This is a genomic window from Shewanella sp. 0m-6 (assembly GCF_052977325.1).
Genome location: NZ_JBRIMD010000004.1, coordinates 1 through 115,343, shown reverse-complemented (window position 1 = coordinate 115,343; position 115,343 = coordinate 1). Strand labels below are relative to the sequence as shown.

105 protein-coding genes (1 of these 105 running past the window's edge) are annotated in these 115,343 nt (G+C 44.9%); 41 read left to right on the top strand and 64 right to left on the bottom strand.

Going from position 1 to position 115,343, the window contains the following annotated elements; genetic code table 11:
- The 4 genes from ACVBJC_RS04465 to ACVBJC_RS04450 all read left to right on the top strand — a co-directional run.
- On the top strand, positions 1-148 hold the end of the coding sequence (locus ACVBJC_RS04465; protein WP_447159811.1) for a Qnr family pentapeptide repeat protein. 509 nt of this gene lie to the left of the window's left edge; only the last 148 of its 657 coding nucleotides appear in the window; its start codon lies beyond the left edge, outside the window; it ends in the stop codon at positions 146-148.
- Positions 149-353: 205 nt separating this feature from the next.
- Entirely contained in the window at positions 354-752 is a 399-nt protein-coding gene (locus tag ACVBJC_RS04460) for a c-type cytochrome domain-containing protein (RefSeq protein WP_447159711.1), read from the top strand.
- 126 nt (positions 753-878) lie between these two features.
- Positions 879-1,253, top strand: a complete 375-nt coding sequence (locus tag ACVBJC_RS04455; RefSeq protein ID WP_447159712.1) for a hypothetical protein — start codon at positions 879-881, stop codon at positions 1,251-1,253.
- A 61-nt stretch (positions 1,254-1,314) separates the two neighbouring features.
- Entirely contained in the window at positions 1,315-1,671 is a 357-nt protein-coding gene (locus ACVBJC_RS04450; protein WP_447159713.1) for a DUF6677 family protein, read from the top strand.
- A 129-nt stretch (positions 1,672-1,800) separates the two neighbouring features.
- On the opposite strand, the gene ACVBJC_RS04445 is transcribed toward ACVBJC_RS04450, so the two are convergent.
- From ACVBJC_RS04445 to ACVBJC_RS04430, 4 genes are all read right to left on the bottom strand, one after another.
- Complete coding sequence (locus ACVBJC_RS04445) at positions 1,801-2,112, bottom strand: hypothetical protein (protein WP_447159714.1); 312 nt, start codon at positions 2,110-2,112, stop codon at positions 1,801-1,803.
- A gap of 319 nt (positions 2,113-2,431) precedes the next feature.
- Positions 2,432-4,834, bottom strand: a complete 2,403-nt coding sequence (locus ACVBJC_RS04440; RefSeq protein WP_447159715.1) for a zinc-dependent metalloprotease — start codon at positions 4,832-4,834, stop codon at positions 2,432-2,434.
- A gap of 213 nt (positions 4,835-5,047) precedes the next feature.
- Positions 5,048-8,752, bottom strand: a complete 3,705-nt coding sequence (locus ACVBJC_RS04435) for a response regulator (protein WP_447159716.1) — start codon at positions 8,750-8,752, stop codon at positions 5,048-5,050.
- Positions 8,753-8,933: 181 nt separating this feature from the next.
- The gene (locus tag ACVBJC_RS04430; RefSeq protein ID WP_447159717.1) at positions 8,934-10,328 is read right to left on the bottom strand and encodes a PhoH family protein; all 1,395 of its coding nucleotides are present in this window, start codon (positions 10,326-10,328) and stop codon (positions 8,934-8,936) included.
- A gap of 340 nt (positions 10,329-10,668) precedes the next feature.
- Here ACVBJC_RS04430 and rapA point away from each other — a divergent pair, with 340 nt between their 5' ends.
- A complete protein-coding gene (gene rapA / locus ACVBJC_RS04425; protein WP_447159718.1) occupies positions 10,669-13,575 on the top strand; it encodes an RNA polymerase-associated protein RapA in 2,907 nt (968 codons plus the stop codon).
- A gap of 227 nt (positions 13,576-13,802) precedes the next feature.
- On the top strand, positions 13,803-14,609 hold the full coding sequence (locus ACVBJC_RS04420; RefSeq protein WP_447159719.1) for a DUF3530 family protein: 807 nt from the start codon (positions 13,803-13,805) through the stop codon (positions 14,607-14,609).
- Between the two features lie 74 nt (positions 14,610-14,683).
- Here ACVBJC_RS04420 and ACVBJC_RS04415 read toward each other — a convergent pair whose 3' ends face one another.
- Together ACVBJC_RS04415 and ACVBJC_RS04410 are read right to left on the bottom strand one after the other, a co-directional pair.
- Positions 14,684-15,175, bottom strand: a complete 492-nt coding sequence (locus ACVBJC_RS04415; protein ID WP_447159720.1) for a YqhA family protein — start codon at positions 15,173-15,175, stop codon at positions 14,684-14,686.
- A gap of 172 nt (positions 15,176-15,347) precedes the next feature.
- Positions 15,348-16,154, bottom strand: coding sequence for a crotonase/enoyl-CoA hydratase family protein (locus ACVBJC_RS04410; protein WP_447159721.1), 807 nt, complete (start codon positions 16,152-16,154; stop codon positions 15,348-15,350).
- Between the two features lie 380 nt (positions 16,155-16,534).
- On the opposite strand from ACVBJC_RS04410, the gene ACVBJC_RS04405 reads away from it, so the two are divergent.
- Together ACVBJC_RS04405 and ACVBJC_RS04400 are read left to right on the top strand one after the other, a co-directional pair.
- Positions 16,535-17,530 carry a response regulator gene (locus ACVBJC_RS04405; protein WP_447159722.1) on the top strand — a complete coding sequence of 332 codons (996 nt, stop codon included), beginning with the start codon at positions 16,535-16,537 and terminating at the stop codon, positions 17,528-17,530.
- Positions 17,531-17,543: 13 nt separating this feature from the next.
- Positions 17,544-18,515, top strand: coding sequence for a GGDEF domain-containing protein (locus tag ACVBJC_RS04400; protein ID WP_447159723.1), 972 nt, complete (start codon positions 17,544-17,546; stop codon positions 18,513-18,515).
- Between the two features lie 78 nt (positions 18,516-18,593).
- On the opposite strand, the gene rraB is transcribed toward ACVBJC_RS04400, so the two are convergent.
- The 6 genes from rraB to ACVBJC_RS04370 all read right to left on the bottom strand — a co-directional run bounded on the left by rraB (position 18,594) and on the right by ACVBJC_RS04370 (position 23,459).
- Entirely contained in the window at positions 18,594-19,010 is a 417-nt protein-coding gene (rraB, locus tag ACVBJC_RS04395) for a ribonuclease E inhibitor RraB (RefSeq protein ID WP_447159724.1), read from the bottom strand.
- Between the two features lie 29 nt (positions 19,011-19,039).
- Positions 19,040-19,768: a 1-acylglycerol-3-phosphate O-acyltransferase gene (locus tag ACVBJC_RS04390; RefSeq protein ID WP_447159725.1), complete on the bottom strand. Its 729-nt coding sequence runs from the start codon at positions 19,766-19,768 to the stop codon at positions 19,040-19,042.
- Between the two features lie 322 nt (positions 19,769-20,090).
- Complete coding sequence (locus tag ACVBJC_RS04385; protein WP_447159726.1) at positions 20,091-20,894, bottom strand: metal ABC transporter permease; 804 nt, start codon at positions 20,892-20,894, stop codon at positions 20,091-20,093.
- 99 nt (positions 20,895-20,993) lie between these two features.
- Positions 20,994-21,920: a metal ABC transporter solute-binding protein, Zn/Mn family gene (locus ACVBJC_RS04380; RefSeq protein ID WP_447159727.1), complete on the bottom strand. Its 927-nt coding sequence runs from the start codon at positions 21,918-21,920 to the stop codon at positions 20,994-20,996.
- Entirely contained in the window at positions 21,904-23,100 is a 1,197-nt protein-coding gene (locus ACVBJC_RS04375; protein WP_447159728.1) for a hypothetical protein, read from the bottom strand. Before ACVBJC_RS04375 ends, ACVBJC_RS04380 begins: the two co-directional genes overlap by 17 nt.
- 77 nt (positions 23,101-23,177) lie before the next feature.
- The gene (locus ACVBJC_RS04370; protein ID WP_447159812.1) at positions 23,178-23,459 is read right to left on the bottom strand and encodes an ABC-type zinc uptake system zinc chaperone; all 282 of its coding nucleotides are present in this window, start codon (positions 23,457-23,459) and stop codon (positions 23,178-23,180) included.
- 231 nt (positions 23,460-23,690) lie between these two features.
- Here ACVBJC_RS04370 and ACVBJC_RS04365 point away from each other — a divergent pair, with 231 nt between their 5' ends.
- Entirely contained in the window at positions 23,691-23,816 is a 126-nt protein-coding gene (locus tag ACVBJC_RS04365) for a hypothetical protein (RefSeq protein WP_447159729.1), read from the top strand.
- A gap of 215 nt (positions 23,817-24,031) precedes the next feature.
- On the opposite strand, the gene ACVBJC_RS04360 is transcribed toward ACVBJC_RS04365, so the two are convergent.
- Positions 24,032-24,301, bottom strand: coding sequence for a hypothetical protein (locus ACVBJC_RS04360; RefSeq protein WP_447159730.1), 270 nt, complete (start codon positions 24,299-24,301; stop codon positions 24,032-24,034).
- Between the two features lie 245 nt (positions 24,302-24,546).
- Between ACVBJC_RS04360 and ACVBJC_RS04355 the strand changes: the two genes are divergently transcribed.
- The gene (locus ACVBJC_RS04355) at positions 24,547-26,163 is read left to right on the top strand and encodes a mechanosensitive ion channel family protein (RefSeq protein ID WP_447159731.1); all 1,617 of its coding nucleotides are present in this window, start codon (positions 24,547-24,549) and stop codon (positions 26,161-26,163) included.
- Positions 26,164-26,234: 71 nt separating this feature from the next.
- Here the strand turns inward: ACVBJC_RS04355 and ACVBJC_RS04350 are convergent, their stop codons facing one another.
- The 3 genes from ACVBJC_RS04350 to ACVBJC_RS04340 form a co-directional block, all read right to left on the bottom strand.
- Entirely contained in the window at positions 26,235-27,947 is a 1,713-nt protein-coding gene (locus ACVBJC_RS04350) for a formate--tetrahydrofolate ligase (RefSeq protein WP_447159732.1), read from the bottom strand.
- Between the two features lie 259 nt (positions 27,948-28,206).
- Positions 28,207-29,073: a MaoC family dehydratase gene (locus ACVBJC_RS04345; protein ID WP_447159813.1), complete on the bottom strand. Its 867-nt coding sequence runs from the start codon at positions 29,071-29,073 to the stop codon at positions 28,207-28,209.
- A gap of 107 nt (positions 29,074-29,180) precedes the next feature.
- On the bottom strand, positions 29,181-30,065 hold the full coding sequence (locus ACVBJC_RS04340; protein ID WP_447159733.1) for a TraB/GumN family protein: 885 nt from the start codon (positions 30,063-30,065) through the stop codon (positions 29,181-29,183).
- Positions 30,066-30,110: 45 nt separating this feature from the next.
- Between ACVBJC_RS04340 and ACVBJC_RS04335 the strand changes: the two genes are divergently transcribed.
- Entirely contained in the window at positions 30,111-30,422 is a 312-nt protein-coding gene (locus tag ACVBJC_RS04335; RefSeq protein ID WP_447159734.1) for a prephenate dehydrogenase, read from the top strand.
- Positions 30,423-30,574: 152 nt separating this feature from the next.
- Positions 30,575-32,317: an EAL domain-containing protein gene (locus ACVBJC_RS04330; RefSeq protein ID WP_447159735.1), complete on the top strand. Its 1,743-nt coding sequence runs from the start codon at positions 30,575-30,577 to the stop codon at positions 32,315-32,317.
- A 71-nt stretch (positions 32,318-32,388) separates the two neighbouring features.
- Here the strand turns inward: ACVBJC_RS04330 and ACVBJC_RS04325 are convergent, their stop codons facing one another.
- The gene (locus tag ACVBJC_RS04325; RefSeq protein WP_447159736.1) at positions 32,389-32,913 is read right to left on the bottom strand and encodes a DUF3016 domain-containing protein; all 525 of its coding nucleotides are present in this window, start codon (positions 32,911-32,913) and stop codon (positions 32,389-32,391) included.
- 277 nt (positions 32,914-33,190) lie between these two features.
- On the opposite strand from ACVBJC_RS04325, the gene ACVBJC_RS04320 reads away from it, so the two are divergent.
- Both ACVBJC_RS04320 and ACVBJC_RS04315 read left to right on the top strand, forming a co-directional pair.
- Positions 33,191-33,493 carry a hypothetical protein gene (locus ACVBJC_RS04320; protein ID WP_447159737.1) on the top strand — a complete coding sequence of 101 codons (303 nt, stop codon included), beginning with the start codon at positions 33,191-33,193 and terminating at the stop codon, positions 33,491-33,493.
- A 402-nt stretch (positions 33,494-33,895) separates the two neighbouring features.
- On the top strand, positions 33,896-34,204 hold the full coding sequence (locus ACVBJC_RS04315; RefSeq protein WP_447159738.1) for a hypothetical protein: 309 nt from the start codon (positions 33,896-33,898) through the stop codon (positions 34,202-34,204).
- 82 nt (positions 34,205-34,286) lie between these two features.
- Here ACVBJC_RS04315 and ACVBJC_RS04310 read toward each other — a convergent pair whose 3' ends face one another.
- A complete protein-coding gene (locus ACVBJC_RS04310) occupies positions 34,287-34,796 on the bottom strand; it encodes a DUF4240 domain-containing protein (RefSeq protein WP_447159739.1) in 510 nt (169 codons plus the stop codon).
- A 178-nt stretch (positions 34,797-34,974) separates the two neighbouring features.
- On the opposite strand from ACVBJC_RS04310, the gene ACVBJC_RS04305 reads away from it, so the two are divergent.
- From ACVBJC_RS04305 to ACVBJC_RS04285, 5 genes are all read left to right on the top strand, one after another.
- Positions 34,975-35,367: a hypothetical protein gene (locus ACVBJC_RS04305; RefSeq protein ID WP_447159740.1), complete on the top strand. Its 393-nt coding sequence runs from the start codon at positions 34,975-34,977 to the stop codon at positions 35,365-35,367.
- Between the two features lie 120 nt (positions 35,368-35,487).
- Positions 35,488-36,285 (top strand): response regulator, encoded by a 798-nt coding sequence (locus tag ACVBJC_RS04300; protein WP_447159741.1) that lies wholly within the window; start codon positions 35,488-35,490, stop codon positions 36,283-36,285.
- Between the two features lie 136 nt (positions 36,286-36,421).
- Entirely contained in the window at positions 36,422-36,694 is a 273-nt protein-coding gene (locus ACVBJC_RS04295; protein ID WP_447159742.1) for an HU family DNA-binding protein, read from the top strand.
- A 241-nt stretch (positions 36,695-36,935) separates the two neighbouring features.
- Positions 36,936-37,628 carry a TorF family putative porin gene (locus ACVBJC_RS04290; RefSeq protein WP_447159743.1) on the top strand — a complete coding sequence of 231 codons (693 nt, stop codon included), beginning with the start codon at positions 36,936-36,938 and terminating at the stop codon, positions 37,626-37,628.
- 330 nt (positions 37,629-37,958) lie between these two features.
- On the top strand, positions 37,959-38,138 hold the full coding sequence (locus ACVBJC_RS04285) for a PA3496 family putative envelope integrity protein (protein ID WP_447159744.1): 180 nt from the start codon (positions 37,959-37,961) through the stop codon (positions 38,136-38,138).
- A 78-nt stretch (positions 38,139-38,216) separates the two neighbouring features.
- Here ACVBJC_RS04285 and ACVBJC_RS04280 read toward each other — a convergent pair whose 3' ends face one another.
- The 6 genes from ACVBJC_RS04280 to pmbA all read right to left on the bottom strand — a co-directional run bounded on the left by ACVBJC_RS04280 (position 38,217) and on the right by pmbA (position 45,548).
- Entirely contained in the window at positions 38,217-39,596 is a 1,380-nt protein-coding gene (locus tag ACVBJC_RS04280) for an alanine/glycine:cation symporter family protein (RefSeq protein ID WP_447159745.1), read from the bottom strand.
- A gap of 314 nt (positions 39,597-39,910) precedes the next feature.
- Entirely contained in the window at positions 39,911-41,128 is a 1,218-nt protein-coding gene (arsJ, locus tag ACVBJC_RS04275) for an organoarsenical effux MFS transporter ArsJ (RefSeq protein ID WP_447159746.1), read from the bottom strand.
- Positions 41,129-41,356: 228 nt separating this feature from the next.
- The gene (locus tag ACVBJC_RS04270; protein WP_447159747.1) at positions 41,357-42,367 is read right to left on the bottom strand and encodes an ArsJ-associated glyceraldehyde-3-phosphate dehydrogenase; all 1,011 of its coding nucleotides are present in this window, start codon (positions 42,365-42,367) and stop codon (positions 41,357-41,359) included.
- A gap of 178 nt (positions 42,368-42,545) precedes the next feature.
- Complete coding sequence (gene arsB / locus ACVBJC_RS04265; RefSeq protein WP_447159748.1) at positions 42,546-43,589, bottom strand: ACR3 family arsenite efflux transporter; 1,044 nt, start codon at positions 43,587-43,589, stop codon at positions 42,546-42,548.
- 58 nt (positions 43,590-43,647) lie between these two features.
- Positions 43,648-43,992, bottom strand: a complete 345-nt coding sequence (locus ACVBJC_RS04260) for a metalloregulator ArsR/SmtB family transcription factor (protein ID WP_447159814.1) — start codon at positions 43,990-43,992, stop codon at positions 43,648-43,650.
- Positions 43,993-44,207: 215 nt separating this feature from the next.
- On the bottom strand, positions 44,208-45,548 hold the full coding sequence (gene pmbA, locus ACVBJC_RS04255) for a metalloprotease PmbA (RefSeq protein WP_447159749.1): 1,341 nt from the start codon (positions 45,546-45,548) through the stop codon (positions 44,208-44,210).
- A 217-nt stretch (positions 45,549-45,765) separates the two neighbouring features.
- Here pmbA and yjgA point away from each other — a divergent pair, with 217 nt between their 5' ends.
- Together yjgA and ACVBJC_RS04245 are read left to right on the top strand one after the other, a co-directional pair.
- On the top strand, positions 45,766-46,308 hold the full coding sequence (yjgA, locus tag ACVBJC_RS04250) for a ribosome biogenesis factor YjgA (RefSeq protein ID WP_447159750.1): 543 nt from the start codon (positions 45,766-45,768) through the stop codon (positions 46,306-46,308).
- Positions 46,309-46,495: 187 nt separating this feature from the next.
- The gene (locus tag ACVBJC_RS04245) at positions 46,496-49,033 is read left to right on the top strand and encodes a hypothetical protein (RefSeq protein ID WP_447159751.1); all 2,538 of its coding nucleotides are present in this window, start codon (positions 46,496-46,498) and stop codon (positions 49,031-49,033) included.
- Between the two features lie 320 nt (positions 49,034-49,353).
- Here the strand turns inward: ACVBJC_RS04245 and ACVBJC_RS04240 are convergent, their stop codons facing one another.
- The 36 genes from ACVBJC_RS04240 to ACVBJC_RS04065 all read right to left on the bottom strand — a co-directional run bounded on the left by ACVBJC_RS04240 (position 49,354) and on the right by ACVBJC_RS04065 (position 90,975).
- On the bottom strand, positions 49,354-50,490 hold the full coding sequence (locus ACVBJC_RS04240; protein WP_447159752.1) for an ABC transporter permease: 1,137 nt from the start codon (positions 50,488-50,490) through the stop codon (positions 49,354-49,356).
- Position 50,491: 1 nt separating this feature from the next.
- A complete protein-coding gene (locus tag ACVBJC_RS04235) occupies positions 50,492-51,655 on the bottom strand; it encodes an ABC transporter permease (protein WP_447159753.1) in 1,164 nt (387 codons plus the stop codon).
- Positions 51,656-51,685: 30 nt separating this feature from the next.
- Positions 51,686-52,657 carry an HlyD family secretion protein gene (locus ACVBJC_RS04230; protein WP_447159754.1) on the bottom strand — a complete coding sequence of 324 codons (972 nt, stop codon included), beginning with the start codon at positions 52,655-52,657 and terminating at the stop codon, positions 51,686-51,688.
- Positions 52,647-54,038 carry a TolC family protein gene (locus tag ACVBJC_RS04225; protein WP_447159755.1) on the bottom strand — a complete coding sequence of 464 codons (1,392 nt, stop codon included), beginning with the start codon at positions 54,036-54,038 and terminating at the stop codon, positions 52,647-52,649. The genes ACVBJC_RS04230 and ACVBJC_RS04225 overlap by 11 nt, the downstream gene beginning before the upstream one ends.
- 113 nt (positions 54,039-54,151) lie before the next feature.
- Complete coding sequence (gene tldD / locus ACVBJC_RS04220) at positions 54,152-55,600, bottom strand: metalloprotease TldD (RefSeq protein WP_447159756.1); 1,449 nt, start codon at positions 55,598-55,600, stop codon at positions 54,152-54,154.
- 89 nt (positions 55,601-55,689) lie between these two features.
- Positions 55,690-56,520 (bottom strand): carbon-nitrogen hydrolase family protein, encoded by an 831-nt coding sequence (locus tag ACVBJC_RS04215; protein WP_447159757.1) that lies wholly within the window; start codon positions 56,518-56,520, stop codon positions 55,690-55,692.
- Positions 56,444-60,805, bottom strand: a complete 4,362-nt coding sequence (locus ACVBJC_RS04210; protein ID WP_447159758.1) for a YhdP family protein — start codon at positions 60,803-60,805, stop codon at positions 56,444-56,446. Before ACVBJC_RS04210 ends, ACVBJC_RS04215 begins: the two co-directional genes overlap by 77 nt.
- Positions 60,805-62,271, bottom strand: a complete 1,467-nt coding sequence (gene rng / locus ACVBJC_RS04205; protein WP_447159815.1) for a ribonuclease G — start codon at positions 62,269-62,271, stop codon at positions 60,805-60,807. Before rng ends, ACVBJC_RS04210 begins: the two co-directional genes overlap by 1 nt.
- Before the next feature lie 201 nt (positions 62,272-62,472).
- Positions 62,473-63,081: a Maf family protein gene (locus ACVBJC_RS04200; protein WP_447159759.1), complete on the bottom strand. Its 609-nt coding sequence runs from the start codon at positions 63,079-63,081 to the stop codon at positions 62,473-62,475.
- A 112-nt stretch (positions 63,082-63,193) separates the two neighbouring features.
- Positions 63,194-63,682 (bottom strand): rod shape-determining protein MreD, encoded by a 489-nt coding sequence (mreD, locus tag ACVBJC_RS04195; protein ID WP_447159760.1) that lies wholly within the window; start codon positions 63,680-63,682, stop codon positions 63,194-63,196.
- Positions 63,679-64,566, bottom strand: coding sequence for a rod shape-determining protein MreC (gene mreC / locus ACVBJC_RS04190; protein WP_447159761.1), 888 nt, complete (start codon positions 64,564-64,566; stop codon positions 63,679-63,681). Before mreC ends, mreD begins: the two co-directional genes overlap by 4 nt.
- A 41-nt stretch (positions 64,567-64,607) precedes the next feature.
- Positions 64,608-65,657 (bottom strand): rod shape-determining protein, encoded by a 1,050-nt coding sequence (locus ACVBJC_RS04185; protein WP_447159762.1) that lies wholly within the window; start codon positions 65,655-65,657, stop codon positions 64,608-64,610.
- A 172-nt stretch (positions 65,658-65,829) separates the two neighbouring features.
- Positions 65,830-70,236, bottom strand: a complete 4,407-nt coding sequence (locus ACVBJC_RS04180; RefSeq protein ID WP_447159763.1) for a DUF6701 domain-containing protein — start codon at positions 70,234-70,236, stop codon at positions 65,830-65,832.
- A gap of 7 nt (positions 70,237-70,243) precedes the next feature.
- On the bottom strand, positions 70,244-70,774 hold the full coding sequence (locus ACVBJC_RS04175) for an MSHA biogenesis protein MshP (protein WP_447159764.1): 531 nt from the start codon (positions 70,772-70,774) through the stop codon (positions 70,244-70,246).
- The gene (locus tag ACVBJC_RS04170; RefSeq protein WP_447159765.1) at positions 70,764-71,690 is read right to left on the bottom strand and encodes a PilW family protein; all 927 of its coding nucleotides are present in this window, start codon (positions 71,688-71,690) and stop codon (positions 70,764-70,766) included. Before ACVBJC_RS04170 ends, ACVBJC_RS04175 begins: the two co-directional genes overlap by 11 nt.
- Complete coding sequence (locus ACVBJC_RS04165) at positions 71,690-72,265, bottom strand: type IV pilus modification PilV family protein (RefSeq protein ID WP_447159766.1); 576 nt, start codon at positions 72,263-72,265, stop codon at positions 71,690-71,692. The genes ACVBJC_RS04170 and ACVBJC_RS04165 overlap by 1 nt, the downstream gene beginning before the upstream one ends.
- On the bottom strand, positions 72,252-72,737 hold the full coding sequence (locus ACVBJC_RS04160; protein ID WP_447159767.1) for a pilus assembly FimT family protein: 486 nt from the start codon (positions 72,735-72,737) through the stop codon (positions 72,252-72,254). The genes ACVBJC_RS04165 and ACVBJC_RS04160 overlap by 14 nt, the downstream gene beginning before the upstream one ends.
- Before the next feature lie 309 nt (positions 72,738-73,046).
- Positions 73,047-73,523 carry a type II secretion system protein gene (locus ACVBJC_RS04155; RefSeq protein ID WP_447159768.1) on the bottom strand — a complete coding sequence of 159 codons (477 nt, stop codon included), beginning with the start codon at positions 73,521-73,523 and terminating at the stop codon, positions 73,047-73,049.
- Between the two features lie 26 nt (positions 73,524-73,549).
- Positions 73,550-74,050, bottom strand: a complete 501-nt coding sequence (locus tag ACVBJC_RS04150) for a type II secretion system protein (RefSeq protein ID WP_447159769.1) — start codon at positions 74,048-74,050, stop codon at positions 73,550-73,552.
- Between the two features lie 26 nt (positions 74,051-74,076).
- The gene (locus tag ACVBJC_RS04145) at positions 74,077-74,601 is read right to left on the bottom strand and encodes a type II secretion system protein (RefSeq protein ID WP_447159770.1); all 525 of its coding nucleotides are present in this window, start codon (positions 74,599-74,601) and stop codon (positions 74,077-74,079) included.
- A 63-nt stretch (positions 74,602-74,664) separates the two neighbouring features.
- Positions 74,665-75,273: a type II secretion system protein gene (locus ACVBJC_RS04140; protein WP_447159771.1), complete on the bottom strand. Its 609-nt coding sequence runs from the start codon at positions 75,271-75,273 to the stop codon at positions 74,665-74,667.
- A 69-nt stretch (positions 75,274-75,342) separates the two neighbouring features.
- Positions 75,343-75,834 carry a hypothetical protein gene (locus tag ACVBJC_RS04135; RefSeq protein WP_447159772.1) on the bottom strand — a complete coding sequence of 164 codons (492 nt, stop codon included), beginning with the start codon at positions 75,832-75,834 and terminating at the stop codon, positions 75,343-75,345.
- 36 nt (positions 75,835-75,870) lie between these two features.
- Positions 75,871-77,091, bottom strand: a complete 1,221-nt coding sequence (locus ACVBJC_RS04130) for a type II secretion system F family protein (RefSeq protein ID WP_447159773.1) — start codon at positions 77,089-77,091, stop codon at positions 75,871-75,873.
- Between the two features lie 2 nt (positions 77,092-77,093).
- The gene (locus tag ACVBJC_RS04125; protein WP_447159774.1) at positions 77,094-78,827 is read right to left on the bottom strand and encodes a GspE/PulE family protein; all 1,734 of its coding nucleotides are present in this window, start codon (positions 78,825-78,827) and stop codon (positions 77,094-77,096) included.
- Positions 78,827-80,104: a tetratricopeptide repeat protein gene (locus tag ACVBJC_RS04120; RefSeq protein WP_447159775.1), complete on the bottom strand. Its 1,278-nt coding sequence runs from the start codon at positions 80,102-80,104 to the stop codon at positions 78,827-78,829. The genes ACVBJC_RS04125 and ACVBJC_RS04120 overlap by 1 nt, the downstream gene beginning before the upstream one ends.
- Positions 80,101-81,009 (bottom strand): ExeA family protein, encoded by a 909-nt coding sequence (locus ACVBJC_RS04115; RefSeq protein WP_447159776.1) that lies wholly within the window; start codon positions 81,007-81,009, stop codon positions 80,101-80,103. The genes ACVBJC_RS04120 and ACVBJC_RS04115 overlap by 4 nt, the downstream gene beginning before the upstream one ends.
- 2 nt (positions 81,010-81,011) lie before the next feature.
- Positions 81,012-82,685 (bottom strand): pilus (MSHA type) biogenesis protein MshL, encoded by a 1,674-nt coding sequence (mshL, locus tag ACVBJC_RS04110; protein ID WP_447159777.1) that lies wholly within the window; start codon positions 82,683-82,685, stop codon positions 81,012-81,014.
- A gap of 5 nt (positions 82,686-82,690) precedes the next feature.
- Positions 82,691-83,026 carry an MSHA biogenesis protein MshK gene (locus ACVBJC_RS04105; RefSeq protein WP_447159778.1) on the bottom strand — a complete coding sequence of 112 codons (336 nt, stop codon included), beginning with the start codon at positions 83,024-83,026 and terminating at the stop codon, positions 82,691-82,693.
- A complete protein-coding gene (locus ACVBJC_RS04100; RefSeq protein ID WP_447159779.1) occupies positions 83,007-83,663 on the bottom strand; it encodes an MSHA biogenesis protein MshJ in 657 nt (218 codons plus the stop codon). The genes ACVBJC_RS04105 and ACVBJC_RS04100 overlap by 20 nt, the downstream gene beginning before the upstream one ends.
- On the bottom strand, positions 83,660-84,268 hold the full coding sequence (locus tag ACVBJC_RS04095; protein ID WP_447159780.1) for a PilN domain-containing protein: 609 nt from the start codon (positions 84,266-84,268) through the stop codon (positions 83,660-83,662). Before ACVBJC_RS04095 ends, ACVBJC_RS04100 begins: the two co-directional genes overlap by 4 nt.
- Positions 84,265-85,146, bottom strand: coding sequence for an MSHA biogenesis protein MshI (locus ACVBJC_RS04090; protein WP_447159781.1), 882 nt, complete (start codon positions 85,144-85,146; stop codon positions 84,265-84,267). The genes ACVBJC_RS04095 and ACVBJC_RS04090 overlap by 4 nt, the downstream gene beginning before the upstream one ends.
- 217 nt (positions 85,147-85,363) lie before the next feature.
- Positions 85,364-87,283, bottom strand: coding sequence for an RNase E specificity factor CsrD (gene csrD / locus ACVBJC_RS04085; protein ID WP_447159782.1), 1,920 nt, complete (start codon positions 87,281-87,283; stop codon positions 85,364-85,366).
- A 170-nt stretch (positions 87,284-87,453) separates the two neighbouring features.
- Positions 87,454-88,704, bottom strand: a complete 1,251-nt coding sequence (locus tag ACVBJC_RS04080) for a malic enzyme-like NAD(P)-binding protein (protein ID WP_447159783.1) — start codon at positions 88,702-88,704, stop codon at positions 87,454-87,456.
- Positions 88,705-88,869: 165 nt separating this feature from the next.
- On the bottom strand, positions 88,870-89,643 hold the full coding sequence (locus ACVBJC_RS04075; protein WP_447159784.1) for a thermonuclease family protein: 774 nt from the start codon (positions 89,641-89,643) through the stop codon (positions 88,870-88,872).
- Positions 89,644-89,844: 201 nt separating this feature from the next.
- Positions 89,845-90,057 carry a 50S ribosomal protein L31 gene (gene rpmE, locus ACVBJC_RS04070; protein ID WP_220762057.1) on the bottom strand — a complete coding sequence of 71 codons (213 nt, stop codon included), beginning with the start codon at positions 90,055-90,057 and terminating at the stop codon, positions 89,845-89,847.
- A gap of 201 nt (positions 90,058-90,258) precedes the next feature.
- On the bottom strand, positions 90,259-90,975 hold the full coding sequence (locus ACVBJC_RS04065; protein ID WP_447159785.1) for a FimV/HubP family polar landmark protein: 717 nt from the start codon (positions 90,973-90,975) through the stop codon (positions 90,259-90,261).
- 245 nt (positions 90,976-91,220) lie between these two features.
- Between ACVBJC_RS04065 and priA the strand changes: the two genes are divergently transcribed.
- From priA to tsgA, 8 genes are all read left to right on the top strand, one after another.
- Complete coding sequence (gene priA, locus ACVBJC_RS04060; protein ID WP_447159786.1) at positions 91,221-93,416, top strand: primosomal protein N'; 2,196 nt, start codon at positions 91,221-91,223, stop codon at positions 93,414-93,416.
- Positions 93,417-93,540: 124 nt separating this feature from the next.
- Complete coding sequence (gene argS, locus ACVBJC_RS04055; RefSeq protein WP_447159787.1) at positions 93,541-95,286, top strand: arginine--tRNA ligase; 1,746 nt, start codon at positions 93,541-93,543, stop codon at positions 95,284-95,286.
- Between the two features lie 10 nt (positions 95,287-95,296).
- A complete protein-coding gene (locus ACVBJC_RS04050; protein ID WP_447159788.1) occupies positions 95,297-95,872 on the top strand; it encodes an SPOR domain-containing protein in 576 nt (191 codons plus the stop codon).
- Between the two features lie 150 nt (positions 95,873-96,022).
- Complete coding sequence (gene hslV, locus ACVBJC_RS04045; RefSeq protein ID WP_447159789.1) at positions 96,023-96,547, top strand: ATP-dependent protease subunit HslV; 525 nt, start codon at positions 96,023-96,025, stop codon at positions 96,545-96,547.
- A gap of 89 nt (positions 96,548-96,636) precedes the next feature.
- Positions 96,637-97,962 carry an ATP-dependent protease ATPase subunit HslU gene (gene hslU, locus ACVBJC_RS04040; protein WP_447159790.1) on the top strand — a complete coding sequence of 442 codons (1,326 nt, stop codon included), beginning with the start codon at positions 96,637-96,639 and terminating at the stop codon, positions 97,960-97,962.
- A gap of 117 nt (positions 97,963-98,079) precedes the next feature.
- Entirely contained in the window at positions 98,080-98,475 is a 396-nt protein-coding gene (locus ACVBJC_RS04035; protein WP_447159791.1) for a gamma-butyrobetaine hydroxylase-like domain-containing protein, read from the top strand.
- Positions 98,476-98,691: 216 nt separating this feature from the next.
- Entirely contained in the window at positions 98,692-99,396 is a 705-nt protein-coding gene (deoD, locus tag ACVBJC_RS04030; RefSeq protein WP_447159792.1) for a purine-nucleoside phosphorylase, read from the top strand.
- Positions 99,397-99,489: 93 nt separating this feature from the next.
- Entirely contained in the window at positions 99,490-100,659 is a 1,170-nt protein-coding gene (tsgA, locus tag ACVBJC_RS04025; protein ID WP_447159793.1) for an MFS transporter TsgA, read from the top strand.
- 53 nt (positions 100,660-100,712) lie between these two features.
- Here the strand turns inward: tsgA and ACVBJC_RS04020 are convergent, their stop codons facing one another.
- The 4 genes from ACVBJC_RS04020 to ACVBJC_RS04005 form a co-directional block, all read right to left on the bottom strand.
- A complete protein-coding gene (locus ACVBJC_RS04020; protein ID WP_447159794.1) occupies positions 100,713-101,384 on the bottom strand; it encodes a Crp/Fnr family transcriptional regulator in 672 nt (223 codons plus the stop codon).
- An 82-nt stretch (positions 101,385-101,466) separates the two neighbouring features.
- On the bottom strand, positions 101,467-102,522 hold the full coding sequence (locus tag ACVBJC_RS04015) for an MJ1255/VC2487 family glycosyltransferase (RefSeq protein ID WP_447159795.1): 1,056 nt from the start codon (positions 102,520-102,522) through the stop codon (positions 101,467-101,469).
- 9 nt (positions 102,523-102,531) lie between these two features.
- A complete protein-coding gene (locus ACVBJC_RS04010; protein WP_447159816.1) occupies positions 102,532-103,044 on the bottom strand; it encodes a phosphatase PAP2 family protein in 513 nt (170 codons plus the stop codon).
- Between the two features lie 306 nt (positions 103,045-103,350).
- A complete protein-coding gene (locus ACVBJC_RS04005; RefSeq protein ID WP_447159796.1) occupies positions 103,351-103,602 on the bottom strand; it encodes a YgjV family protein in 252 nt (83 codons plus the stop codon).
- A gap of 338 nt (positions 103,603-103,940) precedes the next feature.
- Between ACVBJC_RS04005 and rraA the strand changes: the two genes are divergently transcribed.
- The 12 genes from rraA (at position 103,941) to hemB (ending at position 114,815) form a co-directional block, all read left to right on the top strand.
- Positions 103,941-104,426, top strand: coding sequence for a ribonuclease E activity regulator RraA (gene rraA, locus ACVBJC_RS04000; protein ID WP_447159797.1), 486 nt, complete (start codon positions 103,941-103,943; stop codon positions 104,424-104,426).
- 230 nt (positions 104,427-104,656) lie between these two features.
- A complete protein-coding gene (locus tag ACVBJC_RS03995) occupies positions 104,657-105,691 on the top strand; it encodes a formimidoylglutamase (protein WP_447159798.1) in 1,035 nt (344 codons plus the stop codon).
- A gap of 203 nt (positions 105,692-105,894) precedes the next feature.
- Positions 105,895-106,650: a bifunctional demethylmenaquinone methyltransferase/2-methoxy-6-polyprenyl-1,4-benzoquinol methylase UbiE gene (gene ubiE / locus ACVBJC_RS03990; protein ID WP_447159799.1), complete on the top strand. Its 756-nt coding sequence runs from the start codon at positions 105,895-105,897 to the stop codon at positions 106,648-106,650.
- Between the two features lie 11 nt (positions 106,651-106,661).
- A complete protein-coding gene (locus ACVBJC_RS03985; RefSeq protein WP_447159800.1) occupies positions 106,662-107,285 on the top strand; it encodes a ubiquinone biosynthesis accessory factor UbiJ in 624 nt (207 codons plus the stop codon).
- A complete protein-coding gene (gene ubiB / locus ACVBJC_RS03980) occupies positions 107,282-108,931 on the top strand; it encodes a ubiquinone biosynthesis regulatory protein kinase UbiB (protein WP_447159801.1) in 1,650 nt (549 codons plus the stop codon). Before ACVBJC_RS03985 ends, ubiB begins: the two co-directional genes overlap by 4 nt.
- Positions 108,932-108,991: 60 nt before the next feature.
- On the top strand, positions 108,992-109,261 hold the full coding sequence (tatA, locus tag ACVBJC_RS03975; RefSeq protein WP_447159802.1) for a Sec-independent protein translocase subunit TatA: 270 nt from the start codon (positions 108,992-108,994) through the stop codon (positions 109,259-109,261).
- A 6-nt stretch (positions 109,262-109,267) separates the two neighbouring features.
- Positions 109,268-109,663 (top strand): Sec-independent protein translocase protein TatB, encoded by a 396-nt coding sequence (tatB, locus tag ACVBJC_RS03970; RefSeq protein WP_447159803.1) that lies wholly within the window; start codon positions 109,268-109,270, stop codon positions 109,661-109,663.
- Between the two features lie 3 nt (positions 109,664-109,666).
- On the top strand, positions 109,667-110,434 hold the full coding sequence (tatC, locus tag ACVBJC_RS03965; protein ID WP_447159804.1) for a twin-arginine translocase subunit TatC: 768 nt from the start codon (positions 109,667-109,669) through the stop codon (positions 110,432-110,434).
- A 171-nt stretch (positions 110,435-110,605) separates the two neighbouring features.
- Positions 110,606-111,112 (top strand): hypothetical protein, encoded by a 507-nt coding sequence (locus tag ACVBJC_RS03960; protein WP_447159805.1) that lies wholly within the window; start codon positions 110,606-110,608, stop codon positions 111,110-111,112.
- Positions 111,112-111,906: a TatD family hydrolase gene (locus ACVBJC_RS03955; protein ID WP_447159806.1), complete on the top strand. Its 795-nt coding sequence runs from the start codon at positions 111,112-111,114 to the stop codon at positions 111,904-111,906. Before ACVBJC_RS03960 ends, ACVBJC_RS03955 begins: the two co-directional genes overlap by 1 nt.
- Positions 111,906-113,780 carry a sensor domain-containing diguanylate cyclase gene (locus tag ACVBJC_RS03950; protein ID WP_447159807.1) on the top strand — a complete coding sequence of 625 codons (1,875 nt, stop codon included), beginning with the start codon at positions 111,906-111,908 and terminating at the stop codon, positions 113,778-113,780. The genes ACVBJC_RS03955 and ACVBJC_RS03950 overlap by 1 nt, the downstream gene beginning before the upstream one ends.
- A gap of 24 nt (positions 113,781-113,804) precedes the next feature.
- Positions 113,805-114,815, top strand: coding sequence for a porphobilinogen synthase (hemB, locus tag ACVBJC_RS03945; protein ID WP_447159808.1), 1,011 nt, complete (start codon positions 113,805-113,807; stop codon positions 114,813-114,815).
- Positions 114,816-115,343 lie beyond the last annotated feature (528 nt).

The following is a 115,343-nucleotide window of genomic DNA, read 5'->3' as shown; positions in this document are numbered from 1 at the left end:
CAGCTTTGAGTTACAAGGTGCGAATATCACCCGAGTTGAACTCGATGGACTCGATCTGCGCGTAGTGAGCCTTGAAGGTGTCATGATTAATCAGTGGCAACAGGAGCAGCTACTTGCGCCGTTAGGCCTGATTGTGACGCCCGATTAGGCAGTCGTCGCTCACAACAACTAGCCTGGCATATCGCTGCACAGCAAAAATTATTCTGCATCAACTTGAGCGCAATAAAGCCTGCTACCGCTCCAGTTCCCCTTCGCTTAACACACGTTATTTAGCAGTAACAACTATAGTTAAGGTAACTGTAAACTCGGCTGTGAGTCGGCTTTATATTACTTTTGTATTTAAGGAGGTCATTATGACCGCCCTCAAAATCCTCTTACTGTCTGCATTAATTTTTCTGGTGTTTTTTTTAGGCCTGACTCCTAATGTCAGCTTTAAACATCAAGTGCAACCTATCTTCCAAGCATCTTGTATTGAGTGTCACTCAGCCACGGGTGAAGGCACACAAAGCTCAGGATTAATACTCGATAGCTACGCGAGCCTAATGCTAGGTACAAACAAAGGGCCTGTGGTTGTGGCTAACAGCCCTACATCGAGCACGCTCTATCTCGCAATCGATCATCAGCTCGACTCGTCTATCCAGATGCCACCGCATCATGAAGATCACGCCAGCCAAGGTCAAAGGAAACCCCTGACCAGCGAGCAGATTAAAGTGATTAAAGATTGGATTGAACAAGGCGCCATGGATAATTAAACACCCTGTGCCAGCCGTTATTGATGCAACACCCATAAACAAAAATTTATGGGTGTTCCCTGCTATTGCCTGTTACTGTTACTGTTACTGTTTATGCCCATCACGATAAGAAAGAGCGCTCATAAAATGAATGTTACAGCCTTATTTTCACTCGTAATTAAAGTAATGCGGGTCCCTGTCATAGTTACAGTCTTAGTTGCAGTCATAGCCACCCCAACGATGGCCAGTGAGCCGTTGCAGTCTGAAGAGTATGCCATTGGCGTGATGGTAAAATCCCTCGATAACGCCATACAACATCCCTCAGCCGACGCTCTAGAATTGATTAGCCAATACGGCACAGATTCGCGTTACTATGTCATGATCCGTGGTTGGTTAGTTCAAGAGCTGCAAGGGGCCAACAGTCAGTTAGCTGCCAATCGCAAAGAGGATATGCATAAAGCTAAGCTGCAACAGAGAGTCGACTTTTTGCAGCAAGCGATCCGCCGTATCGATCTAGAATGATCGCTATTGGGCTCATCCATTAAGTCCTGTTCAAAACACGACGAAACAGACAAGATACATCATGAAAACATCCATAAAAGCTGCACTTCTATCTGCCTTTATTTGCCCTGGCAGTGGCCATTTTTATCTTAAGAAATACGCCATGGGTAAAGTGTTACTGGTCACCACTGTAACCAGTCTATGTTTTTTACTCTGGCACGCTTATCAACGCGCGCAGATCATCTCTCAGCAAATATTAAATGGCGAGATCCCACTTGAGCTTAATGCGATCTACAGTGCGGTAACCCAGGCGCCCCTTGGTAATGAAGCGCTTTATATCAATATTGCTACCATGGGATTTATTCTGGCATGGGTCATTGGGATTATTGACTCCTACCGTCTTGGCAAACAGCTCGATGATGCAGAACATAAGCACTAATCAGTAAGAAATAAGTAAGAAATAAGTAGCAAATACTAAGCAGTATCAAGAGCTGAGCCTCGGCTAAAACTCAGCCACAAAAAAGGGCTACTGTTCAGTAGCCCTTTTCATTGCTGTTAAGCCTAACGCTTACAGCGTCCGGTCTAGCAATGCCTCTGTTTTAGAGAAGTCATGCTGACTCGATGAGTGCTTATGCTGAGTCACTTTAGCATATGGATTCTTATCGAAATCATATTCATTCATTGCCGCTAGTGGCTTTGAAAAGTCATGACGCGTTGAGCCACGCTGAATATTATTTTTTTGGTTAGCTGGAATATTCTTTGAAAAATCATAATCGGCACTTGCCGCTATTGTTTTTGAGAAATCTGGTCGCTCAGCCATTGCTGAGGTGGAAATACAGCTAATCGCTACTGTTAAGGCTACGCTGGTTAACTTATTCATTTACAACTCCAATCTTATTTGCCTACATTCGATTAACAATCAGTCTACGTGATCCGACTGTTTTAGAGAACAAAAAAGAGGCAAATATTGCATTTTGATACAAATGAAACATAAAAGGCTAAATCTGAGTTCAGCTTTTATCAGATAGGATGACTTTATAACCTTCTGAGGTAATTAACTTTTTATGACTGGATTGGTATAACTCGCTTGCTCATTGACAGTTTTGGCTTAGCAATAAAAAAGACGCGATAATTCGCGTCTTTTAATTTTAAGCCTTAACCTGAGAGCAGAATCTTAGGCTTTAACCTTATAGTCAGCCTTAAATCGGTGAGCCAGGCGGCAATGCCAACGGCTTAGTGATTAACTTAGCCTTAGCATCGGTTAGTCCCTTCTCGACACCATGCTGCAACCATGCAAAGTGCGCCGATTCATAAGCACTCACACGCTTAGCTTTGCGTTTAAGCTGCTTAACCGTATAAGTTAGGCGCTCTGCTAACTGCGCTTTGACTTCAGGGCGGGTTTTGTCGTTATGATAAGCACTAAGTAAGCTATCAAGCGTGACAGCATTAACGCGCATCCACACCCCTAGCTCTGGTCCTGTAGGGATATCGCTAAACAAGGTTGCAGCAAGCACCTTGTCGGTCAGCTTGGTCACTGATAACTGCTCTTTATCGCTCAAATACGCCTGATTGACGCGGTTGAGTCGCTCTGGAGTGTAAATCTGTGACACGGTCAAGCGGCTCAGTACTTCAGCCATTCCCACAGGATCGGTAATCACCCCTAGACCAGAGTCGAAGCTCTCACGAGTTTTGTAATAGTTACCCGCCTTAGGCACCAATACTTCTTGCAGCTTTTCAGACACAACTAACGCTTCTGGTGACAAGGTTGCTAGCAAGACTTCTAGCGCTTGTTGCTGAATCGCTGGCGCAACATAGTGCCACGTTTGTCCATCGATACCATCGCCATAACTGTATGTGGTGCCACCGATCATTTTGGCTGCTGCAGCAATCTGGAAACGGGTCAGCAAGTAGATAGGCACAAATGCGTCTTGAAGCTCGCCTTGAGGCTGCTCAGCAAGTAGCGCCTCGGCAGAGAAATCATTAATTGCCTTGGTGCGCACTGCTGCAAGTCGCGTTAATTCGGCAACGGGATCATTACCATTGTCCCAAAGGCTAGCATAGGCATTACTCGCTCCCGCTGTACGGGAGTCAGCCTCGCCGATATACCTTAGGCCTTGTTTAGCCACATCATCACGTAGCTTGCTAAGCCCTTGAGCCTCGCTGCCATCGGCAAATTCACCGTAACCATAAGCCACGGTGTATTTATCCCACGCTCCAATACCTTCGTCGTAGGGTTTACTGATATCGATTTTATCACCATTGATTGCCACCATAGGGTGCGGGTAATCCATCACCGAGGCATTACTGTTACTTGAGGCGGCAAAGTTATGATCGAGCCCTAAGGTGTGACCCACCTCATGAGCTGACAGCTGACGAATACGTGCCAGCGCTAACGCCATTGCCGCATCGCCGGCGGCGGCTCTGTCTTCCCAACCCGCGGTTAAACCACGGGCAATAAGGTGATCTTGTCGTACGCGCTGACTGCCTAAGGTGACATGACCTTTAATGATCTCACCGGTGCGAGGATCGGTAACAGCTGAACCATAAGACCAGCCGCGGGTTGCGCGGTGAACCCACTGGATCATGTTATAACGCACATCCTGTGGATCGGCATCTTCTGGTAGCAACTCAACTTTGAAGCCATTAATAAAGCCTGCATGAGTAAATGCATCTTCCCACCAGCTCGCCCCTTCTAACAGTGCCGTTCTAATTGGCTCTGGAACGCCAGGGTCGAGATAATAAGTAATAGGTTTAACCACCTGACTCGGTGCACTGCCAGGGGTGACTTTTTCTAAACGGTGGCGCAATAAAAAGCGCTGACGAATATCTTCATCAACACGAGTACCATAATCTAAATACTCATCAGACAGGTAACCACTTAAAGGGTGATAAGCGCGTGCTTGATAACCCTCTTCTGGTAGCGCGATAAATGAATAACGCAGGCGTACCGAAAGGTGCTTAGCATCAGGGGTGACCTGGGCAACATAATCACCGCCTTTGGCAGCGTCGAAGGTGAGTAACACATCGATATCGCTGTTACGTTCAAAGGATTTAACCCCTTCAGGCAAAATAAGTGACTTGCTCTTGTCGAGCTGATAACTGCCTTGCTTGGTTTGCTCTAATACGTCACTGATCCCGTGTAGATCGTTAAGCACTAAATCGTTGATCGCAACAAGATTACGCTTCCCCGTAACCAACTTGCCACGCCACAACACTGACTCGGCAAAAGCTTCTTTAACGGCGCGCTGCTCGGCGACGTTGTCAGTGTTAGCGCGATAGGCTGTATTGAGCTGCTTTAAAATAAGGTAAGGGCCATGGCGCTCAAATTGCACCATGCGAGTTCGACCAAGCTGGCCTCTGTCTAGACCAATATCATTAGAGCCTACGCCATGGGGGAGGCTGGTTAGCATTAAAAATGGCTGGTTGAGCTTATTGGCTTCGAGGTAAAGATCCCCTGATGATGCGTCATAAAACAGATTAATGAAACCTGTTGCTGCCTGGCTTTTTTTAATCAGTGTTGCAGTGTTTGTAGTGGCAGCCACTGCACTGGTCATAGGCACTACGGCGAGTGCAATTGCCAGCGCGAGTTTGTAGGGTCTCATTCGATCTCCTTGATCTTGTTGATCGCTATCGCATTCGGTTAAATACAATAATCTTTATTTTTATTATTAAGATTGATTAGCTTAATAAATAGGCTTGCACTTTAGCAAGCCTATCTTGTTCTATTTGAGTAACTATCACTTAGGCGACTATGTTTGTCACATCAGTGTTTATCACATTAGGGTTTATAGCATCAGTGCTTATGGCATTCGCCTTTAGGACTTCCTGCCACACACAGCTATCCAATGGCTCAAGGTATCGAACAGCTCATTGAGCACTATCGGCTTGGTAATATGGGCATTCATCCCCGCCGCTAAGCTCTTTTCCCTATCACCAGACATGGCATGTGCCGTCATAGCGATCACCGGTAGCTGTTCGGTTGAGTATCGTTTACGTAACTCTTTAGTCGCCGTAAGACCATCCATCACCGGCATCTGAATATCCATTAATACCGCATCGTAATTGGCTTTATCTATCATATCTAAGGCGATCTGCCCGTTTTCGGCAACATCGACCGTGTAGCCCGCGCTTTTAAGTAACTCGGTAGCCACTTGCTGATTAATAAAGTTATCTTCAACCAGCAGAATATAACCAGAGTCTTGTTCGCCCACCTCTTCAATCACATCTGGCAGAGGGTTCAGACTTGGCTCATCGGCAAAGGCTGAGATAATCTCATCGAATAAAGATGATGCTTTAAATGGCTTTTGCAGCAAGGCATACACGTTCGCGTCGGCGACATCTTTTTGCATCGGCTCTGCAGTGTATGCGGTCATCATGATAATGATCGGCCGCTTGTCCAATCGACCATCCGCCACCATGGCATCGATCTCTTTAATCACCTCAAGACCATCCATCTCAGGCATCATCCAGTCGAGCAACAGTAGATCGATAGGTTTTTTACTTAGCTTATATAGGCCTTCTGGCCCACTTGCTGCCGTGTCGACATTGAAATGGAAATCCCTTAGTACGCTCGAATAAATCTGCAGCGCCGTTGGGTTATCATCAATAACTAAGGTTTGAAGGTTACCTAAGGTTTCAGGCACGACAAGCGGCAATACCTCAGCCTCCTCGGCAATCTCAAAGCTAATGGTGAAGCTAAAGGTACTGCCAACCCCCATTTCACTTTCAACCTGCATGGTACCGCCCATCATCGACACTAAGTGTTTACTGATTGAGAGCCCAAGACCTGTACCACCATACTTGCGGGTAGTGGACCCGTCAGCCTGAGCAAAGGCATCAAACAGGGTCGCCTGCTGCTCTTTACTAATACCAATACCGGTATCACGTACCCAGAATTTAAGGGTAATGCGGTGATCGCGCTCGCCCACATCTTCACAGCCAAGCTCAATCTCACCCGACTGAGTAAACTTAACCGCATTAGACAGCATATTAATCAGGATCTGCCCTAAACGCAGTGGATCACCTTCTAAAATAAGTCCAGCGGTAACAGGTGCGTACAAGAGCAGCTCGACTCCCTTTTCTTGTGCCTTAAGTCCATTTAGATCAAGCGCATGATCTAATACCTTATCTAGCGGGAAGGCGACGCGTTCGAGCTCTAGCTTACCTGCTTCAATCTTAGAGAAATCGAGGATGTCATTGATGATCCGCAGCAGCGAGTGCGCCGAGAAGCCGGCTTTCTCAAGGTAATCTTTTTGCTTTGGCGTGAGCGAAGTGCGCTGCGCCAACTGCAACATACCGATAATGGCGTTCATTGGCGTACGAATTTCATGACTCATGTTGGCCAAAAATTCACTCTTGTACAGGTTAGCCATTTCCGCGTCTTGTTTAGCTTCTAGCATCGAAACTTCGTTACGCTTATGGCGAGTAATATCTTTGTGAGTCCCCACCATACGCTTTGGCTGATTATTCGGGGTGAACTCTACCACTCGGCCACGAGACAATAACCAGTGATATTCACCGCTCTTGCCAAGCATTCTAAATTCGATATCGAAGGCACCAACAGGATTGGCAAGGTATTGCTCGCGATACTCTTGCACACGAATGCGATCGTCCGGATGGATCAGCTCATCAATGGTTGATGCTAAGGCTGGGAACTCATTGACCTTATAACCAAGCATTGAATAGTAGGCTGGGTTACAAATAATCTGCTCAGAGTCTAAATACCAATCCCATAGACCATCTTCCACCGCGTCCATGGCTAAGTGATAACGCTCTTCCGATAAACGCAGCTGCTCCGCCGACTCATATTCTCGCGTCACATCACGCCATACGGCAATAAGGCCTAACAGCTCACCACGGCGGTTATAGAAAGGGATTTTTAAGGTATCGAGTAGCACAGGTTTACCCGCAAGCTCTACCTTTTCCTGATAACGTAGCGGCGTTCTATCTGTGAGTACCCGCTCATCTTCGGCGCGAATACGCAACGACTGCTCGTCAGGTGTCAGCGCATCTGAGAACTGGCCAATAATTTCACTCTCGCTAAAGCCCAGCATACGCTCAGCTGACTTGTTACAACCTAGGTAACGACCCTCTTTGTCCTTAAACACAATCGCTTCGGGGATCGAGTCGAGCAGTGAACGTAGCAACGCATATTCTTGTTCGCGGCGCTCAGTGGTCTCTTTTAGTCGCTCGGTGCGCTGCGCCACTAGCTTATCGAGTCGCCGATTTTGCTCTGCCAAATGCCGGGTATATTGTTTGTTCTCTTCAAAAATCCGGCTCACCAACTGGAACCAGGGCGCCCATCCCACGGTAATTTTCTCGGGAGGTTTGATAGGTTCCGCCGAACACTCCTCTAGGTGAGTCAGCAATCGAGATGCCGGGTTAACGAATGAGCGGCGAGTCTGCCAGTGTACTATGGTCACCAAAATCGATAATGCTAAGACAACTAACACGAATGTCATCTCCAGCTTTTCCCATGAGTCTTTAAACAGGTCGTCGACATCTTGCAGATACAGTAGGCGCCACGGTGCGTTATGTAACGCAACAGAGTGAATATAATAACCGTTTCGGATAATGCCTTCGTGGGCATCAAACAGCTCCGACTCTGGGATCGAGTGCAGCTCAGACGGGATCTTCTGGCTGATATGATAAACACGATTGATATCAGAGTTGTCGATATCGCTATGGGTCAAAATATTATTATTTTGATCCAGCAAAATAACCGTGCCGGGCATTTTAAAGTACAAGCGGATCTGCTTTCTCAGCGAGGCCAGCGTCATGTCTAAGTTGATCGATCCGATAAACTCATCTTCGAGATATATGGGTACCCCAAGCGTAGTTAATAGGCCTTTACCGGTCGCTTCAACATAAGCGGGGCTCCAGGCAAAGCTGCGCTGCGGGTTATTCGAGGGAGTGACTAACTGAAACTGTTTCTTGTTAAGCAGTTCATCACGAAAGCGTTGCTCATCTGACGGCCACGGAAAATAAGACATGATGCGGCGTTTAGAGATGTAATAGATAGAAGAGGCTTTAGGCGCGGCTTCGTTTGCAACCGGAAAAGACAGCGAAAGCTCAAACAGCATCTCCAGTTCTTGATAAAACTGTTCGCTGCGACCATTAAGCGAACCCGCACCAGTGATGCGTCCCATGTTGGTGAAAGGATCACCACTTTTGGCGTAGCTGGGCTCTAAGGTAAAGAACTGGCCACTCTCGTTAAATTTTTCATACTGAGGTAAGCGGTCCTTACGCACCAGCTCCCCTAATCGTAAATGATCGACGGCAACGTTGCGTAGACTCTTAACCGCACGAATACTCGACTCCAGCAGCAAGTCCACCTGTAGCACGTGACGTTCAACTAACTCTTCGGTTTGGGCGATTAACTGGGCCTTCTGATTGTCGAATGAAATCCAAGCGGTTCCCAAAGCCATGATGATTACGCCGATATAGGTGTAAAAAACGGCTCTATTATAGTTTTTCTGAATCGTTGACTTTAGCTGAAGAGTCGGCTCAATCCGTTTCATTTACAACCCTTGGTATACTCTTTACGAGATTATTCAAATGCGCCCATTTTAAAGACAGGACTTTGGCGTTAATAATATCAGTAAGATAGCTTTCAATAATAGCTTAAAAGTGTAACTTAGAAGTTAAAAAGGCCTCAACAAGTGTGAGGCCTAATCCATTTATCAACCAAAACAGAGCGGGTTACAGGTTTTCTTCGGCAAACTCAGCAAGACGTGAGCGTACAACGCCATTGAGGTAGATGTTTGCACTGCCATCGAAGTCTTTAAAACGTTCGACAATATAAGTTAAACCTGAGGTCACAGCAGTTAAATAATTAGAATCTATTTGCGCAAGGTTACCACTACAAATCAGCTTAGTGCCTTCACCCATTCGAGTGATCATGGTTTTGATCTGTGAAGCCGTTAAATTTTGGCACTCATCGAGGATAACGACCGAATTTTGAATCGAACGGCCGCGCATAAAGTTAATCGACTTAAACTGGATATTGGCTTTATCCATGATGTAGTTCATGCTGCCACTCGGGTTGACATCATTCTTATGCAGCACCTCTAAAGTATCGGTGATTGCTGCCAACCAAGGGGTCATTTTTTCCTCTTCGGTGCCGGGTAAGAAACCAATAGACTCGGCAATTTCAGGCGTATTACGGGTCACGATGATTTTTTCATATTTACCACGTTCAACCACCAACTCTAACGCTGCAGCCATCGCGAGCAAGGTTTTACCACAACCTGCTGGGCCCGTTAAGATCACCAGATCGATATCTGGATCCAGCAATGCTTGCATCGCCATACCTTGGTAAATATTTTTAGGCTTAATTCCCCAAGCTTCGAGGTTCATCAGCCTTTCTTGACCTAAGTCTAAAAATTTAAGATCAGTAGGAGTCTTCTCGACAATGCGTCCACAAAACTCACTACTTTCATCGAGTAAATATTGATTGGTGTAAAACAGATCATCGCCGAGCTTATCGATCGGTACACTATGCACAGTATGGCGACCATCACTCTGGGTTTTCACCTCATCGGTCTGCTGCCAAAAATCCCCTTCGAAGCGATGAAAGCCTTTAGTTAAAAAGCGAATATCATCGATAAGCTGATCGGTACGGTAATCTTCTACCTGCTCAATGCCCGCACCTTTGGCTTTAAGGCGCATATTGATATCTTTGGTAACCAGTACCACCTTACGAGGTTTATGTAACGCCTGCAGATGCAGCGCAGTATTAATGATACGGTTATCGTTATTGTCACCTGGCATACTGCCAGTGGTAAACTCGATTTGATGGTCGGGGAAAATTGATAAGGTGCCACTGACATCGGCATGGTCTTCACGTCCTGGCAGGGGAACCCCTTGGACGATTTGCTCGGGCGTGGTTTTGCCACCCAAAATATCTTCTAATGCTCTAATCGCAACTCGAGCATCACGGCTGACGTCTCGTTTTCTATCCTTAATCAGGTCCAGCTCTTCCAGAACTGTCATTGGTACGACTACGTCATGTTCCTTAAATGAATAGATAGCTAAAGGTTCATGCAGTAATACGTTGGTATCCAGTACAAACAACTTTCTGTCGTCTTGTTCCATGGCGCCTCCAATTGTGTATTAGTGTCAATTACAAGATCGGTGCAGCTCCTTTTGTTGGTTACTAATTTGTTAACAACAATTCCATACTGCCACCAATAAGTTCCGGCTTCAATGCTCTGTGTGAGTTTTTAGCCGCCAACTAAGCTTTTTAAGCCCTCACCATTGATATCGAGCTGATGTGACAGAGCGATGACACAAAAAAATACTTCGGTGCAACTGATTATTTAGTACACTATTACTTCCGATTAGGGCGATTATTCGCGGGTTCAATTTTCAATATGCTCGCGATTGGTATAACATACGCGCCCCTTGTGATTCACCCAGTATATGAGAGTTTTAAATGCCGTTTTCCTTAGGTCAACGTTGGATCAGTGACACTGAATCAGAATTAGGTTTAGGTACTGTTGTTGGAGTTGAAGGCCGTATGGTCACCGTTCTTTTCCCTGCAACTGGCGAGAATAGATTATTTTCTCGAACCGAAGCCCCGCTAACACGTGTTATTTACAACCCAGGCGACACTGTAGAGAGCCATGAAGAGTGGAGCATTACGGTCACTGAGGTTGAAGAAAAAGATTCACTGATTATTTACCACGGCACTCATAGCGAAACTGGCGAGCAAGTTAGCCTGCGCGAAACCTTGCTAAATCACAATATCCGTTTCAATAAGCCACAAGATCGTCTATTCGCCGGTCAAATCGATCGTCTCGATCGGTTTAATGTGCGCTATCAGTGTCAGCTATTGAGAAATAAGCTCGCCACATCTGATCTGCTTGGACTACAAGGGCCACGCGTTGGATTGATCCCACATCAACAATGGATTGCACACGAAGTGGGTCAGCGTTTTGCACCCCGCGTTTTGCTAGCCGATGAAGTGGGTCTAGGTAAAACCATTGAAGCGGGTTTAATTATTCATCAGCAACTACTGACTGGTCGTGCTGAGCGTATCTTAGTTATTGTGCCTGATACACTGCGTCACCAGTGGTTGGTTGAAATGCTACGTCGCTTTAACCTGCGTTTCTCTGTATTTGATGAAGACCGCTGCGTTGAAGCCTATGCCGATAACGACAACCCTTTCTACACTGAACAGTTAGTGATTTGCTCACTGGAGCTGCTGCGTAAAAAGCGTCGTTTAGAGCAAGCGCTAGATGCCGATTGGGATCTAATGGTTGTCGATGAAGCGCATCACTTAGAATGGTCTGAAGACGCCCCAAGCCGCGCTTACCAAATTGTTGAAGCCTTAAGTGAAGTCGTACCTGGCGTACTACTGCTAACCGCGACACCTGATCAACTAGGTCACCAGAGTCACTTTGCGCGTTTGCGTCTATTAGATCCAGATCGTTTCTATGACTATCAAGCCTTCTTAAAAGAAGAAGATAGCTACAAAGATGTCGCAACCGCAGCCGATGCACTCGCCAGCGGAGAAGCGCTGTCGGATGAGTCGATTAACGGCTTAACCCAGCTGCTTGGTGAAAAAGATATCAGCGCTACCATTAGCCTTATTCAAGATGAAGCAGCCAATGCCGACGCTCGCTTCCAGGCGCGTGATGAGCTATTACAAGATCTGCTCGACCGTCACGGTACAGGCCGCGTGCTTTACCGTAATAGCCGCGCGTCAGTTAAAGGCTTCCCACAACGTAATCTGCATGTGCATCCACAAAAGATGCCTGAGCAATATGTTACCGCTTACCGCGTTAGCGCGATGATGAACAAGCATTTAGACACCAATGCTAAAGTGCGCCAAGTATTAAGCCCAGAGAAGATCTACCAAGACTTTGATAGCGGCAGTGCTAGCTGGTGGAAGTTCGACCCGCGTGTGGATTGGCTCATTGATTTCTTAAAGACCAACCGCAGCAAGAAAGTACTGATTATTGCTAGCCAAGCGGAAACCGCTTTGAGCTTAGAAGAAGCATTACGTACTCGCGAAGGTATTCAGGCAACGGTCTTCCATGAAGGCATGTCGATTATCGAGCGCGATAAAGCGGGTGCTTACTTCGCACAGGAAACCGGTGGCGCACAGGCGCTTATCTGTAGTGAGATTGGTTCAGAAGGCCGTAACTTCCAGTTCGCCAGTAACTTGGTATTGTTCGATCTACCGTTAAACCCAGATCTACTTGAGCAGCGTATTGGTCGTCTCGATCGTATCGGTCAGAAGAACGATGTTGAGATCCACTTGCCATACTTAGCTAACACGGCGCAAGAAAGATTGACCGAGTGGTATCACCAGGGCTTAAACGCTTTTGAGTGTACTTGCCCAAGTGGTCACATTCTATTTAACGAGTTCTCTGGTGAGCTGCTAGAAACCTTGCTAAATAATGACGATACAAGCCTAGAAACGTTACTGGATAACACTAAAGCGCGCTATCAAGAGCTAAAGCTTGCGATGGAACAAGGGCGCGACAAACTGCTTGAGATCAACTCTCACGGCGGCGAACGTGCTAACAAGTTAGTACAGAGTTTGGCAGACAAAGATGGTGACACTCAGCTTATCGGCTCGGTGATCCGCCTTTGGGATATTATTGGTGTCGAGCAAGAAGACAGCGGCGAGAACGCCATTGTATTGCACCCAAGCGAACACATGATGTTCCCGACTTATCCTGGTCTGCCAGAAGATGGTATTACCGTGACCTTCGATCGTGAGATGGCCCTGTCTCGTGACGATATTGCGCTGATCACTCAAGAGCATCCACTGGTACAAACGGGTCTAGACTTAATCACGTCTTCAGAAACCGGAACCACTAGCGTAGCAGTACTAAAGAACAAGGCGTTGCCAGCAGGTACCGTCTTCCTTGAGCTTATCTACTTAGCCGATGCGTCTGCACCTAAGTCAAGCCAGCTATACCGCTACCTACCGCCAACACCTGTACGTGTGTTACTGGATAAGAATGGCAATAACTTGTCTGACAATGTGACTTACGAAAGCTTTAACAAACAGTTAAGCGCGGTGAACCGCCATATTGCCAGCAAGCTAGTCAATGCATCACAGGCGATTTTACACCCGCTATTTGCTAAGGCTGAAACGTTTGCCAATGCCGAGCTACAAACGCTAACAGATTGTGCTCGCGAGAAGATGACCAGTCAGTTGTCTGGTGAGCTTGAACGCTTAAAAGCGCTAAAATCAGTTAACCCAAACATTCGTGATGAAGAGCTAACTCACCTTAGCGATCAGATGAGCGAATTAAACCGTTACCTAGACAGCAGCAAGCTACAACTTGATGCGGTTAGACTGGTATTAGTTAGCCACGCATAACAAGTCACAGTAATGGGTATCATAAAGCCTCGATAATTCGAGGCTTTTTTTTGCCGAATGTTGACCAATTATGTATATACTGCGCAAGATTTTATTCGCTTCGATGTTTTAGCGTAAAAAGGCTGCAGTCCAAGATGAAGTTTTCTCGATGTTTTTCTAAGTCCACTCCCCTATTGCTCCTAGTCTGCAGCACTTGCCTGCTAGCCAACTCATGTATAGCCGATACAGTGCCCACACATGAGCGGGTGGATTACAGCTATCTTCCTCCAAGCGAGCTCAAACAACTGCAGGTGGAAGGTAAAGATGTCCCTGCTCTTTTGCGTCCTTGGTTAGGCAAGCTGCAACTCGGGTTAACCATTATCGTGCCTGCTTTTTCAGAGCGAGCCGATGCACCTGGTTTCGTTAGCAATCTTAGACACGAGTTAAACCACTCAGGGTGGGCAACACTCGCACTGACTCCCCCGAGCCTGAGTAAGACGCCATATTTCGTCACTCACGCCGAAGAAGTGATTAAAGCGGGCGAGCAGCAAAGCTCAGTACCAGCTAACCAAGAAACACCTGACTTTAGCGCCGAACAACTGGCTCAAACTCAACAGCAGCAGCGAGACTTTATGCTAAGCGCTATGGCGCAGCTCGATAGTTTGGGCAAGGACTTTGCTGGTAAACGTATGCTTATTGCTATCGGTGACAGTGCTAATTTGGTCATTGAGTTGTTAGCGGCTAAACACCTGCCGATGCCTGACATACTGGTAGTGATAAACCCATACAGCGATATAGCCACAGTTAATAATGCACTACCACAAAAGCTGGCTGCGCTATCGATACCGGTACTCGATATACAATCAAACGATGGCGGCTCGGCTTCGCTCGCGACCCAAACGCAGCGACGCGTATTATCACCAGCCAACGCACCAACACGATATAGCCAGCAGTTATTATCACTGGATCTATCACTGCAAGTCTCTTGGAATAATAGCCTTAAGTTTATTGAAGGTTTTGCCAGTAGGATCAATAAAGCCTATCCAAATGGATAGGCTTTATCTAATCAAACAGCTAGTCATACCGCAGGCTCAGCCATCGTTTTAATGATGGACTTACGCGCTCGATATTAGTCTTTACTGAGCTTGAGCGCTCCGGCAATGAGTAACACCGTTATCCCCATATACAGCAGATCTAACATAGACGTAGGCTTCATATCGGTAAAGAAAGAGAACACCTTGATGATCAGCATCATTAAGATCACTTTGCCGAGCTTACTCTTGAGCGAATCGATACTACTAATGATGAGGAGCTTACCGCCCGCCTCACTTTGGCTGGCATGCTTAAGGTTGCTAATAAACAGTTCATACAGACCAAATGCAAAAATAAGCAGTACAGCACCTAATAGGAAGGTGTCTAAGATCTCAACCACAACCATCACCAGATCATTACGTACCGCATGGCTGCCGCTGAATATATAACCGAGAATAAGCTCAATCATATGCACCACATCTCTGAGCCCCATAGCAAAAACAACGAAAGCAGCAATGATGCAGGAAAGCACACCAAACATCACAGAAAGACGACTGCTCCATAAAAAACGTTCAAAAAGTTCGCGCATGAGTAAAGAGTTCCAATTGGTTGAATGGAATATGGTTTCGCTAAATCGCTGCCAAACCTAAGCGAGCAAACAAAGCGGTGAATTAGCGAGGAGTGTAAAAGAAGCCACTGCCTACTACATAAAATTCATAGCAATTCGTGAATCTGATCACACTTCATCGTTTTACCCAAAATTACCAACCTGAATCTCGGTTTCGATAGGCTTTTTCAGGGCTTTTAGTTTGTCTTAATGCGGCAATGATTCGATTTTTCCCCAGCAGTAATCGTAGCTGATACCAAGACTCACGCCTGAGTAATTGACGAACAGAAGCCGACCAATTCTTGTTAATACTTCGCTTGATAGCGGCATTAGCATCGGGCGAGGTTTGCGATAATTTAGTCGCTAGCGCAGTCGCTGTGGCCATCGGGTCATCAGCGACTGCGGTGACCAAATTGCTTGCTAACGCCTGCTCTGCAGTTAACACATCCGCCGTCATCGTCAACATAAGTGCTTGATCTTTTGGCATCAACTCTCGTAAACCTGCAAGTCCAGCCATATCGGGTACTAAACCCCACTTGGCTTCCATAATTGACATTTTGCAATCGGGAGCCGCAATTCTAAAATCCGCCCCGAGAACGATTTGCATGCCGCCACCGTAACACACGCCCTCAAGGACCGCGATAACGGGTACCGGTAATCTGCGCCAACCAATAGAAACCCTCTGCGCCAAATTTGCATTACCTGGCAACCACTTAAATAATAACTTAACGGCGTCTAACGGCGAGTTCATCACACTTTTTACATCTAAACCTGAGCTAAAATTACCGCCTTCACCGAACAGCACCACAGCGGTAAGCGAACGGTCTTTCGACAAGGTTTTTATACAGTGTTCTATCTCAGTAAAAAGCTTATAACTCAGTGCATTATATTTTTCTGGTCGATTAAGGCTCACATAAGCTATGCCATTTTTTTGGGTCAAACGTAATAAATCATAAGTCATCTTGGGGCCTTTCTTGGCAAGTGGTCTGTCCAGATTGGCAAGTTAACACATTTGGATTATTTCGTTAATAGCTATAACATGTGTTTGAATTATGACAAACGTCATTTTATTGTCATAAAATAAGCCTTTCTATTAATTAGTTGATAATTAATAATCTGGCCGTAGCGCATGCCCTTCTCATAAGGGACAATGTTATGGAAGCTACCGAGAACCATTTCTCTTCGAAGGCATAAGCCAAGGATGCACCGCTGAAATGCAATTTATTGTATTACAGTGGCGAGTTATTGATCCCAAAAAATGACAGAGGCTTCATGAACGGGGCAATAGACTAATTAAAATCACAAAAAAGCTGTTGATGGATAATAGGAAAAATAATAATAATGCCGCTCCCCATACTCATTTGTGATGACTCTGCGCTAGCCAGAAAACAGATGGCTCGCACACTCCCAAAAGACTGGGATATTGAAATAACCTATGCCACCAATGGCTTAGAAGGAATAGAGGCCATTCGCGAAGGCAAAGGCGAAGTCGTGTTTCTGGATCTCAACATGCCCGTAATGGATGGTTATCAAGTCTTAGAAGCCATTCAAAAAGAAGATCTTCCAGCATTAGTTATTGTGGTTTCTGGTGATATTCAAATTAAGGCTCACGAACGCGTTAAAAGCTTAGGCGCACTCGATTTTATTCAAAAGCCTGTGAGTGCCGGCTCAATTAGCCATATTTTGCAAGAGTACGGTATTTTAGAGTTGGCCCAAAGCGGTGGTGAAAATCAAGCGCCGATGATCCAGGTCGATCTGCGCGATGCCTGCCAAGAAGTCGCCAACGTTGCCATGGGGCGCGCGGCCGATCTCTTATCTAAGTTACTCAACGTATTTGTAAAGTTGCCTATTCCTAATGTGAACGTACTTGAGGTCAGTGAACTGACCATGACACTTAAGGCCACTGAAGAATACAGCACGGTATCGGCGTTATGCCAAGGCTTTATTGGTGCAGGTGTCGCAGGAGAAGCCCTATTACTTTTCCATGACTCTTCATTTAAAGATATGGCTAAGCTGATGAAGCTTGAACACCCAGAAGATGAACACACCGAACTCGAAGTCATGATAGACACGGGTAATGTGTTGATTGGTGCCTTCCTCAACGGCATATCAGAGCAGTTACACATGAAGTTTAGCCAAAGTCACCCCGTCGTTCTTGGCAGACACTGCAGCGTTAACAGCCTGATTAGTGAAAACGCGGATAAATGGAGCCGTACATTGGCGATGGAAATTAACTACCGTATTGAAGATCATGATATTCAATGTGATCTGCTGTTACTGTTTACCGAAGACTCACTGCCAACGCTCAACTATAAGCTCGGCTACTTGCTCGATTGAAATGGATATTAGGATGGCAACAGATCAGAAAGCTGTAGACAACAGTGCAATGAACGAACTCCACTGGCTAATCGATATGGTACAGACCATAGAGGTAGGCTTAGTGGTACTCGATCGTGATTACAACATTCAACTGTGGAATGGTTTCATGGAAAACCACAGCGGTGTAACCCCCAATTCAATCAAAGATAAGAATCTATTTGAGCAGTTTGAATACCTACCCGCACAATGGTTAAAGCAAAAAATGGAGTCGGTCTATCTATTAAAGAACCGCGCTTTTATCAGCTGGGAACAACGCCCTTTTATATTCGAATTTAAAAATTATCGGCCTATTACAGGCAGAGCTGACTTCATGTACCAGAATGTCACCTTGCTGCCGTTATCATCACTCTCAGGTGAAGTGACTCATATTAGTATGATTGTTTACGATGTCACTGACGTCGCCATCAATAAATTACAACTAAAGTCGGCTAATGAACGCTTAGAATACTTAAGCCAAATTGATGGTCTTAGCCAGCTATTTAACCGTCGTCATTGGGAGTTATGCTTACAGAAAGAGTTCGATCGCCATACTCGATATGGCAGTGAAACCAGCCTAGTGATGATAGATATCGACCACTTTAAAGTAATTAACGATACCTATGGCCACCAAGCCGGCGATCGAGTCATCCAAAATGTCTCTCATACCATTCGAAAATCACTGCGAGAAACCGACTGCGCAGGACGCTATGGTGGTGAAGAGTTTGCAGTGGTGCTGGCCAATACTCCTGCGGTCAATGCCCGCTTTTTTGCCGAGCGTCTGCGCAAGAAAGTTGAGCAGTTGCAAATTGCCTACGAAGAACAGCTTATCAAGGTCACTATCAGCATCGGTATCTGTGAAATTAAGCCAGAGGTAAACGACTGTGAGACTTGGTTATCTCAAGCCGACCAAGCACTTTATCAAGCGAAAGAAGCAGGACGTAACTGCTGTATCACTCATGAGTAGCCTATACCCATCACTATAAAACAGACACAAAAATGCCCATCACTAGATGGGCATTATTTTTAACGCTAAGCGCACCAATTAGTGCACAGGCTCTTCGTCTTCGTCGTCATATTCATCGTCATCTCGGACTTCTTCGCCATTTTCGTCGATGAAATACGTGCCCCAACCGTCGTAATCAATCTTCTGTTTAGCCGCGATGTTAATCATTTTTTCGCAGGCTTCATCTAACAGGTCGGTCTTTAGCTCATGGCTAGCGACAGCATCGAAACAATAGATCACTGAGCCATCTTCTAACTCCATCTCTTCAGCATCGTTAACTTCATAACCTAGCTTAAATGCGTCAACAGCCGCTTTTTCTAAACGATCAAAGTTAGTTGATGAGAAGTGATGCTCAATGGTGTAGTCGGCATCGGCCAATGAACCATCTGCAAGGATCGCTTCAACGATCTCACTATTTTCTTGTTTCTGTTCTTTTAACTGGCGTTCAATAGACATCGATAACTCCTCAAAAATTTCGCGACCGATTATACCGCTTTCGTCATTAATGCAGAAGCTTCTTGGTTCAACTGAGATAGCTTTTCAGACATCATAGTGTGAATGCGCTTAGAAAGTTCTTTCACCTGTGTTTTATCAAAACCTGCGGTTTCAATTGGATCCATCATTTCGATGATCACCACACCATTGTTCCAACGGTTCAACTTAATATGACACTGGTTTGAGGCTAATACAGGTACCATAGGTACACCCGCAGCTATTGCCGTATAAAAAGCACCAGCTTTAAATGGCAGTAAACCTTTACCACGAGAACGTGTGCCTTCAGGGAAGATCCACACAGACAAGCATTTGTCTTTTATCTTGCGGGCCGTTGCTGCCATGGTATCAAATGCTTTGTTACGGTTTTTCCGATCAATAAGAATATTGCCAGACAACCAGTAAATTTGTCCAAATAACGGCATCCAGGCAAGACTCTTTTTACCTAAACTCACCGTGCCTTTGGGTACGACGGCCGTATGAGTGAACATATCGAAGTTATTCTGGTGGTTTGCCAGGAAAATGCACGGCTTATCGCCTTGCTGTTGTGAGTTACGCACAATGACTTTGATACCAAGTACTGGTGCCGCCCAAGAAAAGACTTTGGCGAACATATGTACGTTATCTCGATGCCGAGGACGTAAAATACAAGCTAAGCCACCGATAACAAAGGCTAATAACAGCATGACAGACAAGATCAAACATCTAAGGATTAACAGCACTATAATCTCCCGCGATTTAATTGGCGCCAGTATAGCCACCAACTAAGTGCGACTCAATATAAATACAACTTATGTTAATGAACATTAGTTTACACGTGTAGCCTGAATATGCATGATAGCAAATTCAAGGGATGCTACTTTAGCGTAAACGGCTTAAGCGAACTTTAACCATGCTCAAATATTTTGGAAAATTTTAGCTTAGTTCCCCACCCCTTAAGGTCTGACCTGCCACGCTTATGCTTAACAAGCTCTGATCAAGTCACTGTTATTGGCCATATTGCGACAGCGCTTCTGCTATCTGTTATCGGCTACCCGTCATCGACTAAGAGTGCTCGTATCGAGTCTCGCCGCTCACAGACTGCTTTGATTTTCCTTTAAGCTTAAGTACCAACCTAAAGACGATAGCACTCAAGGCTAAGGTCGATACGATCGCAGCACCACTAGGTAAGTCTAAGCTAGCCGACAAGACGAGCCCCGATATGTATCCTAGAAGCCCTACCATATAAGCCCAAAATAGTTTAAATCGGCCATAGAAGTGGTTAACGGCCAGCGCTGGCAATATCAAACTACTAAATACCAAATACACCCCAACAAGCTCTACAGAAAGGGTAATCACGATGGCAAAAATAAGATAAAAAGCGCGGCCACTCAGCAAGTCTGGCTTATAAAACAATACCAGTAAGATTGCCAAATACACACTGGCAGGCAAAATTAACTGACTCCAACTCACCCACAGGATCTGCCCAGACATCAGCTCTTTTAGCATCTCGGCGCCGTGGGGATCATTTGATAACAGTAACATGGCAGCCACTGCCGCCAGCACATAGAAACAACCGATAATAGCTTCTAGCTCATCGGCCATTCGCTTAGAAAGCCACGCGATAAATCCTGCACCTGCTATAGCAAACAGCGCTGGCATCCACACATGTGAAAAAGGCAGCGCCTCGATATCATGATTAAGGTGGCCAACAATGGCGCCTAACGCTGCGACTTGCGCGATAGCCAGATCGATAAAGATAATGCCGCGCTTTAATACTTGTTGCCCCAAGACAACGTGAGTCGACAGTACCAAGACGCCCGCCACAAAAGCGGGGAATAAAATTGAAAGTAGATCGAGATCAAACATAGTTAGACTCTTATCATAATAGATAAACCTAAGGCGGATCGCTCAAGCACGATCCGCCTTATTCACTCAGTAACAATAATCAATATCAAGCTATAGGCGTTAACGCTTAGCACTCAACAAGAGATCGATGGCACTATCGTAAAGGCTAAACAGATCGACACTCTGATCATTGCCCCCAACTGACATAGGTAATATCAGCACAGGTAGATCCGATCGCTCCGATAACCACTCTGCCCCACGCTCGCTCTGATATGACGCGATAATGATCGCTAAAATATCACCTTGCTTAGCACGATTAAGTAAGCTGGCTAAATGCGAGCTACTAGGCGGGATCCCAGGCTTTGGCTCAAGATCCGCCACCTGTTCTAGCCCTAACCAGTTAAACAGGTATTTGAAACTAGAGTGGTAAGCGATCACTTTACTGTCCTGAAGCGATTTGGCTTTCGCCTCCCACTTAGGGATAGCCGCTTGCCAACGCTTAGTAAAACTGGCCAAGGCCGCTTCATAATCAGCTTTGCCATCGGGATCGAGCTGGATAAGCTTATGGGTTAGGCCACTGGCAACGCCCAGTAAACGATTAGGATCGAAATGTAGATGCGGGTTGCCCTTTGCGTGCACATCACCCATAGAGCGATCCACCGATTCGAGCTGATCTAGCGTATCGATCTGCTCAGATGCGAAGAACAACCCCTGATCGGTCGATCGCACTTTCGCGTTGGCAGACTTCATCTGCAACATTGGCAACCAGCCAACCTCAAGATCCGCACCGGCACAGACTGCCAGATCGGCTTGACGCATTTTAGCGATCAAACTTGGACGCGCCTGCACTTGATGCGGATCTTGCATCGCCGTCGTGGCAGAGTAGATCTTTGCACCGGGCGCCAGCTCTTTCGCTAATGCGGCATATTCAGGCTCACAAGCAAAAATGTTTAACGCAGCAACGGCATTGTTACTCACACCTAATGCCAGTGCTAATGTTAGGGCTTGAACCCCTTTTGATAAAAACGGCTTAGAATTGATGCGCACCGTGAGCCCCCAGAGTCATGACATATTGTAAAGTGATGACGTTGTCATCTTCGATCCCATCAAAGTTTGTCCCCTGCTGGTTGGTGTACTGCAAGCGCACAGTAGAGAAGTGACTATGATGCCAAGCTAGACTCACTTCAGTTTCTTTCAATTTTTGTGGGTCAAAATGATCGCTATGCATCATTTGAGTGTCGATCTGGCCATAACGTAGCCCGGCAGACCAACGAGGTGAGAATTGAAAAACACTGCTCAAGTACCATCCATCTTGATAATCTTTGCCTGAATCATCGTGACCCGGTTCTTCATGCTCGCCATGATGCTCTTCAAGTGGGGCAAAATCGGTGACACGGAAATACTCACCACTTAACGTTAGGTGTTGGTACTTATAGTTACCATTAGGAGCCCACTTATAGACAAAGTCTGCAATGTAAGTGTTCTCTCCGGTGTATTGGGCGTTATGGCTGTGATCATGGCCATGGTCATCTTGCACTTCAACGTGCTCATGTTCATCCGCTGTCATACGGCCATTTTCATTACGTAGGTAACTTAATCCTGCTTGCCAAGAACCGTTATCACCCACATCGCCACCTAATTTGGTGAAGGCGGTGTAAACCCCAAGGTTTTTATAATCGCGCTCGCCATGCTCATCAGCAGCGCGCATTTTGTCACCCTTAAAGCTCTCGACTCCCATGGTCCAGTAGAGATCTGTTGGTGCAACATAGTTCAAGCGCACACCATCATCAAAATAGTGGCTGCCCAAGAAAGCACGATAAACCGCGGGTCTATCTGAGAACGCATCCGTATGTACATGTTGATTGTTCAAGTAACCAATGTCAGACAGAAAACGACCCGCTCGCACCGAAAAACCAGCGGGCATCGCCAGAGTTTGAATAAAGGCTTCCTCTAAACCCAGCTCAGTTTCACCGTCATGCATCTCGACGACAGCCGTTAATTTACCGTAAAACATATCGTCAATGTTGGCGCTCATTGCGACCTCAGTATGGCCTAAGCCAAACCCTTCAACACGCTCTGACATCGGTCGCTCGGCGCTTTGATAATAGCCATCAAGTACTGCACTGATCGCCGGGTTAGTTAAACTGGGATCGCTTGCTAAAGCTTGAGTTGAAAATAGTGCGCACGCTGCTGCTACGCCAGTTAGGCGCATAGTTGAAATAGTCATCTTTTCTCCGAAATACAGCTAAGCCTTCCCTGTGGGAATACTTTAAAAAATTCTTAGTTATTGTTTGGTATGAAGAATTACGCTGAAGCTGGAGGGGCGCGGCTATTAAAGAAACTCACATGACGTGAGTATGAAGGTGGCAGGATGTACTCTTGGCTTTCAATTCCCTGACGCTCAATAGCAAGCTTAAGTTCACAACTGGGCAGCAGGTTATTGACCTGGTGTTGGTGATAACACAGAGTACAATGGTTTTTAGCGCCATCGTCCAAATGACTCAGACTATGAGCGGACGCCGCAAACGACAGACACAGGAATACGGCAACAAGCCCTATTACCAGTTTCTGCTTTACGCTACTCATTCGAATCACAGTGTTAACCTTATGTGTTAAAACGTGACCAAGTTTATTGCGCTGACAGTTGAAGTCAAGTATTGATGCAGGCAAAGCGTTAAAAAGTGTTTGTGAGGCAGATCACATTGGCTTGAATGCTAATTAATACTGACTTAAGCTCTAACAACTAATATTGCTAGCGTGAAATGGTATCCATAGTGATATTTAACAAGATTTGACCCATTAAAAGGCGCAACTATCATGCTTGAAGTTCTTCGCTCAAACCTAAAATTGATCATCATGACTACGCTATTTTTTGTCGCAATACTTGGCGGGATTTACTACGTAGAAGCTGCGTTAGAAGCGCAAGTTCAGGTTGTTGACTAACTAAGTTATCGACTAAGCAATTTATTTAGTCACGGCTCAGTAACACTCTGGTGGCCAAATACCATCGGAGTGTATCGGTTCTGTCGAGAATCTAGGATATCGTTGAAACGTTTATCGTAAACAGTCTTAACAAGCGCTCGCCCAGGTTTATCTCTGCGATAAACCTTTTGCAGTCACTCATCAAAAACGTCTTTTGCACAACTCGTGCGGCGGGATTAGCGATACTTTTTAAGATGCTCGCTATTATCCACCAGCTCAACTTCGGGCGCTTCAATGACTTTCAGATTATCCATTAGATGAGTCACTAACATCACCATGATGGAAAAAATAGCGAGCGGAATACCAAACGAGCGAATATCGCTATCAAAATAGCTCCACACAAATAGCCCAACCCCAGCATAAAAGCTAACGATTTTGACCCAAGATAAAACAACACTTTTACCTAACCAAGCCTGACAAAACGGACATTGGATCTCGGTGCTCAACCCTTTGCCTCTTTGGTTTTCAATTTTATCTATCGCAAATGATTTTGAACAATGGGCGCATATCACTAAGCTTATCTCTCTTTAGCTGCATATTGGCGCAGTTTTCGCCTAATATTAAGGTGCAGAAGTTTAGCAGATTTAGCCGTGTATTCGCTATCATGCTTATCACTATCACAATAACAAATCGACAGTTTTCCAAAGGCGTAATATTATTACCAGATCCTGGGAACTAACGGACATACCAAATGCATAAAATGCTCCCCAAAATTTTGATGCTTGTTTTGTGTTTTTGCTCATTTGTAGTAAATGCGCAAAATACTGAATTAACTAACAATCTAAATAAACTCCAAAGCTTAATCGACAGCGATGTAAATGCACTGCCTCATGCTAAGGGCGAAATTAAGACATTTCTTGAATATCGTATTGGACGCAATGCCAGCTTGTTGCAAGAAACGTTACAAGAACAGATGGATAAGACGGAGCCTGATCTTCCGTATCTAAAGCCTTATATTGTTAAGCAACTTGCTTTTACTGATGCAGTTGAAGCTTATTTTGCCAAACAAAAAGCGACGCTCATGAGTGAAGTGGGTAGCAAGGGTGATCGAGAGGTCATGCTCGATCTAATGCAGATCCAGCGCGAGCAAGACAAGTTATTTAGTTCAGAAAGTGAACTGCTGACTTGGGCAAAAGCCGTAGGCATTAATGTTGATGAAAAAACGAAAGTGTTTATCTCGACGTTAATCACTCGTGCCGATGACTTAAACAGTTTTGTTTACTACAACCAAGAACGCCTAAACCAAGCCGTTGCAGATGTGCAAATTGCTGGAGCTGATGTTAGCGCAGAGCAAAAGTCTTTGGTCGTTGAGTTAAAAGAACGCCTAGATCAAAGCTCTACTAGCCTTTCAACCACGATTGGCCTATTGGATCATCTAGGCCAAGATACTGCACTTTACAAGCAAACTCTGTTTAGCGTATCGGGTGACATCACTCAAGACGTGTTGAACTTTGATGTTGCGAGTAACTTGTTAACTGAATGGATGACGATTGCAAAAACTCAAGCCATGGAAAATGGTGCGGGGATCATGTTTAAACTGATCATTTTCTGCTTAATCCTTATCCTGTCGAGCCTAGTCGGCAAAATAGTTAAGCGTGTAGTAGAAAAAGCCGTCAGCAACTCAAAGCTTAAATTCAGCATGCTACTGCAAGACTTCTTTATCTCTCTTTCCGGTAAAGTGGTATTTGCGCTTGGTTTACTGATTGCCTTATCGCAACTTGGGTTCGAGCTTGCGCCACTGCTTGCTGGTTTCGGTATCGCTGGTGTGATTATCGGTTTTGCTCTGCAAGATACCCTATCAAACTTCGCTTCTGGGATGATGATTTTGATTTACCGCCCATTCGATGTGGGTGATCTGATCAATGCCGGTGGTGTTACTGGCCGTGTAAGCCACATGAGCTTGGTATCGACTACGATTAAGACCTTAGATAACCAAAGACTTATCGTTCCAAACAATAAGATCTGGGGTGACACCATCAACAACATCACCGTTGAGCATCAACGCCGTGTTGATCTGACTTTTGGTATTGGTTATGGCGATGATATTGAGCATGCTGAAAAAGTGTTACGCGATATCGTAATGGCGCATCCTTTAGTATTAAAAGATCCAGAGCCTACGATTAAACTGCACACGCTTGGCGAGTCTTCAGTCGACTTTATTGTTCGTCCTTGGACTAAGCCAGAAGATTACTGGGATGTTTACTGGGATATTACTCGTACCGTTAAAATGCGCTTTGACGCTGAAGGTATTAGCATTCCGTTCCCGCAGCGCGATGTACATATTTATCAAACAGCTGTAGAAAAATAAGCTACAAAGATAAAATGAAAAAAGCCCCGACAACCTAAGTTGTCGGGGCTTTTTTCATTTTATAATCGCCCTTAAGCCAGACCAATGATCTCACCAGCATCATTAATATCGACATTAAGGTAACCCGGCTTAACCCCAAGACCCGGCATGGTCATCACTTGTCCGACTAATGCCGTAACAAAACCCGCTCCGGCATTCAGCCTTAGCTCGGTGATTGGCAATTCAAACCCTGTTGGGATCCCTTTAATATTAGGGTCATGACTTATCGACATCGGTGTTTTAGCCACGCAGATAGGTAAACCAGCATAGTCATGCTTAGTTAGCCAGTTTAGCTGCGATCTCGCTTTATCCGATAACGTCACACTCGATGCGCCGTATCCGACCTCAGCTAAGGTCATCAACTTAGCCTCTAAACTTGTATCACTTTGATAAAGTAGCTTAAAGTCTGACGGTGTTTGTGTGGCGCGGTACACCATATCAGCGAGTTTGCTTGCGCCTTCTGCGCCTTTGCCAAAGGCTTCACTGATCTCGCTACCAAAAGCCTTAGTTTGCTTAATACGCTGGCTCAGCCATTCAAGTTCCTCGTCGGTATCCGTTGGAAAGCGATTAATCGCCACCACAACTGGCACGCCATACTGGCTAACGTTATTGATATGCCATTCTAGATTAGCAAAACCGGCTTGTAGTCGCTCCATATCTGGCTGGTTGATATCGATATCTGACTCGATACCGCTGTTAGCCTTAAGTGCTTTAAGCGTCACGACAACAACCGACGCACTTGGTGCATAACCAGACTCTCTGACTTTAATATTACTGAACTTTTCAAAGCCCATATCGGAGCCAAAGCCCGCTTCGGTGACGACAACATCAGCCAACTTGGCCGCAATCGTATCGGCAATAATCGAAGAGTTACCATGGGCGATATTGGCAAAAGGACCCGCATGAATAAAGCAAGGATCGCCAGATAAGGTTTGCATCAAAGTCGGCTCAATCGCATCAATCATAATCACCGTCATTGCACCAGCAACACCTAAGTTCTCTGCGGTAATCGGCTCACCTTGAGTGTTAAGTGCTAATACTAAACGGCCAATACGCTGTCGAAGATCTTTTAGATCTTGGCTTAACGCCAAGATAGCCATCAGCTCTGATGCCGCTGTAATATCAAATCCAGACTCATGCACTGGGCCATTCATCGCGCCATAGCCTACTTTTATCTGTCGTAGGCTACGCTCATTGTGATCCACCACTCGGCGCCAGAGGATATTATCCGCATCGATATTGAGCGCCGGTAAGCCTGACTCTTTAGTAAAGTCAGCGGCGCCTAAACGAGTTTCATGGAATAAACGCGCATCGATTGCTGCCGCAGCTAAGTTATGGGCGCTACTCACGGCATGGATATCACCGGTCAAGTGCAGGTTCAATTCTTCCATAGGTACGACTTGTGCAAAACCGCCACCTGCAGCGCCACCTTTAGTACCAAAAACCGGTCCCATGCTCGGCTGACGAATACAGGCACAAGCTTTAACACCATTGAGATTCATCGCTTGAGTGAGGCCAATTGTGGTCACGGTTTTACCTTCCCCAAAAGGTGTAGGCGTAACGGCTGTTACAATCACTAACTTGGCATTGGGTTTATCAGCTAACCTTTTAGCTACGGACAAGGAAACTTTAGCTTTGTTAACGCCACAAGGGGAAAACTCATCTGGGTTCAGTCCGAGATCGTTTGCGATCTTGGTGATGGGTAAACAGGTATGTTGGCTTGAAATTTCAATATCTGACTGCATGCTTATGGCTCCACAATCTATTATTATGTAGGGTAATTACCGCTGCAATATAGGTGATCTCTGATAGCTAGAAAATAACAATCCGATGTTATTTTAGCTTTTTGTAATCTACGTCAACAAACTGGTCATTTTTTTGTCGATTTAACGTTCAACTTTACAATATAAGGCTTTTTTATAATGCCAAAAATACCGTGTTTACATTAGATTTTAGCAACAAAAAAGGCGCTTTCAGCGCCTTTAATTATTCAACAATAAACGATTATAAAAAGGTAATTTCACCGCTTAAATGGGGACGACGGCCTTTTTGATCTCTCAATTCAAATACCGTTTTATCGTCCTGCTCCTCAGCTGAAAAGCTCACATTGCTTGGCATAAATAACGGTAGCTTAAATGCCACATCAATCTGGCAGGCGCGATCGCCAATATTAGGCATTAACTGTGCAATACAGCGCCCTTTTGACCACATGCCATGAGCCAATACACGATCAAAACCAAAGCGTTTAGACATCACGGGATGTAAGTGGATCAAATTATAGTCACCAGAGGCTTTAGCATAGCGACGACCTAAGTCTTCGGCTAAGCTCCAGCTTATTGGCTCTTGCCAAGTCATATCATTGGCTTTAGGTGGACGAATTCGCTTCGCCTTACCTTCGATGCGGTATAGATAAGTCGACAATGATTCCCAAACTAGCTCACTACCTACATACGCTTTAGAAACTAACTCGAACTCAAGGCCTGAGTCAGTCATACAACTCGTGGTTAACGCGCATTGAATTTCGAACTTTTCATCTACGCGAGCACTACGGTGCACAGTGATGCTGTTTTTTAAATGGATCATGCCAAGCAGTGGGAAGGTGATCGCTTCATGGGTAAAAATCACCGCATGTAATCGAAATGCCATCACATACAGATAGGTCGGCGGTAGCGTTTTACCGTCAAAATCAAAGCCACATACTTTCGCATATTGGACTACTTTATCTGGCGAAATCGATACATTCGGGCTCGTCACCTTGACCATCGGCAATGGCTGCTGGTCCCAACCGGGCTTGCGTCCAAAAAATATTTTGCGATAAAGGGTGAATAGCGAAGGCAACGCCTTTAAATCGATACAGTATTCTTTATTCAAACCGATAGAACCTTTTGCAGTAACACAGTGAGCCAAAACAAGCGGCTTATTATACATCAAAACTCCCAAACCCGATAATCGCCCTAACCGACCGGATTCGATACACCTTAGCTACAGGTTTGTTGCCAACAGTTTTTAGCCTTAACACCCAAAGGGAGCAAGTAAGATTGAACACTTTTTTGTCCTACTAAATGTCCGGCACCGACGATGACAAATAGTGGCTGTAATGTATTGGGCGATTGCATCAAGTCAACAATTCCCTGAGCCATCGTTTTATTGCGATCCCAGAGCATCTTCTCAACCATTTGCGTTTCACCGTCACGCAGCATCTCACCTTCCATGAGATCGGCAAGCTCTGTTTCATCGCCGCTACGCCACGCTGAAATTAATTTGAGCATATCAGAATCGGGAGCTTCAATAGCCTCTCTGACCATATTCCACTGCGTATCAGCGTCAAAAGAGGATAGCAGTTCAAATTGAAACTCCGTACTTTCTAACTCATAGACGGGTCGATTTCCAGCCTGACTCACTAACACCGAATCCACGCCATAAAGACCGCTATAGCCAAGTGCGGTATAACGCCCAATACTAAGCTGCATAGACTGTAACCAGGGGGCATAGTTTTCAATCGCGGTACAAAATTGCTGCTTATCTTGGCAATACTGAGTCAATACCTTCTCGGTCTGTGCATCTATCGGTATTTTCTCAGAGCCATATTTAGCCAACAATGCTGGCACATTCGCATCTCTCACATCGGCCTCGACAACTAGCGCCGCCGACTTTTGAAACGCCTGCTCAACTTGCTTTGCTAGTGGGAAAAAGCTCTGCTGGCCAATATGGATAGAGCCTAGAAGATAAGCGGTTTTACCTTGATAAGATATTTGATAAAACGGCGGTTTATCATCCGGTGCAGCTTGAATTGTTACTGACACAAATAACAGACTAAGCCCCAGTAGTGAGAATAAACGTCTAGCGACACTTGTTGCTATCATGCTTGCCCCTTATAATTCAGCAAAATTTAAAATTGAGAGGCTGTTATGCCACACACACAGGTTATCGAGCAACTAAAAGCCAGTTTGCAAACCGCCTACCGCCAAGCCATTGATGCAGATGCTAGACTGGACGAACTGAAAAAATCCGGTCACGTAAAGTTTGATGCCATCTTTAGTGAATCAGAAGGATTTACAACCACAAGCAACCGTTTCACGCCATATGTGCAAGAACTTGCTGCCGATATGGAAGGGTTTATTCAAGAGCCAGAGACGCTTGCAAAGGCGTTAGAAAGCTATATCCCAAAACTTGGCTTACTACTGCAAACCATGCTGGCGTTTAAATCAAACGCAAAATAGTTTATCTGCCCGCTTGTTATTAGGAGAGGGTGTTTTTTAGTGCTTGATTTAGCTTAAAAACAGCCTCTACTACTCCGCCCCAACGACCTGTCATATCAATGTAATACCTATGTCATAGACTCTTTCTTATAATCCATATTTGGCTGGGAAAGATGTCTGCAATTGATCTACAACATGAACTATCAAAGATCATCGATAATGAAAAAATTAAAGCGGTCTTTCAGCCCATATGCAATATAACGACTCACCAAATTCACGGCTTTGAAGCCTTAAGCCGAGGACCTGAGCATAGTCCACTATTTTCACCGGTTCCATTATTTAAGACCGCTGCCTACGAAGGACGTCTCTCAGAACTCGAAAGTTTATGCCGACGAATTTCCATTCAACAATTTAAACATACTCAACTTCCCGGCAAACTATTTTTAAATATTTCTCCTAAAGCACTTTTAGAGCCTAACCACGCCAAAGGCCTCACTCTGAGCCTAGTACAGGAATTAGGCTTACACCCATCCCAGGTGGTGATAGAGCTTTCAGAGCAGTATCCTGCCGATGATATCGATCTGTTAAAGTCCTGCTTAAACCACTATCGAAGCCAGGGGTTTCTGACTGCGATTGATGATCTAGGAGCAGGCTATTCAGGTTTAAGGCTATGGTCCGAACTGGCTCCAGATTATGTAAAAATTGATCGGCATTTTATTGAGTCGATAGACACCTCATCAGTAAAACAGGAGTTTGTTCGCTCCATCATCTCCCTTTGTCAAAATCTTAGTTGTAAGGTGATAGCCGAGGGGATAGAAACCCAATCAGAGTTAGCAGTGCTAAAGCAGCTAGGGATTGTTTATTGTCAGGGATTTTTACTCGGCAGACCAGAACCAACCCCCAACTGCCATATTCCATTTAGCCCCTCTATCGAACCCGTAATCCCCAGAGTGCGTTTTGCTGAATCGGCAGAAAGCCTGTCTAGCAAGGCTATAACCTGCCAGTTCGATAACAAACTCAAGCTAATTGGTGAGACATTTAACCAGTACTCAAACCTACAAGCCATCGTTGTGATGCGCGGCGAACAAGTGATTGGCATGGTACAAAGAAGTCAGGTAATCGAGCTGTTCAGCACTCCTTACGGACGGGCATTGCACGAACATAGAGCTGTAGATGAAGTGCTCACAACCGAGCTCATTAGTATTCAAGCCGAAATGCCCATTTCTCAAGTCAGCCAACGGCTGACTATGGAGTCGACCGATTTAGTGGTCCAGCAATTTATTATTCTCAAGCAAGGTAAGCTCTTAGGTATCGGCCATACCAAAGAGCTGTTAGCTAAAATCACTGAGCAAAAAATTGCAATCGCAAGGCATGCGAACCCACTAACCGGGTTACCTGGCAATATTCCGATCCAAGAAGAACTGCGAAGACTACGACTACAAAAAAAACGTTTTTATCTCGCCTACTTTGACCTGTCTCACTTTAAACCTTACAACGATATCTATGGCTTTTGTCGTGGTGATGAAGTGATTATGGAGGTTTCTCGGTTACTTTTATGCCAGCAAACAAGCAGTAACTTTATCGGCCACATAGGGGGCGATGACTTTGTGATAATCAGCACTTGTGTTGATATAGAGCGTCAGGCTAAAGAAATTATTGACGAGTTCGATACCGTAAAATCTTCTTTTTATTCAAAGCGACATTGGCAAGATAAGCAGATGCTGGCTGAAGATAGAAATGGTGTTCAGTGCTATCATGGGCTGATCTCACTCACGGCGGGTATACTTCCCCCCTCAATCACCTTTGGCTGCAATGAGCATCAACTGTCTCTTTACAGCGCTCAAGCAAAAAAACAGGCGAAGCAAGCTGAAAGCTCACTTAGCCTATTTACACAAGAAGCGGCAATGAGTTCGTAATACTGGCAGTTCACACTTAGCCGCAAAACTGCTTAACCAATTGAAATTTAATATTTTAATAATAAAACGCGTTAAAGGTTAGGCTTTACCGTTTTTTTAAGCCAGGAGGCTAACATTGTGTTTTCGTAGCGATAGGGCTTGTCATTCCTAGCATTAACCGAATACATAAAGTTCATATCTGTTAGCTTCTCGTCACCCGCCATAATCACTTTATCATCTTGTAGAATTTTGTAGCTGAAGGTAATACGTGGTGGATAGATATTTTTTACCACCCGAAGGTCGTGAGTAGTCGCGCCAAATGTGGGCCTAACGTCACCAGCTAAATCGAGATCGGTAACAACCATCTCTAGTTTCTGTTCAGGCTTGAGAACCTTCACCGCTTCCTTGTTTAAGCTTTTAGTCAGTTGTTCGAAGGTGCGTTTTTCAAAACGAGATTGAATTTCTCCGCTCGATCTTATGTCTCTAAAGCTGTTGGGATCTTGCCACTCAATTTTGACAACACCATCTTCAGTTATAGGGTTTTCAATCGCTTCATCTGCGGCCCAAGCAGAGCTAGATGCAAGTATCCCCGCGATCAGTATATGTTTAACCTTCATATGTGCCTCCACAGTCGAGCGTGACTGGATGATTAATAAGTAAACTATACAATGTAGCACCTGTACCTAAGCTTAATTCTGCACTTTACCGTTACCACGATAATATTAGTAGACAATGCGATAAGCCACTTTGTTGCGTTAATTGCAGTGTTCCCCTATTAAAGCATCATTTATCAGCTTATGATTTGCTTTGTTTGGCACAGCTCATAAGCTACAAAGACTAAGTATTAAGCTATTACAGTGCAATTACTACCAACCAGTTATTGGAAACGAGTCCATGCAGAAGTTCACTCCAATTTTGTTTGTCATAATATTATTTGCCGGCCTAGCTGCAGCCATTTTTAGTATCAACCAATCCGAGACATCAGAGTCTGAAACATGGTCAGCTTTTATCTATAAAAATGGATACAACTCTGGTAAATATGACAAGAAAGATGACTTTGACAGCTATCCAAGCTGTAAAGCATACGCTCAGCAAGCATCTGATAAACTGGGCGGTGTAGCCTGGGAGTGCGGCTTAAACTGTCGTTTTGATTCAATGCGTCAAGGCTTTCATTGTGAAACGATGACAAATGAATAGTATGTAATCCTGACGAATGAATAAAAGGTAATCCTTATTATCGAAGACTTTTAAACCTTGTTCTTCAATAAGTTCACTAAGACTTGCTTCTCAATAAGATCACTAGGATCACTAAGACCACTATCATTAGCCGTCTGACACACCTCCCCTTCTGCAAAACAACCTCCAGGCCTTAACTCGCACCTGAATTAGCACCTAGATTAGCAACTTAACATGTAAAAGCCGGTAGTTCGTTTTTTGTTCAGCCTGTGTACATGTTGCATTCGCTAACATACGTATCAAGTTAACACGCACCACAGAGGAATACTCGCAAGCTTGCCACTAATGCTAATAAGAGCAAATGTGCAGCTAAGAGCAAACGGTTCCTAAATTGGGTCATCTATTTAATTGTTTGGAGTCACTATGAACTATTCGAATATTACCAACATTCCGTTTTCTGGCCGCATGGCATTTATCGCTGCAATATTGATCTCTTTCAGCTTCATCGGCCAAGCCAGCGCAGAGGAGTTTACTGCCAAAGAGAAAGCAGCGATCGCAGGCCACTATGAAATCTTAGACCAACATCAAGCTAAGTCAGATCAAGCATTAGAGTCTAAGTTACAATCTGAGTTTGATGAGCAGGTGCAGGAGTCTGAACAGGAGTTTATGGAGTTAACTTGCACAGCTTACGGACTAGACTTCGACAGTGAAACTGAAGTTTGCTACGAGTAATAGCAATCGGTATTAGATTGAATCCCCAATAAAAACGAGGCCATGCCTCGTTTTTATTGCTGTTAGCGCCGACGAGATTGCTTTAGAAAGGAAATGCGGCACTCAATAGTGGATAAGCAGCCTTAAGCTGTTTTTTCTTATGAGAAAATTTCTTACCTGCTGGGTTAGCCTGGCCCGATGGCACATAAGGTAGCTCGTCATCGCTACGATCTTCATAAAGCTGGCCAGCAATAAGATCGTATTCATCGAGGAAAGGATAGGCAGAGCCATCTTTTTCAGGCCAAAGCGTTAGAGAGCCTAACGCATCAGGCGACTCAATCACTTTGTCGTACCAGTCTTTACCTAATGAAATTAAGAAGCAACGAAACTCAGCAAAGGCATACTCAGAATCACAGCCGGTAATAATATAAGCCGCGCCCCACACTGACCAAGAGTATGAACGACGCATCTGTTGACCAAATATCTTGTCAAAGTCACGCAACTCTTCATTCGTTAACGGGCTCAGCTTTTGCTTAAGCGCTTCTGCAAGTTCAGTTTGCTCTTGTTGTGGTGATGTTCGGGTGACTAATTCCCAAAACTCAGACTCTGTCATCGGATTCTCTAAAATTGTACGCTGTGATAGTCGCTATTCTATCGCATTACTCGCCATCTTAGCTAAACAATATCATTCATCGACTTGGCCAATTAACAACGCGCTGTAGACGCGGACAGCGGTTTTTCTTAAACTTCGAGCAACAAACCTATAAAAATATAACGGCTTGAAATATCCCATGACCAAACCTCACCCATTATTAGCCATTTTAATGTTTTTCTACGCTCTACTCGCAGTTGCCGCGCTCTGGCGAACCTTTACCACCCAAGCCTTCGATCTATTAACTTTAGGTGTTTTTCCTGTGCTTTATGGCTTAATCATGCGCCAATTTTGGGCCGGTGTGGTACTTAAAATCTACCTAGCCATTCAAACCGTTGCCTTACTTGCATTAGCAACCGCTGCCGTTATCGCCTACCAAATTACCCCTGAGGATGTAAAAGTCGTATATAACGGCCAGAATATTCCTATTATTGGCATCGTCATTGCTGCAATCATCGCTATGACATTCCAATACTGGGTCGCTTTTAGTGCAAAGACACGACAATACTTAAAGCCCAACCTTGTGAGTTAACAGCGCAATGACGAACAAGATCTCAGACTAAGCCAAGCACACAGCCTGTTACTTACTTGATAAGCAACAATGCTTAACGTACGTTAACGCCATAATAGCAATAAGATCGGTAATAAATTTATGAGTCATTTACAGCCCAGCGAACTATCAATCTTGCTGGTTGAGCCTTCAGATACCCAAAGAAAAATTATCAGCCAGCGCTTAATGCAAGAAGGTGTTAGCAACATACAAACAGCCACCACGCTTGCTGAAGCTCTGCATATTATCAACCGTCACCAGCCAGATCTTGTCGCCAGTGCCATGCACTTTGAAGACGGAACCGCTTTAGAATTACTGCAGCAACTTAAAGCATCGGTTCACTTTAACGAAATCCAATTTATGTTGGTTTCAAGTGAGTGTCGACGCGAGCAGTTAGAACACTATCGTCAATCGGGGGTCGTTGCGATATTGCCTAAACCTTTTTCTAGCGAACATTTAGGTAAGGCGCTCAATGCCACCATCGATCTACTAACTCATGATGAATTAGATTTAACTCATTTTGATGTACAAGATCTGCGAGTGTTAGTGGTCGATGACAGTAAAATGGCCCGTAATATTATTAAGCGTACTATTACCAATCTCGGCTTAAGGATGATCACTGAGGCCCAAGATGGCCAAGAAGCTATTGAGCTGATGCAACAGCAGATGTTTGATTTAGTGATTACCGATTACAACATGCCCAGCGTAGATGGTTTAGCCCTGACTCAGTTTATTCGTAACGACAGCCAACAATCCCATATTCCGATTTTAATGGTGTCATCTGAAGCGAATGAAACTCATTTAAGTAACGTGTCTCAAGCCGGAGTGAATGCGCTTTGCGACAAACCTTTTGAGCCCAATGTCGTCAAACAGATCCTTTATCAGCTGCTTGAAGAGTAAAAAACTGAGAAATTGCCCCTATTTTTGACTTTAATGCTTATTTCATGGGGTTAAAGCGCTTTTCAAATGCAAATGCTTGTGGCATGTTACATAACGCTACTAACAAATAAATCTACGGAAAGAAGAGACTATTCAAATGAATAAGACTGAACTTGTTGCAAAAATGGCTGAATCTGCAGAACTAACTAAAGCTGAAGCCGCTCGCGCCTTAAAATCTTTTGAAGAAACTGTTGCAGAAGCAATGAAGAATGGAGAGAAAATCTCTATCGTTGGTTTTGGCTCTTTTGAAACGACAGAACGCGCAGCGCGTACTGGCCGTAACCCACAGACAGGTAAAGAGATCCAAATCCCAGCAGCTACAGTTCCGAAGTTCAAAGCTGGTAAGACGCTTAAAGATAGCGTTAACTAAATCACTGTTTCCGCAGTTGATAACTAAACCTCCTTACGGGGGTTTTTTTATGCCTGTATCATTGCTCCCTCCTCTGCCCTATCACGGTGCTACCTGCCCCAGTTTGATTCAATCTAACTATCAGCATCGGAACCCACATATTTAACCAACTGTTTTAAATGACTAAAAACTTTGGCTTAGACTTTGCTAAATAAATTGTGAGCATAAAAAACACAATAATGTTTCTGCAAAGGGGAATAGAATGAACAAGTTACTAATTAACAGCACCGCAATCCTTCTTACATCACTACTGAGCACCACTGCACATGCCGCGGTGGAGGCCAATATAGGCGCCACTTCCAACTACCTATGGCGCGGTGTAACACAAACAGATGATGCTGTAGCCGTGCAAGGTGGAATCGATTACAGCCACGATTCAGGCTTCTATGCAGGTACTTGGGCATCGAATGTCGATTTTGGCGATGAGACGAGCTATGAAGTTGATTTTTATGCAGGCTTTGCGGGGACCATCGGCGATGAATTTGAGTATGACTTAAGCTACCTCTATTACGCTTACCCTGATGCCGATGCCAGTATAGACTTAGGCGAAATAACCGCAGCGGTGAGCTGGAGATGGATAGCCGTGAGTTACTCTCACTTAGTCAATGCTGGCAACGATGTAACCGCCGCAGATCTTGATAATACCGACATGGGTTACATTCAAACGACCCTGACTTATCCACTATCAGATACGCTATCGATCTCCGCTCATTATGGCTACTCTACAGGCGATGTCGTCACCGCTTGGTTTGACACTAACAACTATGCCGACTATTCCATTGCGCTGAGTAAAGATACCGATTTGGGCAGTGTCTCTTTTACTGTCAGTGACACAGATCTTAAAAATGACGACGCCAAGGTTTTACTCGGTTACAGCTACAGTTTTGCTCTATAACTCACTGCAATAAAGGCCATTTACTCATTAATTAAGAGTAAATGGCCAATAATGCGTAACCCCACAAGTGTTGCTTAATTTCATTAAGTAGCTAAAAACCATTCAAAATAATAAAAAAACAACTATAAATGTAATTTTGTTACATAGATCGCATATTTTTAAATCACACCCTGCTAAATTCCAAATTAAGCACTTACTAATAGGTTTAATCAAGTAAGCCAATGAGTGCAGACATTGTTTAGTTATTAACCCGATGGTATCGAGAGTATTCCCTTTTAACGCTATGCAAGCGATTCGGAACAATGGATACCTAGCTAAGAGGAATTCGTGATGGCTCAGACTATTGATTTTGTGCCCAACGATGTAGAGATGGAGGCGTATACAACGCCTAAAAATCAGCAAGCCGCTGACGAGTTAGCGCACAAAAAAGAGGTAAAAAAACGCCTCGAAGCCTACCTTGAAAGAGCGCAATTAAAACGTGATTTAAGTGAAGATGACTTTTGGGCATAGGCTTAAAATCATGTGATAAAAAAAGCTCCTGAGATATTCTCCAGGAGCTTTTTTAGTTTTTAAGCGCTCAATGAGCGACTATTTCGCTTTTTGTGATTCCAAATCAGTCTCACGCTTCTTCAGAAAATACTCTCTAGTTAACGCAAATACCACAGGGCTTAGCAGTGCTAAGGCAATCAAGTTAGGGATCGCCATCATAGCGTTGAGCGTATCAGCAAGTAGCCAGATAAACTCCAGTGAACTCACCGCACCTAATGGCACTACTAAGGTCCAAACAATTCTAAATGGCTTAATCGCTTTCACACCAAATAGGAACTGCACACACTTCTCACAGTAAAAGCTCCAACCTAAGATGGTCGTAAATGCAAATACCGTTAGTGCAATCGCCACCACATAGTTTCCAAGCGGGAATGCATGAGAAAAGGCAAACGAGGTCAACGCCGCGCCGTTTTCACCTGAGGTCCAAGCGCCCGATACGATAATGGCCAAACCCGTAATGCTACAGACAATCAAGGTATCAATAAATGTACCTAGCATCGCCACTAAACCTTGAGCAACTGGATTATTAGTTTGCGCCGCCGCATGCGCGATAGGCGCACTACCTAGACCAGCCTCATTGGAGAACACACCACGAGCAACACCAAAGCGAATCGCGGCCCAAACTGCTGCGCCGGCAAAGCCGCCTTGAGCCGCCACGGGGTTAAATGCGCTGTATAAAATCAACTCAATGGCTGCTGGGATCTCTGCGGCATAGACCACCAATACAGCAATACCTGCGGCAATATAAAATACTGTCATCATTGGTACTAATTTGCCTGCAACATCAGCAATGCGCTTAATGCCACCCATTAACACCGCACCAACCAATACCATAAGCACAACGCCGGTAACCCAATTAGGCACACCAAAGTTACTGCTAAGCGCATCGGCAACTGAATTAGCCTGCACAGTATTACCAATACCAAAACCTGCTAGCGAGCCAAACAGTGCAAAAGCAGTACCTAACCAGGCCCACTTCGAACCTAGACCATTTTTAATGTAATACATTGGGCCACCAACGTGGTTACCATTGTCATCCACTTCACGGTATTTAACCGCTAATACAGCTTCGGCAAACTTTGTTGCCATACCGACCAACGCCGTACACCACATCCAAAATAGTGCACCGGGTCCACCAATAAAAATCGCGGTGGCAACACCTGCAATATTACCTGTACCTATGGTGGCCGACAGAGAGGTCATTAAGGCATTAAAAGGGCTAATTTCCCCCTTCATGTTTTTATCTTTGTCAGGGATACGACCCGACCACAATAATTTAAAACCTGTGCCTAATTTTAGGATAGGCATCAAGCGCAAACCCACCGTTAAGAACAAGCCCACTCCCAGAATCATAACCAACATTGGTGTCCCCCAGACCACGCCGTTGACCATGCCTACAAAATCAGTAATAGCTTCCATTCAAACCTCGTCGATACAGAGAATTTATCGTTATTATTTATATTTATACTTATATTTATACTTATATTTAAAATCATGTATTTAGGGCTTTTTGATCTGTCATTTTTTATCTTGAATTAGATTAGCAAGATCAAAAGGTCCTAATAAAGCGAACGCTCACACCCAAAAGATAAAAACACTCAAACTTTCAAACAGAGTACAACGAATTGTTAACCTTTGGAAAGGCTGAAAAATAAACTAACGAGGTTTGCCGTAGCGCACAACGGCGCTACGACAATAATCGATTGTGGTCATTACTAGCTGTAGGAAGGCCTTTATCTAAGCTGTATTCGAGGTAATTTAAAGGAAATAACAAAGGTCACAAACAGCATGGCCGCCGAAATAAACAAGCAAGCAGACAACCCAGCCTCTTGATACACCCAACCCGATAGAATCGTGCCCAGTAACCTTCCAAGCGCATTAGCCATATAATAAAAGCCAATATCAAGCGATACACCATCATCGCTTGCATAGCTCACAATCAAGTAACTGTGCAGTGAAGAGTTGATGGCAAAGACGCCACCAAACACCATTAAGCCAGCAATAAGCGCGATTTGAGGGGCTACCCAGTCAGTAAAGAGCAGCACCGCGAGCACCAAGGTGACTAAGGTTAGTAACCCCGCCCAACGCGTGGCAACCTGTCCATCTGGCGTCGCCTTTCTTGCCGTTAAAGATGGCGCAATAGATTGAACCATGCCATAGCCAATAACCCACAGCGCAAGAAAAGCACCAACGCTACTGTGCTCCCAACCCAGTTGGCTGGCAAGAAACACAGGTAATGCAATCACAAACCACACGTCTCTAGCGGCGAACAGAAACAGCCGCGCGGCGGAAAGAATATTAACGCTCTCGCTCTTAGAAAATATCTGGGTAAATTTAGGCTTAGATTTCGCTTTGCCTAAATCAGCTTTCAATCTAACTATACTGCCAAGCCAAACGACACAAAGAGCCGCTGCCATAATGGCTATCGCCCCCGTAAAACCGGTAAGCGATAACAATAGCCCGCCAAGAAAAAAGCCAGCCCCTTTCAGGGCATTCTTAGAGCCTGTCAGCATCGCCACCCAACGATAAAGCTTATCTTCAGCATCTTTAGGCACTAAGGTTTTTATCGCACTCTTAGCACTCATCTTATTCAGATCTTTAGCGATCCCTGACAGCGCCTGCGCCGCCATCACCCAAGGCACTGTGAGCATCGCTGCTGGCAGCAATAACATACCTAGCGCGACAATTTGCAAACCTAAACCGATATTCATGGTGCGATTCAGCCCAAGCCTCGCCCCTAGCCAGCCGCCGACAAGGTTAGTGATCACACCAAAGATTTCATAAAACAGGAACAGCATAGCAATCGCCAACGGCGTGTAACCTAGGTCATAAAAGTGCAGCACCACCAACATACGCAAGGCACCATCGGTAAGGGTAAATGCCCAGTAGTTACCGGTGACCAATAGATATTGCTTAATGCTATCTGGCAAAGAACGATATTTAGCTAACACGCTTACCACCTTTAAAAAAGGAACTAGGATACGAGGACGTGGCTGCGCCACTACTAGAACGCTGCGCTGCTAGGAAAGCAAAGGCAAAAACTAAAACAGCAGGCTGACTCAGACTATCACCGTCTTAGCTTAAACCATCGCAGCTCTGCCCGGCTTTTCCTGCTTTTCCTAGAACCTAGAAGCGAAGCGCCCTACTTTTCCTAGCACCTAGCACCTAGCACCTTCTATTTAAGCCTGATCCGCTCGTCCGACCATAATCGCAAGCTCGGCGGTGCGATTGGCATAGCCCCACTCATTGTCATACCAGACATACAGTTTTACCTGAGTACCGTTAACGACCATAGTCGATGGTGCATCAATAATGCTTGAACGAGGGTCAGTTTTATAATCCACAGACACAAGTGGACGCTCTTCGTATCCTAATATACCTTTAAGCTCACCCTCTGCTGCCTCGCGTAATAACTGATTCACCTCAGCTTCTGTCGTATCGCGGTTTAACTCAAAGACACAGTCAGTTAGCGATGCATTAGCTAACGGTACGCGCACTGCATGGCCGTTAAGCTTTCCTTTAAGCTCAGGGAAGATATGGGTAATTGCCGTGGCGCTGCCAGTGGTGGTTGGAATAAGGCTTAAACCACAGGCTCGGGCACGACGCAGATCTTTATGGGGTGCATCCAAGATCGTTTGAGTATTAGTAATGTCATGAATCGTTGTCATTGAGCCATGCTTGATGCCTATTTTTTCATGGAGCACTTTGACTACTGGCGCTAAGCAGTTAGTGGTACACGACGCTGCAGTCACGATAGGGTGAATATCTTTATCATAAAGATCATGGTTCACACCCATTACCACATTCAATACACCTTCTTCTTTCACTGGCGCCGTCACAACCACTCTTTTAACACCTTGATCTAGATAAGCTTGCAATAACGCCTTGGTTTTCATCACCCCAGAGGCTTCAATAACCACATCACAGCCTGACCAGTCAGTATCAGCAATGGCTTTGTTACGTGTCGTTGCAATGCGACGTTCACCAATGTTAATAATGTCGCCATCAGCGGTGGCCTCTTCAGACCAACGACCATGTACAGAATCGAACGTTAACAAGTGCGCTAAGGTCGTGGCATCACCTGCAGGGTCGTTAATGTGTACAAACTCAACATTGCTATTATTCCAAGCCGATCTCAGTGCTAAACGCCCCATTCTACCGAAGCCGTTGATACCTATTTTGATTGTCATAGTCGTTTCTTAACCTGTTATTGAATGGTGTAAGGTATAGATCTTGTTCAAATTCTTGCGCGACTTTGCTCTTGCCTAACTTAATTGAGCTAGCCCAGAACTAGAATATTTTATTAAATTCTATCTATCTATCTTGGCAATATCACTCGAGCCTATCAATAGGCCCCATAACCCAAATTTACCTTGATGGCTCTGCAGCCTCATCATCAGCAAATAGGTGACGACTGCGATTAGCAATTGCCACGAGCGATAACATCACGGGTACTTCAACCAACACCCCGACAACTGTCGCAAGCGCGGCGCCCGAGTGCAGGCCAAACAGCGAGATGGCCACTGCAACTGCTAGCTCAAAAAAGTTAGAGGTGGCAATCATGCATGCTGGCGCAGCTATCTTATGGGTAAGCTTCATTTTTTTTGCCGCATAAAACGCAATAAAAAAGATGCCATAAGTCTGAATTAATAATGGTATCGCAATAAGTACAATGTTTTGAGGCTGGGCAATTATGGTTTCAGCTTGAAAACCAAACAGTAAAACAACGGTTGCCAGCAAGCCCACCATAGACCACGGCTTTAATGTCGCCACAAAGGTATTGAGCTTAGTGTCATCACCCTTTTGCTGCAGAAAATGCCTTGTTATAGCACCAGCCACTAAAGGCAAGACGACGTATAAACCCACAGAAGATAACAGTGTCGCCCAGGGGACTTGGATATCGCTCACCCCAAGTAGCAGCGCCGTAATCGGTGCAAATGCGACCACCATAATGAGATCGTTTACCGACACTTGCACTAAGGTGTAGTTAGGATCGCCTTTAGTCAGTTGACTCCACACGAATACCATAGCTGTACATGGTGCTACGCCTAGCAAGATCATACCTGCGATATATTCATTCGCAGTCTGAGGGTCAACCCAATCAACAAAAAACACCTTAAAGAATAACCAGCCCAATGCCGCCATAGTGAACGGCTTAATCAGCCAGTTGATCACCAGTGTCAGTACCAGACCTTTAGGGCTTTTACCTACATCTTTCACGGCAGAGAAATCGATTTGCACCATCATCGGGTAGATCATTACCCAAATAAGGACTGCTATCACTAAGTTGACATGGGCATACTCAAGCCCTGCAACCACAGCAAAGGTATCAGGGGTTAAATTACCAAGAAAAACACCCGCTAAAATAGCCAGCCCCACCCAAACACTTAAATAACGTTCAAAAATACCCATAATATTTGACCTAATAATAAAATTCTTACCCATACCAAGCTAAGTCAGTATTTGATGGTTAACAGCAGTTTTTAACTCTTTCTGGACGGTCACCCATCTGCATAAGATTGGCTAGATTACTGCCTATTAGCTCGGCCTGATCCTTAGCCAAAGTGTGTAATATGTCGTTAGCCCATGTTGGTAGTTCAGGGTTAATACAATAGAAAATCCACTGCCCCTGGCGCCTATCAACTAACAAACCCAGTTTACGTAACTGTGCTAAGTGTCGTGAGATCTTAGGCTGGATCTCATCAAGTGCGGTCATTAACTCACAAACACACAGCTCGGTTTCCGCTTGGATCAGCAGCAAGCTACGCAGTCTTGTGTCATCGGCCAACGCCTTAAAAAACTGTAAAGGTGTCATCATCATGTCTCTAATCAGCGGTTATGCACGAAACACCGTACATATGGAAAATAATATATATGTTTTTTCATATATTCAAGTTTTCATTTTTTATTTGAAATAAAAACAGCCATAAAAAAAGGCTTCCTATTGGAAACCTTTTTTGTGAGTCGATTGCAGCTAAGCCTAATACCGCAAGTAACGATAAGTATATTAGGCGTTAGGTATATGGGGTATTAGTTACCCGCGATCTTCATCTTATCCATTAAGATCCCGCCAGTGCGGATCGATGAGCGCAGATCTCTGTCTTTAGCCACTGCGACGATATTCTGGTACATATCTTTAAGGTTACCCGCAATGGTGATCTCTTCTACTGGGTACAGAATAACGCCGTTCTCAACATAGAAACCTGCCGCACCACGAGAGTAATCACCCGTAACGGTATTCACCCCTTGGCCCATCACTTCAGTCACGATAAGACCAGTGCCCATCTCTTTAACCAACTGGTCAAAAGTTTGCCCTGTGGTTGATAAGGTCCAGTTATAGATACCGCCCGCATGGCCAGTATTGGTCAACCCAAGCTTTCGCGCCGAGTAACTGGTTAATAGGTAGGTTGCTAAGCGCCCATTGTCGATAATATCGCGCGCCTGAGTGGCAACGCCTTCACTATCGTATGCCGAGCTTGCTAAAGCACCGACCATTAATGGGTCTTCATGAATGCTAAACCAATCTGGGAACACTTGTGTATCGATAGCGTCTAGCAGGAAGCTCGACTTACGGTATAAGCTGCCACCACTGATAGCGCCAACTAAGTGCCCCATCAAGCCTGTAGCTATTTCAGGTGAAAACAGCACCGGAAGCTGAGTGGTTGCGATTTTACGTCCACCTAATCGGCCAGCCGTTTTTTCAGCCGCTTTCTTACCGATAATTTCTGGTGCCGTCATCTCGCTAAATTTGCGAGCGACGGTATAGTCATAGTCGCGCTGCATACTGCCTTCAAGCTCACCAATAGCTACACAACTTAGGCTGTAACGTGAGCTGCAATAACCATGCAAAAATCCATGGCTATTGCCATACACTTTAACGCTAGAGTGGGCATTTGCACTCGCACCATCAGACGTTTTCACTCGCTTATCGGTGTCTAATGCCGCTTCTTCGGCTAATACCGCAAGGCGAGTTAACTCCTCTGGAGAGATATCTTCTGGGTGGTACAGATCAAGATCGGGGAACCGAGTCGCCATTAATGACTTTTCAGCCAAACCATTAAATGGATCAGCAGAGGTAAAGCGAGCAATATCATCAGCCGCTTTCACCGCTCGCTGAATCGCAGCTTGACTTAAATCTGAAGTCGATGAGCTACCCTTGCATCCATCTCTAAAAACGGTAATGCCCAGAGCGCCATCTTTATTAAACTCAACGGTTTCAACTTCTTTCATTCGCGTTGAAACAGACAAACCTTGTTGCTTACTGATCGCAACTTCTGCACCAGAAGTGCCTAATGTTTTTGCATATTCCAGCGCCATCGAAACGGCATCTTTCAAGGAATCCAATTCAATATCAATGCTAGGTGAAGACACAGATCTACTCTTTATTTGTCGGCAATAGCGATAGCATAACAAACCCAAAACCCAATCACATTAAATAATCCTGCCATGTGAGGCTCAATCGCTCGCTTCTCAAGAATAAAAATATCGACTAAATGAACTAAGAAAGGTCTACAGCCTCAAAAATAGGAAAGGAAATAAGCAAGTTTAGATGTTATTATTAGCACAGAATTTGTAAGAGATTGTAGATATGAAGATTGTCGGTGACTCAGAACACTTCCACCAGCCCTATGACAAAGATGAGAACTACGAAAGTAGAGCGGACGCTAAACGCGAAATCGCTATCTATCAAGAATATGGCAATAGATTAGTTGCACTTAGTAAGACCCAAGTACAGAAGCTAAATCTTGATGAAACGCTTTATGATAATATTTTGAAAGCCAAAACAATCAAAATTAATACCGAAGCGCACCGTCGTCACATTCAGTACATTGGTAAACTAATGCGTTATGTTGATCTCGAAGAGTTAGATGTCGCGATTAAGAACGTGCTGAACCAAAACAGCAACGAAAGTGCTAAAACCAATATGGCTGATAAGACGCGTGATCAGCTACTCGCTGAAGGCGACTCAGCGGTACAAGCCTTAATTGAGCAGCACCCTGAATTTGATAGACAAAAACTTCGTCAGTACATTCGTCAGACTAAAAAAGAGCTAACGAAAAACCCTGATATTGAAGCGTCAAAGACAGCGAAAGAATTAAGTAAATATTTACGTAACGAGATCAAAGATTAATCGTTACATATATAGACATCATCGCTATATAGCTACACAATAGCTCCCTTAGTATTAACCATACTTAGGGAGCTTTTTTATGGGGCTATTTTTAGGCTTATACTGCAGAGCGCGCCTTTGATTGGTTAATATAAGTTACCCATCGGTACTATATTCAGCAAAAATTTGTAGCAAAAGGAATATGCAAATGCGCCTGACCGCAAAACTGGCTACCCTCCCTCTGTCTTTAATGTGTCTTTCTTTACTCGGTGGCTGTAATGGTGCATCGGATGACAATAGTGATACCGACAATGGTGGTACCTACAGCCTCTCTCTAAGTTATAAGACCGTTGTTGATGGCGCCTGTGCCGAGCCAACCAATTCATTGAGTTTTGCCGCTAATAGCGCTTTTTGCGCCGTTGCGCATCTTAAGCAAGATAATCGCGACCGTAGTGGCCAGCTCATCTCTTTCTCAGCAACCTTTGGCGAGCTTTCTGTTACCAACAAGCTAACTAACTCCAATGGACAAGCCGAAATCATCGTCAGTAACTCCGCAGGTGCAGAAGGCGCGGGAACATTAACCGCAAGCTTCACTGAAGGTGAAAGCAGCGCCAACGCCAACCGCAACTTTGAGTTCACTTCGACAACTGCGCCATCAGAGCCTAAATTCAGCCTAAATAGCGCCATTATCAACGGCACTGCCGTTGTGACCCAGTTTAAGGCGGGTGAAACCGTACAACTGCAAGCTACATTCATCAATGAGCAGGGCCAAGGAGTCGCTGGTAAGTTAGCTAGCTTTACCGCAGGCAGCGCCAGTCTTAATCCAAGCTCTGCCCTCACGAAAGAAAATGGTATTGCCCAAGTCAGCTACACCCCCAGTGACACAGAACTTGGCGCCGCCAACTTATCTGTAACCTTAGATGATGACGGTAAAACTTATCAAAGCTCAGGTCTGTATGAAGTACTAGCAAAAGATGCGGTCAGTGAAGACGGTATTATCGTTATCGGTCACTTCTCAGCAGGCGGGAGCACATTTACAGAAAATGAACTCGCCACGACCCTGCCACTTGAAGCAGGTAAGTATATTGTTAGTGCCGGCGGTACATTTGGGGTGACTGCTGATGTAGCGACCAAAAACGATGATGGCACCTACACCCGGTTGCAAACACCCACCAGCGTCAGCTTTAGCTCTAGCTGCGTACTCAGTAACGATGCCAGTATCGACTCACCCGTCACCACTTTATCGGGCGCTGCCAGCTCAACGTTCCAAAACACGAGCTGTAGCGGCAATAGCCAGCGTAACGACCAAATTATCGCATCAGTTGTTGCGGGTAACCAAACCCTAACAGCAGAGCTCGATTTTTCACTGGAAAGCCAAACCTTAGCTAATTTGAGCTTTATCTCTGCTGAGCCGACATCAATTCGCATTAAAGGTGCTGGCGGCACTGGTTCGAGTGAATCATCACTTATCACCTTTAAAGTGGCTGATGCTAATGGCCAACCTATTGCCCAGCAAAACGTGGATTTCTCGCTAGATACCACAGTTGGCAATATTACGTTCGCTAATGATAGTAATACCACCAGCAATACCAGTAACTCAGCCGGTCTGGTTAGCGCTACTGTACTGTCTGGCACCATGCCGACACCTGTGCGTGTGCTAGCTACAGCTAAAAACAGCGATGACGGTTCTGTAACGACACAATCTGAGCAGCTCACCATCAATACCGGTTTACCACAGCAGTTAGGCTTTAGTTTATCAAGCAGCATACTTAATCCAGAAGCGGGTGATCACAATGGTGAGACAGCCTCTATTACGGCTTACGCATCAGACAGCTTTGGTAACCCAGCGCCGAATGACACCACCATTAACTTTACAGCCGAAGGTGGTCAAATTGAGCCAAGCTGCGTAACAGTAAATGGCAGTTGTAGCGTTGAATGGACGTCAACTAGCCCACGCGTACCCGATCATCGCATCACAGTGCTGGCTTATGCCTTAGGTCATGAAACCTTTTTCGATACTAACGGTAATAATATCTTTGATAATGATGATGGTAACGCCGTAGCACTAGCGTGCTTAAATGCGAATGGCGATGCAGTTGCTTGTTCAGGAAACGGTATGGATATTGAAACCTACCACCCTCAAGGGTTTAGCGATTTAGGTGATGCATTCCGTGATGATAATGAAGATGGTGAATGGGATGCTAAAGGTATCAATCCAGCTGAACCCTACTTTAATACGGCATCAAAAGACGAATACCAACCTGCCGACAAAGTATTCAACGGTCCACAATGTACTGGTAGTAAATGCGGTGAAAATCAAGCCAATAAAACCTATATCCGCAAAGCATTAGTGATGACCATGTCTGGCTCTACTGCGCATTTTGAAATAACCCAAGATGGAGTTGTTATCTACACCAGTGGTCAACAAGCCCTGACTCCAACAGCAATTCCAGCTGGCGCAACATCAACATTTGCAGTGCGCTTCTTCGATAGCGCGAATCAAATTATGCCATTTGGCACCACTCTGACGACTACGGCCAGTGAAGGTGAATTAGATGCTTCAAACTATGAAGTCCCCAACACCAATAGCATTGGTGGCACTACAACCAGCTTCACTCTGACCAATGATATCGATCCTGCAAGCACAGGCGAAGCCGCCAAGAGCAGCTCTATTTCTATCGATGTAGAAACTCCTAAAGCAGTAAAGTCAGGCATATCATTAACTGTTGAGTTAAGCGGCACCTAAAAACCAGCCACTTTCAACACACAAATAAAAAGCCCGCTGTAACTTAAGTTACAGCGGGCTTTTTATTTACCAGTAGTTCGTCGATTCTATCAACTAATTGCAATTTAATTAAATACACGATGAATCTTACAGTCCAATGAAGATCAGCTTGGTATTGAGGGAGTAAGTCTCTGCAGCATAAATGCTACGGTTAAGCCCTCATTGATGAGTTCACGGCGTCTTGCGGAGTCAATATCAAGATGAGCCGTTAATTAATGCGATGCTAATAATCAGAATTAACATCGCATCCAAATTAACAGCGTACTCAAATTAACCTAGAGCTAAGCTGCCCGCTTTAACCGCTTAGATGCGCCCCAATAAGCCAAGCCAAAGTAAACCGCTACCATAGCCCATAACTGTAACCACTGCGGCATAATGCTCTGCCACGATGCGCCCATTTGATTTAGCTCTAACATGGCCATAATCGCGGGAACCGCTGGCACAACTTGTGATACTGCTACAACTGCCTCAGGAATAAGTGCTGTTGGCCACACAAAGCCAGAAACAAACAGGATAGGCATAGAAACCAATAGTAATACTTGAGTCGGTAAATCCCGCCGAGTAAACAAACTACTAAAGGCGATGCCTGCCGCACACGTTGCCAATAAAAAAGGTAACATCAGCAGAGCGACTTTCCCCAAACTTGCCTGTAAGCTAACGTCATACCAATAGTAACAGTAACCAACGTAGTAACTGCTTAATAAGGTATAAATCAACATAAAGGCGACCATACGGCCACAGATAAGTTTAAGCGGACTAACCTCGCGCCAATAGCCTTGTTGCTTCCATTGGCTTGCGCCCAAAATACCTATGCCAATCAGCAACGTCTGGTGCAATATTAATAAGAACAATCCCGGTACCACATAAGGCGTATAACCTAAACTGGGGTTAAAAGCTGGAATACTATTGAGTTTGACCACATTAAGGCTCTGTTTTACCGCTGTAGCATTCCCCCCTTTCGCTAATAACCCCATACGCTGAATATCTTTGCTGATATCTAAACCTGCCGAGACCAAACCTTCAACGACGGCGGAGTAGATCAAGAAGTAACTGGCATCACCGCCGTAGCTTAAGGTAACCCCCTTGCCTAATAACAGATCTTGCCTAAAGTCAGCGGGGATCACGAGCAAACCATGGGCCCGGCCAGTTTCAATCCAGCGCTTAGCCTCATCGATTGAGCCCACCTCTGCTATCACCTCAATTTTAGGGCTAGCATTAGCATCACGGATAAGTTTCCGGCTGAGTGATGAGTGGTCATGATCGATCACCACCACTTGCTGCTCTGTCGGAACTTCATTGAGATAAGGCAAAGGGTAAAGAATCGAGTAAAACAGCACACCACCAAAAACAGTAATAACAATGGTTTTATCGGCAAGAACCGCTTTTAACTCTGACCAAATAAGCGCTAAGAAGCTCATGTTATTGATCCTTAACCGTAGCGATTAGCACTGGATCTTCAGTCACAGAAAAATCTCTTTTCGCCAAGATGCTGATTGGAATAAGTAACAACAGGAATCCCCAATAACTGGTCATTTGCGATAAACTCGCCATCAAGCCTTGGCCATAACTTACCACCGCAATATGAGTTTCAATATAATGGCTGGTGGGCATAATCACTCGCCACCACTGAGCAAGGGCGGGCATCTCATGCACGGGGAATGTCACCCCCATAAAGGCAAAAGCGGGGGCAAACATTGCGGTACAAAAGCTAATAACTCGGGCGCTGTCTTGTAGGGCAAAAAAGATGGTTAACACCATTAACCACACCGCTAATAACATCACCGTTTGAGCGAGCAATATCACTGCAATACTGCCGGCGATGGGTAACTCTAGAAAAAGATAGACAAGGGCTAAGATAAAGCTACCGTGGAGCAATACTAGCGGGGTGTAAAATAACACCTTTGCCCCTATCACTTTCCATAGTCCAAGCTCTGACCATTGCTCAGTCGTATTCCAACGAAGCTCACGGTTAAGACTGTTAGCAAAGACCATCATCGCCAACAACTGCAGTAGCGCAATAAGCACTGGAGGCACAAGGAAACCTACATAGTTGGTATTGCGGTTAAACAATGCCGTAGTCTGAGCGCTGATTGGGCTTAAGTTAACCGCAACCTGCTCCATAGGCACACCTGCCGCGAGCATTTTGAGCTCACCTAACGGCTTAAGCCCCTCTGCCATCGTCGCCATTAATTGGCTCGATAATAATTTTCCGACCAGCAAAAACTGGCTGTTATAACGGATATCGATAATGGGTGTTTTTGCTGTCAGCAGATCACGATTGAGCCCGTAAGGCAGCACAAGTAAGGCATAAACCTCCCCCTGCTTCATCGCCTCAACCGCGCTCGGTAAGCCTGCATAACTAATTGGCTTAGTGACGGGGTTAGCTTGTAGTTGACGCGCTAAGGCCCGGCTAACTTGGCTATTGTCTAAATCAACCACTGCAACCGGTAACTGCCTTGGCAAGCCTGCACTAAACAGCAACCACAGCCCAATAATACTCAGCAGCGGAATATAGCTTATCAACGCCAACTGCCATGGATCATCTTGCAGAGCTGAGAACTCTCTTTTGAGTGCCTTAATCAAAGACTTAACCTCTTATCCGTTCCAGCTAACCTATAAGGTGAAAAGCACCGACATCCCAACCCTTAGATCTTTTATCGTCTCATTCGGGCGCAGCTCCACTTCGAATGTACGCATATCAAAGTCATGACCACTTTCTGTGGCTCGCCAAGTTGCGAAATCGCCCATTACCGCAATATTGGTTACGGTAAACTCAACATCTCGCTCAAGCGCCGGAATCGTCAGTTTTAGCACATCACCTTGTTTAAACTGTTTAAGTAGATCTTCTCGTACCTGGAATACCGCCCAAGCATCTTTCATATCGATCAAACTGACGACAGGAAAGCCACTGGGTGCTAACTCGCCCGCTTGGAGCAAGACTTCGCTAATTTCACCATTTTTTGGAGAGCGCATTTGACTATCAAGCAAGATTGCAGAGACTTCATTCACTGCACCTTCAGCCATTCGCGTATTACCTGCTGCAGCCGCTTTAGTTTCAACTCGCGCACCTTCATCAGTCATCTGGTACATAGCCAGTGCCGCTTGCTCGGTATATTTGGCCGCTTGCCACTGAGTAAAGGCTTCATCTCGCTTCTGTCTTGCCAGTACCCCTTCGTTGAACAGCACTTCTAAGCGCTCATAGGTCGTGCGATATAACTTGGCTGCCGCTTGCGCTTTTAACCACTCTTCTCTTGCGGCTGAAATTTGCTGCTTACGCGCACCATTGTCAGCCTCTTTTTGCATAGCAACTGCGGCATCACGTCCGCCCTCTGCTTGCATCAATTTAGCTTTTAACTCTGGGCTATTGATAGCGAAAAGCAGGTCTCCCTCGGTCACAAGATCACCTCGTCTTACTAACACCTCTTCAACTCGACCAGGGACTTTTGAGGAAACGTTATATTCGCGCGCCTCTATCTGCCCTTGTAGTAGCTGTGGTTTCGGTGTGTAAGCAAGGATTAAGCCGTATACCAAGGCACCTATTAATACGATAAATGCCGCGGCGGCTAAGATACGGTTAGTGCGCATTGGTGTCCCCTTGCTTAATACTTCTTCCAATAAATTCATCTAGCTGACCGCTTATCGCCATCAGTCTTGCATAGGATTGAACGTAGCGATATTGCGCGCCCAACTGTTGGGTCGCAACCGCATTGAGCTTAAGCTCTGCGTCCACTTTTTCGATTGAGGTTGATAACCCCTGCTTAAACGCAATGTCTCTAAGACGTTTATTCTCTTCAGCCAAGCTCATTGAAGTGTTTAACGACACCACCTCTTCTTGTGCCTGTAGCAACTGGCGATAGCTCTGGTCGAGTAATAAGTTCAAATCCTGTTGAGTCTGCGCTTTGGTATATCTAGCCTGTAGTAGTGCGCTCTTAGCAGCCTCGACTTTTCCGCTGCGTCCGTCTCGGCTCAATAAAGGCACGCTGACCCCGATGCCTAGCATCCAGTCTGGTTCTATCTGTGAAAACAAACTGTCGTCTTCATAAAGAGTGTAATTACCGTATAAAAATACCGTTGGTAAGTAGCTGCCCTTCTCTACATCAACCAACCCCTGTGCTTGCGCTTCTTTCGCTTCAAGCAGCTTTAAAGCTGGATGTTGATTAAGGGTCAACTGGGTTAACTGCGGCAAAGAGGGTGATTGGTGCAACATAAATAGTGGCGAGGTGGTATCCACTTTTCGCTCATGCAGCATCATAGATAAGGCGATCATTGCCATCTCTGACTGACGCTTAGCACGGCCATAATTCACCCGAGCATTTTCAAGTGCAACTTGCGCATTAAGGCGCTCGACCTTGGCAATCTGGCCTTGCTGCTCAAGTTTCTCAGCATGTGATGCATGCAAGGTCAGCGAATCAACTAACTCAGATTGCGTACTGGTTAGGGCTTCGGTAACCGCAACGGCATAATAGCGATCGACTAATTGTAGAAATAGATCGCGAGTAGTCAGTTTGAGCTCTTGCTCTTTCTCGGCAACTTCAGCTTCATGAATGGCCTGTGCTGCCGTGATCTTACCGCCAGTGTAGATAGGCCACATGGCCTGTAGGCTTGAGCGGAAAATATCTTGTTCGGTGAAAGGAGTGACAAATAACGAGCCTGGAATACCCGCAAGCGCACCGCCAAGAGCCGGAGGCAATGTGGCAGGGTCAAGAGATGCAAGAGGATTAAGATCGCGCAGATCTAGCTCTATCGGTTTTTCCAAGCGAGTATAGCTGCCCCTTAAGTCGATAGAAGGCAGGTTCATATCTTCACCCGCTCTTCGTTCAGCTTCAGCGCGGTTAACTTCTTGAGCCCCCGCCTGGAGCTTATCGCTGACCTTAATTAGCTGTTGCCACGCCTCGTCAAAGGCCATGGTTTTAGCTTGGGCCGTTAGCGGCAACACTAGCAAAAGAGCACACAGCGAACGTTTCATTAGCACCTCTAGAGTATTTACTCTATTTTTAATGGGTCGATACTATCATTGCATCATCTTGCCTGCTAGGACTTAGTCGATTATTTACTCGCTAAATCCTAGCTTATGAACTTTTATGCGGTGCCACCAACGGTCAACTTGTCTAACTTCAGTGTCGGCTGGCCAACACCAACAGGAACACTTTGACCATCTTTACCACATACGCCCACGCCTTTATCCAGCGCTAAATCGTTACCAACCATTGAGATCTGGCTCATCGACTCAGGACCATTACCAATTAAGGTTGCGCCCTTAATGGCTTGGGTGATTTCACCATTTTCAATGAGATAGGCTTCTGATGCCGAGAACACAAACTTACCCGAGGTAATATCCACCTGGCCGCCACCAAAGTTAGGCGCGTAGACCCCTTTCTTAACCGATTTAATGATTTCGGCAGGATCTGACTCACCCGCTTCCATATATGTATTTGTCATACGTGGCATAGGCAGATGTGCATATGACTCGCGGCGACCATTACCGGTTGACTGCTCGCCCATTAGGCGCGCATTAAGTTTGTCCTGCATGTAGCCTTTTAAGATCCCGTCCTCAATCAACACAGTCTTTTGAGTCGGCACCCCTTCGTCATCAATACTCAGTGAACCACGGCGATTAGTCATAGTGCCATCATCGACTACCGTTACTAATTCTGACGCCACTTGCTGGCCCACTTTGCCACTGAAGGCACTGCTACCCTTGCGGTTAAAGTCACCTTCAAGGCCATGGCCCACAGCCTCGTGCAATAACACGCCAGGCCAACCTGCGCCAAGTACCACAGGCATCTCGCCTGCTGGCGCATCAACTGCGTGCAGGTTTACCTGAGCTTGACGTACCGCTTCTCGAGCAAAGCCAAAGCAATAAGGTAAGCCGTCGCTATCATCTTCTAAAAGCACGCTGTAATCATGACGTCCACCGCCACCAGAGCCTCCGCGCTCGCGCTTGCCGTTCTCTTCTAAAATAACGCTGCAGTTAAAGCGCACTAACGGGCGAATATCAGCAGCAAGAGTACCGTCACTCGCTGCCACTAAAATTTCTTCGTGAACACCAGACAGGCTCACTACAACTTGAATAATACGGCTATCTAAGCTGCGGATATAGGCATCAGCTTGCTTAAGCAGCTCAATCTTTTTCACTTCTTCCATCGCAGCAATCGGATCGGAACTGATATACAGCGCCTTACTCTGTTGCTGCTGCCAAGCGTTAACTTGAGCATTACCGCCCGATGTCGCGATTCCACGCGCCGCGGTTGCCGCCGCTTCTAATGCTGCAGGTGTAATTTCATCGGCATAGGCGAAACCGGTTTTTTCACCACTAATAGCACGAACACCTACACCTCGTTCAATATGAAAACTGCCGTCTTTAACAATGCCGTCTTCTAATACCCAAGACTCGTGACGACTACCTTGAAAATAAAGATCTGAGAAATCAATTTGATGTTCATGAATACGCTTTAAATAGCTTTGTAGATCATCGATTGCTAGCCCATCTTGTAATAAGCTTTGTCCAACTTGGGTTAAAAATGACATCTATTCTCTCTTTATATTAATTCGATAAAATACGTCGGCAAACCGAATCTCGCTCACAGCAAGTTTCTGTTCGCCCTAAATTTATTGAGCTATTTAAGCTGTGGTGACACAAATCGATTATGGGCCATCACCGGCATTTTTGCCCGAAGCGCTTGCAAGCCTTGCAGATCAACCTCAGCTTGAACCCAGCCAGTCCCTTGTGCTTTTTGGGCAAGGATCTCTCCCCAGGGACTGACTATCATACTTTGCCCCCAGGTCTCTCGGCTACCCTGATTATGTTGTCCCCACTGCGCAGCACCTAAGACAAAACATTGGGTTTCGATAGCTCGAGCCTGTAACAGCACCTGCCAATGAGCTTCACCAGTGACTTTGGTGAATGCCGCTGGCACAGCAATAAGCTCGGCTCCCGCCTCTCGCATCGCTCTAAACAGATCGGGAAAACGAAGATCATAACAGATCACTAATCCTAACTTACCCACTGGCGTATCAACCACGCTAATGTGCTTGCCTGGACAAAACGCATCACTTTCTCGATATTGCTTAGTGCCATCAGTCACCTCAACATCGAACAGATGCAACTTATCGTATTGGCCTAAGACACTGCCATCGACATCAAACACATAGCAGCGATTATAAACGCGATCATCTTCGGCTAAAATCGGGATACTGCCCGCAACCATAACGACCCTATATTGCGCCGCTAGCTTAGCTAAATCTTGCTTGAGTTTGCTATCTTCAGCAGGCATCGCATACTGCAGTTGCTGACTTTCTTCGCCGCCAAACAACAGGCAACACTCAGGCAATACCACCAACTGTGATTCATTGGCCTTTTGAGGTAATGATTTAAGCTGCGACTCGATAAACTGTAGATTCTCGGATACGCTGCGACTGCTTTGACATTGCAGTAGGCTGACTTGCATCTAACTCTCCCTGTTGGCGGCTATCTGACTCAAACAAACTGCCGTTCGATAAATCTTGCTGCGGTAAATCTGATGATTCGCCCTGCTCATCATGAGCGGTTTCAGGCTTGGATTCAATAACCTTAAGTGCTGGAAGCTTGATATCAGCCTTGCTGTTACTGTTGCTGGTATGCTTGTTAGTATTGGCAACCTCAGCGCTATTAAATTGAATATTTGGCGCTGTCACCGACGATAACTGGCTACCTGACGCCGTAACAGTACTTGCTGCAGCACTTTTCTGGTGGCTCCCCTCAACAGGAGCTGGGGTTTCAGTGACCCCAACTATTACTGCATTGGCTTCAGGCAATGTTTGCTGACCTTGAACATCCGACTGCGGTGATTGCTTGCGTAAAATAGACTCCGGAATTTCTATCTCTTTGCTCTTGCGCTCAAGCTCTTCAAGCTTAGGCTCTGACATAGTGCCCGTCAGTCTAAAGCGGATCTCTGAAATCACCTCAATCACAGGCTCAAGCACTTTAGTCAGTGCAAACGCCCCTAATCCAAATGTCCAGCCCGTGCTCAACAGCACGACAGTCGGAACACTCGATGCCAATTGCGGCACAAAGCGAATATCATAATTGAGGCTTTCGGTCATTAAATCGGTATAGCCACGCACTCGCATGTTTCCAGCAACGGCGTTCATCTCAGTGTCGGTCGTTTTAACCACGCCGTCATCAAGCTTTAGCGTACCGTTAAAGGAGTCAAAATAGAGCCCCTTACCAAAAACATCTGAAAAATCTAACGATAATTTGCGCAGCAAGGAGTCTAAGCTAAACAACGAGAAGATGCGTGCGCCTTTGTCGCTGACCTCAGATAAATGCCCTTTGCCTAACTCAAAACTGACGTCACCATTAAGCGTCTCTAACGAAAACGCATAAGGCGCCCCTGTCCATGAAATATCTGCGGTAACGGCTGTCGGTGCATTCTTAAGCCCGGGGTCGATCCCCAGTTTCTCTGACAGATAATCAAATTTTGTGGCATCCAAAGTTAACTTGAATGAGGTGAGGTTTTTGCCTTGATTCATATCCCAGTCACCACGGCCTTTTAGCTGCACGTTGGGCGTGGTAATTGAGACGGTTTGGATCTCATATGACGCTCCCTTAGGTGTTCCTTGCAGCACTAAGTGGCCTAACGACTTGCCATATAATGAAAAATTATCGACATCGATCGCCAATGGCGGCAAGTTAGCCATAATCGTATCAGACTTATAATGCGCATTTTCTTCTGTACGAGATTCTGGTGCCATATGGAACTTACTTGCGACGATCTTTAGTCCTTGATTAACCCAGTCCGGATAAAAGTCGAGACGACCATCAAACTGCTGCGAGTTAACATCGAATCGCCAGGCATGTTCAGTCGGCTCTGCGCTAAAGTGGAGGTCCGTCAGCGGTTGCCCCATAAGATTGAGATCATTTAAATCAGCATCAATTGATACCAAAGCAGGAAAGAAAGCTGCTTTGGTTGTCACGGACTCATCAGTCAACACGCTTGGCGCATCATCTTGACTGATATCGCTTTGACTAACCTCGCCTTGACTCACAAAGGCCTGCACAATCGGCAACCAAGGTGACAGCTCAGTCTTATCTAAATCGATCTGCAAGTGACCCTGGTGCTTACGTAACTTGTCTCCAGGCTTAAATAACCGCCCCAGTAACAAGTCATAATGCGCTAGCGCATTGCCTGAGTCAGCCCCAAAGCCACCCCAAAACTCCATCTGCTTATCTAGCTTAATGCCTAAAGAAGCTTGTTTATTATCACCAATTAACTCGGCAACTAAGTGCTTAGCTTCGCCTTTTGCCTTAGAAAAAGGCGCTGGTAAATTAAGCGCTGCGTCAATAAGATCGGTTTCGACTCGCGCTTGAATTCGGTAACCTATGGGATCGAAGATCAACCTCAAATCACCATTCCAATCAACTTGACCGTCATAATAATCGCTAAGGGGATTATGCAGCTCTGGTGGCAAATCGGCTAATTGCCACTGCCCAGCGAGATCGACGTTCACCCCATAGTTCTTATTCATGCTTTTGGTATTAAAGCTAAATTGTAGCGGCTGCTGATACATAACAGCGTTAAGGTTTGAGCCTGTGACCACATCATTGACAAACTGAAGCTGTCCGGTGACCTTATCGAGTTGGATCCCAGGTTCAGCCACGTAAACAGGCGTATCTTTAAAATTAACCGTCCCTTTAATCACCTCACTTTCACCATCGTAAAGTGGAATGCTGAGATCGATCTGCCCGGTAATATCACCACTTATCTGCACTACATCAAGCGTTGCTCCAACAGAATCAACTAACGGTGATTGTTGAATAACGGCATTAGCAGCTTCAGCCTTTGTCGCTAAGTCTACTTTCACTTGCAATAAGCTTCTGTCGCCCAGCGAAGGAATGCCGATATAAGCACCGTCCGCTTTAACATCTAATAACTGGCCTTGATTGACCCGAAGATCCATCGCATCATTTTCAAACAAGGCTGACAAGTTAAGCTGACTCACTGCAGGCCAGGTTGGCTGAAATTCAAAGTTAGCGTTTGTTAACGTAAAATCTGCCTGGAAAATACCATCGTGCTGAGCATAGGGGTAACGACTAAATGCACCATGCCACACTACAACCGCATCATCAGTGTTACCCGCTTTAAGCGCTTGAGTTAGGTAAGTAACCAGCTCGCTACTCATGCCATTTAACGGAAAATATTGATGCACGTTAGCCACATCATTAATATCTATGTTGGCGAGTAAGGCCATATGCACCGCATCGGCAAACTCAAAGCGTACGCCAGCATCAATGTCTAAGTCGGCATTACTAAAGTGTATCTTTGGTAAAGATAGCGATAAATCTGAGAAGTTAACATCACCACTAAATGCATCGCCTTTAAGCTGGATTGGCGCGGCAAAATCACCATTAAAGTCGAGGAGGTAGCTTTGTTCAGGCAGTGAAAATCTCAGCGTGTCATCAAGTATATTCGCTTTGACATCAATCGCAGCAACACCAGGAATGCCATCATAAGCAAGCCAAGCGACGCTATCGAGTTCAAGCGACACTTCAGGCTGTTTCAGCAGCTCACCCCAATGGGCGTTAATGTTTTTAATCTTGCCGGTTAGCTTTAATGCCTGCCAGGTATTTAGGCTATCGAGCTCTACACCGGGAATGAGCGGCAGCAAAGGCAATAACATATCCAGCGCCAGCTGATTTGCAGTCGCATCAATACCTTGCTCTGTTTTTTCGGCGACCAGCGATAATGAAGGCCAAGAGGATTCATTGGTTGAAAAATCAAGTCCATGACTTGTTAATGACCAACCTTGTGCTTTTGGCTGCCACAGGACTGCGCCAGAGTTAATGGTAAATTTCTGCGGTTTTTCATTAAGAAACCACTCTAACCAGCTAGGTTGAAACTCGACCGTTACTCCCTCAATGCTTCTATTTGCAAATCCAGCCCATGCCTGAAGATTAACAACGCCTTCCAGTGGCAGACTTGTTGTCATGTCATATGGATTAGGTTGTCTGGAGGCCCACTCGCCAATATCCAGTGAGCGCGCCGCTAAGTAGAACTGGCCCACTAAAGATTCTGGGCGATTACCATTACCCTTAATATCGACGCTTAATGCCAACTGCTCTACCTCTGAGGCATTTTCATCGAGTACAACCTTGCCTTCAGCTCGATGCCGGCCACTGGTATTGCGCCACTTCATATCTTTAATAAAGATGGGGCGATAATCATGCTCTTTGCTAAGCAACTGAAATCTAGCATCGGTAATTGAAAAGCGATCCAGTTGTTCTAATAACAACTTATAGATCCAATCCGTCTGCATTTGGGTGGTCGACTCGCGAGGCTCAAGCGCCTTTAAACGATCCAGATCTAAGGCGACATTTGCCCCATCGAAGATCACATCCTCGATTTGTGGTGACGCTGTGACTAACGACTGCCAAAAATCAAATTTCACATGCACTTGATTAAATAGCAGGGTGACAGGAAGGTTGTCCTGCGCGGGTAGAACGAAGTTTTTAACCGTTAATGCAGGGCCATATGCCTGCCATTCCGCAGCGAGGTTACCGATGTCCACTTTGACTTGATACTCAGACTCAACAAAACTGATCAGCTCCATACGGACCTGATCAAGTTGTGGTAACAAGCCCCTAAATAGACTGACCATAAGTGCAAACAGCACTAAAATGATGGCGAGAAATTGCCAGCAAAAACGAGTCAAATTAAAAGAGCGCTTTTTAGGTGCGCAAGTCTCTGATGACACTACATTATCACCACATCAAATTTGTTCTGTGCATACATAGGTTCGTTTTGCAGCCTCACTCGTTTACCGATGTAGACCTCCAATTCTCCCAGTAGATGACTCTCGTCACCTTTCAGACTCTGATAAACAGCAGGCGAGCAGTAAACCAAGAACTCATCAGCATCGTAGCCACGATTCAAACGAATGATCTCTCTGAAAATTTCGTAAGAGACAGTTTCAACCGTCTTTAAATTACCCGTGCCGAAACAAGCTGGACATTCACCGCACAATACATGCTCTAAGCTTTCACGAGTACGTTTACGGGTCATCTCCACTAGGCCTAAGCCAGAGAAACCACTGATATTGGTTTTCACTCTGTCTTTAGACAAAGCACTTTCTAAACTGGCTAGCACACGCTTTTTATGGTCGTTATTCATCATATCGATAAAGTCGATAATGATAATGCCGCCTAAATTACGCAGACGTAATTGACGTGCTATGGCATGGGTCGCTTCGAGGTTGGTATTAAAAATGGTTTCTGCAAGATTACGATGGCCAACAAACGCCCCCGTATTGATATCTACCGTGGTCATGGCTTCGGTTTGATCTATGATCAAGTAGCCGCCAGATTTAAGCTCGACTTTACGCCCCAAGGCGCGCTGCACTTCATTTTCGACATCATAAAGGTCAAAAATGGGGATAGGCCCATTGTAGTGCTCAAGCTTATCGGCGATCTCAGGCATGAACTCTTGCGCAAACTGCTGCAGCTCTTCATAAGTTTGCGCTGAGTCGACCTGAATTTGGTCCAGCTCAGTACCCACAAAATCGCGCACAATACGCACAGGTAGGGCGAGGTCTTGATACAATAAAGACACGCCACGGCGCTTGCGTCTCTCGCTAACTTTGGCCCACACACGTCTTAAAAAGCCCGCATCTTGCACGAGTTCATCTTCACCCGCGCTCTCAGCTGCGGTGCGAATAATAAAGCCGCCATCATCATCAACAAAGGGTTGTGTTATTTTTTTCAGGCGAGCCCGAATTTCTTCGGACTCAATGCGTTGCGACACACCCACATGGCTAGAGCCTGGCATAAACACCAGATAGCGAGAGGGTAAGGTGATATCTGTCGTTAATCGTGCGCCTTTGGTGCCTAGCGGATCTTTAACCACTTGCACCATGATGTCTTGCCCTTGCCTAACAAGCTCGGCAATGTCGCGCACCACAAAATTGCCTTTTTCAACATCGGCAACACATTCGGTATGCGGCACAATATCTGAGGCATGCAAAAATGCAGCCTTATCGAGGCCGATATCAACAAAAGCCGCCTGCATACCCGGTAGTACGCGGCTCACTTTACCTTTATAAATATTGCCAACTAAACCACGCTTCATGCGTCGTTCAATATGGACTTCTTGCAGCACACCATGCTCGACTAATGCAACTCGAGCTTCTGTTGGTGTTACATTGATTAAGAGCTCAGAGCCTATTTTTTTCTGCACTCGGCTTTGCGCGAATCGACTTCTACTCACAACTCACCCCACTTAGGGAAATAGCTAATTTAAAAAGGATTTGGCGTAGATCGTGATCTAGCTAAACGGAGGTAAAATACCGATTAGCCAGTTAAAGTCTGCAAAGAATGATGTTTTATAGCTTGGCAATTAAGGCCTATTTATTACGCTATTTTATGGCTATAAAATTTGCATCTCACACAATAACGCGCGGGTTTCTACCAAAGGTAACCCGACTACCGCGGAATAACTTCCCTCGATAGCTTCAACAAAACTTCCACCCAAACCTTGGATCCCGTATGCACCGGCTTTATCCATCGGCTCACCCGTTGCGATATAAGCTAAGATATCCGCCTGGGTTAGCTGGCAAAACTGCACCTTAGTTTTAACCAGGCGACTCACCGTCTTGGTGCCATCAGTTAACGCCACAGCGGTCATCACTTGATGCTGCAATCCTGACAGACTTGCCAATATTTGCGCCGCATCGGCTTCATCTTTTGGCTTGCCTAAAATGATGTCGCCTTGCACTACGATAGTGTCAGAACCTAACACTACAGCCTGGTTATCGGCGCCACTTTCCGCCCTATATAGCGCTAATCCTGCGAGTGCTTTCTCTTCAGCAAGTCTTAACACAAACGCTTCAGCAGACTCTCCTGCTTGATGACTTTCGTCAATATCCGCCGCTAAAATCTCGAACTCGAATGGACTCGCACTGTTAGTGTTCAAAAAACCTAACTGGCCTAACAATTCTTTACGACGAGGCGAGCCCGAGGCAAGTACTAACTTCATAATGAGTACCTTTTTTAAGATTCTAGCTGAGCTAACTTATTCTAGTGATTAACTTAAAGTCATAAGCTAACGTCACAAGCTAACGAAGAAAATAACCTAAAACCAATTGTTGCTATCTGACCTTATAAAGACGTCTTACACGGCGTAAAATCCAAAAGATCCACGGCCACATCACAAGGCTAGAAAGTGCTGGATAGAACAAACTAATATCGAAAACGGCGGAGTCGCTAACAAATTGCACCCAAAATACCACTAGGTTATAAAGTGCCACCTGCATAGCCACCAGCAGCGACTGTTGCCACATAGGGAAGTTACGTAAGCGCTGAAAATGCAGTACCACCACATATACGACGACTGACATAGCAAACGCACGGATCCCTAATGTGGCCCCGAGCAAGATGTCTAGCATCACACCCAGCACCCATGCCGTGAGAATATTGTATCGGTGAGGCAGCGCCATCGCCCAATAGATAATGACCAGCAATAACCAGTCGGGACGCCATGCTTCTACCAAATCTGGCAGTGGCATGATTTGAAACAGCATCGCCACTAATAGGCTTAACCAAACGACCCAGCGGCCATTTGCCACATGTAAACTCATTGTGTGACCTCTTGACTCGCCTTAACCGCTTCTTCGACACCCTCAGGCGGCGTGAGTTCAGCACTGTCAGATTCAATATCTGGCCAAAGTAATAATAAATAACGAATTCTATCTAATGCGGCTAACGGCTGAGCAACGACGGTAGCATAGTTCTTACCATCGTCTTTTTCGACGCTGATCACTCGAGCCACCGGGTAGCCCTCAGGAAAACGCTTGCCTAAGCCTGATGACACCAGAAGATCGCCAACCCGCACATCGGTACTCTTAGCCACATGCCTGAGCTCTAATTCATCGAGCACACCTGTGCCGACAGCCATAAGGCGCACATCATTACGGGTAATTCGTACCGGAATACCATGGGTGGTATCTGAAAGCAGCAGTACTCGGCTAGTGAGCTCGCTCACCTGCACCACCTGGCCGACAACACCTTGAGCATCAACCACAGGTTGACCGACAAATGTGCCACTGCGTGATCCATGGTTTAGTACTACATATTGGTGAAAAGGATCGCTGGCGACTTCCATCACCTCAGCAACGACCTTCTTCGCATCCATATGTACCGGAGATCCCAGTAAACCACGTAGACGATCGTTTTCTTGACGCAAATGTTCAAATCGCTGTAAACGCTCACTCATCAGCAGTTGATGACGTAATAATTCTTTATTTTGTTTCGCGAGCATGTTTCGCGTTGCCAAACTTTCAGCAGAAAGATCGAGTAATGCACCAGGAATATTAGCGACATACTGCAACGGACTTAATAACGAAGAGAGGGAGTTACGCACAGGTTCAAGCCTGTCATTAGCGACAAGCAGGATCACCGACATGATAACAGCCAGTGTTAATCTAAATTGATTGGAAATACCGCGAGCAAAAATAGGCTTCATAACAAACTAGGGCGGTTCAATACCGCCCTTTTTAACCGTGGTTAGTTTTCTTCAGAGAACAGGTCGCCGCCATGCATATCGATCATCTCTAAAGCTCTACCGCCGCCACGAGCAACACACGTTAATGGATCTTCTGCGATCATTACCGGAATACCCGTTTCTTGCATCAGTAATCTGTCTAGGTCACGTATAAGTGCGCCACCGCCAGTTAACACCATACCGCGCTCTGAAATATCCGATGCCAATTCTGGTGGAGACTGCTCTAGCGCAACCATTACGGCACTGACAATACCCGATAGTGGCTCTTGTAGCGCCTCTAGGATTTCGTTGCTGTTTAGCGTAAAGCTACGTGGTACACCTTCAGCAAGGTTACGACCGCGTACTTCAATCTCTAGTACTTCATCGCCTGGATACGCGGTACCGATTGTGTGCTTGATACGTTCTGCTGTTGCTTCACCAATCAAGCTACCGTAGTTACGACGTACATAGTTGATAATCGCATCATCAAACTTGTCACCACCGATACGCACTGAAGATGAGTAAACCACACCGTTTAGCGAGATAATCGCAACTTCTGTAGTACCACCACCGATATCAACAACCATAGAACCTGTTGCTTCAGAAACCGGAAGACCGGCACCGATTGCAGCAGCCATTGGCTCTTCAATCAAATACACTTCACGCGCACCAGCGCCCATTGCCGATTCACGGATTGCACGACGTTCAACTTGCGTTGCACCCACTGGCACACACACTAGAACACGAGGGCTTGGACGAAATACGCTATTGTTATGAACTTGCTTGATAAAATGCTGTAGCATTTTTTCTGTGACATAAAAGTCGGCGATAACACCGTCTTTCATTGGACGAATTGCTTGAATGTTTCCAGGCGTACGACCTAGCATCTGCTTAGCTTCAGTACCGACGGCCGCAACCGACTTCTGACCAGAACCGTTTCGCTCTCCACGAATGGCAACGACTGATGGTTCGTTTAGCACTATGCCTTCTTCACGGACATAAATTAGTGTATTTGCTGTACCTAAATCGATCGAAAGATCATTAGAAAAAATGCCGCGTAGCTTCTTGAACATGTAACCAGCCTGTCTCAGTGGAGTCGTAGAAAAAAGAAATCAGGTAACTTTATCATGCTTCTTAAAATCCACAAGACCACAGAGGTTAACAATTGCTAATGAAACGCTGTTTTTTGCGATCTTCTACCAAAAGAGCGAGTCAATAACTTGTCTCGCCCCCTGTTACTGACATTTAGTTAACTTCTCGCCAATAAATAATCCGGTCATGACCTCGATAAGTACCAAAGTAAGCCGTTGCTCGAGGGTCCTGCAGGCCGGTATTTCCATCATAATTCCAATACCACTGTAGCCATTTATCAACATGCTGCTGTAAGAGCACCTCGCCATCGCTATTAGGTGCTGGCAAATAAATAAAGCTTTTACCTAACTCTATAGTACCGGCTTTTCCGGTTCCCCCTGATTGAGTAAAACCTTGCACTAACTCAAGCCCTGCATCTGGTTTTAAATTCAAGCCTGTATCTGCTGACTCTGTGGCTGTGGTCGTATCGAAAACCGAGCAGCTGTCACTAGTATTAGTCACCCACTGCGCTTTACCATCAACATTAGCAGCCACATATTGAGTACTTACCTCAACACGCAACTCTTCCGATGAGGGGCCGTAAGCATTTTGCTTCACAAATCGACCATAGCGCATAGCAAAACTCTCGTCTTTGCCAATATCATCAAAGCTAAAGCCGATACAGGCACCAGATGCGGAGTCTTGATAACAAATTGCGTCGATATCGGTGACATCGGTCTTAGAAAGGTCTAAATCAAACTGCGCATTAAATGGCACAGCTAATGAGGCCGTACGGACATAATGCAGCTCTGATCCCTTTAGATAAGCCCTTTGAACACTGTTAGTATCATTAATAGGGTAGTAATCAACAACGCCAGAAATCGGTGTTTCATCTGCTATTTGCAGCGCTACACCATTAAACGAAGTGGCGCCTGAGGTATCGCTATAACTGCGATCCAGCCATTGTTTGCCCTTATAGCGCCACCAATCACCAATTTGGTAATTATTAGTTATCGCCCCGCTCTTACTTTTACCGATAATAGACAAGGTTGGCTCTTTACCCGTTAAGAAGCCAAACGGCTGCCCCATATAGGTGAAACTGCCACACTGAGCTTCAAGACTAGGAGCATTGCCCGTTAAGGTTAAATAGTAAGGAGAGAAGCGACCAAACGTGTCGCTGCTAGAGTTCGCCTCAGCAATCGTCGCGCCGAGGTAATTAACTTCGCCATCAAGCATAATGCTTATCGCGCCCACCTCAGAATAAGTCTGATTGGTCACTTTCAATGGTGCGCTGTTAGTCTTGGTAAAGTTTAAGCCTGTGAGCCCCAGACCTCCAAGTCCTCCATCTTTATCATCCCCATTAGTGACTAATGGCGCTTGTAGCACAGGCTTAATGTTTAAGTCTGAAAATTGGAAATTTTTAAGTGCAGGGCGATCCTTATAGGTCGCCCCGTTATCAACGCCACACACCGCTTTTACATTCATCTTAAAATCAGCGCCAGCTTTAGCAAACAAGTCACAACTTGCACCGCTGCAACCATTAGTGCCGGAATCATTAAAAAAATGGAATCCATCAGGCTTAGAGACAAACTGCTCACTATGTTCAAGCACTAAGGTCTCGCTCGTGCTGCCATCGGGAGAACTAATCGTTTCAGTAAGCGTTGCTGCAAGCTCAACTTTACCCGCTTCAGGGTAGTTCACATTAAGTAGCGCCTTACCGTTGGCATCAAAATGTACTTGTAGCTGTTGACTTGCCCCGCCTGTAATCTCTTTACTCGCCGTTGGCGAATTGAGACTGTTAATGGTCAGCTTGGCCGCTTCATTTATCCCTGATGAATCGGGGGTAATGTAATTAAATGCCATTGAAATCGGTTTTGTTTTGTTGGCAAATAGCGGTACACATTGCTGAGTGGTTTGATCTTTTTTAACCGCGAACAGCTCGAAGTTATTTGAATTTTTACAGGCTGTAGAATCATCGATATTAAAGTAGATGCCGCTATCTTCAAAGTTCAATTGGCATTGACTGTTGGCAACAAAACTTCCATCGATATAACAGCTGTAGTTAGCCGTCGGCAAGGTCGAGCTTAACCCAAGCGTGACCAAGCCCCCCTGAGGGTGCCACAACTCTGTTGTTGTGTTGCCGGTAAAGGTTTCACGAGTATAATTGGTATTGTTTTTCGTCAGCGTCACAGAAGCGGGATCACTAAGTAAAGATGTACAGTCTGGATTAGCACATGCCTGAAGGGTGATTGATTTAGCCGCGCAGCTAAGCGCGCCAGAATCAAAGTTAATTCGATAATGATTAACGGCTGGCACGGCTGGCGCATACTCAAAGGCAAAGTAACCAATACTCTCAGCTAGATGGCTGCGCTCATCATCTCGCTGCTGATCTTCATCTATCGCAAAGCTCACCTGATTGTTAAAACTCTCTTTGGTGCAGCGCCTTACCCAGCCGCCATCTGCCCCACGGCGCTGGTTTTTATTAGCGATCGTTAAAGGTTGGTCTGAATAGGTTTGCTGATAGTTGTTATTAAAAACGCACTGCTGGCTCAATGTTTGAGTTGAACTACCATTGCCATGATTTAAGCCGTTTGCAAACTCGTACTTTAGGTTCTCACCATTGACTGTCATCACGCCCTGACCAACACCAGCAACATAGCCCAAGGTCTCTTCAGTCCAAATTGGACTACTAATTTCAGAACCTTCAATAGCAATTTCAAAGTCGTAGCCATCGCTGTTGACGTTGTTGATTACTGTAGTACTAAAACGTTGATTATTATTGGTCAGTGTTTGCCCAAGTATAGCTGGCTTTAGGCCGAAATGATGATTGAAGGTGATATGCTCATAACCCCGACCTGAGCTTGGCAGATATTTACCTTGATACAATTTGGTTGATATCGCTCCCGCCTGCAATGCCTTGCCTCTTTCTAGAAAACGGTAACCTTGCTCCATGACAAAATAATCGATTTTATCCATCTTTTTATCTAGCACTTGCGAGGAGTCTGAGTTCACCTGCTTAATAGAGGCATTACTCGAACTAAGACTATCGACTCTTACCGTAGAGGAGCGATCAGTATTGGCATCGCCGCCATCAATAGTGGGCATAACCATGATGACAGGAGCTGTAGAATAAGTATGATCAAAATTAATAACCGCATTGCCGTTGGCATCAAGCTCGGCGCGGCCAAACTCAAACTGCGGCGCCGGACAAGTCAGCAACTGGCTCGACGGAACTATCTCAAAACGATTTGAGGAAGGGGGTTGCCAATACAGTCTAAAGGCTTCTGCACCAAAGGCTTCATGAAAGCGAAATTCAATCCTATGAGCCCCTTGTTCTAGCAAAACCTTACCTTGATATCGAGTGCAATTACACACGGCATGGGTACTATAAAACCCAGTAACGACCTCACCATCGATCAAGACTTCAATAGCATCATCGCCATCAATAGCAAACGTATACTCGCCTGTTTCAGGAACTTGAATATAGCCTTCAAAAACGCCTAAATATAGATCTTGATCGGCTGCAGCCTTTGAATGAGGATTGATGCTATAACCATGCTGATTTAGATTCGTTTCAATTGACTCACCAATTTGATTGCTGGTTTTACTGACCTCACTAACAAGCTCTCGAAATTCATTTTTATTTGCCGGACTATAGTTATCAGCGTACCAGCTACGAGCATCATAAGTTCTGTAGGTTAGACCTTCAATATTGCTTTGTTCTGCGGGGCATTGAGGGATGATGGGAGGTTTTGGAACCGGCACCGGGTCACAGTTCGGATTGATACGAAGGTTTCCCATGGTATTTTTTTGAATGACACGGCTATTGTTATCAAGCCTAACCTTGTCTTTACCTGCTACAGCGCCTTCAATCGATGAACTATTTTTCAAATTGACGTCTTTTTCTGAAAAAACAAAACCACGCAAATAGGTGCTATTTTCAAGCTCAATCTTACCGTAACCATAGAACAGCATTTGCTCAGCGCTATAGGGTAAAAACTGCAGTTTCTCATGCTTATAGTCTTTTTTTACAAAAAAACCTATATCGCCAGAAGTTGGAAATACGATTTGTACTGCATCATCAATTTCTAAATCCTCAATCCAGTATTTACCTGGGGCAAAAGTTAGCGTTCCTAGCTTTGCCTTTAAATGCTTAATCTTGTAAATACCATTTGTCGTTGTGAATGATATTTTATCACTGGCACTATTTTCCATATGGATATGACCATATTCACCATCTGGCAGCTCAAATTCACGGTCGCTATTTGAGGTAGTAATATCGTCATTACTATGTGATTTGCACTGCTCAAAACTAATTCTATCCGGTGGGAACTCTGAGGGGGTATCGGACTCCTCACACTCGATTCTACGCCCATCACTTACCCAGCAAGAGTTGTCGTCTTTATCTTTTACGTCTCTAGCAGGTAGCTCTCCATTTGACGGCGCATTTTCAAGACGAGCATCTTTTTTAAATTCAATTTCACCTCTTGCGCCATGAGTATTAATCCCCTCCTGGAAAACAGAGCTCCAATCTGACGCCACTGCAGATTGACCCAGTAAGCTTAAACTGCAAATAAACATTAAGGTTCTAATCACGAGCTTCTACCTCCACTTGACGACTCACGCGAATGCAACTGGCATCGCTATCAGTGCCTGAGTCACATTGCCCGGTACTGCAAGTGCCAGTGCTGGTCACGAGGTATTGGGTCATATTATTTTGCGGTAATGTTGTTGTTATCGCAGAGCAGGTCATCACTACAGTGCAGCCGTTAAAGCCCACGAGTCCAGTTGCAGTACCAATATTCCACGTAGTTTGAGCATCACAACTACCGCTACTGCCATCAACTGGAAACAAAGTGGCTAAAGCGCGATCGGCGCCGGTGTTTGCTGCAGCAAAGGCGCGTGTTCCCCAGACTTCAAGGCTGATATCTTGGTCAGCATCATCTAAGACATTAATCAATGTCGCAGCCAGTAAAAACATCACTGTGATAATGAAAACACCTATCACCAAGGCGCTACCGCGCTGCCTAGAGCAATTAATAGAGCGCCTAGAGCGATTAATAGAACTCATAGAGATAGGCTTACGACGAGTGGGCAAAAGCATTTGGTTACGGGACATTAATCACCTGCACTTGATGATGATATTGAAACGTTTGCCCTTGCACATTAAACAGTGGGCTTAAGTGAACCATAGCGTTGTTTCTAAGCGTGCCAGGGGTATAAGCAATAGGGCTATTGGTACCTATGGTATTGACTATATTTTCCGCCATCAACACACCCGTCCCCATATCAGTTGGTGATGGCTGCAAATTAGGATGATTAAAACCATAACCTGCGTAGCGCTTTAATAAGCTCAACTCTGTCGTCACTTGCTCGAAGCAATAGCTAACCGCGCCTTTTACGCCAAAATAACGCTGTCTTGGAGATGCCTCATCAAAACGCACCGCTCGCCCAAAATTAATACTGAGATCATTGCTGCTATTCGCTGTAATTGAGTCAATAGTAAATAGCTTGCCTTGGGTGCCAGCAGCAAAGGTGTATACATCGGCAGGGGTGAGCGGGTAAATCAGTAGTAATTGATCCGCGGTTAATGGCGCATTAGCAGTCGATTGCATCGCAGTGCCACTACTTGCTGTTGAGGCTGGCACGATAGGCATATCGATATAAGACGCACTGGAGATAATCGGCATCATCTCGATACATTGCCAAGCACCATCACCACTATCGCGAACACGAATACTGTTTGGCGCTGCGTTACGGATCTCTCGGGTCATGCGCTCAATAGCAAATCGACTTTGGCTCATTACCTGATCAACCGAGGTAGCGTCGATAAATATCCGAGTACCAAAAATCAGAAAGCTACTCACCCCAAGTACCAATACACCGAGGATAATCACCACAGTGACCATCTCGACCAAAGTGAAGCCGCTATTTTTGAGTTGCTTAAGTTGCTTAAGTTGAGTTAGTTGAGGCTGATTTAATTGAGTTAGTTGACTCAATTTCGACCTCGAAGCTGGGCGTATTAACGATTGCATTAATAGTTGCTCCGGATCGCGTTGAAGGTCATCACCTCGCCATTAGGCGTGGTCACATTAATCGTAATAAGCTTGGTATTAAGGCTCGGTAAATTGTTATATGTCACTTCAACGTTAAGGCCATAATTAACATAGCGCTGAGCATAAGTTTCGCTGCTATCAAGCATCAGACTGTTGATATTAAGTCCGTTGTAATCGTCAACATCGTTATAATTATTACGGCTTTCTTCGGCGCCATTAACCTTATCAGGTCCCAAATTGCCTTTGGCTGTACAAGGCTTCCCCGCTGGCAAACCTAACGTAGGCTTTGCTGGTGCGCCGCATGCTGGCACCCCACCATTAGCATTGGTATTTTGATCAAAACGCTTACCCCAGATCTCATTTAAAATAGAATGGGCAAGTTCTGCTGTACGTACTCGATGCAGGGTATCAGCGGCTCTTTCCGCTTGAGGGAATAGCATAGTGCTAAGTAACACAAAGGCGATGCTTATCACCACCATGCCGACAACAAGCTCAACCAAGGTAAAGGCTTTTTGACTGTGCAATTTAAACCTTAAGAATCTATTGCCCATCATGAATATACCCCTCTGATTCTATAGCAAGCAATAGAGTTTCATCGGCAATCACGCTAATGCAATTACCATTGCAGCGAGCACCATTCACTATGGGTACGCCTTGGGCATTAAATTCAATATTGAAACTGCTCGCGCCATTGAGCAAAGCTAAGCTAGCACCACCTTGAAACGCCTGTGGCATATCGGTACGAATGAGAGCGCCTAAACAAGCATTGTTGTAAGCGCCTTGGTAGCGAGAGACTTGATAATTGGTATCGGTGACAGATAAACGGTAGCAGCGATCTTGATTATTCATCGCCATGATCTGCACCTTTCTAAGCTCACTAATAAACTCATCACGTAGGGTAAAAGCACTGTAGCTTGAAGAGGTCAGCAGCCGAGGAATCACCACCACAGCAAGGATGGCAATAAGGATTATCGTCGTCACAAGCTCGACTAGCGTAAAACCTGTGTGGCGCTGCGATCTATGCATTACTCGTCCTGATTGATATGTGCAGTTGTAAGTTGTATTGATTGCCGTTTATTTTTTGCTGCTAAAGCAAACTCACGATCTTTGACGCTAGAATCGAGAGTCTAGGACGCCGCGTTGCGACGGCTAGAGCGGGCTGCGCCCTGCTATAAAAGATGAAACCACAAGCTGGTGCCTAGTCTAGCTTTTCCGGCTTTTCACCATCTTAAACCTGATTTCCCAACAGTTTAATAATTATGGCAAATAAAGCCACAATTAATGCCCTAGATACAAAAAAGGCCTGCGAGGCAGGCCTTTTTCACTCAGATAAATCTAGCACTTATCAGCTGTTGGCATATCACCGTACACTGGTGGTGTTGATGCATCTTTAGCTTGCGTGTAAATAAATTTACAATCAGTAGGTGCATCCTTAGGCGATATTGCTATCGCAGGTGTATCACCAGTAGCACCTGTAACAGGTGTAAAAGTCCAATCAGCAGCTGTAATTTCCAATGCTTCTTCTATCTCGGCTGCAGTTGCTTGCACATAACCAAATTGCAAAGTCACGTCCCCAACCTTTGGAGGATTAGTGGTATCTGTAGCTTCATTCTTTTCAAAACCGCCGATTGCAGCTTTCGAGTAATAAAGAGAGTTAGCCCCTTGCAATGCGCCTTTCACACCTTGAAGAGTAGATAAACGAGCATCGCTCTGTAGGTTGATAAATTTAGGTGCAGCTGTTACAGCCAAAATACCTAGAATGATAATCACAACCACTAATTCGATTAGGGTAAAACCATTTTGTTTTTGCATTGTCATTTTCTCTTAAACCGATCCGATTAACAGCCAGTATCAGTAATAGTATAAGTTGGTACAACTGAAGTGCTTCCAGCTTGAGTATAAACTAACTGACAATCATCGGCAGGTGAGCCCGCTTGCTTGATAGTTAAAGTTGCTGGTGTAGCTGCTGAATCGGGAACTACAACCCACTCTGGATTTGTTGCTGCTAAGCCAAAATCGGCATCGATAGCGTTGTTGAACTCAGTTTCAGTAGCTTGAAGGTAACCAAAGTTAGTTTGCGCTGGGTCTTCAGCTCCAATTTCTACACCTTCATCAGTAGCCCAAGATGAACCCGCTTTCTTCTCATCACCAGCTAAAGCAGCTTTAGCGAACACTAGGCCGTTAGCGCCTTGAATGGCACCTTTAACACCTTGCAGTGCTGATGCACGCGCGTCACTTTGTAGGTTGATAAACTTAGGCGCAGCTGTAACAGCCAAGATACCTAGAATGATGATCACAACCACTAATTCGATGAGGGTAAAACCATTTTGTTTTTGCATTGTCATTTTCTCTTAAACCGATCCGATTAACAGCCTGATTTTGTAATAACGTAAGTAGGTATTTCAGATGTGCTTTTTGCTTGAGTGTAAACAACATTACAAGTAGCGCCATCGCTAGGAGCGCCAACCTGGTAAACAGTCGCTTGTCCCGCTGCAGGCGAGTCTTCAGTAATAATCCAGTCTGCAGCGGCTTTTTCAGCATCATCTGCAGTAGATAAAGCAAAGTTAACATCCATTGCTTTTGAAAAGTCGGCTTCTTTAGCTAACAAGTATCCGTATATAGTTAGTACTTCGACTTCGTTTGGAGCTGTACCAGATATTACAACTTCAGTTCCATCAGTATCATCACTTTTCTCCAAACCAGCTAAAGCCGCTTTAGCGAACACTAGGCCATTAGCGCCTTGAATGGCACCTTTAACACCTTGCAGTGCTGATGCGCGTGCGTCGCTTTGTAGGTTGATAAACTTAGGCGCTGCTGTAACAGCCAAAATACCAAGAATGATGATCACAACCACTAATTCGATTAGGGTAAAACCATTTTGCTTTTGCATATAAAATTCCTCGATCACGTAACAAATACAACTAACGAATCTACTCGTTAAGTTGTAAAAAATTTAGTCAATAAAACTCGCTACTTGGCCTGAACCTGGGTTGTAAGTCACCCCTTTACCTGCCAAATTGTTCAAATCAGACAAATCCCCAGACGGTATTCCCGTTTGTGGATTTAACACGAGTGATGAGGCTAGGTAATACAAACAAACATCAAGATCGCTAACAAGCACGCCATCTATGGTATTTGAGCTACCACCCGCTCCTTTTGCCACGCTCACTACATATCTTGCTTTACGCGCATCTTCTCCTGAAACTACGCTTCTTGGTGAATTTTGTAAAACAAGATCAAACACTTGTTGGCAAGAATTTTGGTCCATGCCTTTTGCATCTGTGTTGGTTGCACCCGTTGGATAACCAAAACGAGTATCGAGTGATACCGTTGTACCATCTAGCAACACGGTATTATTACGACGACCATCGACTTCCCACTGTGAGCGAACAAAGCTCACTGCGGTGCTTAAGCCACCTGCTACGCCGTCGACACTGGCATCTTCAGCATCATCAGTTACGTTTAAAAAACGGGGGATAGCCGTCGCAGCCAACAAACCTAAGATCACTATGACTATGACTAATTCGATAAGGGAGAACCCCTTTTGATACTGTTGTTTCATTTTACCCCCAGTGTTGTATGCGACTATTCTAGCAGTTTGTTAAAATTAGAAAACAGATAATTTCGCTCTTTAGTCGGCCCTAGTCAAAAAAATGACCCGTCCAGAGCTAGTTTGATAGCTAATACTATCGCCAGACTCGCCAATATATCGGCATACTCCTGTATCTAAGTTGAACTCAGTATCAATTTGTTGCACATAACCTTGACCCAACAATTCGGACAATAACTGCTGACAACCAGCAACACTTGTCTCATTCAAAATGGGCCAACCACCAGCAGCCATACGCACTTGCCCCGTGGATGAAACACGATCTTCACTATCTGAGTACCAATCCAACAATAAAACGTCTGGCTTACTACGCATCAGCCATTGTGAGCGCGCCACCGCCATAACATTAAGCAGTCGTGTATGTTCTACCCGAATACTTGGCTGACTAAGCTGCTTAATGCCGCCAAAGTAATGAAAGCCTAAGAAAAATAAAATAATGAGCAAAATAATCAAGGCAATCACTTTGCCATAAATAGTGATCAGCTCTGCTTCTGCTTTTTGTTGGCTAAGCACGTTAACCGGCCCATGCGTTCATTGACAATGACTTCACTAGCGCCCACCTTTAACGACATTGAGCATGTCCCACATAGGTAGGTAAATACCCAGTGCTAGCACCAATACAATACAGGCAACAAAGCCAATCAGAATGGGTTCTAACTTGGCGGTTAAGTTTTTAAGATCGTAGTCCACTTCACCTTCGTAAAAGTCAGCCGCATCATTTAACAACTGATCAATTTGACCGGTCTCTTCACCTACTGCCACCATCTGTAGTACAAGAGGCGTAAATAGCTGACTGTTATTCGATACTCTTAGCATCGACTCGCCTGACTCGATACCACGGCGCATACCCACAATACTGTCGTGCATATAGGCATTATCTACGGCGTCAGCAACAAGACTCAATGCTTGCGTCATTGGCACGCCTGCACTCAACATCATTGAAAAGCTGCGGCAATAGCGCGATAGCGTTGAACGTTCGATAATACTGCCAACTATGGGGATATTTAACTTCCATCTATCCCACTGCTTCTCGCCTTTTTCAGAGTTATGCCAATAACGAATGCCCACGAAACTCGCAACAATAACCAGGATCATCGCAGGCCAGTAATTAACGAAAATATTTGATGTATTAATTAACAGTTTAGTCGCCCATGGCAGATCGGCACCAAAACGCGAGAACATTTCTGCAAACTTGGGGATCACCATGATGTTTAAGATAACCATGGCTATCGCGATCGCTATTAAGACAAATATCGGGTAACGCATCGCCGCTTTAATCCGTCTGCGGGTTTCCTGCTCGCGTTCGATATAACCCGACAACTGAATAAAGGCGTCTTCAAGCTTACCGGTGTTTTCACCCACATGAACCATAGAGACAAACAATGCATCGAATACATCGGGATGCTGATTCATCGCTGATGATAGAGGGCGACCTGAGGTCAACTGTGCTGAAATATCATCGAGCGCCTCTTTCATGCGCACTGAATGCGTCGTTTCCGAAAGCCCTGCGATCGCTCTTAAGATCGGGATCCCTGAACGAGTCAAGGAGTACATCTGCCGAGTAAATATCTGCAGTTCTTCTAAGGCGACCTTACCTTTAAATAAAGACTTTAAGTCAAACTCTTTAGCTTCTTTCGCTAATACTAGCTCCAAGGGGATCACGCCACGAGACATCAGTTGATCGGCAGCCGCACTCTCTGAGCTAGCATCAACTTGCCCTTTTATCTGCTCACCTTGAGCGCTTCGACCGCGGTACTGATATGTAGGCATGTTTAAGCCTCACCCAAATCTAATGAATTATCGCTAACATCTTCAACCAACTTGGCGACCTCTTCTATGGTCGTCATGCCCTGTGCTAAATATTTTAGGGCCGACTTTGCAAGCGGAGTAAAGTTTGGACTCTGGTAAGCTGCGTGAGTAAAGTCTTGTGGGTTACCACTACGCATCGCCTCAATCATAGGCTCATCAAGCTCTAAGATCTCAAACACACCAATACGGCCGCGATAACCACTGCCATTACAGCTTTGACAACCCGTACCTATTTTAAATGTGGCTTGTGAGTAATCGAGCTGACTCACGCTAGATAGCCAGGCCTTGTCTTGGGCGCTGAGATGGTAGTCGATGGCGCAGTTTTGGCACACACGGCGCACTAATCGCTGAGCAATGATGACTCTTAGCGCGCTCGCCACTAAGTAGCTTGCAGCCCCCATATCGAGCAAACGCAGCGCACTGGTTACCGCATCGTTAGTATGCAGAGTCGACAGTACAAAGTGACCGGTTAATGCACCACGTAGACCAATTTCTACCGTTTCTTGGTCACGCATCTCACCGACCATAATGATGTCGGGATCTTGTCGTAACGTGGTTCTAAGTACATTAGAAAAATCGAGGCCAATTTTATGATTAACTTGAACCTGATTAATACGAGGTAACTGATATTCTACTGGATCTTCGACCGTAATGATCTTGCGATCTGCGGTGTTAAGCTCGCTCAACACGCCGTAAAGAGTGGTAGTTTTACCGCTACCAGTCGGCCCGGTAACCAGTAACATTCCGTGAGGACGCTTGATTTGACGACGGATCCTCGCCAGCATTTCTGGCGGCATACCCGTTTCGTTTAGTGTCAGTAGACCTGCAGATTGATCCAGCAAACGCATCACCACAGACTCACCGTGGTAGATCGGCATTGTCGACATACGTACGTCAATCTTATGCCCTTTAATTTCCATGTGAAAACGGCCATCTTGAGGCAATCGCTTCTCGGAAATATCTAAGCCTGCCATCAACTTTAAACGCAATACTAATGCCGCTGTGATGCTGACTTCAGGCAAAATATTCTCATGTAACTGACCGTCGATACGCTGACGAATGCGTAACGTTTTTTCACCTGGCTCAATATGAATATCTGATGCTCGCATCTGCACTGCATCTTCAAAGATGGACTGTAGCAGTTTAACAACCGTGGTTTCGTTGTCGCTATCACCCTCGGTCAAACTGCCCAGATCAAATAGATCATCAGCGGCGTATTCTTCTTCCAACCTACCCGCTATTTGCGCAATTTCATCGGTACGTCGATAGAGATTATCAAACGCATCCAATAGCTGCTCTTCAGTCACAACCGCAATTGAAATACTCTTAGGTGCTAGCAACAGTTCTAAGTTATCCATGGCCTGTAGATCGGCAGGATCGCTCATAGCGATTAGCACGCTGTCACCCTTATCTTCGACAACTAAGGCGCGATATCGACGAGCCTGCACCTCAGGCAGTAAGCTAACCACTTCGGTAGCGATGGCACGCTTACTAATATCGAGGAAGGGAATGTTGAGCTGATGCGACAAAAACTGCAGTAATTGCTGCTCAGTGATCGATGACAAGTCAATTAGCGTGCGCCCAAGTTTCTTTCCCGTATTTCGCTGTTCGCTTAATGCTTGCTGTAATTGCGCTTCTGAAATGATGTGCTCTTGAACAAGCAGATCACCTAATCGCATCTTTAACTTAGGTTTCACTAGTACGCTCCTAACTGCAGCAATCGATTATCTACATAAACTTTAGCCTGCGCTGATAGATTGCCTTGCGACAAGGCTTGGTTGTAAGCCAACTTTGCCTCGGTATATTGTTGCTGGGCATCTAACGCATAACCTAACCCCATCCACCAGCGCCCTTGATTAGGTTCACTCTTGGCTAGCAGCCTAAAACTTTGCTCGGCAACGGGATAATCCTTCTGCTTTTGAGCTAAATCACTTTGCTGATGCCACTTTTTTATCGCTAAATCACTGGTGTCAGGGATCAGCGCTAAGCTTTTAAGTGCTTGCTCATTTTGCCCCCCCGCCTGCAGGACCCGCGCTAATAACAATGAAAACTCGTATTCTTGTGGGAATAACAGCTGGCCTTGCTCTAATAGCTTCGCCGCTTGGGCTAATTTATTTTGGCCATAATATAAGGCTGCCGCCTGTCTTCTAGCCTGGTGCAACGCAGGGTTATACATCAGCGCTGCTTCGTAATAAGTTAAGGCATCCAGGTGCTGACCTTGCTGCTGTGCGTCGGTTGCCAACATCATCTGCTTTTTGGCAAGCTGCTCGGCAGACAGCTTCACCTCTTTGACTGCCATATTGCCGCCGCTATACAATTCGCTCGAACGTTTGCTGGCTGGTGCGATATTCATCTGTGAGGGCGACGCTGCAAGCTCATTGGCACTATCTGTTTGCTTAAACTTAACCTTAGCTTCATCCTTAGCCTTAGCTTCATCCTTAACCTTAGGTTCGTGCTTCGCAACTACCTGTGCTGGTGTTTCGATTGGCTGTGCCGCCTTGGACTCAAAATCTTCTGCTATAGGACTCGCTATGGTTGAGGTTTCTACTGTTGATGCTATCTGAGCCGGTTCTATTAATTTAGACCCAGCTTTAACTTCAGCTTTAACTTCAGCTTTAACTTCAGCTTTAACTTCAGGTTTAGTCTCAAGCTTAATTTCAAGCTGCTCTGCAGTTATCGTTTTAGCAACCTCGGCCTTACCCTCTGCTGTTTTCACAGCCTCAGTATTTGTTGCTAATGGCTGAATATCGGCTTGATTAGCATTCAGTCCTATCCCTGGATCTGACTGCAACGACCCCGTCGCTAAAAAGACCACTAAGCCACCGATAAATAGAGACAATATACTTGTTAGCACCAAAGCTCGCTTCGGTGTTGAATTCACTTTGTGTGCGATGGGCGACGTAGCCATACTTTCGAGGCCGTGAGGCTGTTGGCGCTTATCTAAATCTTTGAGCATTTTGTTGATTACGCTCATATTACGCCTCCTTTAAACCAATAAAATAAACTGACTGAAATGCCTGTTATCACAGCTAGAGCTATAGCCCATTTAACCGCTAAACCTTGATTGTTTGTAGCATCACTTGTATCTGCGATGGCGGCATCGACATGATGTCGCTCAATTTTGGATCTACCTTCCCCGAAAGCTACCAATAACGCTTTATGGGACAACACATTAATCAAGCGTGGGATCCCTCTGGCCGCCTTTGCAATACGCTTCGCATAGAGCTCACTGAATAGATATCCATTTTCACTGCCCGCGACACTCAACCGGTGTTGAATATAGGCAGCAGATTCATCAAGCGTTAATGGACGTAAGCAATAGCTAAAAGTGATCCTTTGCCTTAGCTGCCTAAATTTGTTTTGCGCCAAACGTTCATCGAGCTCTGGTTGGGCAAATAACACCACCTGCAGTAACTTACGGCTTTCGGTTTCTAAGTTAGTAAATAAGCGTAGCGCTTCAAGACTTTCATCTGGTAAAGCCTGCGCTTCATCGAGCACTAAAATAATCGAGTGGCCGTGTGCGCTTAGTGCCATAAGTTGTTGCTGAATTAGGCCTGTTAACTGTTGCTGATCTATTTGGCTTGAATGCTTTAGACCAAGCTCCATCGCCACAGCCCAGCGTAATTCATCAGGCGTTAAGTAAGGATTAGGCAGATACGCACAATGAAAACGTTCAGGTAGATCGTTCATCAGCTTACGGCATATGAGTGTCTTACCCGTTCCGACCTCACCAGTAACTTTTATAAAGCCCTCACCAGTCTGTAACGCTGTTTGCAGCACTTGTAAGGCTTCTACGTGCGGGGCAAGGCCAAAGAAGAATCCCGTATTCGGTGTAAGTGAAAACGGGACTTCTGTTAAGCCAAAATGCTGCAGATACAAGCTTATTGCTCCTCAGGATACCAACGATCAAGCAGCTCTTGAGAACGCTTCAATTCGTTTTCCCATGTGTTAGCACCGACAACAATGGGTTTAAGCAAAATAACTAACTCGGTCTTAACGGTGGAGTTTGCACGGTTAGTAAAGGCTTCACCTAGATATGGAATGTCACCAAGTAATGGAACTTTAGAGACAATCTCTTTGTTCTCACTCTTCATCAAACCACCAATCACCACCACATCACCACTAGCAGCCTTAATCACAGTGTCTGATTCGCGGATCTCACTCTGTGCAAGAGGCAGCTCTAATGTGCTACCGGAGATCTTAATAATTTTGGTTTGCTCTTTAATGTCTATCACTGAAGGATGGATATGCAGCAATACATTACCTTGCTCATCAATTTGCGGCGTAACGTCAAGCGCGATACCAGAGAAGAATGGTGTTAATTCAACATCTGGAGTAGTGATTGGGGTATTACTTGCAACGGTTGTTGAAGATACGTTAGTTACAAAGTACTCATCAGTACCGACCTTAATAACCGCTTTTTGGTTATTCGACGCGGTCACTCGTGGGCTTGATAATACATCCACGTCACCTTGGGTATCGAGCAAGCTAATCATGGTGCTAAAGTCAGAGCCATCTAGCTTAATAGATGTCACTCCGCCTAGTACGCTAGAAATTTGATCGCTAAGACCAGTAGTCGGGCTCGTGCCAAAGGTAATATCTGTACTACCAGCATGGCCTAGCACACTCTCCCAATGGATCCCCTGTTGATAGCCATCAGATAGCGTCACCTCAAGCACTTTGGCTTCCAAGATGACTTGACGTTGCAAATGGCTTTCTGCGGTTTTGATAAAGTTACGTACCTGACGGATCTCATTTGGATACGCTCTGATAGTCACTAATCCCGCCTGTGGTGTCACCACCACTTGACGTCCACCACCAGAATTACCAATAATCGATACTAAGGTCTCTTTTAACTCACCCCAAAAATCTGATTTAGTCTCAGAGCGGATAAAGGTGCCATTGGTTTGATCGCTTGAACCGCTATTTGAACCTGAGTCACTGCTTGACGAGTTATTGAAATTACTATTATTGCTGCCGTTACTATTACTGTTGCCATTAGAATTTGAATCATTATCTGAAATACGACCCGAACTCACCGACGTTAACGATAAGCCTTGGCGTTCCATATACAGATAATTTAATGAAAAGGTTTCGGTTCGCATGCCAGCAGGGAAAATACGCAATATGCGCCCTTCTCGGCTCACTTCATAGCCATAGATATCTTCAACGACTTGTAGCGCTTCTTGCAACGTCACGCTTTTTAAAGACAATGAAATTTTGCCTGTCACATCAGGGTGTACAGCAACGCTTAACGGCGTACCTTGAGCAAGACTTGGAAAAAAGACTTTAGCATCGACATTGTTAGCTGAAACATCAAAACGTCGCTCAGTCGGCCTTGCTGGTGCAAAACCTTGCAACAAGTTATCTGATGACAGCTCACGCTGAACATCATCAGGCATCACTGCAGGCGGAGGCGTAGTATTTGCCGCTTTATCATCGACTATAGCCTCAGCCAATGCCTCTTTAGACGCTACCGGATTAGGTCTGTCAACTGTTTGGCAAGCCACTAGCAATAATGACAGCAAAGGGGTGATATAGATTATTGAGCGCATTTTAATTATTGTCCCTTAAGATCTGTTACAGCTGGAAACAAAGTCAACTTACGACCGTCAGCTAATGACACCGTGTCTTTACCAATTTTCACGATTTTGACACCTTTTACACTTCCACCTAATGTGAAAATTTGATTATTTATCACAGCGTAAGCAGAGCTACCTTTCAGCACGATACTATTGAGCACTAAGTTGGTGTTTGATGAGGCTTTCACCGAGGTTGTTTTACCCGATAAATGACCTGGTTTTGTAGGATCACGCAGCGCTGCAGCATTAAGGTTAAAACCTAAAGTACTGCACAGAAACCCAATCAATAGCGCACTAATCTTTTTTGGCAACACTGATAAAGTCCTTATTAATACTCAAGGTATAAAGTTCTAATGAAACAGAGGCCTTTGGATAGGTATCGACTTGATAGTCCATACTGCGCCAGTACAGTTTGTTAGGCATATTTTCAACCGCTTCCACAAACCGCATTACCGCAAAGTAGTCACCAACAAATTCAAGATGTATACCGTGGCTGTATAAGTTAACTTTTTTATCGTCCCCCACCTCTAATAACGGAGTTGGCGCAATTGAAGTAAAAGATTTCAGCTCAATGCCTTTTATTTTAGACAGCAAGCCTGCCAATAAGGTTGGCATATGATCCGCAGGTACCATATCGACCATCTGATAAGAAAGCTGCTTATCAATTGACTTATTTTGTTGGTTAATATTGTTTAAACGCTGACGATATTCTTCATCTGGATCTTTGCGAAGACTCTCTTCATAGAGCTCTATTTGCTGCTCAGAAATTCTGTTTTCGCTTGCAATCGCTCGGATCTGCTCATTGAGTTGACTGTGCTGTTTCAACGTCGACTCGAGTGGGATATAAAACAATAAACCCGTAATAATCAGCCCCGCAGCAGCGATTAATACTCGCTCTCGCTGACTTAAGGCGTCAAATTTTTCTGTTAATTTAACCCACTGCTGCTTCATTTAATCAACTCCTTACCTGTAGGAGTGGCATCACTTGTTAGCTTAAAGGCAAGCGGCTGATTTTCACCTAGATTCATGGTCATTGTCGCAAAGGCATGACCTTTGAGTGTCGTGGTGGTTTTTAAGCGTTCAATCCATAAGGGAACGCTTTCAGGGCTAGAGGTAAAACCTTCGAAAATATAGCTTTTTTCATTAACCTGAATGCGGTTCAGCCAAATACTCGAGTCTGCAACGCGAGCAAGATCGGTCATTAATGGTGAGTAGCCATAGCTAGTTAATACTTCTTGCTGGCTGAGCTTACCAAACAGTTTCTGTTTCAATTCCAGCTGCTGCGCTTTTAAATTCACCTCTGCAACCAAGGCTTCACTTGGTCCTCGCTTTGCTAAAGCAGCCTCGAGGTCTTTTTTATCTGAATCAAGCCGTTGCTTATCTTGCATCAACTGCGCTTTGTCAGACTCAAGGCTAGAATTTAACGCAAATACAGCCGCGCTGGATAATAAGAGTACCACGACAACCGCTAGCATCGCTCGGCTTAACCGTGAAAAGGATAAACGCAATTCAGGCGGAAATAGGGTTTCAGAATAGAGGTTTACTCTTAGTTTCATAACTGCTGACCTCGCATCGTTTCAGCTAAAGCCAACTCAGCAAACGTTGCGTCAACAGAAGCGCCTTTATGAGGAGTCACACTTTGGTTAAAGTTACTACTGATCAAGCTTGCAAGGTGTTCACACTGCCCATCCATGACTAACTCTATCGAGGATACAGGCGCCTCACGTAGCTGACTCTCAAAATAATCCATCGAGCGCTGGATCTCTAAACTTAAATTGTCAGCAACGCCATAAGCTAAATCTTCAGCCGAAATCTTATCGATTTGTAAAAAGCCCCTTACCCGTCGTTGCATAAAGACTTCGCCTGCCCTGACAACCGTCAATAATAACTCTTGCCCTTCACGGTGACTTAATACTAACCGAGCTTGGTTATCATCAAATAAATTACTCATCGCCATCTCTTCAATCGAGACACCACAGATGAGCAAGCCTGCATTTTTGGCGGCTAATAACAACGAGCTGAGTAGGGATTTTTCTGTAACAACCACATTAACTTTATTGGTGGTTTGTTTTGATGATTCAAAGTAATCCAAGTGAATATCTGTGACAGGTTGGGCAGCAAGATCTTTTACAGACCAAAGCAGTGCTGCATTGAGCTCTTCTACTGGTACATTTGGCTTATCCACCAAAAATAGTTGATAAAAGTCTGCAGCCAGTACAATTTGAATTTTCGCAACACCAAACTCACTCACCAATTGAGAGAAAGCTTGCTGCCAGTCGTGATGACTAAAAGAGAAAGTCATTGCTTTTGCATCTGTCTGAGCTGTCGATGCTTGAAACACGGATATTTTATCGGCGCAAACATAAACACCTAACGCTAATGTAGGTGCAGGTTTACGCCAAAACTGGATTTTATCTAACAGGCTTTCTTCCATTAATCCATGCCTTAAAAAAATGACCCTAAATCGAATCTAAATAAGTGAGTAAAACGATGTTGAGTAAATAAATGTGTATATTAAATACTGCGAGTTCTTATCTCGATAGCGCAAGACTCTTATTATGCCATTAGTGTAGCGAGTTATCCCTGATTATTATAGATAAAACCCTAAATTAAGAATATCTAGTAACAATCACCTCAAAATACGAAACAAACTATACCTCTTCGATCGGCTCACTGAAAAAGCTCCCCTGTCCAGCACTCACGCCTAAAATTTGTAATGTTTGCCACTCTTCAAACACTTCAACCCCTTCTGCGCACACCTGTACATCGGTGCGAAATAAACCTGCAATTAAGCTTCTAACAAATAGCTGATTTTCTGCTCGTAGATGTATTTGATTAACGATAGAGCGATGAAGCTTAATTAACGATATAGGGTAATGGTGAATATACTCAGTGCTCACAACTTGTTGACCCACACGATCGACACAGATGCTCGACCCCATTTTATTGATCATATCTAAAGGTGCTACAAGCTGCTTCTGATGCTTAACTAAAATCGCTTCATTCACCTCAAAAATAAGCCTTGGAGCTAAATGTCGGTACTCAAGCAGTGTCGTCTTCAACCAGCGTACGAAGGCGCGGCTGGTTAAGGTATCCAAGCTCAAATTAATACTAAATTTTAAGCTGTTATCCTTGTGTTTAGGCAATATATCAAACATCACCATCTCGATGACCTGACGTTCAATTTGTGGTGTCAGACCGCACTTTATCGCCATAGGTAAAAATAGCGTTGCCCTGACTAAGTTACCCTGCGTATCTCGTAGGCGGCAGGTTACTTCTTGATGATGAGCCAGCGAGTCACTGTCTACGACAGGCTGCGAAAAAAGAAATACTCTTTTGCTCACCAATACATTCTCAAGAAAACTTCGCCAACGTACAGAGCCTTTTGACAAGTCACCGTCAACCGAGCCCTTGTCGTACATAAACCAACTACTCCCGCCCTGGAATTGAGCGGAGCGCAGCGCGAGTTCAGCCTCTTCCATTAACGCATCTTTATCATCACCGACTTTAAAGTAAGCGCCACCTAAATGTATAAAGTCGTCTGGAAGTGGGATAAATGTATTGAGTTGATTAAGGCTCAAACGCAGTAACTTAGCGGCGAGCTGATCGGCCTCAGCTTGAGATATTTGTGGCACGACGACAGCAAATTGATTGTATGAACGTCTTGAGAAAATGCTATTCGCTTTATCCGCTAAGATTTGGTTTACGGTATTAATTAACTGTAACAGCAGCTCGTCGACCTCGTGATCAGCTAACTCTTTACCGAGTAAGTCTAAATCCTCCATCTCAAACAGATACAAAACACCTGGCGTCATCATACCTGAGTGATTACTTAACGCATCCAAGCGGTTTTTCAAAAACAAACTATTACCTATGCCTGTTTCTGCATCTAAAAATGTATTAGAACGAATAAACTGATCAAATCGAGCACGCTCTTTATGAGCATCATCAAGCTCTAACAGCAGGTGCGTTAACGCTCGATTGATTAACCTCGGCTTACCATGCCCCTTTTCGGCCAACGCTTTATCATACTGCCCCGACAGAATAAGACTTGAGCGTTGCGCTAAATGCTCAATCCCTTCAAGGTGCAGTGAGAACCAGCGAAACCCAAAACGTACAAATAGGAATACAGCAAGGCAGCCGATGACAATAATCAGCAATTCATACCAGCCAATATCAGCGCGACTAAATGGTTGAGGTAAAGTAAGCTTCATCGACAACTTGCCACCAGCGAGTTGACTGTGATAGTTCACCCCGCCTCGTTGAGGAGTCGGTGAATGATACTCAAAAATAACGTCTTTGCCTGTCGATAACGTAAAGGCCTGCGCACGATACGCATTAAGTAAAGGCGGTAACCACGCATTAATCTGCCCACTATTTTGCTGCGCTACCTGGTGTTCAACCTGTTGTTCAAGTAAGTTTTCTAGTTCGGTAACCTTTTGCTGCTGAAAGGTATAGGTCAGTTGAATAAAGCTAACCATAGCGGTCAAAAAACAGATGAACGCGACACCTGCCAGTGACATAAGCCAAAAGCTAGTCAGTTTTTTTGTAAGAATTCGAGTCAGTTTCATCTGTCCGCTTCCTGCTGGATCTTATTGTTGCATCTAAACCTGCATCCTCAAGGCGATGGAGAATGACGTAAGCCAACCTTACCTTGCTAGCCTTCAGTTATACAGTAATCGAAAAACTCTCGGCAACAAAAAAGGAGCCATTAGGCTCCTTTTCTCGACAAATAGAGTGCTTATGACTCCATATAGCCTGCAGGTAATTCTTTAATCACTGCAACACCAGATTCAATTGCTGCAATCGCAACCGCTTTGGCCACATTAGGCAAAAGGCGCGCATCAACTGGTTTAGGGATCACGTATTCTGGACCAAACTCTAGTGAGTCAATATTTGGATAGGCTGCAAGTACTGAAGCCGGTACCGGCTCTTTTGCCAAAGCAGCGATTGCGTGTACAGCGGCAATCTTCATCTCATCATTGATTCTTGAAGCACGCACATCTAGCGCACCACGGAAAATGAATGGGAAGCAAAGTACGTTGTTAACTTGGTTAGGGTAGTCGCTACGGCCCGTCCCCATGATTAAGTCTTTACGAACATCATGAGCAATTTCGGGTTTGATTTCTGGATCTGGATTAGAACAAGCAAAAATCACTGGCTTATCTGCCATTAAGGCAACATCTTCAGCAGCTAAAACATCTGGACCAGAAAGACCTAAAAATACATCAGCACCTTTAATCACATCTTGCAGCGTGCGCTTATCAGTGTTGTTAGCAAATAGCGCCTTATACTCATTAATGTCGTCACGACGAGTATGGATAACGCCTTTTCTGTCTAGCATGTATACGTTTTCACGCTGAGCACCACAGTTAACAATCATGGTCATACAAGCGATCGCAGCTGCGCCAGCGCCCATACAGACAAACACTGCGTCTTCGATAGACTTGCCTTGAATCTCAAGTGCATTAAGCATACCTGCAGCAGTTACAATTGCAGTACCGTGCTGATCATCATGAAATACAGGTACATTACAGCGCTCAATCAGTGCCTTTTCAATTTCAAAACATTCTGGCGCCTTGATATCTTCAAGGTTAATACCGCCAAATGTGTCGGCAATCGCTTCAACTGTGTTAATGAACTCTTCAGATGTTCTGTGCTTTACTTCGATATCTGTAGCATCAATATTAGCAAAGTGTTTGAAAAGCAAAGCCTTGCCTTCCATTACAGGCTTAGATGCCAACGGGCCTAAGTTACCTAGACCTAAAATTGCCGTACCGTTAGAGATAACAGCAACTGTGTTGCCTTTACCTGTATAACGGTAAGCATTGTCTGGATTAGCCGCAATTTCACGTACAGGCTCTGCTACACCCGGGCTATAAGCCAGAGCGAGATCCATACTGGTTTCTGCGGGTTTAGTTAGGCAAACAGCTGTTTTGCCTGGAACGGGGAATTCATGATAATCGAGGGCTTGTTGACGAAGATCTGCCATTTTTCTAATCCTGAGTGCGACTAATAATATCCTGAGCGAGAGGTCGGCAACTAAAGTTTCAAATTGAGCAAAAAACAGTTAGTTGATAGCCGCTAAGATACTTGAATCTCAGGTCATTTCAAACAAGTTCTTCTCATTTTTTAACTTTATCGCTATATATTATTCCTAAGGGGCATTTTCCAAGGTTATCTGAGATGGATGTGTCGCATTTAGGCGATATTTGCCGTAAGAAAAGTACAACTTACCTCTTACTATTACGCGGCTTTCAAGCAAATTCAACGTCAAAATGTTGCTAAACTTACCAATATCTTGCTGAGTCATCATCAAAACCAAGTTATTGTCGATATTAAGCTCGAAATTTTGACCTTTTCTTTCATAACCCGTAACAACTCCTCTGACCTCTCGCCATTTATTACTGTCATTACGCGTTAGGTTGTAGGTGGTTAAAGGTTGATAGGCTTTATGACTCCATAAGCCCACTTTATTTGTACGTGCGCTTCGTTCTATTTTACTTAAACACTGCCAAAAATAGTCGTTTTGGTAGACTCGTGCCTTAGCAAAACCATTAGCTAGCATCATCTCTTGCAGATGCTCTAATTGCTCAGTGTAGACATAAGCCAGTGTTCGACCAAACGGATCTAAGCGCTTCTTATCGAAAGCAAGCAACAGCGACTGACCGGGTTTAACGACTTCAGAAAGGAATTTTTTTGCAGGTGTAGCGTAAGGCTGTGAAAGCTCTGGAAATTGAAAGTCAATTTCAGGGGAGTCGATACCGATGAGTCGCACTAAGCGGCCGTCGGTTAAAGTAATAGTATCGCCATCATTGACGTAATCTAACGTAACCGTTTCATTAAACTGCGTCGGTATGCATAGGCTCGCTTGCACAACGAAAACCGGTAAAGATAACAGCAGGACTGCCAGTATTCTAATTAGACTCATGCCACGGCCCTCCTTTTATCAATCCTTACTGTGTCTATAGTGACGACAACACATCAAGATGTAAAAGTACCACGAGCCCATAACCGATAGCTATTCAAACCATACTAATCAGTATAAAGATGTGATTTTTCAGCGAGTAAATATGCTTAGATAGCAAAAAGGCGCCAGAAGGCGCCTTTTTTAAATTCATTGCAGAAGTAATTACTTCTTGCCAAGTGCACCAAAGCGCTTGTTGAACTTGTCGATACGTCCGCCAGTATCCATAACTTTCTGGGTACCAGTGTAGAATGGGTGACATGCACCACATACGTCTAGGTGTAAATCTTTACCTACAGTAGAGTTAATCTTGATAACGTTACCACAAGTACAAGTTGCAGTGATTTCTGCATAATCAGGATGAATGCCTGGTTTCATTGGAATTACCTCAGTAAAAGGCCATGTCGCTCTTCCAACCCGAAGTCGGACACCACATGCAGTTAAAATAAAATTATTTAGGCGCCGAATACTACAGGATCTTATTTGTAGATTCAAGCGCCATTATGTGTGAATAATAAATAATCGCAAAAAGGCCTCAAAAGCCTATTCTATTGCACCCTAGCAAGCAGCCTTAAGCCATTATTCCATCGCATTAAATTGCCTCATAGCCACCTTAGCATCCGCATACTTTTCGAGCGTGACCATCGATGGACACTCTAGGGTCGCTTGCGACTTAAGGCCATTTATACTCTGGTTATTAAAAGCCTTAGGGTTACGCTCAAAAATGGCTAACATCGCCCCATAAGGGCTTATTCCCCAACGTTTAGCTTGTCGATTAGCGATACGCCATAAGGTTTCTTTACCATCAAACTCTATTTGGCAGTCATCTAAACGGCTGACTATCACATCAGCACCACTCACTTTTATGCCACTTGAGGCGACTTCGGTTTGCTTGACCTCTTTAACAGCGCTCGCCTGATAAGTGCTATCGCGCTTATCCCTGCCAGCTTCATTCACCTTGTCATTAAATAAACTCAAGACTTTGACTTGGTACCAGCGATTAACCCGGTACTCCTTTACAATCAATACCGCGTTTTTATCAACCACATCTTCCACCCCTGTCGCCTCGACCATAAAACTGGTCAGAGGCTTAGAGAGCAGTCGCTCTTCACCATTGGCTTGCCGAATTGAGAACTGTACTTTTTTCAGGTTGCTATGAGAGGTAACAATATTGAGCTTTAAGCTAGGGTGCTCACCGAGCTTAAACTGCCTCTCATTAATACTGACATGTGACACTTCTGCCTGAGCCGTTGCCAATGCTGTCATTGCCATCAGCGCGAATATAAATCTCTTCATCAAATGTACCTTAATCCAGTAAAACTTTTTCTTGGCTATTTTTATTAATCATTATTCCAACCAATTGAATAAGCCTGCTTAATCAAGCTTAAGCTAATACCAATTAGTAACAGTAAAATCATCCCAATGCACCCTCTCAAAAGGCCAGCGAGTATGTTTGATCCGCAATAAAATCAATTGCCGCTAGCTCTGATGAAACTCGCTCGGTACACTTAAGGCTAACTTCCCTTCTAAATAGTAATACTATGCCTTTGTTTGTTGAGGTCGCCCTGCCCGTTCCAATGCGACAAAACTTTAGCTACCAAGTGCCTGAACATATCACCATTACGCCTCAAAAAGGCATGCGTGTTCAAGTTCCGTTTGGTCGCCAACAACTCATCGGCCTTATTACGGCAACCAGTGATAGCTGCTCACTTCCACCTAAGCAGATAAAACCGATTGTGGCCATTCTTGATACTGAGCCATTACTGCCAGATTCACTTTATAAATTAACTGCTTGGGCCGCAAGATATTACTTCTGCAGCCTAGGGCAAATGTTATCGCAGGCGATTCCTGTTGCGCTACGTAAAGGCGCAGAGGTCAAAGAATCTAGCGTCACATACTGGACGCTAACCGATGCAGGCAAAGAGGCTGATATCAATCAGCTCAATCGAGCCCCTGCACAGCGAAAGCTACTCCACAGCTTGCGTGAACGCGACATAGAACTCAGTGACATTACCAGCTTAGAGCTAAGCAAAGCCGCAATCAAAGCACTAGATGATAAAGGCTGGATTGAAAAGAAAAGCCGCATACTTGCGACAGACTTAAGCTGGCGCACCGAACTTGAAATGACAGAAGAGCCGCACAAGCTTAACCCAGAGCAAGCCATTGCTGTCGCCACCTTGACCCAGCAGTCAGGCTATCATTGCACCTTACTTGAAGGCGTTACCGGATCAGGTAAGACGGAAGTCTACTTAGCCATGCTTGAAACCGTATTAAAACAAGGCAAACAGGCACTGGTTTTAGTGCCCGAAATTGGTCTAACCCCACAAACCATCAATCGCTTTAGACGCCGATTTAACGTTAAAGTGGCCGTCATTCACTCAGGTCTTACCGACAATCAAAGGCTGGATGCGTGGCGACAAGCAAGATCTGGTGAGGCTGCGATTATTATCGGTACCCGCTCCGCGCTCTTTACCCCGATGCTTTATCCAGGCGTGATCATCTTAGATGAAGAGCACGACTCTAGCTTTAAGCAGCAAGAAGGTGTGGGGTATCACGCCCGCGACTTAGCCGTTATGCGCGGCCATCTTGAACAAGTCCCAGTGCTTTTAGGGACGGCCACGCCATCACTTGAAACACTACAAAATGCGCTCAGCGGCCGCTATCAACATCTGCATTTAGCAAAACGCGCCGGCGCTGCCGAAAAAGTGCGCCAGGGCATTATCGATATTCGCAATCAGCCGCTACGCTCAGGGATGTCTCACGCGCTATTGAATGAGATGCGCATTCATCTCGACGCTGGCAACCAGGTTATCTTATTTTTGAACCGTCGTGGCTTTGCTCCTGCACTTATCTGCCATGAGTGTGGCCATCTACATGAGTGTGACCGCTGCGATGCCTTCTTTACCGTGCATCAAGCCTTAGGCGAAATTCGTTGTCACCACTGTAGCAACCAATACGCCATTCCTAAACAGTGTCATAGCTGTGGCAGTACCATGCTTGCAGGCCAAGGCGTGGGCACAGAACAGCTTGCGTCATTTTTAGAAAAAGAGTTCCCCAATCATCCGGTGGTACGAATAGATAGAGATACCACTCGTAATAAGGGCTCACTCGAAGGGCACCTTAATGCGATCCACAAGGGTGAGTACAAAATCTTAGTTGGCACCCAAATGCTGGCGAAAGGCCATCACTTTCCTGATGTCACCTTAGTGGGCTTATTGGATGTAGATGGTGCGCTATTTAGCGCCGACTTTAGAGCGCCTGAGCGATTTGGCCAGCTCTATACTCAGGTATCCGGCCGCGCAGGGCGAGCCACTAAGCCCGGCACGGTATTGCTACAGACCCATCAGAGCGATAACGCCATGCTGCGAGAGTTGATGCACAAAGGTTATGGTGAGTTTGCTCGCAATCAGTTATTTGAGCGTACTCAAGCACTACTGCCACCCGCTTGGCATATGATCTTAATTCGTGCTGAAGCTCATCAGGCTATTGATGCTGACAACCTGTTAAGCCAAATTGGTGCCCTACTACCGCAAGATGAAGAGTGTGAAGTGATTGGCCCCATGCCTGCGCCGCTTGACAGAAAAGCGGGTAAGTATCGCCGCCAGCTTTTATTCCAGACAAAAAACCGTAACAGACTCCAGTTAGAATTCGAGCGTGCATTGCCACAAATCGAACAGCTGCCACTGGCTAAAAAATGTCGTTGGAGCATAGATAGAGACCCACAAGATCTGCTTTAAATCGACTTTATCGGCTTCAAAGCAGAAAAAGTTCGCTAGAGGATAGTAATTCACCACCACTAGCGGCTAAAATAGTCGGTTACCCCTAATTATTTTTCTTTATGTAAGTGTCGATTAAACGCCAATGAAATCACATACTCAATCTTTACTCGCTGAATCTTTAAATGCTCTTAAACAACAAGGGATTGTTCCTGCTGACTTTGAAGCTCGTATTCAAGTTGACCGAACGAAAGATAAAAGCCACGGTGATTTTGCAACTAACTTGGCAATGATGCTAACTAAAGCTGCGGGCAAAAACCCACGTGAAATCGCTCAGCTATTAATTGATAACTTGCCGACATCAAGCCATGTCGAAAAAGTTGAAATTGCAGGTCCTGGATTTATCAACTTCTTTATCGATGATAACGCCCTTGCTAACCAGCTAATGGCAGCACTCAACAGCGATCACTTTGGTCTTGAGTTACCAACACCACAAACGGTTGTTGTCGATTACTCTTCACCTAACCTTGCTAAAGAGATGCACGTAGGTCACCTGCGCTCAACCATTATTGGTGACAGTGTAGTGCGCGCCCTAGAATTTATGGGTCACAAGGTTATACGTCAAAACCACGTTGGTGACTGGGGCACTCAGTTCGGTATGTTACTTGCCTATATGGAAGAGCTGCGTGCAGCCAACGGCGAGCAAGCCAAGATGGAGTTGTCTGATCTAGAGACATTCTACCGCGCTGCTAAAGTGCGTTTTGATGAATCAGAAGAGTTTGCCATTCGCGCTCGTAAGTTAGTGGTTGCACTTCAATCAGGCGACGAGTACTGCAACAAGCTATGGCGCGAATTTAACGATATTTCGCTAAGCCATTGTCATGAACTATACGAGCGTTTAGGTGTGAGCCTAACCCGTGCAGACGTTCGTGGCGAAAGCGCTTATAACAATGACTTAGCACAAGTCGTTGCCGACTTAGACGCTCAGGGTTTACTGTCAGAAAGTAACGGTGCAAAAGTCGTATTCCAGGACGAATTTAAAAACAAAGAAGGCGAGCCTCTACCGGTTATTATTCAAAAAGCCGATGGCGGTTACCTCTATGCCACCAGCGATTTAGCAGCTATGCGCTACCGCTCTAACGTCCTTAAGGCTGACAGAGCGCTTTACTTTGTGGATTTACGCCAAGCGCTTCACTTCCAACAAGTATTTAAGCTAGCTAAAACAGCTAAGTTTGTTCGTGAAGACATGAGCTTTGAGCACATGGGCTTTGGTACCATGAACGGCGAAGATGGTCGTCCATTCAAAACCCGTTCTGGCGGCGTTGTTAAGTTAATCGATCTGTTAAATGAAGCCGATACGCGCGCATTAGAATTGGTTCGTAGCAAGAACCCAGATATGGATGAAGCTGAACTAGTTGAAATTGCTCGCGTTGTGGGTATCGCATCAGTTAAGTATGCCGATCTTTCAAAGAACCGCGCGAGTGACTATATCTTCAGCTTCGAGCAGATGCTGAGCTTTGAAGGCAACACCGCGCCTTACCTACTCTACGCATACACACGTGTAGCGGGTATTTTCAAGCGCGCTCAAGACGTTGACTTAAGCGATGCAACAATTACTCTAGAGCACGAAAAAGAGAAAGACTTAGGGACTAAGCTGGCTCAATTTGGTGAAGTAATGGCGCGTATGGTCAACAAAGGGCAGCCCCATGCACTTTGTGGCTACCTATTTGAACTGGCTGGTGCCTTTTCAAGTTTCTACGAAGCATGTCCTGTATTGGCCGCCGAAACAGAAGAGTCGAAGAAAAGCCGCCTACTATTGTCTCAGCTAACCGCTAAGACATTGAAGCAGGGTCTGAATCTTCTTGGCCTAGAAACCTTAGAACGGATGTAACCTCCAGCTCATGACAAATCGTGATTATGCAAACCGTAAGCCTGCTCGAAAAGGTAAGAACAGCGCTCGCAAAAAGAGCTCAAAAGGAAGCGCCCCTAAGCGCTTTCCGATTCTGCTGTTGCTTATCACACTTGTAGGCGTTGGTGGCTTTGGCTATTTACTGTGGATATTAAGCAGCAATGATGAACCAGCAACCACACCTGTGGTTGTCGAACAGCCAAAGAAAAAACCAGTAAAGAAAGATCCTGATGCTCTTCCTCCTGCACCGAAAGAGGAATGGACCTATCTTAAAGAGTTAGAAAACAAGAAGGTCGAAGTGGACCTTCCTGAGGTGTCGACTAAACCTAAGCGTCCTTATCAGATGCAATGTGGCTCATTTAGAAAAGAGTCACAGGCTAATGAGCTAAAAGCGATAATCGCTTTCCAAGGACTAGAGGCTCGAGTTCGAAAAGTCCAAGGCACCAGTGGCATTTGGTACAAAGTGGTTCTAGGGCCTTATGACAAGAAACGTGATGCTGAAAGGCAGCGTCACGTGTTGCAAAACTCTGGCACTAACGGCTGCCAAATCTGGCTCTGGGAAGGCTAACGCCCACCAGCAATAATTTAAAACGCTGCCCTGTGCAGCGTTTTTTATGCCAGTACCCTATCTACCCTTGATATTTACTCACGCATCCCCATATCTCTATTATCGTCAACCAGCAGGCAGACCGCCTCTGGCTAGAGAAGAGGATTTATTGTGACCACTATCGTATCAGTACGCCGAAATAACCAAGTTGTTATCGCCGGTGATGGCCAGGTTTCTCTTGGTAACACAGTTATGAAAGGCAATGCTAAAAAAGTTCGTCGTTTGTACCACAACAAGGTACTTGCGGGCTTTGCTGGCAGTACCGCCGATGCATTCACCCTATTCGAGCGTTTCGAAGCTAAACTCGAGATGCATCAAGGTCACCTTATGCGTGCCGCTGTCGAGATGGCTAAAGACTGGCGCTCAGATAAAGTTCTACGCAAGCTTGAAGCTTTACTTGCCGTGGCCGATACAGAGTCTTCACTGATCATTACCGGTAATGGTGATGTTGTTCAGCCTGAAAATGATCTTATTGCGATAGGTTCTGGTGGCGCCTTTGCCCAATCAGCTGCGACTGCACTGCTTGAAAATACCGATTTAAGTGCACTCGAAATCGCTGAAAAATCGCTGACAATTGCAGGTAACATTTGCGTGTTCACCAACCAATTTAAGACTATCGAAGAATTAAAGTACTAAGCCTAGCGCTCAGTACCACGCACTAAATAAAAAGTACTAAACGATTCATTCGTTTATACGAAAAATGCTGCAAAGCATGAGGAAAGATTATGTCTGAGATGACACCACGTGAAATTGTTCATGAGCTAGATAGCCACATTATTGGCCAGCAAAAAGCTAAACGTTCAGTGGCCATTGCCCTACGTAACCGCTGGCGTCGTATGCAGCTTCCTGCCGATCTTCGTCAAGAAGTCACGCCAAAGAACATTCTTATGATTGGTCCAACAGGTGTAGGTAAAACTGAAATTGCTCGTCGCCTAGCTCGGCTAGCAAAAGCGCCATTTATTAAAGTCGAAGCGACTAAATTTACTGAAGTGGGTTATGTCGGTAAGGAAGTCGAGCAGATTATTCGTGATTTAACCGACTCAGCTATCAAGCTTACTCGCGAAGAGCAGATCAAAAAATGTAAATTCCGCGCAGAAGAAGCTGCTGAAGAGCGTATTTTAGATGCCTTGCTACCTAAGCCGAAAGAAGATTGGGATAGCGAAAAAACGGATAGCAGCGCAACTCGTCAAATTTTCCGTAAAAAACTACGTGAAGGTCAGCTAGACGACAAAGAAATTGAGATCGATGTTGCCGCGCCGCAAGCTGGTATCGAGATCATGTCTCCTCCAGGTATGGAAGAGATGACGAACCAACTACAAAGCATGTTCCAAAACATGGGACCTGGTGCCAGCAAGCGTCGCAAGATGCCAATCAAAGAAGCTTATAAGCTATTGATTGAAGAAGAGGCGTCTAAACTGGTTAATCAAGAAGATCTTAAAGAGCAAGCCATTGAACTGGTTGAGCAACACGGCATCGTGTTCCTTGATGAGATCGATAAGATCTGTAAGCGCGGCGAATCATCAGGCCCTGATGTGTCTCGTGAAGGCGTTCAGCGCGATCTACTTCCTCTGGTTGAAGGTTGTACCGTTAATACTAAGCACGGCATGGTAAAAACCGACCATATCTTGTTTATCGCCTCTGGTGCTTTCCAGATGTCTAAGCCTTCGGATCTTATCCCTGAGCTTCAAGGCCGCCTACCTATTCGTGTCGAGTTAGATGCGCTGTCAGCAGGTGATTTCAAACGCATTCTAACTGAGCCGCATGCGTCGCTGACGGAGCAATATATTGCTCTGATGGGGACAGAAGGTGTCACGATTGAATTTACTGAAGATGGTATCGACAGTATTGCAGAAGCGGCATGGCAAGTGAACGAGCGCACAGAAAATATCGGTGCACGTCGTCTTCACACTGTTATGGAACGCTTAATGGAAGAGTTGTCTTATGAAGCTTCTGACAAGTCTGGTTCAGTGACGGTTATTGATGCCGCATACGTGAAAGCAAGCCTAGATAACTTAGTTCAAGACGAAGATTTAAGTCGCTACATTCTCTAAGCTAAACTTAGAAAACGAGCCACTGCAATAGCAAAATAAGTGATAGCGGTTAAGGACAATCTTGTGCTTAACCGCTATTGTATTTTCAATACTCTCTAAATCATTTTGGTTACATAGATGACTCAAGATAACAACACCCCAAATGTTGAAGCGCTTAAGCTGAAACGCAAATCTCGCCAGCTTGAGATGACATTCGATAATGGTGAAACCTTTCAGTTGAGCTGTGAGATGTTGAGGGTTTACTCGCCTTCGGCTGAGGTCCATGGCCACGGTAATCCAGTACTGGTGACCCACAAGAAAAACGTCAACATCACCGCTATCGAGCCTGTTGGTAACTATGCGGTAAAAATCGTCTTTGATGATGGCCATGATACCGGTTTGTTTTCTTGGAAAGTCTTGTACGATCTTGCCACCCACCAAATAGAGCTGTGGGAAAAGTATCTTGCTCGTCTACGCGCGGCAAAAGCCAGTCGTGAACCATTAATCGATATGACTGTGAAGTATCACAAGTAGTACGTTTTACGAGATCGCCTAAAGCCTTTTAGGTGATCTACATCTTCTCTTTCGACTGTAGTTATTCGTTCAAATCACAAAACTCTGCCTATACCCGCCACTTTTCTGTGAGCAAATACAAAAAAATGCGCATATTTCAGCCTATGCGGACTTATGTCCTCTATACATACCGCATCGAGATTTACTATCTGCTGCAATCAAAAAAGAGGATAACTCATGACTGCACATATCAATGGCAAAGCAGGCGATTTTGCTGAAACAATCATCATGCCGGGCGATCCACTTCGCGCCAAATACATCGCAGAGAATTTTCTAGAAGATGCTGTTGAAGTAACCAACATCCGTAATATGCTAGGTTACACCGGCTTCTATAAAGGCCAGCGCATATCGGTAATGGGCCACGGTATGGGTATTCCATCTATGGTGCTATACGCCCATGAGCTTGTTGCTGACTTTGGGGTAAAGCGCATTATTCGAGTCGGTAGCCTTGGCGCGACTCAGCAACACGTTAAAATTAATGACGTAATTCTAGCTCAAGCAGCGGGTACTGATTCACCCACTAACGCTAAGCGTAGCAGCGGTTATCAGATGGCCACTTCGGCAACCTTCGACCTACTGCATAAAGCCTATATGATCGCACAGCAAAAGCAGATCAACGTTAAAGTCGGTAACGTATTTAGTGGTGACATGTATTACGATCCTGATGAAGATATGATCCCAGCTCTTGAACGTTTTGGCGTATTAGGCGTCGATATGGAAGTGGCGGGTCTATACGGCCTTGCCCACCACAAAGGCTTTGAGTCACTCGCGATTCTAACGGTTTCTGACCACTGCTTAACTGGCGAAGAGACCAGTGCAGAAGCGCGTCAGCTCACCTTTAACCAAATGATTGAGCTGGCCTTAGAAACAGCCTGTCAATAAGACTCAAATAAGCCGCTCGAAGCCTAGCTTCCAGCGGCTTTCTTTTTAATGATTCGTTTTTAGCTGGTGATACAGCAACAATAGGAATAGATGATGAAAAACAAAATATCTCTAACCTTGCTCAGCTTTTTAGCCAATTTCGTGATGGCAGGCTTTGCAACCCAATTCGGTATGCTAATAGAACCGATTAGCGAAAAATTCTCTGCCAACGTAAATGAAGTCGCTTCCATCTTCTCGCTGCTTAATGGCGGCGCGCTAGCCGGTACTATTGCTGCCTTTTTCTTAATTGAAAAGATTGGTATAAAGCGTATCACCCTACTCAGTTATGTCAGTATTGCCCTGAGCGCTGCAGCCCTTCACTTTACCGGCTCACTGAGCATCGTGATGGTCGCAATGACGGTGATCGGCCTTTGTGGCGGTGTAGGCCTTTGTATTGCGGGTACGATAGTGGTATCGGTATGGAAGGACAAAATCCAAAGCACCATGCTAGTGGTACAAGATGCCACCTTTAACGTGGCAGGAGTGGTCTTCCCATTAATCACGACCTATGCACTAAGTAATGCACTTTCTTGGAGCTACAGCTACCTTGCCGTCGGTATCGTTGCACTCGCTACAGCAGCAATAGCACTCGCCACAAACTTCGAGCTTTGTGAGACTAAGGGCAAGACTGAAGCAAGCAAAGATCAATCGGAGTGGAACCTAGGCATTATTAGCGGCGGTTTAGGCTTATTTCTTGGTATGTTAGCGCTTTATACCTTCCTAACTTGGGCGCCGATGTTCGTTAAGACTAAATTCGACATCCCATTTGAAGAAGCCGGTAACATCATCACTCAGTACTGGTCTGCTGCTTTAGTGGGTGCGTTAGTATCAACAGTGATTGTATCGAGAGTTAAAATCCAACACTTTATTATGGGTATGATTTCACTGGCATTAGTCATTACCAGTCTTATCGTCACCACAGATAACTTAAACTGGATTGGCTATTTAACCTATGGCTATGGTTTTGCTTGTGCCGCACTGTATAACGCCTTTATCGCTTACGGTGTATCGTTTGTGAAAAATGCCAGTAGCCGAAATGTGTCGTATATCTTAATTAGTGGTAGTGCTGGCGCAATGTTCAGCCCAGCTATAAGCTCACTATTTGAAAGCATTATCGGACTACAAACCGTCATGTACGCAATTCCGGTTATCTACGCGCTTATCATTGCAATGTTGATACTGTCTAATCGCCAAAAAGTCGCGTTAACTCAACAAACAGCATAAAGCTCAGGCTCAGTTTGCACATAATAGCTCTAAACCTACATATAGGTTTAGAGCTATTCAATAAACGCTTTCAACCCTTCTAAATCACAAATGATGAGCCCCTCTTTTTCTCGCTTTATTAGTGTAAGATCTTCGAGTTTTTTGACTGCACGGCGATAAACCCTGTCAGTTGTCGCAAAGCGCTCCGCCTCTAAATAACATTTAGTAAACCCTTCTACCGGCTGGTCTTTTAAATACTGATGATAAAGATCATAGGCGATGTTATACGCTATCGGATAGAGCATTCTGCGGGTAAAAATATCGACTGTGTCCTGATAATCGATGGCTATTGCACTGGCAAAAAACAGTGCAAACTGCGGCGTTTTGAGCAATGCCTGTTGCAGCTTGTCACCATTAATAATCGAGATCTCTAACGTTTCCTCTGCAATGATATCCAGCTGGCATAGATAATCGGTAAAGAACTCCATTTCGCCAAATAGCTGTGAATCACAGGTCATGGTCCCCAACTGAAAGCTGCGGCCATTTCTGGCGGTATAGCCCATAGAAATCCGTCCATGAGGCACCAGGATTAACGCATTAACCTGTTGACCTTGCTGCATCAACTTGTGCTGCGCTGCTACAGTTTTGGTCTCAGTAATGCACTCTCGCATAATCTGCTCAATAGCATCATGCTCTTGCTCCCATAAAGAATGGAAGCGCCCTTTTGCGAGTGGTTTTAGCTGCATAGTTTTGTTGGTCTAGTTTACATTCAGGCGATTGATGTTTTTATTATACGCCTTTGTTAGCATACAGGGCACCTTGCTCAGGCTAGGGGCTCTTTTTCTGCCAACTCACTGGTAAGCTTACGTTGTCCCATAGTGCTTTGCATAATACCTCGGGCTGGCTCCAATTCCCTTGCAGTAACCATGTGACTAGCGCATCCCCCACTTCTGGGTATTGAATCGCTTCTGGCATGGGGTCTTTTAACCAACGCCTTAATGCATGCGGATCTAAATGTGTTTTCATGCACTCTGCCGCGCCTAACAGCTCTAGCGCTGCCACGTTAGACTGCTGCTCAAATTGCCCTAATAAAGGCTTAATCAATAACTTTTTACCCAGTGTTAATGCTTCGCTGGCAAGCTCAAAGCCCGCATTGCCAATCACCCCCCCACAACTTGCCATCGCCGCTTTAAAACCAGCTCTATCAAAACCATGCCACTGAATATGCTCGGGCAAAGGATGGCGAGCTGTAGATGCGTGATATACCAAAAAGGTATAGTCGCTAAAGGGGGTAAGAAATTTTATGATCTCATTCGGTGATTCAAAGGGGAGGTAGACTAAGATCTTGTGTGCTAGTTGTTTCTGCACTTTATCCACCTCGACAAACGGCGGTAAAATTGGAAAGCCGAAGTGATGCCAGTGACACCCTAAAGCAATATCCACAGGCGCAAAATAACTTAACATGACCTCATTAAACCAACTGTCACCCACTTTAGGGACGGGGTAGTTCAATGCGGCTTGGTGACTAATCCCGATAGAAGGGATGCCTTGATTTTTTGCGGCCCAGGCTGACACTGGTTCAAAGTCATTGAGCACTAAGTCATAACCGCTTAAGTCTAGATTCTTAATGTCTTTAATAAAGCCAAACCAGGCATTCTGTTTTGCGGTTTTTGCCACACTCACTCGACCATTTGCAGTGGCAAATGTCAGCCCAGATTGAACCTGATACTCACCAAAACATTGCATATCAAAGAACTGCTCTGATGAGCGACCAGAAAAAAAGAAATCAACATCTACACCTTGTCGCTGAAGGGCTTTTGCCATCACCCTGGCGCGGCTTAAATGACCATTCCCCGTACCTTGAACACCATAAAGAATTCGCACATGACACTCCTAAATAAATTGCTGACTCAGTAATACAGAGACGATGCCCAGCAATGCGCCTGCAACAATATCGAGTGGGTAATGCACACCCAGCACCACCCGAGCGAGACCTATAGCCAAAGCCCAAGCTACGGCGATGTAAAAAAGTTGCGGGTAAATAAAGTAGATACTGGTTGCCATAACAAATGCCGCTGCGGTATGACCTGATGGCAAACTAAATTTATCTGCGGGTTCAAAGCTTGCCACACCGTCAGCTAAGGCATGACAAGGGCGAGGCCTGCGGATCATATTCTTGAGTGCAAAATACAACGGTAACTCAACAAGGTATGCAGCAATCATCGAGTTAAGCAGATACTCACCTTTGCTATCGATGATGAGAAATATCACCGCCATATAAAGGTACACTGGACCGTTGCCAGATGCAGATAGGGAAAGCGCCCACTTTTGCAGCCCGTGCTGCAGACCTTGCTGGACTATATAACGGTAAAGGGACCTATCTAACGTCGTTATCGAAGCCATTATCATTACCTCCCAATTATTTTTACGCTCTTATATCATTGGCAAGCTATGAAAACTCCATGACACCACGGTGACAACTTATCTAAAGTTTTATGACACACATTAATTAAGTCTGAGCGAATGAACGCGATAACGGCCAGGTGAGCTTACAATTAGCGTGTATAACCACAATGAATAACGTCAGATAAGCGAATGCAATGACAAATGACAATGGAAGTAACGATGGGAAGTAAGGATAGGAATAAACAAACGGAGGTAACCAGCCCGATAGCAAAGTACACTAGGCTGGTTTAATAGGCGTTTTGCAGACTACTCAGAGGCAAGCTCAGCATTATTACGATTACGATAAAGCTTTAATAAATGGTATATGTTGATACAGGCAACGAAAGCATTCATACCCGCTACAGGCCATGCTTCAATTGATGCGCCGTAAATGACAAACAGCGAACATCCGGTAAAGTTAAGACATCTCAACCAAATAATGTCTTTCATCATAAGTGAAATCGCCACCATCACTGATGCGGCATAGCCGATGATCTCAATAGTATTAACAGCTTCCATAAGGCACCTTTTTTAGGCCCTATGCCTTCCCTAAGCTAGCTGGGGGATCCTTGCCCCTAAAGCGGGTAAAAATTAAAGTTTAAGTCAAATTATCTGACAACATGCTAACAAACATAGCCACTAATTGTAATAATAAAACGTCATATAATGACTTGAATCATGTTTTTGTGGCTTTATTGAACAAATGGGAGAAAAATTACTACAACAAACTCAAACGCTGTCTTAATAGACAATTGCGTGATTGATAACACTTTTCTTTTTAAGAATCCCTTATATACTGAGTGAAACTACTTGCTTGCTCGGACTTCTGAGCATCTCTATCTATCAGGAGTGTTCTTATGGAATACAACACCTCAGAACTTTGTGACACTTATATCGATGTTGTTGATGTTGTCGAACCCATGTTCAGTAATTTCGGGGGTTGTAACTCTTTTGGTGGCTCAATTAGCACCATTAAATGTTTTGAAGACAATGGCCTTATCATTGATGCCGTTCAAGAAGATGGAGAAGGTAAAGTACTATTAATTGATGGCGGTGGATCACTTCGCCGTGCACTTCTCGATGCCAAAATTGCAGAAGTCGCTGTAGCTAATAACTGGGAAGGTATCATCGTTTACGGTACTGTTCGTGATGTTGATGCACTAGAGGATTTAGACATTGGTATCCAAGCATTAGCCTCGATTCCTGTTGGCGCTGACAGCAATGCAGTGGGTGAACTAGAAATCCCGGTAAACTTTGGTGGTGTAACTTTCTTACCAGGCGATCACGTCTATGCTGACAACACTGGTATCATTCTTTCACCAGAGCCGCTAGACATCGACTAATCTGATAGAGAACAGGCGCTATTGAGCCATTTTATAAAGTCAGTTCTATAAAGTTAGTTCGTTTATTTCAGTCTCGAGCCAGCTCAAGATGATTTAAAAACCAGTCCTAAGTGACTGGTTTTTTTGTGCCTGTATTTATCCGTTAAGCTCTATACCTCTCTCCCCTACTTGCGAATAGGATTAATCCGCTTAAACTAACGGCTATCAGAGCTAACAATAAGAATAATAACATGCAGCATTTGACACTCTTCAACCAAGCCACACTTCTAACGCTGCTCAATACACGCGATGGCGAAACCAAGCTAGGACAAAGAGTTCAGCTTGCGGATCACAATTTAGATCTCAGCAGTAATTTGGCGCTGGCTAAACAAAATGGTGCGCGCTTTGCTCTTATCGGAATAGGAGAGGATATTGGTCCTCGGGCTAATTTAGGCAGAGGAGGCGCAACCGATGCATTTGATAGCGCCATGGGCCAATTTCTTAATCTGCAGTCAAACCGATTCCTCAGTGGCCAACAATGCTTAGTACTAGGGCAAATTAATACCCAAGATCTTCAGCTTCCTAATAGCGCGTCAGCTGATGAGTTACGCAACAATGTCGAGCTATTGGACGAGCGAGTCATGCTAATTCTGTCTCAGGTCTTTAGCGCAGGACTCGAACCTATCGTCATTGGAGGCGGGCATAACAATGCCTACGGCTTATTAATGGCTGCAAAAAGTGCATTTAAACGCCCTATCGCGGCGGTGAATATGGATCCACATTCAGATTTTAGGCCTAAAGAAGGCCGCCATAGTGGTAATGGTTTTAGCTACGCAGCAGCGTCGGGGGCACTAGGCTATTATCATGTAGTTGGCCTACATGAACTAAAAAATAGCGAAACGACACTCGAGCAACTAAAAGCTTTTGGTGGCCATTGGCATAGCTTGCAGCAGATCTGGGTTCGTCGTGAGATCAGCCTAGAAACAGCATTAAAAACGATAAGCAAAGATCTTAATAACACCCAACTTCCCGTAGCTATAGAGCTCGATCTTGACGCCATCACTAACATGCCAAGCAGTGCATCCACCGCCGCTGGTGTACCGTTACTCGATGCACTGCATTATGTCAGTTATATCGCCAAACATTGCCCAAGCGCCTACCTGCATTTAGCAGAAGCGGCGCCTAGTTGCCATGTTGCAGGAGCAGAAGCCGGCCACCGTGAAACAGGCCAAAGCATTAGTGAATTGATCTACTCCTACATAAGCGGACGTATTAATGCTCTATAGCCAGTAATAATTATTCAACATTGGTAAAGATTGTGGTGTAATGCGCTGTCAATTTTGCGATAGCCTGCGTCATCACTCATTTTTTATTATCATTCGATGGATAGTTAACCTTCGTCACAGAGTGGTAGATGAAAGATTCAGCAATCCAGTTCAATGGCTTACAATCGCAACAATTTAATTGCTAACGTTATAGGAATAGATAGATGTCAGAGGACACTCCAAAGAGCACTCACTTCGGTTACAAAACGATTGAAGCAGAGAAGAAAGCCGACATGGTCGCTGGCGTATTCCATTCTGTCGCCGCAAAGTACGACATTATGAATGACGTCATGTCTTTCGGTATCCACCGTATGTGGAAGCGCTTCACTATCGAAAGTGCAGGTGCGCGCCCAGGTATGAAGGTGTTAGATTTAGCCGGTGGTACCGGTGATTTAACGGCTAAGTTTTCTCGCATTGTCGGTGAAACAGGCCAAGTGACGTTAGCTGATATTAACGACTCAATGCTTAAAGTGGGTCGTGAGAAGTTAAGAGATAAAGGTATTGTAGGCAACGTGAATTACGTGCAAGCAAACGCTGAAGCACTGCCTTTTCCTGATAACCACTTTGATATCATCACCATTGCTTTTGGTCTACGAAATGTAACCAATAAAGATGCAGCGATTGCATCAATGCTGCGCGTATTAAAGCCGGGCGGAAAGCTACTGGTACTTGAGTTCTCTAAACCTCAGCATGAAATTATGCGTAAAATTTACGATCTGTATAGCTTTAAAGTACTGCCAAAGATGGGATCACTCATCACCAAAGATGCAGACAGCTATGAATATCTGGCTGAATCTATCCGTATGCACCCAGATCAAGATACCTTAAAGCAGATGATGGAAGATGCGGGCTTTGAACAAGTCAACTACACCAACATGACTGACGGTATCGTTGCCTTACACAAGGGCTATAAATTCTGATTGGACTCACTATGTCTCGTGACCTGCCATTACTTGCCTGCGCCGCGATAGAGATCAGTTTAAATAAGCTGATCTCGCAATCTCCTGAAGACTACGCAAAGTTGCGTACTCTTCACGGCAAGGTCTTATGCATTCAACTATCACAGCTCAACTGGCCGCTTTACTTTTTATTTGCCAAAGAGATCCAAGTTTTCTCTCGCTACGAAGGCGAAGTTACCACTAAAGTGAATGCCGATATCACTACGCTTTACCAGCTGACTGAAGGTGCCAACCTTACCGAGCTGATTAAGCAAGATAAACTCAGTCTCGAAGGTGACTTAAGCCTATTACAGACCTTTAGTCATTATATGCAGCAAATTGAGATTGACATAGCAGAGCCTATCTCACGCTATATTGGTGACGCGCCAACGCACTTTCTTAGCCAAGGCCTCAAACAAGCCAAAAATGACCTGACAGATGTGCTGCGTAAAACTCGCTCACACCTTGGCCAGCTCACAATCGAAGAATATAGGCTCGCTCCTCATAAACTCGAATATATCCATTTAAGTGATAGAATCGATGATTTAGCTGTCGATGTCGACGCTATGGCTACACGAGTAGACCAACTTATCAACAGGGTAAAAATGAAACCATGACAGTAAAAAGTATCAGGCGCGCTTATCACGTCATTCGTACTGCTTTGCATTACGGACTCGATGATTTAATTCCTTCTAAGTTAACGCCTTGGTACTTCAAACTGTTAAGGGGTTGCTTCTTCTGGCTACGAAACCAACACAAAGATAAAGTGGGTGGTGAACGTTTAAAGTTAGCAATGCAGGAGCTTGGGCCGGTTTACATCAAATTCGGCCAGATGCTATCGACGCGTCGAGACCTACTATCTGATGAATGGGCCGAAGAGCTTGCGATGCTGCAAGACAGAGTGCCGCCTTTTGATTCAGCCATTGCGCGTGCCTCTATAGAATCGGAGCTCAATGCCCCTATTGAAACCTATTTCGATGACTTTAACGATACACCGTTAGCGTCAGCTTCTATCTCTCAAGTTCATACTGCAACACTTAAATCTAATGGTGCAGCGGTGGTTTTAAAAGTTTTACGCCCCGATGTCGAACAAAAAGTACATGCTGACATCCTCTTGATGTCGCAAGCAGCCGCTGTCTTAGAAAGTTTACTCGGTGCCAATAACCGCTTACGCCCAGCAGAAGTGATTGAAGACTATCGCACCACAATTGAAGGCGAACTAAACCTCAAGCTTGAAGCCCTTAATGCCATAAAGTTACGTAATAACTTCCTCGATTCCAATGCGTTATATATTCCGTATATGTACGAGGAACTATGCTTTACCCGCCTTATCGTAATGGAGCGCATTGATGGTGTACCCGTTTCAGATAAAGCCGCGCTAGAGGCACAAGGCACTAACTTAAAGTTGCTTGCAGAACGCGGGGTGGAACTCTTCTTCACACAGGTGTTCCGTGATAACTTTTTCCATGCCGATATGCACCCAGGCAATATTTTTGTTAGCCGTGAGCACCCTAACGATCCTTTCTATATCGGTTTGGACTGCGGCATTATGGGCACTTTAACCGATGAAGATAAGCGTTACTTAGCTGAGAATTTTTTAGCCTTTTTCAATCGCGATTACCGCCGTATTGCTCAGTTATATATAGAATCAGGCTGGGTTTCGCCAGATACCGATGTCGGTGCATTTGAACAAGCAGTAAAAGTCGTTTGTGAGCCTATGTTCAACAAGCCACTGGATGAGATTTCATTTGGACACGTTTTACTCGAGCTTTTTAGAACGGCTCGGCGTTTTGACATCGTTGTTCAACCCCAACTGGTACTACTCGAAAAAACCTTGCTGTACATCGAAGGGCTAGGCCGTCAGCTATACCCACAACTAGACTTATGGCAAACAGCAAAACCTTTTTTAGAGCAATGGATGGCGGAGCAAGTTGGGCCAAAAGCAATGGCCGACAAGGTTAAGAAACAGTTACCTTATTGGGCCGAACATTTGCCAGAATTACCAGAGCTTATCTACGACAACCTAAAAATGGGTCGCAACCTATCTAAAAACCAGAATAATTTGTTAGATCGGTATCTCAAACATCAGCAAAAAGCTCATAAAAGTAACTATCTTTTAATTACATCAGCTGTTTTAGTGATCTGTGGCACTATTTTGTTAAACGAAGACGCTACACTATGGCCCTCTTATGGCAGTATTGGCATAGGCATCACTCTGTGGGTGCTCGGATGGCGATCTAGACCAAAGAATCGCAAAATTTAGCTAGACCTAAATAACCAAAGGTTCATAATGGAACCAGTATCTAATTAAGAGGATTCATCCATGGGTGGCATTAGTATTTGGCAACTTCTTATTATTGCTTTGATTGTCGTATTATTGTTTGGAACTAAGAAGTTACGTTCACTAGGCGGCGATTTAGGTGGTGCAGTTAAAGGCTTTAAGAACGCAATGTCTTCTGAAGAAGAAAAGAAAGCTTTAGAAGAAAACGCAACTGACAAACCAACTGCTGACACTGCAAAAGTGACAGAAACTGCAAAAGTTGCAGAGACAGCCGAGAAAAAGGCTGAGTCTAAAGGCAAAGAACAGGCGTAATCGACTATGTTCGACGGTATCGGCTTTATGGAGTTGCTGCTGATTGGGATCTTGGGCCTTGTCGTACTTGGCCCTGAAAGACTCCCAACCGCTGTGCGCTCAATTTCTAGCTGGATCCGCGCCATGAAAAAAATGGCTAACTCGGTAAAAGACGAATTAGAGCAAGAGCTTAAAATTGAGCAACTGCACTCTGATTTGAAAAATGCAGAGAGTCAGGGTTTAAAGAACCTTTCTCCAGAGTTACAGGATTCAATCGATCAATTAAAAGAAGCGGCTCAATCTGTTAATCGTCCTTATCAAGTAGAAGACGTTCCAGCGGCGAAGGATACACCAGCCAAAGAAACCCCTCCTGCAGAGACAAGTGCGACAACGAGTGCTAATTCAGACAAACCTAACGGGTAGTCCATGTCACAACAGCAGCCATTAATTAGCCATTTGCTTGAATTACGCACTAAGTTGCTAAAAGCAATTGGCAGTGTTCTTTTGGTATTTATTTGCTTAGTCTACTGGGCTAACGATATCTACCATTATATGGCCACCCCATTAATGCAAGTTCTGCCTGAATCAAGCAGCATGATTGCAACTGATGTAGCTGCGCCATTTTTTGCCCCTTTTAAATTAACACTGGTTCTGTCGTTTTTTGTTGCAGTTCCTTATGTTCTTTACCAAGTGTGGTCTTTTGTCGCACCTGGTCTATATAAGCATGAAAAGCGTCTGGTTGTGCCATTACTAACCAGTAGCACACTCCTTTTTTATCTAGGTATCGCTTTTGCTTACTATATAGTTTTTCCGGTCGTCTTTGGCTTCTTCGCCAGTGCCGCACCAGAAGGGGTAGAGGTCGCAACTGATATCAGCAGCTATCTAAGCTTTATTCTAAAGTTGTTCTTTGCTTTTGGTTTAGCGTTTGAAATCCCTGTAGCAGTGATTCTGTTATGCTGGGCAGGTGTAACAACACCTGAAGACCTGAAACAGAAACGCCCTTACATTGTTGTTGGCGCCTTTGTTATCGGTATGCTTTTAACGCCTCCAGATATTATCTCACAAACGATGCTAGCAATTCCTATGCTAATTTTGTTTGAAGCAGGTTTGATTGCCGCACGCTTCTACAGCAAAGGTAATCAAGACGACGAAAGCGAAGACGGAGATGAACAGAAAGAATCTGAGTCACAATAGACTTTCTTGTTAAGCTTATAAAAAGGTATTATCTCGTTATAAATCAACAGAGATAGTGCCTTTTTTTGTTTTTACAGCATTAAACCATCAATAACATTAATGTTTCAATTCGCCTAATAAAATGTAAAATCAGTCTAAAACCTGCTTTATAAAAATAAAAGGAAGTTATTGATGATCAAGCAACACTTATTGCTACTTACCACAGCGTCTTTACTTATCTCAAGCGGCGCCCATGCATCCGTTGAAACTCAGTTAACACAATGCGCAGCAATTCAAGATAAGCTCGAACGATTAATTTGTTATGACAAGCTTTCTTCATCACTAAATTCAACTAAAACTGGACAGCTCCCAGTTACAGAAACCGTCGCCGTTGCGGCATCAACCACTGCCGTCGCATCAACGGCAAACAAAACATCACATGATGACTTTGGCCAAGTAAAAAAAGCCGACAAAGAAGAGATAAGCAAGATCTACCTAGAGGTAGCAAAAGTATCTAAAGATGCTTACGGCGCCTTAAAAATTTCATTTGCCAACGATCAAGTCTGGAAACAAACAGATAACCGCACCTTCCGGATAAAACCAGGGCAAAAAGTCTTTATTGAAAAAGCGGCTTTTGGTTCATTTATGCTAGGTACGGATGACCGTAACACGACTATTCGAGTAAAGCGTCTAAAGTAATGCCTCAATATATGGATATAGCTGTCAATCTTATCGGCAGCTCGCTTGAAAAAAATATTCAACGTGTAATTGAAGATGCGACTAATCAGTCGGTCACTTCTATGGTTGTTATTGGTAGCCACTTAGATGAAAGCAAGCACGCTATCGCCCTATGTGAGCAGTTTCCTGATCAACTCTATAGCACTGCAGGTATTCACCCTCATCATGCCAGTGAATGGCAAACAAGTAGCGCTAACACTATCCGTATGCTTGCACAGTCGCCATGCGTCATTGCCATAGGCGAATGCGGTCTTGATTACAATCGAGATTTTTCACCACGGGATGTGCAGCGAAACGTTTTTGCTAAGCAGCTAGCGCTCGCTGTTGAGCTAGAAATGCCAGTGTTAATGCATGAACGCGATGCTCACCCAGATTTCTTAGCTATTTTAAAAGAATATCGCACAGATCTCCCCGCAGCGCTGCTGCACTGTTTTACAGGCAATATGCAGTCTCTCGAAGCTTATATAGAGCAAGATATTTATCTTGGGGTTACTGGGTGGGTTTGTGATGAGCGCCGTGGCCAAGAGCTGGCTTCGATTGTCCCGTATATTCCAGATAACCGTCTTCTTATCGAAACAGACAGCCCATACCTTTTACCAAGAAGTATGCGGCCAAAGCCTAAGTCGAGTAAAAACGAACCCAAATATCTACCTTATATCGCTCAGTATATTGCCGATCTAAAAAAACAAGACATGAGTACTTTTGCAGATAATACCTATAAAAATAGTCGCCGTTTTTTTGGATTGGATTTTTAATGCTTTTTCACTTTCAGCTTATTGCTCTTATCGCTCTATTCAGCTTTTCTAATATCGTCAATGCCGAAAACCACCAATTTGTCAGTGAACAACACACCACAGAGGTTCAGCTATCACCTCAGCTATATATTGCTGAGGCACTGCCAGACTCGAACATACAGCAAGCCGTAAACTTTACAGAGCGACAATGGCAACCATACGATCCTAAAAGCATCACAGGGATTGGGCAAAAATCGTATTGGGTTAGGTTCAGTCTTAAGCAGCAGAACCATGAACCTAGACAGCAGATTTTGTCGATAACCAACCCGCATATTGATTATATTGAGCTATACCATTTTAACCGTTCGACTCTAGTGGAGCAGCTAAATGTCGGCGATAACTATCCCTTTAGTCAAAGACCTATTCTAAGCACTGACTTTTTATACCCTTTTAGCAGCCAACAACATGATAGCCATAGATTCTACTTACGAATAAAGGGGACTGGCTCAGCGTACCTCCCTATCACCTTATGGAACAGCGACGCTTATTATCAAAATGCGGAGCAGCAGTCTATTTTCTATGGTTTTCAGATAGGTGTACTGATGGCTATTGGTATCTTTAGTTTACTGATTGCCATCACATCCAATTCATTCAGTTATAGCTATTATGCAGGTTATGTACTTTCTATTACTCTATTTGTCGCGACCCTGCACGGCTTAGCCTTTCGATTTATTTGGCCAAATTGGCCGATTTTTCAAGAGTACGCATTACCAGCCCTGCTAAGCTTATCAATGATGTTCGCCTTCCTGTTCTCAGAGAAGGTTATGCAACTAAAACATCACAACCAAGCCATGCTAAGGCTCTGCCGTTCCAGTGCAGCCCTTTCTGTATTGCTGCTGTTTCTTGGCTTACTACTTAACTACACGGCCGCGCTAATTATTAATATTTACGCCGTCATGTTTGCAAGCCTTATGCTGATGTATATGTCGGTGACCCAAGCAATTAAGGGCTACAAGCTAGCAAAACTATTTGCGATTGGCTGGGCGGGCATGATGCTAGGTGCGTTGATATCCGGGGCTATCTATTTAGGCCTGCTCAATTGGACTATTGACCCTAAAACCCCTTTTTTGGTTGGACTAAGCATAGAAGTTATTTTTATGGCTGCGCTATTAGCCATCCGCTATAACGACGAACGTTTATCTAAACAGAAAGTCCAAAAAGAGGCCTTAGCCCAAGCAAAACTTGCCAAAGACAATAAAGAAGAAGCGCTACGAATTGAAGCCAGAAGTAGTGAGCAATTAGCCCAAATGGTACAAGAGCGAACCCTTGAGTTAGAGATTGCTTTAAGAGAGCTTAATGAAGCGAATCAAAAGCTCACCGAACAGACAACAAAAGACAGCCTTACCGGCGTGAAAAACCGTAATTCATTTGATCGGCGTATTATTGCAGAGGGCCGAATTAGCCGTAGGCAGCAGTCTCCAATGGCAATTTTGATGCTTGATTTGGATCGTTTCAAATCAATTAATGACTCCTACGGTCACCTTGCTGGTGACCACGCCTTACGAGTGGTCGCTAATAAATTAAAAGAAAACTTAAAGCGACCAACCGATCTAGTATCACGTTTTGGTGGTGAGGAGTTTGCTATTATATTACCCAATACTGATCAAATTGGTGCTGAGCAAGTCGCTGAGACAATTAGAAAAGTTATCGATGAACTCGTTATTTACTGGGAAGGCAATGCCATCCCTCTAACGGTAAGTATTGGGGTGAGCAGTGAAATTGTCACCTCAGAAGAACATACCACCTTGTTATTAGAACAGGCTGATAAAGCACTTTATCAAGCCAAGAATGAAGGGCGTAACCGTATTAAGTTATACAGCCCTGAACAAGATTAATATCACCATCGTCTGGAGCCTAATGTGAATATTATTACCAGTGCCTACCCACAACGTAGAATGCGTCGTATGCGCAAACATGAATTTAGTCGCCGCTTAATGGCTGAAAATCGATTAACAGTTAACGATTTAATCTACCCAATGTTTGTTCTCGAAGGGAACAATCGCACAGAGCAAGTCGCCTCAATGCCTGGTGTTGAACGATTATCTATCGATCTTCTGCTTAAAGAAGCCGAAGAGCTAGTGGAACTAGGTATTCCTCTGATCGCTCTTTTCCCAGTGACTCCAGCTGAGAAAAAGACTTTGATGGCCGAAGAAGCCTACAATGCAGATGCCTTAGCACAGCGTGCTGTGCGCGCACTGAAAGAAGCCTTCCCTCAGTTAGGTGTGATGACTGACGTAGCACTTGATCCGTTTACGACTCATGGTCAAGACGGCATCATTGATGAAACCGGCTACATCATGAATGACATTACAACTGAAATTTTAGTAAAACAGGCACTATCACATGCTGAAGCTGGTGCAGATATTGTTGCGCCATCAGATATGATGGATGGGCGTATTGGCGCGATTCGCCAAGCGCTAGAAGAAGCTGGTCACGTTAACACCCAAATCATGGCGTACTCAGCTAAGTACTCTTCAAATTACTACGGACCTTTCCGTGATGCCGTTGGCTCAGCAGGAAACCTTAAAGGTGGCAATAAGCATAGCTACCAAATGGATCCAGCTAACAGCGATGAAGCCCTGCATGAAGTCGCTCTAGATATTCAAGAAGGCGCTGATATGGTTATGGTTAAGCCTGGCATGCCATATTTAGATATCGTTCATCGTGTCAAGACTGAGCTCGCTGTACCCACTTTTGCTTACCAAGTAAGCGGTGAATACGCGATGCACATGGCTGCAATTCAAAATGGTTGGTTAGCTGAGAAAGCTATCGTTATGGAATCATTGCTTTGCTTTAAACGGGCAGGTGCAGATGGCATTCTAACCTACTTCGCTAAACGCGCTGCTCAGTGGTTAAAAGAAGACAAATAATTTAACCTAGTCATTAAAAAGCCAGAGAATCCCTCTGGCTTTTTCATTCTCCCTTCATATTAGCCTCACCCATTATTTCCAAACCACCCACTAGACTCTTGCTCCTTTGAAAAACCAAGTGTTCTGTTTGCTACTAGAGCGTACAACAAAAAAACCTGATTTATACTAATCAATAAAGAGTTGTGATCTAATCTAGGTATCACAAACAACCCGTATTCCCCTTTTAAAAAACTACAGCGCTGAAGAAGCTTTGGCTTTATCTAGAGCAGAAAAAGATCCACGTAAACGGATCGGTTTACGGAGCGAACACATGTGGGTGAAAGTAAGTCGCTATAAATAAGCAGTATTTAGCATTGCTTGAAGGCAGAGAAGTGGTGACCGTCAAAATGGTAAAATGCTGTTATTGCAGGAGCAATATAACAGCCTTCGAAGCGAGAGAGTCCGTTCAGTAATACCAAACTGGAAAATTAACTGGTCACACTTGCCCAATCCCTAGAACACAATTTTGTCACTCGCTCTGAACTCTCA

Coding starts and splice junctions, on each gene's coding strand:
- ACVBJC_RS04130 (WP_447159773.1), bottom strand. CDS start 77,091: ATGCCTACATATCAGTACCGCGGTCGAAGCGCTCAAGGTGAGCAGATA.
- tatC (WP_447159804.1), top strand. CDS start 109,667: ATGTCACAACAGCAGCCATTAATTAGCCATTTGCTTGAATTACGCACT.
- mreC (WP_447159761.1), bottom strand. CDS start 64,566: ATGAAGCCTATTTTTGCTCGCGGTATTTCCAATCAATTTAGATTAACA.
- rraA (WP_447159797.1), top strand. CDS start 103,941: ATGGAATACAACACCTCAGAACTTTGTGACACTTATATCGATGTTGTT.
- ACVBJC_RS04370 (WP_447159812.1), bottom strand. CDS start 23,459: ATGAGTAGCGTAAAGCAGAAACTGGTAATAGGGCTTGTTGCCGTATTC.
- ACVBJC_RS04310 (WP_447159739.1), bottom strand. CDS start 34,796: ATGACAGAGTCTGAGTTTTGGGAATTAGTCACCCGAACATCACCACAA.
- ACVBJC_RS04445 (WP_447159714.1), bottom strand. CDS start 2,112: ATGAATAAGTTAACCAGCGTAGCCTTAACAGTAGCGATTAGCTGTATT.
- rpmE (WP_220762057.1), bottom strand. CDS start 90,057: ATGAAACCAGGCATTCATCCTGATTATGCAGAAATCACTGCAACTTGT.
- ACVBJC_RS04075 (WP_447159784.1), bottom strand. CDS start 89,643: ATGAGTCTAATTAGAATACTGGCAGTCCTGCTGTTATCTTTACCGGTT.
- ACVBJC_RS04065 (WP_447159785.1), bottom strand. CDS start 90,975: ATGAAGAGATTTATATTCGCGCTGATGGCAATGACAGCATTGGCAACG.
- ACVBJC_RS03955 (WP_447159806.1), top strand. CDS start 111,112: ATGCCTCAATATATGGATATAGCTGTCAATCTTATCGGCAGCTCGCTT.
- ACVBJC_RS04175 (WP_447159764.1), bottom strand. CDS start 70,774: ATGTCCCGTAACCAAATGCTTTTGCCCACTCGTCGTAAGCCTATCTCT.
- ACVBJC_RS04375 (WP_447159728.1), bottom strand. CDS start 23,100: ATGACTATTTCAACTATGCGCCTAACTGGCGTAGCAGCAGCGTGCGCA.
- ACVBJC_RS04020 (WP_447159794.1), bottom strand. CDS start 101,384: ATGCAGCTAAAACCACTCGCAAAAGGGCGCTTCCATTCTTTATGGGAG.
- ACVBJC_RS03985 (WP_447159800.1), top strand. CDS start 106,662: ATGTCTCGTGACCTGCCATTACTTGCCTGCGCCGCGATAGAGATCAGT.
- ACVBJC_RS04215 (WP_447159757.1), bottom strand. CDS start 56,520: ATGCAAGTCAGCCTACTGCAATGTCAAAGCAGTCGCAGCGTATCCGAG.
- ACVBJC_RS04185 (WP_447159762.1), bottom strand. CDS start 65,657: ATGTTCAAGAAGCTACGCGGCATTTTTTCTAATGATCTTTCGATCGAT.
- ACVBJC_RS03950 (WP_447159807.1), top strand. CDS start 111,906: ATGCTTTTTCACTTTCAGCTTATTGCTCTTATCGCTCTATTCAGCTTT.
- argS (WP_447159787.1), top strand. CDS start 93,541: ATGAAATCACATACTCAATCTTTACTCGCTGAATCTTTAAATGCTCTT.
- ACVBJC_RS04005 (WP_447159796.1), bottom strand. CDS start 103,602: ATGGAAGCTGTTAATACTATTGAGATCATCGGCTATGCCGCATCAGTG.
- ACVBJC_RS04035 (WP_447159791.1), top strand. CDS start 98,080: ATGACTCAAGATAACAACACCCCAAATGTTGAAGCGCTTAAGCTGAAA.
- mshL (WP_447159777.1), bottom strand. CDS start 82,685: ATGCGCTCAATAATCTATATCACCCCTTTGCTGTCATTATTGCTAGTG.
- ACVBJC_RS04155 (WP_447159768.1), bottom strand. CDS start 73,523: ATGCAAAAACAAAATGGTTTTACCCTAATCGAATTAGTGGTTGTGATT.
- ACVBJC_RS04100 (WP_447159779.1), bottom strand. CDS start 83,663: ATGAAGCAGCAGTGGGTTAAATTAACAGAAAAATTTGACGCCTTAAGT.
- ACVBJC_RS04095 (WP_447159780.1), bottom strand. CDS start 84,268: ATGAAACTAAGAGTAAACCTCTATTCTGAAACCCTATTTCCGCCTGAA.
- ACVBJC_RS04365 (WP_447159729.1), top strand. CDS start 23,691: ATGCTTGAAGTTCTTCGCTCAAACCTAAAATTGATCATCATGACTACG.
- ubiB (WP_447159801.1), top strand. CDS start 107,282: ATGACAGTAAAAAGTATCAGGCGCGCTTATCACGTCATTCGTACTGCT.
- ACVBJC_RS04385 (WP_447159726.1), bottom strand. CDS start 20,894: ATGTTTGATCTCGATCTACTTTCAATTTTATTCCCCGCTTTTGTGGCG.
- ACVBJC_RS04355 (WP_447159731.1), top strand. CDS start 24,547: ATGCATAAAATGCTCCCCAAAATTTTGATGCTTGTTTTGTGTTTTTGC.
- ACVBJC_RS04410 (WP_447159721.1), bottom strand. CDS start 16,154: ATGACTTATGATTTATTACGTTTGACCCAAAAAAATGGCATAGCTTAT.
- mreD (WP_447159760.1), bottom strand. CDS start 63,682: ATGAGTTTACATGTGGCAAATGGCCGCTGGGTCGTTTGGTTAAGCCTA.
- tatB (WP_447159803.1), top strand. CDS start 109,268: ATGTTCGACGGTATCGGCTTTATGGAGTTGCTGCTGATTGGGATCTTG.
- ACVBJC_RS04305 (WP_447159740.1), top strand. CDS start 34,975: ATGACCAAACCTCACCCATTATTAGCCATTTTAATGTTTTTCTACGCT.
- ACVBJC_RS04325 (WP_447159736.1), bottom strand. CDS start 32,913: ATGAAGGTTAAACATATACTGATCGCGGGGATACTTGCATCTAGCTCT.
- ACVBJC_RS04225 (WP_447159755.1), bottom strand. CDS start 54,038: ATGAAACGTTCGCTGTGTGCTCTTTTGCTAGTGTTGCCGCTAACGGCC.
- tsgA (WP_447159793.1), top strand. CDS start 99,490: ATGAAAAACAAAATATCTCTAACCTTGCTCAGCTTTTTAGCCAATTTC.
- ACVBJC_RS04270 (WP_447159747.1), bottom strand. CDS start 42,367: ATGACAATCAAAATAGGTATCAACGGCTTCGGTAGAATGGGGCGTTTA.
- ACVBJC_RS04245 (WP_447159751.1), top strand. CDS start 46,496: ATGCGCCTGACCGCAAAACTGGCTACCCTCCCTCTGTCTTTAATGTGT.
- ACVBJC_RS04200 (WP_447159759.1), bottom strand. CDS start 63,081: ATGAAGTTAGTACTTGCCTCGGGCTCGCCTCGTCGTAAAGAATTGTTA.
- ACVBJC_RS03960 (WP_447159805.1), top strand. CDS start 110,606: ATGATCAAGCAACACTTATTGCTACTTACCACAGCGTCTTTACTTATC.
- ACVBJC_RS04285 (WP_447159744.1), top strand. CDS start 37,959: ATGGCTCAGACTATTGATTTTGTGCCCAACGATGTAGAGATGGAGGCG.
- ACVBJC_RS04280 (WP_447159745.1), bottom strand. CDS start 39,596: ATGGAAGCTATTACTGATTTTGTAGGCATGGTCAACGGCGTGGTCTGG.
- ACVBJC_RS04330 (WP_447159735.1), top strand. CDS start 30,575: ATGTCTGCAATTGATCTACAACATGAACTATCAAAGATCATCGATAAT.
- ACVBJC_RS04455 (WP_447159712.1), top strand. CDS start 879: ATGAATGTTACAGCCTTATTTTCACTCGTAATTAAAGTAATGCGGGTC.
- ACVBJC_RS04430 (WP_447159717.1), bottom strand. CDS start 10,328: ATGGAACAAGACGACAGAAAGTTGTTTGTACTGGATACCAACGTATTA.
- rapA (WP_447159718.1), top strand. CDS start 10,669: ATGCCGTTTTCCTTAGGTCAACGTTGGATCAGTGACACTGAATCAGAA.
- ACVBJC_RS04290 (WP_447159743.1), top strand. CDS start 36,936: ATGAACAAGTTACTAATTAACAGCACCGCAATCCTTCTTACATCACTA.
- ACVBJC_RS04180 (WP_447159763.1), bottom strand. CDS start 70,236: ATGTTTATTTGCAGTTTAAGCTTACTGGGTCAATCTGCAGTGGCGTCA.
- ACVBJC_RS04120 (WP_447159775.1), bottom strand. CDS start 80,104: ATGAGCGTAATCAACAAAATGCTCAAAGATTTAGATAAGCGCCAACAG.
- ACVBJC_RS04080 (WP_447159783.1), bottom strand. CDS start 88,704: ATGGCAGATCTTCGTCAACAAGCCCTCGATTATCATGAATTCCCCGTT.
- ACVBJC_RS04315 (WP_447159738.1), top strand. CDS start 33,896: ATGAACTATTCGAATATTACCAACATTCCGTTTTCTGGCCGCATGGCA.
- ACVBJC_RS04320 (WP_447159737.1), top strand. CDS start 33,191: ATGCAGAAGTTCACTCCAATTTTGTTTGTCATAATATTATTTGCCGGC.
- deoD (WP_447159792.1), top strand. CDS start 98,692: ATGACTGCACATATCAATGGCAAAGCAGGCGATTTTGCTGAAACAATC.
- ACVBJC_RS04140 (WP_447159771.1), bottom strand. CDS start 75,273: ATGAAACAACAGTATCAAAAGGGGTTCTCCCTTATCGAATTAGTCATA.
- ACVBJC_RS04165 (WP_447159766.1), bottom strand. CDS start 72,265: ATGATGGGCAATAGATTCTTAAGGTTTAAATTGCACAGTCAAAAAGCC.
- ACVBJC_RS04415 (WP_447159720.1), bottom strand. CDS start 15,175: ATGCGCGAACTTTTTGAACGTTTTTTATGGAGCAGTCGTCTTTCTGTG.
- ACVBJC_RS04295 (WP_447159742.1), top strand. CDS start 36,422: ATGAATAAGACTGAACTTGTTGCAAAAATGGCTGAATCTGCAGAACTA.
- hslU (WP_447159790.1), top strand. CDS start 96,637: ATGTCTGAGATGACACCACGTGAAATTGTTCATGAGCTAGATAGCCAC.
- ACVBJC_RS04260 (WP_447159814.1), bottom strand. CDS start 43,992: ATGACACCTTTACAGTTTTTTAAGGCGTTGGCCGATGACACAAGACTG.
- priA (WP_447159786.1), top strand. CDS start 91,221: ATGCCTTTGTTTGTTGAGGTCGCCCTGCCCGTTCCAATGCGACAAAAC.
- ACVBJC_RS04335 (WP_447159734.1), top strand. CDS start 30,111: ATGCCACACACACAGGTTATCGAGCAACTAAAAGCCAGTTTGCAAACC.
- ACVBJC_RS04440 (WP_447159715.1), bottom strand. CDS start 4,834: ATGAGACCCTACAAACTCGCGCTGGCAATTGCACTCGCCGTAGTGCCT.
- ACVBJC_RS04240 (WP_447159752.1), bottom strand. CDS start 50,490: ATGAGCTTCTTAGCGCTTATTTGGTCAGAGTTAAAAGCGGTTCTTGCC.
- ACVBJC_RS03995 (WP_447159798.1), top strand. CDS start 104,657: ATGCAGCATTTGACACTCTTCAACCAAGCCACACTTCTAACGCTGCTC.
- ubiE (WP_447159799.1), top strand. CDS start 105,895: ATGTCAGAGGACACTCCAAAGAGCACTCACTTCGGTTACAAAACGATT.
- yjgA (WP_447159750.1), top strand. CDS start 45,766: ATGAAGATTGTCGGTGACTCAGAACACTTCCACCAGCCCTATGACAAA.
- ACVBJC_RS04435 (WP_447159716.1), bottom strand. CDS start 8,752: ATGAAACGGATTGAGCCGACTCTTCAGCTAAAGTCAACGATTCAGAAA.
- rraB (WP_447159724.1), bottom strand. CDS start 19,010: ATGTCTATTGAACGCCAGTTAAAAGAACAGAAACAAGAAAATAGTGAG.
- arsB (WP_447159748.1), bottom strand. CDS start 43,589: ATGGGTATTTTTGAACGTTATTTAAGTGTTTGGGTGGGGCTGGCTATT.
- ACVBJC_RS04145 (WP_447159770.1), bottom strand. CDS start 74,601: ATGCAAAAGCAAAATGGTTTTACCCTAATCGAATTAGTGGTTGTGATC.
- ACVBJC_RS04405 (WP_447159722.1), top strand. CDS start 16,535: ATGCCGCTCCCCATACTCATTTGTGATGACTCTGCGCTAGCCAGAAAA.
- ACVBJC_RS04150 (WP_447159769.1), bottom strand. CDS start 74,050: ATGCAAAAACAAAATGGTTTTACCCTCATCGAATTAGTGGTTGTGATC.
- ACVBJC_RS04170 (WP_447159765.1), bottom strand. CDS start 71,690: ATGCAATCGTTAATACGCCCAGCTTCGAGGTCGAAATTGAGTCAACTA.
- ACVBJC_RS04450 (WP_447159713.1), top strand. CDS start 1,315: ATGAAAACATCCATAAAAGCTGCACTTCTATCTGCCTTTATTTGCCCT.
- ACVBJC_RS04460 (WP_447159711.1), top strand. CDS start 354: ATGACCGCCCTCAAAATCCTCTTACTGTCTGCATTAATTTTTCTGGTG.
- tldD (WP_447159756.1), bottom strand. CDS start 55,600: ATGTCATTTTTAACCCAAGTTGGACAAAGCTTATTACAAGATGGGCTA.
- ACVBJC_RS04160 (WP_447159767.1), bottom strand. CDS start 72,737: ATGCATAGATCGCAGCGCCACACAGGTTTTACGCTAGTCGAGCTTGTG.
- ACVBJC_RS04050 (WP_447159788.1), top strand. CDS start 95,297: ATGACAAATCGTGATTATGCAAACCGTAAGCCTGCTCGAAAAGGTAAG.
- csrD (WP_447159782.1), bottom strand. CDS start 87,283: ATGAAACTGACTCGAATTCTTACAAAAAAACTGACTAGCTTTTGGCTT.
- ACVBJC_RS04300 (WP_447159741.1), top strand. CDS start 35,488: ATGAGTCATTTACAGCCCAGCGAACTATCAATCTTGCTGGTTGAGCCT.
- ACVBJC_RS04090 (WP_447159781.1), bottom strand. CDS start 85,146: ATGGAAGAAAGCCTGTTAGATAAAATCCAGTTTTGGCGTAAACCTGCA.
- ACVBJC_RS04340 (WP_447159733.1), bottom strand. CDS start 30,065: ATGATAGCAACAAGTGTCGCTAGACGTTTATTCTCACTACTGGGGCTT.
- ACVBJC_RS04230 (WP_447159754.1), bottom strand. CDS start 52,657: ATGCGCACTAACCGTATCTTAGCCGCCGCGGCATTTATCGTATTAATA.
- ACVBJC_RS04400 (WP_447159723.1), top strand. CDS start 17,544: ATGGCAACAGATCAGAAAGCTGTAGACAACAGTGCAATGAACGAACTC.
- tatA (WP_447159802.1), top strand. CDS start 108,992: ATGGGTGGCATTAGTATTTGGCAACTTCTTATTATTGCTTTGATTGTC.
- ACVBJC_RS04350 (WP_447159732.1), bottom strand. CDS start 27,947: ATGCAGTCAGATATTGAAATTTCAAGCCAACATACCTGTTTACCCATC.